Raw genomic sequence first — 110,961 nt, forward strand, 5'->3', positions numbered from 1 at the left:
GCCTGCTGCCACTGGCTGTCGTCCAGCGGCGCGGCGGTGGGCTTGCTGCGGATCAGGTTGAAGCCCAGCCAGAGGATGTAGGCGCCGCCGACTACCTTGGCGACCCCCAGCAGCCAGGGCGTGGCGTGCATCAGGGCGCCGATGCCGAGCAGGGTGTAGAGCACGTGCACGGAGATGCCGGCGCCGATGCCCAAGGCGGTGCAGAGGCCGATCAGGCGGCCGAATCTCACGCTCTGGCGCACGGTCACGGCGAAGTCCGGCCCTGGCGCCAGTACGGCGAGGAAGTGGATGGTGGCCAGGGCGAGGAATTCGCTCAGGTAGGGGGACATGTCAGCTCCAGTACGTGAGGGGTTCGGCCACCCCGCGATAGCCGACGAAGCACGACAGCGACAGGCGTGGCTGATCGTTGCCGGGGGTCACGGCGTGCATGCGGCGGGAATTGAAGAGGATCAGATCGCCCGGTTCGGGGCGGAGGGTCAGGCAGGGCGGGCCGAGGCGGTCGGGTTCGATGCCGTAGCTGTCGCCGCGCAGGGCGTCGAAGGCCTCCGGCGACAGCTCGCGCGACCAGAGTTGCAGTTCGCCGCCCAGGCTGGGCATGGTCAGGTAGACGTTGCAGGCCAGCTGGGCGACCAGGCTTTCGGCTTCCTCGCTGCCCGGCGCGTCCTTGGCGAAGATGTCGTGGTGGGCGAGAAAGCGTACCCCGGGCTTCACCACCCGTGACAGGCCGACGTACATCTTGCGGCCCCAGAGGGTCTGCAGGTGGGCGCCGGCGGGCCAGACCTCGTCGAGGGTGCAGCGCACCAGGTCGATGGGATTGAGGTAGGGGCGGCAGCGCCGGCGCAATTCTTCCAGGTTGCTGGCGACGCTGGCGAAATAGTCGTCCATCTGCGCGCGCTGGTGTTCCGCCTCGTAGAACGCCATGCCGATGCGACCGATGCTAGGAGCATTGGTGTAGGTGGCGAAGCCGTTGCCGAGGATCTGCTGGCCGAGGTCGTCGGCCAGCGGGCGCGGCACGAAGCGGCGCACACGCACGGCCAGCAGGCGTTCTTCGGTGAGACGGAGCAGGCTCTCGGTGTCGAGAGCGTCGAGTTCGAGCAGCATGGCGCCTCCTTTCGACGGGTGAGGTGGGCGGTGGATCAAGCGCCAGCCATGTCGTAGCTCACCAGCAGGCGCCCCTTCTTTTCCTTGACGCCCAGGGCGCTCAAGGCCCCGACGCTGCGCAGGGAGCGCACATGGGTCCCGCCGCAGGCATAGCGCGCCACATCCTCGCCAAAGCGCACCTGGCGCTGGCCGTCGGCCTGCACCTCGATCTGCAGCGGCAGGTCTTCTTCCACCAGGGCGTCGAAGTGCGCCCGCAGGGATTCGGCGTCCAGCGCGACGGTTTCCTCGCCCGGGACGAATTCGATGCGGCCTTCACCCGGCCAGTGATGGGCCTTGACCGGCTTCCAGCCATGGGTCTCGCCGATGTGGCCGAGCAGATGCCCGGCGGAATGCAGCCGCGAATGCAGCAGGCGGCGGCCTTCGTCGACCCGCGCCAGCACGCGGCCCGGCGCCAGGGGACGGTTGGTGTGGTGCAGAATGCGCTCGCCGTCCTGAACCACCCGGGTCACCTCGGCCGTGCCGATCCAGCCGGTGTCGCTGGGCTGGCCACCCCCCTGGGGATGGAAGGGTGTGGCCTGCAGTTCAACGACATAACCGTCCCCGTCGGCGGTACAGGCATGGACCTCGACCTCGGCGATCAGGCTGTCGCTCAGGAAATACAGGCGCTCGGTCATTCGTCTTACTACTCTTGGAGAACGAGAAACGTCCTCATTCTAAAGAGTGCGCGCAAGGGTGATAATCCACCCTCTCTCCAAAGGAATTTTGCGCTGTGAGCATAAATCTTCCCCTGCCACTGTTCAGCGAGATGGCCATCTTCGTGCGGGTGGTGGAGAGCGGCAGCTTTTCTGCGGCGGCCCGCCAGCTGGGTCTGACCCCGTCTTCCACCAGTCGCAGCGTGGCGCGCCTGGAGAAGGCCCTGGGCACCCGCTTGCTCAATCGCAGCACCCGCAAGCTGCGGCTGTCGGAGGCGGGGGAGGAGGTCTATCGGCGTTGCAGCGACATGGTTGGCGCCGCCCGGGCGGTACTGGAGGTCAGCGGTCAGTTCAACCAGGCACCGGCCGGCATCGTTCGGCTGTCGGTGCCCAAGGCGGTGGGCAGCACGGTGATCCATCCGCACATGGCCGAGTTCCTGCGCCGCTACCCGGCGGTGGACGTGCAACTGCTGCTGGAAGACCGCCAGGTCGACCTGATCGACGAGAACGTCGATCTGGCCATCCGCATCACCGACCGCCCGCCGCCCGGGCTGGTGGGTCGCCAGCTGCTCACCATCGAGCACCTGCTCTGCGCGACGCCGCAGTACCTGGCCGAGCACGGCCAGCCGGCGCACCCGCGCGACCTGGCTGGGCACAGCTGCATCTACCTGGCGGAAGAGCCGGCCGATTCGCGCTGGAAATTCCGCCAGGGCGCCAAGGTGGTTCACGTCAACGTGCGCGGGCGCTACGCCGCCAACCACACCGGGGTACGGTTGGACGCGGTGCTCAACCACATCGGTATCGGCAGCCTGCCGCTGTTCACCGCCCAGGCGGCCCTGGCCCGCGGCGAGATCGTCCAGGTGCTGCCGGACTGGTCCTTTCTGCCGCACTACCAGGGTGGCGCCTGGCTGCTCTATCCGGCGACGCGCCACCTGCCGCCCAAGCTCAAGGTGTTCATCGACTTCCTGGTCGAGCGCCTGGGCGATCAGGCGCTGCGCCCGGGGCAGGGCGCGGCCGCGCTGCCCGAGCAGCGCTTCCAGGAATTGACCATCGGCAGCTAGGGCGCTGCCGATCCGCCTTTCGTGATGCTTTTCACAAGTCCTGTTACAACTGGCATCATTAGGTGAAACGATTCACCTAACGTTTCTCTGCCTGCCGCATCGTGCTTTTCCCTGGGCCATGCTCCCCCACGGCCCGCCCGCGCGGGTGGATCTGGCCGCTGCCGCGATCCTTGCCCTGGCAAAACAAGAAAGGATTTCCCCATGCTCGCTTCATCACCCACGCTCGCCGCACCCGTGGCGGCCACCCCGCGCAAGGGGCTGGTCGTGCTCATCGCCGTGATCGCCGCCCTGGGCGGCCTGCTGTTCGGCTACGACACCGGCATCATCGGCGTCGCCCTGCTCGGCCTCGGCCGCGAATTCGCCATGGACGACACCGTCAAGCAGCTGGTGACCGGCGCCATCATCTTTGGCGCCCTGTTCGGCTGCCTCGGCACCGGCCCGATCTCCGACCGCCTCGGCCGGCGCAAGACCATCATCGGCGTGGCCCTGGTATTCGCCCTGGGGTCGGTGCTCTCGGCACTGTCGCCCAACGTCACCCTCTTGATCCTGTCGCGCTTCCTGCTCGGCCTGTCGGCCGGCAGCTCCACCCAGATCATCCCGGTGTACATCGCCGAGGTGGCGCCGCCGGAGCACCGTGGCAAGCTGGTGGTGCTGTTCCAGTTCATGGTGGTGTTCGGCATCACCGTGGCCTATTTCACCGGCTTCGCCCTGGACGAGCACTGGCGCTGGATGTTCGGCCTCGGCCTGGTGCCGGCGCTGATCCTGCTGGCGGGCATGGCGGTGCTGCCGGAGAGTCCGCGCTGGCTGCTGGTCAAGGGGCGTGAACAGGATGCCCTGGCCGTGTTGGAACGGGTGCGCGGTGGCAAGGCCGCGGCCGAGGCCGAACTGGCCGAGATCAAGACCGTGAGCAACGCGCCGGAGGGCAGCTGGAGCGATCTGTTCTCGCCCTGGGTGCGTCCGGCGCTGCTGGTGGGGGCGGGCATCGCCATGTTCTCGCAGATCACCGGCAACAACGCGCTGATCTATTACGCACCGACCATCCTCACCCAGGCCGGTTTCTCCGACCAGACCGCGGTGCTGGCCACCGGCTGCAGCACCATCCTGGTGGTGATCATGACCGTGGTCGGCAGCTTCCTGGTGGATCGCATCGGTCGTCGTCGCTACCTGCTGACGCTGATCCCCGGCTCCATCATCGCCCTGGCCATCATGGGCTACCTGTTCCAGGGCGCCGGTCCCCAGACCGAGGTCGAGCGCTGGACGGTGGTGGCCTGCCTGGCCGCCTACCTGATGCTCAACTGCGGCGGCTTCGGCGTCTGCATCTGGCTGATCAACGCCGAGGTCTATCCATTGTTCGTGCGCGGCAAGGGCGCCAGCGTCGGCGCCTTCAGCCACTGGGGCTTCGACCTGCTGGTGACCCTCACCACCCTGAGCCTGGTGACCCAGCTGGGCGCCGCCCACACCTTCTGGCTCTACGCCGGCATTTCCCTGGTGGCCCTGTTGTTCATCTGGCGCCTGGTACCGGAGACCAAGGGCAAGAGCCTGGAGCAGATCGAGCACGACCTGCGCGAACGGCGCTTCTTTCCCTATCAGCGGAAGGGCTGAACGCCAGCTCCGGTGCTAGGGTCGCAACAGGAGCGGAGCTCTATCTCCGCTCCTGTTCGCCTGTGCCGGAGTCCTGTCATGCGCCCCCTGACCCTCGACCTCGAGCTACTGGCTGCCGCCCTCGACAGCCGGGAGCGCGGTACTCACTTCCTCGATCTTGAAAGCGGCGCCCTGCGCCTGCTCGACCCGGACGACCTCAGTCTGGAAGAGCGCGAGGAGCTGGAAGATCCCGAACGCTACCTGCCATTGCCGCGGCTGACCCAGGACGACCGCCTGGAGCTGCGCGAAGCCTTTCTGCACCAGTTGCGTCATCCCCACGCCCAGCCACTCTTGCGCGCTGCCCTGGAGAGCCGGCGGCCGATCCGCACCTTCGACTACGAGCTGGAGCTCTTCCCCTCGGTACGCGACGCCTGGCAGGCCTTCGCCCTGAGTCGCCTCAAGGAAGAACTGCTGGTGCTGCTGGACGAAGCTGGCCTGGAGGCCCTGCCGGCGGATGGCCGGATGCCGCTGCCGGAAGACATGCCCGAAGGCATCCGGCGGCGGTTGGAGAAGGGGCAGGGGCGATAGGGCTTGCCGCCCCGATGGTCAGCTGAACACCCTTAGTTTGACGAAGCGTCCGGCAGCATGCCGGCGCTACGCATGAGGTCCGGCAGTCCCTGTTCTTCGATGGCGTAAACGCCGCGCTCAGCTTTCCAGATCAATGCCTTTTCCTGCAAAGCAGCCAGGGCCTGCTGTACGTTCTGCGCGTAGGCGGCCTCTTGGGCCTGGGCCTCGCTCATACCGGCGAGCTGTAGCATTTCTGCGTACTTGCCAAGAGTTGCCAATTCGAAAGGCGCATAGTCCTTGCCCTGGACCGCCATCACCTTCAGTACGGCCGCTTGAATCGGTGTGAGGCTGCGAATCACGGCTAGAGCGCTCTCGGACATCTCTCGCACGTGCTCGTCGACGGCTTCAGCAAAAGCGACATTGCCCACTGCAGCATCATCGATCATTGAGTATTCGAGTACCTCACGGGCCGCTTGCAATGCCTCGGGGCGATAGCCCGCTTCGACGAATTTACTCCAGACTACTTCTGGATCAAGGGTGAAATCGAGCCTGGACTGCGCGCAGAACCAGTCCACATAGCCTCTGTCGAGATGGGGGAAGTTGACCAGGGGCGCATTGAAGAAGGCTTGGTCGCGGCTGTTTCTGAGCATTGCCAGCTTGTCCCGGCTGGAACCGGTGCAGATAAGTCTCAGGCCGTGATGGTGTGAGCCGTTCAATTCGTCGCGAGCCGCCTTGAGGGCGAAGAGCGTGTTGCTGCCAGCCGCGGTGGTCACGGCATGCTGAGCTTCGTCGATAATGAGTGCTATCGGCTTGCCGAGACTGTCGGAAAGCGCTGCCAGCGCAGCGGCCAGGGTTACGCCCTTGGCTTTGCCAATGCTGCCGGTATCTATCTCGACCCCACCCACCTTGAGTTTCACCACGCCGCTTTGCTTGGTCAGCTTGGCGATCAGACCAAGATTGCGCTCGATGGCAACCTGAACCGCTTGATTGATCAACTCAGCCGGATCAGTCTGTCGATTCGACCAGAGATCGACGTAGATCACCTCGGCACCTGCGAGCTGGAGTGCGGGCGCCAGATCTTCCCGCATGAAGGTGGTCTTGCCGGTTCGCCGTGGCGCCGCCAAAAACAGACCGGGATGCAGCGGGTCTGCCATGATCTTGGCAGCATAGGTAGTAGCCATGGCGTGTCGGTGATAGAAACGCTCGGGCATCGACAACTCCCAATTCAAGGCGATTAAAGTCGATTATAGATCTTTATAGATCTTTATAGATCTTTATAGATCGCTGCCCTGAAGCCTACTTTAGTGCTGGTCATGTCCATGCCGATAGAGCTTGAGCTCCACCATCAGGTCGTCGGTGAGGGTTTCCAGATGGGCCTGCAGGGTTTCGAGGGCCAGGTCCGCCGGCAGTGCCAGCAGGGCGGTGGCATGGAACAGCACCTCGCTGCTCATGGGGGCCGGGCGCGTCTCGGTGGACAGCCGTTCGACGTTGACCCCGACCTGATGCAGCGCCCGGGTGATGTCGCGGACGATGCCGACGCGGTCGTTGCCCAGGAGGTCGAGCTGCACCAGCGGCGCACCCACCGCAGCCGGCTGGCCGGGTTCGCCGACCAGGATGCGCAGACCGGGAATGGCCAGCTGTTGCAGGGCCTCCACCAGGCCATTGCGCAATTCCGGCTCCACTTCCACCGAAAGGATCCCGGCGAACTGGCCGGCCAGATGGGCCATGCGGCTTTCCAGCCAGTTACCGCCCTGGGCGGCCACGCAGTCGGCCAGGGCTTCCACCAGACCGGGGCGATCGGGGGCGATGACGGTCAGGACCAGGTGTTCCATGGCGGGCTCCAGGGCAGTCAGAGAGAACCCCGAGTCTAGCCCGCCCTGGAGCGCGGGCCTACTGGATATCCTCGGGTTTGACGATCACCCAGTGCTGGTCGGCGTTGACCGCTACGCCGGCCTTGGCCTGGCCCTCGGCGTTGCTCTTCATCATCGCCTCGATCTGGGTGCGGTACTTGGCCTTGCGGTCGATCCACAGGTGGATGCCGTTCTTGGCGGCGTCCACGCCCTGGAACAGCATGGGACCGTCGCTGACCGGGGTGTCGCCGCCGACCAGGATGGGCTTCTTCCAGGGATCGATGTAGGTGAGGATGGCCGCGTACTTGCCGGCGAACCAGGTGGCCGGGGTCCAGAGGTAGGGGGTGACCTGCAGCTTCAGGTTGGCCTGGGGATCGTACTTGCCTTCGGCGATCTGCTTGCGGGCGGTGGTCAGGGCGCCGGTGGCCGGGTCCTTGAGCAGGGTGGTGACGCCAATGACGTTCTCCGGCTTGACGCCATAGCCGTAGCGCGGATCGGCGGCCACCATGCGCACCAGCTCTTCGTGGGCGGCGCTGATCACATAGACCTCGATACCGTTCTCCATCAGCTTGCGATAGAGCTCCTGCTGGCCGGTGAAGGGCTTGGGCGGATTGATCTCCACCGTCTCGACCTTGTCGTCCTTGCCGTAGTAGGTGGCGGGGATCGGCTTGCCGTAGGCCATCAGCTCGTCGACATAGCCCTTGAGCTGCTGCAGGGTGAAACCGGAAAACACTTGGGCGACCCAGGGATAGCAGACCAGGTCGTCGATCTCGCAGAGCCGGTAGTAGTAGCTGTTGAGGCTTTCCTGGTGGCCGCCGACGTCCTTGAAGGGGATCAGCTTGAGCGAAGCATCGAGGGTCTCGCGGGTCAGCACGCCCTTCATTTCCAGGAAGGGCAGCAGGGCTTCCTCCAGGTCGTAGCGATAGCTGGTGTTGTCCATGTCGAACACCGCGTAGTTGCCCTTATTGGCATTGGCGGCGATCAGGGCATCGAGTTGGCGGGCGGCGTCGGCTGGCCAATGGGTCAGCTCGGTGGCAGCGGCGGTCAGCGACAGCAGACCACCGGCCAGACCGGCGAGAAGGCGGGGAAGGGTGGGCATCGGCGGGCTCCGGCACAGCGACCGCCCAGTGCGGTCGCCTGCCGCAACCCTAGCAAAAAGCTGTTACAGATCAGGGTGAGGGACGACCTGTCCGGATGCGAGAGCGGCACAACGTGCCGCTCTGCGACAACCTCCTCAGGCGGTAGCGGCCTTGAAGCGCGGCTGGGCGTTGCCCTTGAACAGGGTCAGGGTCGCGACCAGGCCGAGCACGGCGGCCAGGGTCAGCCACATGCCGGGGGCGGCCTTGTTGCCGGTCTCCTGGATCAGCCAGGTGCAGACCATCGGGGTGAAGCCGCCGAAGGTCGCGGTGGCCAGACTGTAGGCCAGGGAGAAGCCGGTGGTGCGCACATGGGCCGGCATCACCTCGGTCAGGGCCACCACCATGCCACCGTTGTAGGTGCCATAGAGGAAGGACAACCACAGCTCGACCATCAGCAGGCGCGAGAAACCCGGGGCGTGGGTCAGCCAGATCATCGCCGGGTAGGCGGTGAGGATGGCCAGCACGGTGGCGAAGATCAGCAGCGGACGCCGGCCGACGCGATCGCTCAGGGCGCCCATCACCGGCAGCCAGATGAAGTTGGACACGCCCACGCAGGCGGTCACGATGAGGCTGTCCAGGGCGGTCAGGTTCAGCTCGTGCTTGCCGAAGGTCGGGGTGTAGGCGGTGATCAGGTAGAAGGAGGCGGTGGTCATGGAGACCATGGCCACGCCGGCCAGCACCACGCCGAAGTTCTGGCGGATGGAGGTCATGGTCTCGCGGAAGGTCGGGCGATGCTTGCGCGCCTCGAATTCCGGGCTCTCTTCCAGGGAGCGGCGGATCATGAACAGGAAGGGCACGATCAGGCAGCCGATCAGGAAGGGAATGCGCCAGCCCCATTCACCCATCTCGGCGGGCGACAGCCAGTGGTTGAGCAGCGCGCCCAGCACGCCGGCGAAGACCACCGCGACCTGCTGACTGGCGGATTGCCAGGAAACGAAGAAGCCCTTGCGGCCCGGAGTGGCGATTTCCGACAGGTAGACGGACACGCCGCCCAGTTCGACGCCAGCGGAGAAGCCCTGCAGCAGGCGGCCGAGCAGCACCAGCAGCGGGGCGGCGACGCCGAGGGTGGCATAGCCCGGCACCACGGCGATCAGCAGGGTACCCAGGGCCATCAGCGCCAGGGTGACGATCAGGCCGTGACGCCGACCGTGCCGGTCGATGTAGGCGCCGAGGAAGATGGCCCCCAGGGGACGCATCAGGAAGCCGGCGCCAAAGGTGGCCAGCGACAGCATCAGGGAGGCGAGTTCGTTATCGCCGGGAAAGAAGGTCTTGGCGATGGCCGTGGCATAGAAGCCATAGACCATGAAGTCGTACATTTCGAGGAAGTTTCCGCTGACGACGCGGAACACGGATTTGGCTTTCGAGGTGGTGGCCATGACTGCTAGCTCGGATTGGGTTTGTTATGGAGACAGCTCGCGCAAGGCGCCCAGACCTCTCATGGGTGGGTCGCACTATTTGTAACCTTATGTGTTGCAAAAGCGCGCTGGCAAGCTGAATCGGACCGCAACCCCCGAATTTCATGGGTTTGAAAGGTTATTGAAAGCTTCGCGACATTACGTCTGGAAATTATTGTCCAGTTGACAAGATGTCGCAGTTCAAGATGTGAGCATCTGCCAGAAGGCCGCCCCGACACCGGCCAGGCTTTCCCCGGCGATGAGTCCCGCCGCGGCCGCCAGGGCGAAGCGCTCGGCTAGGCGCGGCGCCCGCCAGCGCACCAGGGCGGTGAGCAGGGCGCCGAGGGTCATCATCAGCGACACCGAGGCCGGCAGGATGAAGGCCAGGCCCAGGGCTGCAGAGCTGGGCAGCCAGTGCGCGCGACGGGCAGGCAGCAGGGCTTCGGCCAGGCCCAGCAGCACGCCGGCCAGGGCACCCAGGACGATGCCCAGGCGCATGGCCTCATCCAGGGCGCCCAGGCCCTGGGTCAGGGTTTCCGCCACTGCCTTCCACTGGGCCACCGCCGGGGCCGGCCAAGCGGCACTGAGCAGGAGCGCCTGGGGGTCGGGAATTAGCAGCCGATAGGTGAGCACCCCGGTCACCGCGCCCAGGGCGATGCCCAGGCACTGAGCCACCACCTGCTTGGCGGGCGTGGCGCCGATGGCCTGGCCGACCTTGAAATCGTTCATCAGGTCGGTGCTCTGGCCAGCCGCGCCACCGGCGGTGTTGGCGCCCATCAGGTTGATGTTGACCTGGCCAGGGGCAGCCAGGCCAAAGGTCAGCTGCGACAGCTGGCCGATGGCGCCAATGGGGGGAATGCCGGTGGCGCCCACCACCCGCGCGGCCATGGCGGCGAGAAACAGCGCCAGGGGCAGGGCGAGCAGGGCCAGCCAGGGATCGATGCCGAACAGCCGTACCTGCAGCACCACCACCAGCAGAGCCGCCACCAGCAACAGCGCCAGTGGCCAGGCACGGGGTCGCTGCCAGCCCTGGCGCTGCCGTTCGCCGCGCGGCAGGGTGATCAGCCGTACCGCCAGGGAAGCCAGGGTGGCGCTGACCATCAGGCTCACCCCCGGCCAGAGCAGCCATTGCACCAGGAAGGCGTATTGCGGGCCGCTGGCGTCCGCCGGCAGCGCGGCGACGCCGCTGGCCAGCAGCCAGGGCACGACACCGCCCCAGGCCAGCAAGGTGCCGAATAGCAGCGACAGCCCGACCCTGAGGCCGATGATGCCGCCAAAGCCGAGCAGCAGCAGCGAGGGATCGAAGCTGAAGGTCAGCCGCTCCAGGGCGGGCGAAGGCGCCGCTCGCGGGAGCATCCAGGCGAAGGTGTCCACCAGTTTGACCGCCGCCGACAGCGTCAGGGCGCCCAGCAGCACCCGCAGCCGGGCCAGGGCCTCGGCGCCGCTGGCATAGACCTGGCGCAGCGCCTCCAGGGTGGCCAGGCCCTCGGGAAATCTCAGACTGGCATCGGCCAGCAGCAGGGGGCGCAGATACCAGGCCACCCAGATGCCGAGAAAGCTCACCGCGAACACCCAGCCCATCAGCGGCAGGGTCGGCAGTTCCTGGCCGGTCAGCAGGGTATAGGCGGGGATGGGCGCCACCAGCCCGCCGGAGACGATGCTGGCGGCCGCCGAGGCCACGGTCTGGTTGATGTTGCTCTCGTGCAGCGTCCAGCCCGGTTGCTGCAGCCGGCGGCCCAGGCGATGCCAGAGGCCGTAGCTCACCAGCAGGGCGATGATCGACATGTTGAACGACCAACCGATCTTGAGCCCGGCATAGACGTTGGCCGGGGTCAGCAGGATGCCCAGCAGCGCGCCGGTGAGCAGCGCCCGCGGACTGAGTTCGCGTTCCACGGGCAGCGGCAGGTCGGATGCGGCGGCGTTGGCAGCGGGCAAGGGGGCCTCCTCGGTCAGGCGATCACGGCGTGGTCAGGGGACCTCTCTCCGCGCCGGTTGGTTCGCCCGGTTCAGGGATGCCGCTCGGTCCAGGTCTGACGGAGGGCTTCGATCAGCTGGCGCAAGCCTGGCGGGGGCTGGCGTCGACTCGGGTAGTAGATGCACAGGGGCGCACCGGGCGAGGCCCAGTCCGGTAGTACCTGCTCCAGGCGGCCGTCGCGCAGCTCCGTGGCCACCCGCCATTCCAGACAGTAGGCCAGGGCCAGGCCATCGAGGGCGGCCTGGATCGAGGTCTCGGTCTCGTTGACCGTGAGCGGGCCCGGCACGTCCAAGGTACGGGTCGTGGCGCCGCTGCCCAGTTCCCAGCGATAGAGGGTGCCATTGCCCAGCCGCAGCCGCACGCAGCGGTGCTCGACGAGATCGTCCGGCCGCTGCGGCCGACCGTGGCGGGCCAGGTAGTCAGGGGCGCCCACCACGATCCAGCGCAACTCGTCGGTGAGCGGCAGGGCGACCATGTCCTGGGGCACGGTGTCGCCATAGCGGATGCCGGCATCGAGGCCATCGGCGACGATGTCCACCGGACGATCCTCGACGCTGATGTCCAGCTGCAGTTGCGGATAGGCCGCCAGTAGCCGGGGCAGGGTCGGGGTCACCAGCAGGCGCGCCGCATCCCGCGGCACGCTCAGGCGCAGGCGACCGACCGGGGCGTCGCGGTGCTGGTCCAGCTCGCCCAGGGCCTCGCCGATGAGGGCGAAACCCTGTTCGAGCTTTTCCGCCAAGGTCGCGCCGGCCAGGGTCGGCACCACCGAGCGGCTGGTGCGATTGAGCAGCTTGACCCCCAGGCGGGTCTCCAGTTGGCGCAGGGCATGGCTCAGCGCCGACGTGGTGACGCCCAGTTCGATGGCGGCCTGGCGAAAGCTGCGCCGGCGCACCAGGGCGACGAAGACGTTGAGATCGGCCAGTTCGCCGCGATTCAGCGTTGGCATGCACAACCCTCACGCGATAAGGATCAAGAGTTCGTTGAGCCCCATTCAACGCCTTTTGAATTAGCCTCACAAGGCTAACCCTTCCGACTGGCGTCTTCGCCTGGAGCTCCCTATGACTGAAACCCTGCGCATCCCCGGTATCGATACCCCTGTTTCCCGTATCGGCCTGGGCACCTGGGCCATTGGCGGCTGGATGTGGGGCGGTACCGACGAGGCCCGCTCCATCGAGACCATCCGTGGCGCCGTCCAAGGCGGCATCAACCTGATCGACACCGCCCCGGTGTACGGCTTCGGTCGTTCCGAGGAGATCGTCGGCAAGGCCCTGGAAGGTATCCGCGACCAGGCGGTGATCGCCACCAAGGTGGCCTTGGAATGGCCCAACGAAGAGGTGCGTCGCAACGCCAGCGCCGCGCGCATCCGCCAGGAGGTGGAGGATTCCCTGCGGCGCCTGCGCACCGATCGTATCGACCTCTATCAGGTGCACTGGCCCGATCCCCAGGTACCCCACGAAGAAACCGCGCGTGAACTTGAGCGCCTGCGCCAGGAGGGCAAGATCCTCGCCATAGGCGTGAGCAACTATTCGCCCGAGCAGCTGGAAGCCTTCCGCCAGTTCGCCAATCTGTCCACCGTGCAGCCGCCCTACAACCTCTTCGAGCGCGCCATCGAGAACGATGTGCTGCCCTATGCTCAGCGTCATGGTCTGGTAGTGCTGGCCTATGGCGCCCTATGTCGCGGGCTGCTGTCCGGACGCATGAACGCCGAGACCCGCTTCGACGGCGACGACCTGCGTCAGGGCGATCCCAAGTTCCAGGCCCCGCGCTTCGCTCAGTACCTGGCCGCGGTGGAGGCCCTGACCGCCTTCGCCCGCGAGCGTCATGGCAAGTCGGTGCTGGCCCTGGCAGTGCGCTGGATCCTCGATCAGGGGCCGACCATCGCCCTCTGGGGTGCGCGCAAGCCCGAGCAGCTGCAGGGGTTGGACGAGGCCTTTGGCTGGCAGCTGTCCGCCGAGGACCTGGCGGCCATCGACGCCCTCCTCGCCGAACACGTCAAGGATCCGGTGGGCCCGGAATTCATGGCGCCGCCCTTACGTTGATCTGCTGGCGCGGGCACCCTGGCCCCGCGCCGTTGCCTAACCTACTCAGCCACAAGAGGTGAGCATCATGGCCAAGCGCGACGATCTCGACCATAAGCCGGAAAACGCCGGCAAGGTCGGCGAGACCCACAAGGAACTCAATCAGGGCGGTGAAGAACAGCGCCCGCAGAACGACAAGCGGCCCGAGCAGCCCAAGGAAAATCCGGATCCGGGTTACTGAGGCGGGTACTAAAACGAGCAAAGGCGCACGGGTCAGACCTGTGCGCCTTTGCTGTTTGTGGCCGGGGTCCTTTGCTGACCCCGGCAGTCTTGCCGGGTTAGACGCTGCGCGGCGGGGTGGCCATGCCGCTCTCGTCGCCCACGGCACCAGGCGTATTGCCGTGGGCAGCGGTACGACCGACGTTCATGCCCGCGGTCGCCTGAGTGGCTCCCAGGGTACTGCCGGTGCCAGCGATTGGGGAGCCCGCCATGGACTCGACGCCTGCGTCGGGATCGTTACCCAGGTGGCTGGACGACGGCCCTGTACCGGCGTGCTGATCCCGGTCATGACGAGTCTGGCGCGCATCGCTCGCCACGTCGCGCCCCGCTGCCTTGACCTGCTCATAGCCGCTGCTCGCCGCTTGCTTGGCCTTGGCGGTCAGCTTGTCGCTGTGCTTGCCCAAGGCGCGATCCTCGGTCTCGGTGCGCGGCAGCGAGGCTCCCAGCAGCGCACCGAGGGCGATGCCCAGTGCGCCTACCACCAGCGGCTGTTCGCGCAGCAGGGTATCGAAGGTGCCCTTGAGCTGTTGCGCCTGGGCGCCCAGGGCGTCCTTGGTCTGAGCCGCGGTATCGCTCAAGCGCTCACCCGTCTGAGAGGCCTTGGCCGATACGCTTTCGCCCAGGCCGGTCACCTTGTCGCGTACGTCGTGACTGCCGCGGTTCAGAGAGTCGCGGGTATGGCCGGCACTGCTGGCCACTGAACTCATGGCCCCCGTCAGCTTGTCCTTGAGCGGGGTGCCCGGCGTAGCCGGCGCCGGGGCGCGGTTCTGGCCCAGGGCCAGCCACAGCAGACCCACCGAGGTCAGCACCGCCGGGACCGGATTGGCCTTGAGGGTATTGCCCAGATTATGGGCGAACTCCCCGCTGTGCCCCTTGGTGTAGGACAGCGCCTGGTCGAACAGCTGGCCCGGCGACAGGCGGCTTTCCAGGGCGCCCACCAGGTCTTCGATGTGTCCGCGCTTCTGGTCGATCTCGCGTTCGAGCTCCTCGGGATTCTTGCGGGATTCCTGATCGATCTGGTCGGTGATGCTCATTGTGCGGCCCTCCGTACGGCGTCCTTGTCCTTCTGCAGGCTGTTGACGGTGCGATCAGGGGTGAAGTGGGACGGTTCGAACTGCTTCTTGCCCGACTGCAGCATGATGAAGCCGATCACCATGACCACGGCGCCCACCAGCAAGGCGGCGGCCCAGGGCGTGAGGTACTGGGAGAGGAAGTAGACGACACCCATCAGCAGCACGATGAAGCCGGCCAGCAGCACGATGGCACCGGCAGCGACCCCGGCCACACCGGCCTTGGTGGTGCGCAGGGACTCGCCCAGTTCGGCCTTGGCCAGCGCCAGTTCCTTGGTGAACAGGGCCGGGACCTCATGGACCAGCTGCTTGACTAGGCCGACGACCGAGGTATCGCCTTCGGTGGGGCGCGGAGTGGGATTCTCGTTGATCATGGCTGCTTGCCTCCGCTCAGGGTGGGTCGATCCAGCTGGCTGGACGAGGTACCGGTGTTCAGGCTGCTGTCGCTGCGCGCTGGATTGATCGCCGCGCCGCCGATGGGGTCGCCGCCACGGGTCGTGGTCGGGGTATGGAGGTCAGGACCCTTGGGAATGTTGTTGGTGTGGATGACATCGGCACCCGCCGCCGGCTCCGCCAGTTCGTTTTCCGCCGCGACCGAGGGCGTGGTCAGCGAAGGCACCTCGTCGGGGCCGCTGACGCGCGAGCTGCTGCCGGTATCCGGCTGGCTGGAAGCCTTGAGAAAACGCGACAGCCCGAAGCCGATGGCGATGCTGCTGGTGAGGAACAGGGCCGGATTGTCCCGCGCCAGGGTGCCGGCTTGGTGCAGCAGCTGCTCGGCGCTTTTGCCGCGCAGATCCTCGGCCAGGCCGGTCAGGCTTTGCGCCATGTCGCTGACATAGTGCGCCAGGCCCAGGGTGTCCTTGTCTTCCAGTTCGTCGGCGGCCGCCTGGGCGCTCTGGGCGATGGCGCCGAGCTGGTCGGCCGCGCTATCGCGATAGTGTTCGTAATGCGCAGCGCCTTCTTGCTTGGCGTCTTGCACCGTGTCCCGAGCGACCTCCTTGAGGTCGTGCAGATGGGCTTCTGCCGTAGAGCCGTCCTTGGCCTGCGAGGGGTGTCCCTGAGCGGAATCGAGGGGCGTCGTCATACGCTGGTACCTATGTGCAGAACCTTGTCTTGGCCGGCAGAGAACTCTCGGCGACCGTTCGTGTGCCTTGCCTTTAGGTGACCGGGTAGAAGGAGTGACGGTTCTCACACAGCGCCGGTTTGATGGCGGAGCTGACAAACGGTTTTACCTACAGAGCTAGCTACAAGCGCAACGGCGGCGGTGGCGGGTGGGCTCTAGGGCGGGCAATGAAACGCAGTCGCAACAGCGGCAACCATTCGTCATGCCCATGGTGGCGATATGCAAATTCGATGAACGATTTTTCGCCTGGTGCGGTCGATTTCTGCAGACGTTGATGTTCGCGCCAACCCAAGCGAACCCCTTTTTCTCTTCACGTCCTGACAGGAGATCTCTCATGGCCGTTGCCAATGCCAAGCAAGAACTCAAGACCGTTTCCAGCGTCAAGCAGAAAGCCCATCAAGGCGAAGACGCCACCCTGCAGAACCAGCAGGCTGTAGGCGAAGCCCTGGCCGTGCTGCTGTCCGATGTCTTCGCGCTGTACATCAAGACCAAGAACTACCACTGGCACATGAAGGGCTCGCATTTCCGCGACTACCATCTGCTGCTGGAAGAGCAGGCTACCCAGCTGTATGGCATCACCGACCTGATCGCCGAGCGTGCGCGCAAGATCGGTCAGCCCACCGTGCGCTCCCTGGAGCAGATGGTGCAACTCAAGCGCCTGGCCAGCAGCGACGCTACCGACCTGTCGGCCGATCAGATGCTGACCGAGCTGCATGATGACAACCAGTCGCTGGCTGCCTACATGCGTACCACCCACACCCTGACCGACGACGCCAACGACGTCTCCACCACCAGCCTGCTGGAAGAGTGGATCGACCAGGCCGAAGAGCGTGCCTGGTTCCTGGGTCAGACCGTCGGCAAATAAGCCACGGTCGCTTCCTGAAAGCCCGTCTCCGGACGGGCTTTTTCATGGGCGTCTTTCAGCGCCACGGGGCGCTGCTGATACTGTCGCGGCGTACAGCCGAATTCGCGGCGAAACACCGAGTGCAGGTACTGCGCCGAGGTGAAGCCGCAGCGCCGGGCGACCTCGGCCAGGCTCGGCGCCCCTTCCTGCAGGGCGACCGCGGCCGCGGCCAGCTTGAAGCCGAGAATTTCGTCATGGACGCTGCGGCCCAGCTCGCGGCGAAAGGACATTTCCAGCGCTGACCGGGAGATGCCCACGTAGCTGGCCACCTGGGCGGTCTTGATGCCCTGGCAGGCGTATTGGCGAATGAAGTGCAGGGCGCGCATCACCTGGGGATGGCGCACTGCCTGATGGCGACTGGAGGCCTGAATATTGATCCCCTCCGGCGGGATCAGCACCCGTGGTGCGCCGAGTTCGACGCCGTGCAGCCGCTGATGCAGCAGTCGCGCCGCCTCGCGGCCGATGGCCTCGGTGCCCTGGATCACCGAGGTCAGGGGCACCCGGGTCAGGGTCCGGGCCAGGGGATCATTGTCGATACCCACCAGCGCCACCTGTTCCGGCACCGGGATGCCGGCGGTGAGGCAGGCCTGCAGGAGTTGCCGCGCCCGGGCGTCGGTGACGGCCAGGATGCCCACCGGCTTGGGCAGGGCCTCCAGCCAGGCGATCAGCTGTTCCACGGCCGTGTCCCACAGCGGTGCGCTGGTCTCCAGGCCGCGATAGATCTCCACCGGCAGGCCATCGCGGCGGAGCAGGGCGGCAAAGGCCGCCTCGCGCTCGCCGGCCCAGCGATTGGTCTCGGCGGCCGGCAGGCTGAAGCAGGCGAAGCGGGTCAGCCCGGATTCGATCAGATGGTCGTAGGCCAGGCGCACCAGGGCGGCGTTGTCGGTGGCCACATAGGGAATGCCCGGTGGGTAGTCCCCAGGGGTCGCGTAGGAACCGCCGACGGCCACCACTGGCAGGTTGCTATGGGCCAGGGCGGCGCTCACCGCCGGATCGTCGAAGTCGGCGATGATGCCGTCGCCCTGCCAGCGCTCGATGCCCTTGAGCCGGCAGAGGAAATCCTCTTCCAGAAACAGATCCCAGCGCGCCCGGGTGCCGCTCAGGTAGTTGCCGATGCCGGCCAGGATGCCGCGATCGTAGATCTTGCTGCCGTTGAACAGCAGGGCGACGCGGTGGACGAGCGGCTGGCTGGGCATGGCGGATTTCTGGCAGGAAGCGCGGGTGGGGCTCCAGACTACGACCGGCGAGCCCGCCCCTCAAGCAGCAAAATCGCACCTGGCCCTGGTGATTTTCACAATAGGCAGCCCAGGTGGCGGCGCTACCATCGACGCAAACCGGTACGCCGTATCGGGTGCGCTAGATAAGAACAAGGACAACGCCATGGCTTATTTCCCCAATGTCGAGAAGGTCCGCTACGCCGGGCCCGACAGCGATTCCCCGCTTGCCTTCCGTCACTACGAGGCCGATCGCCTGGTCATGGGCAAGCCCATGCGCGAGCACCTGCGGATGGCGGTCTGCTACTGGCATACCTTCGTCTGGCCGGGTAGCGATGTCTTTGGTCAGGGCACCTTCCAGCGGCCCTGGCAGGCGGCGGGTTCGCCCCTGGAACAGGCGCGCGCCAAGGCCGCCGCGGCCTTCGAATTCTTCAGCAAGCTGGGCGTGGACTACTACTGCTTCCACGACACCGACGTAGCCCCCGAAGGCGCCAACTTCACCGAGTACCGCGAGAACTTCGCCCGCCTGGTGGACGAGCTGGAGCGGCACCAGAGCGAGTCCGGCCTCAAGCTGCTGTGGGGCACCGCCAACTGCTTCAGCCACCCGCGCTACGCCGCCGGCGCCGCCAGCAACCCCGATCCGGAGGTCTTCGCCTGCGCGGCCACTCAGGTCTGCACGGCGATGAACGCCACCCACCGCCTGGGCGGCGACAACTATGTACTGTGGGGCGGTCGCGAAGGCTACGAGACCCTGCTCAACACCGACCTCAAACGCGAGCGCGAGCAACTCGGCCGCTTCATGCGGATGGTGGTGGAGCACAAGCACCGCATCGGCTTCCAGGGCGATCTGCTGATCGAGCCCAAGCCCCAGGAGCCGACCAAGCACCAGTATGACTATGACGTGGCCACCGTCTTCGGCTTCCTGCAGCAATTCGGGCTGGAGAAGGAGATCAAGGTCAACATCGAGGCCAACCACGCCACCCTCGCCGGGCACAGCTTCCAGCACGAGATCGCCAGCGCCGTGGCCCTGGGCGTGTTCGGCAGCATCGACGCCAACCGCGGCGATCCGCAGAACGGCTGGGACACCGACCAGTTCCCCAACAGCGTCGAGGAGATGACCCTGGCGATCTACGAGATCCTCAAGGGCGGCGGCTTCACCCGTGGCGGCTTCAACTTCGATGCCAAGGTCCGGCGCCAGAGCCTGGACGACGTCGACCTGTTCCACGGCCACGTGGCGGCCATGGACACCCTGGCGCTGTCCCTGGAACGCGCCGCAGCACTGCTGCAGGACGACCCCCTGGGTAAGTTCAAGAGCGAGCGCTATGCCGGCTGGGACCAGTCCCTCGGCCAACGCATCCTCGGGGGCCAGCTGAGCCTGGAACAACTGGCCGAACACACCTTCAGCCAGGGCCTGGCGCCCCAGCCGGTGAGCGGTCGCCAGGAAATGCTCGAAGGCGTCGTCAACCGCTATCTGTATCGCTAGCGACCGCGCGAGCGGGTCGGCAGAAATGCCTGCTTGACCCGCTTGTGCCAGCCCGCTGAATCGTTACACTCGAATCCGTTCGCCCGCTCCACAACAACAATAACCAAGGACGCCACCATGAACCTCAAGACGACCCTGCTCGCCGGTCTGCTCGCCCTCTGCACCACCGGTTTCGCCCAGGCCGACGCCCAGCATCCCAAGATCGGTTTTTCCATCGACGACCTGCGCCTAGAGCGCTGGGCCCGTGACCGCGACTATTTCGTCGCCGCCGCCGAGCAACTCGGCGCCAAGGTCTATGTGCAATCCGCCGACGCCAACGAGCAGCGCCAGCTGTCGCAGATCGAGAACCTGATCTCCCGCGGCGTGGACGCCATCGTCATCGTGCCCTTCAACGCCACGGTGCTGAACAACGTGGTGGCCGAGGCCAAGAAGGCCGGGGTCAAGGTGATCTCCTATGACCGCCTGATCCTCAACGCTGACATCGACGCCTATATCTCCTTCGATAACGAAAAGGTCGGCGAGATGCAGGCCGGTGGCGTGCTCAAGGCCCAGCCCAAGGGCAACTTCTTCCTGCTCGGCGGGGCGCCCACCGACAACAACGCCAAGATCCTCCGCCAGGGCCAGATGAAGGTCCTGCAGCCGGCCATCGACAAGGGCGACGTCAAGGTCGTCGGCCAGCAGTGGGTCAAGGAGTGGAACCCGACCGAGGCGCTGGCCATCGTCGAGAACGCCCTGACCGCCAACGACAACAAGATCGACGGCATCGTCGCCTCCAACGACGCCACCGCCGGCGGCGCCATCCAGGCCCTGGCCGCGCAGAAGCTGGCCGGCAAGGTGGCCGTGTCCGGTCAGGACGCCGACCTCGCTGCCATCAAGCGGGTGATCGCCGGCACCCAGACCATGACCGTCTACAAGCCGCTCAAGCTGATCGCCTCCGAGGCGGCCAAGCTGTCGGTGCAACTGGTGCGCAACGAGAAGCCAGCCTTCAACTCCAGCTACGACAATGGCACCAAGAAGGTCGACACCCTGCTGCTCACCCCCACCGAGCTGACCAAGGCCAACGTCGACCTGCTGGTCAAGGACGGCTTCTACACCCAGGCCCAGATCGACGGCAAATAACCACTGGCCACCGGCTGGTCGCCTGACGCCTGGCGTCGGGCGGCCCCTGGGCAAGGAGCGGCCATGGCCGACTATCTGCTGGAAATGCACGGCATCGCCAAGAGCTTTGGTGGGGTGCGGGCGCTGGATGGCATCGATCTCAAGGTGCGTCCGGGCGAATGCGTAGGGCTGTGCGGCGAGAACGGCGCCGGCAAGTCCACCCTGATGAAGGTGCTCTCGGCGGTCTATCCCCACGGCACCTGGGAAGGCGAGATCCGCTGGGACGGGCGCCCCCTGGAGGCCCAGTCCATCGCCGAATCCGAGGCGGCCGGCATCGTCATCATCCACCAGGAACTGACCCTGGTACCCGATCTGTCCGTGGCCGAGAACATCTTCATGGGCCACGAGCCGCGCCGCTTCGGCGGGCGGCTGGACTATCCGACCATGCTGCAGCGCTCGGCCGAGCTGATGCGCCGGCTCAAGGTGCCGGACATGAACGTGGCCCTGCCGGTGTCCCAGTACGGCGGCGGCCTGCAGCAACTGGTGGAGATCGCCAAGGCGCTGAACAAGAATGCCCGGCTGCTGATCCTCGACGAGCCCACCTCGGCGCTGACCACCTCCGAGATCGCCGTGCTGCTGGACATCATCCGCGACCTCAAGGCGCAAGGTGTAGCCTGCGTCTACATCTCGCACAAGCTCGACGAGGTGGCGGCCATCTGCGACACCATCACGGTGATCCGCGACGGCAAGCACATCGCCACCACGCCCATGGCCGAGATGGACATCGACCGCATCATCACCCAGATGGTCGGCCGCGCCATGACCAACCTCTATCCACAGATTCCCCATGAAATCGGCGAGGTGATCTTCGAGGCGCGTCGCTTCACCTGCCTGGACGTTGACAATCCCCAGCGCAAGCGCGTCGACGACGTCTCCTTCGCCGTGCGCGCCGGCGAGATCCTCGGCATCGCCGGGCTGGTGGGCGCCGGGCGCACCGAGCTGGTCTCGGCCATCTTCGGTGCCTACGACGGCCGCTACGAAGGCGAGGTCTGGCTCCATGGCCAGCGCATCGACACCCGTACCCCGCTGAAATCCATCCGCGCCGGCCTGTGCCTGGTGCCGGAGGATCGCAAACGCCAGGGCATCATTCCCGACCTGGGGGTGGGCTCCAACATCACCCTCACGGTGCTGGACAGATTCGCCCACCTGAGTCGCATCGACAGCGAAGCGGAACTGTCCTGCATCGACAGCGAGATCGCCCGGCTACAGCTAAAGACCAGCAGCCCCTTCCTGCCCATCACCGGCCTTTCCGGCGGCAATCAGCAGAAGGCGGTGCTCGCCAAGATGCTGCTGGCGCGGCCCAAGGTGCTGATCCTCGACGAGCCCACCCGCGGCGTCGACGTCGGCGCCAAGTTCGAGATCTACCGGCTGATCGGCCTGCTCGCGGCGGAGGGCGTGGCTATCGTCATGGTCTCCTCGGAGCTGGCCGAGGTGCTCGGCGTCTCCGACCGGGTGCTGGTGCTCGGCGAAGGCCGACTGCGCGGCGATTTCCCCAATGAGAATCTGACCCAGGAGCGGGTACTGGCCGCCGCCCTGGGTACCACCGAACGGGCGGTCGCCCAAGCCCGGGAGCACTTCTGATGCACGCCGTGAAACAGCTGTTCACCCGTTACAAGATGCTCGCCCTGCTGATCGCCGTGGCCCTGATCTGGCTGTTCTTCAGCTGGCAGACCGAAGGCGGCTTCGTCACCCCGCGCAACCTTTCCAACCTGCTGCGGCAGATGTCCATCACCGGCATCCTCGCCTGCGGCATGGTGCTGGTAATCATCGCCGGCGAGATCGACCTCTCGGTGGGCTCGCAACTCGGCCTGCTCGGCGGAGTGGCGGCGATACTCGACGTCACCTACCACGTGCCCCTGCCGATCACCCTGCTGGCGGTGGCCGCCGGCGGTCTGCTGATCGGCCTGATCAACGGCTACCTGAGTGCCTATCGGGGGATACCGTCGTTCATCGTCGGCCTCGGCGGCATGCTGGCCTTTCGCGGCGTGCTGCTGGGACTCACCGGCGGCGTCACCGTCGCGCCGGTATCGCCGGAGCTGGTCTACCTCGGCCAGGGCTATCTGCCGCCGGTGGTGGGCAGCGTCCTGGGCGTGCTGCTGTTCGCGGTGGCCGTGGTGCTCACCTGGCGCCAGCGCAGCAAGCGCAAGACCCTCGGCCTCGCCCTGGCGCCGCTGTGGCGCGACGTGCTGCGGGTGGTGGTGATCGGCGTGGTGCTGGTGGCCTTCATCCAGACCCTCAACCGCTACGACGGCATCCCGGTGCCGGTGTTGATCCTGCTGGTGCTGCTCGGGGTGTTCAGCTACATCACCAGCCAGACGGTGTTCGGTCGGCGCATCTATGCGGTGGGCAGCAACCTGGAAGCCACGCGGTTGTCGGGCATCAACGTCCGGGCGATCAAGCTCGGCATCTTCGGCCTCATGGGCGTGATGTGCGCCCTGGCCGGCCTGGTCAACACCGCTCGCCTGGCCGCCGGCTCGCCCTCGGCCGGCACCATGGGCGAACTGGACGCCATCGCCGCCTGCTTCATCGGTGGCACCTCCATGCGCGGCGGCTCAGGCACCGTCTATGGCGCCCTGCTCGGCGCCCTGGTGATCGCCAGCCTGGACAACGGCATGTCCATGCTCGACGTGGACAGCTACTGGCAGATGATCGTCAAGGGCAGCATCCTGGTCCTGGCGGTCTGGGTCGACGTCAGCACCCGCACCAGCCGGCGCTGAGCGGGATGACCAGCGAAAGATGAGGCTGCGTCGTCATCCACCCTACGGCAGGCTAGCTATTGCTCCGAATGACCCCCTCTTCCCTTGGGAGAGGACCGGGCTGAGGGCCGACGCCTCACGGATCGCAGCCATGGGCCGCTCCTACAGGGGAGGCATCCCGCGATTACTCCTCTGTCTGCCTCGCACTGTGTTGCCCCCTCTCCCTTGGGAGAGGGCCGGGGTGAGGGCCGACGCCTCGTGGATCGCGGCCATGGGCCGCTCCTACAGGGGAGGCATCCCGCGATCACTCCTCTGTCTGCCTCGCGCTGTGTTGCCCCCTCTCCCTCAGGGAGAGGGCTGGGGTGAGGGCGGCTCAACAGGCGCTTGATCCCCCCTGCGATCTCCGCTCAGCTCTCGAACCGCTGCACCCGTGGGCCGCGCTGGCGCAGGTCGGCGAGGCTTGCCGGACTCAGGGTGCCGATCGCACGATCGAGGTCGCGCTGCAGATCCTTGATCACGGTGGCCAGGGTGGTCTGGCATTCCAGGTTGCACAGGGGAATGGCCTTGGTGACCGTGACCGCGCGGGCCGTGTCGGTGACGGTGAACAGCAGGGTGCGGTCGGCGCGGCGGGGGACGGCCAGGCAGGAATGCGGGCTGAACGCGGTAATCAGCATATCAATGGCGTTTTGCATGGGCAGCTCGTCCTTGTTGTGACCGTGAAAGCGTGCGACTCAGACGTCACCGTGCGCTGAAAGGTTCAGTCCAGAGCGATTGCGCGATGCCCCTTTCATCCTATGAGCCTGCCCCGGCACTTAATCGGTCTTGGTGGCTGACGTAGTTGCAGGCAGCTGCCGCCTCCGTGCTCGGGGGTAAGCCAGGCGCCGCGCCATCCATCCCCGGCCTTTGACGCCCGTGCCGGGCTGCGGCAGAGTGCGCGCCCTTCTGGTGGTGCGGAGCTGGCGATGAATGCGGTGGTGGTAGCGGTAGGACTCATGCTGGTCTTGAGTCTGGCCCGGGTGCACGTGGTGGTGGCGATGATCGCCGGCGCGGTGGCCGGTGGCCTGGTGGGCGGCCTGGGGCTGGAGGGCACCCTGCTGGCCTTCAACGCCGGCCTGGGCAATGGCGCCAAGGTGGCGCTCTCCTATGCGCTGCTGGGCGCCTTCGCCGTGGCCATCAGCCAGTCGGGTTTGGCCCACATGCTGGCCGATCGCGCCCTGGCGCTGATGGAGCGTCAGGCTGCCCAGGGCGGACGCTCGCTGCGCTGGGCATTGCTCGGCCTGCTGCTGGCGGTGTCCATCGCCTCGCAGAACATCCTGCCCATCCACATCGCTTTCATCCCGCTGCTGGTGCCGCCGCTGCTCTATGTGCTGACGCGCCTGGAGCTGGACCGGCGGCGGCTGTCCTGCGTCATGACCTTTGGCCTGATCGCCCCCTACATGTTCCTACCGGTGGGCTTCGGCAGTCTCTATCTGCACGACATCCTGCTGGCCAGCGTGGCCCGCGCCGGGGTGGACGTCAGCGGCGTCGATCCCAGCCGCGCCATGTTCTTGCCGGCCCTGGGCATGGTGGTCGGCCTGCTGCTGGCGGTCTTTGTCAGCTATCGCCGACCGCGCCAATACGACCTGAGTCTGGTGGCGCGCACCGAGCGGGCCGACCGCCCCTACAACGGCCGCACCCTGCTGGTGGCGCTGGTCGCCGTGATCGCCGCCTTTGGCGTGCAGCTCTGGCTGGACTCCATGATTCTTGGCGCCCTGGTCGGCTTCTTGGTCTTTACCGCCACCGGCGTGGTGCGCTGGCGCGAGGCGGACGATCTGTTCAGCGAGGGCGCGAAGATGATGGCGGTGATCGGCTTCATCATGCTGACCGCCGGCGGCTTCGCCGAGGTGCTCACCGCCACCGGCCAGATCAAGGACCTGGCCGCCACCGCCGCCGGCCTGATCGGTGACAACCGCGCCCTGGGCGCGCTGCTGCTCCTGCTGCTGGGCATGCTGGTGACCCTGGGCATCGGCTCGTCCTTTTCCAGCGTGCCCATCCTCGCCGCCATCCTGGGTCCGCTGTGCCTGCATCTGGGCTTTTCGCCGCTGGCCATCGTTTGCCTGATCGGCACCGCCGGTGCCCTCGGCGACTCGGGTTCTCCGGCTTCGGATTCCACCCTGGGCCCCACCTCGGGCCTCAATGTCGACGGCCAGCACAGCCATATCTGGGACACCGTGGTGCCATCGTTCCTGCACTTCAGCCTGCCGATGCTGCTGTTCGGCTGGGCCGCGGTGCTGCTGCTGTAACCGGCGATTGCCGCCTGGGCGCAAAGCCCCGGCCGGGCGGGTCCAAGGCCTACAGCCAAGGAGCCGCCCCATGTCCAGCCCCGTCTTCAGTGTCGAACCCCTTACCGCCGCCGACCTGCCCGCCACCACCGAGGTGGTGCGCCTGGCCTTCGCCACCTGGATGGGCGCTGCCGAGCCAGGCGAATTCTGGAATGACCGCGACTATGTGCGTAGTCGCTTCGCCGCGCCCCACACCGCCTGGTTCAAGGCCCTCGACGGCGAGCGACTGGTTGGCGCGGTCTGCGTCACCCGCTGGGGGCGCCACGGCATCCTCGGGCCGCTGGCCGTGCATCCGGACTATTGGGACGCCAAGGTGGCCAAGGCCCTGATGGGCGCCGCGGTCGAGCAACTCGATGCCTGGCAGCTGCTGCATGCCGGACTCTTCACCTTTCCCGACAGTCCGCGCCACCTGGGGCTCTACCAGGGCTTTGGCTTCTGGCCGCGCACCCTGACCGCGGTGATGGCGCGTCCACTGCAGACGCACCCGGCACCGCCAACGCTGAGATTTTCCCTGTCGGCCGAGCCCGAGCGGCTGCTGGCCGCTTGCGCCGAGCTGGGCCGGGCCAATGCCCCGGGGCTGGATGTCTCCGCCGAAATGGCCGCGGTGCACGAGCAGGGACTCGGCGAGAGTCTGCTGCTGCAGGACGCGCAGGGCCGGGCGGAGGGTTTCGCCGTCTGCCATTTCGGGCCCCACAGCGAGGCGGGCACCGGGGTCTGCTATGTCAAGTGCGCGGCGGTCCTGCCCGGTATGGGGGCCGAGGCGCGCTTCGCTCGGCTGATCGCCGCCTGCGACGGCCTGGCCCGGGACCATGGCCAGCAGCGCCTGCTGGCCGGCGTCAACACCGCCCGACTGGGGGCCTACCGCTGGCTGCTGGCGCAGGGATTTCGCAGCGAGATCCTCGGCATCACCCTGCACCGGGGCGAGGCCCATTACGATCATCCCGAGGTCTGGTTGCTGGACGACTGGCGCTAGTCGAGCGGGAGGTATCACCCGCGAAAAAGGCTCTGGAATGGGCTAAAGAGCGAAGCGGCAAGGCCGATACAGGGATTCGGATCGCGTGCAGCCCCTGCCGCGGCTGCTCTCCTTGAGGATTCGATCATGGCCTTGCTCAAGCACTATTCGATCATGCGCGCACTGGACGTTCTGGCCGCGGCGACCGAAACCGCCACGCCCCTGGCCGAGATCGGCAGCTTCCAGGGCGATCCCACCCTGGCCCGGCTGGCCAAGGGGCTGCAAGCCCTGCTGGTGCAGCAGAGTGAATTGCAGCAGCAGGTCCAGATCCTCAATCAGGACAATACCACGCTAACCGCTCGGGTGGCCGAGAGCGAAGCGCTGGCCAAGCGCCTGGGTACCCGTTTCGAACTGGTCAGCCAGGGCTCCAGCGAAGGTCTCTGGGACATGGAGGTGGTGGCGGGCGATCCGGTCAATCCGCGCAACGCCTTCTGGTGGTCGAATCAATTCCGCAGCATGCTCGGCTTTCGTGACGAAAGCGATTTTCCCAGCGAACTGGGTAGCTGGGCCAAGCGTCTGCACCCCGAGGACAGCGCCTGGGTGCTGGACGCCTTTGCTGCCCATATGAAGGATCGCAGCGGCCAGACCCCCTTCGATGTGCAATACCGCATCGCCCTGAAATCCGGTGAATACCGCTGGATGCGCGCCACTGGCGCGACCCTGCGCGATGAACGCGGCGTGCCGTTACGCACGGCTGGCTCGCTGCGCGACATCCACGACCAGCGCCTGCGCGACCAGGAGCTGGACGTCACCCTGACCCGCTTCGAACTGGCGCGGGAGATGCTCAACGACGGCCTCTGGGACATGGAGGTGATCGCCGGCGATCCGCTCAATCCTAGAAATCCCTTCTGGTGGTCGCCGCAATTCCGACGCCTGCTCGGCTACGAGACCCTCCAGGAATTCCCCGACGTACTCGACAGCTGGGCCTCGCGGCTCTATCCGGAAGATCGCGACCGGGTCCTGGAAGCCTTCGGTTCGCACATCAACGACCGCAGCGGCCGCACCGGCTTCGACATCACCTATCGCCTGGTGCTGAAGAACAACGAGGTACGCTGGTTCCGCGCCCGCGGCCAGACCAAGCGCACCGCCGATGGCACCCCGCTGCGCGTAGTGGGCGCCCTGGCCGACGTCCATGCCCTGCATGAGCAGGAATCCCTGCGCGGCAGCCAGGAAGACCAGCACCGCACCATGGAAGAGAACCTGCAGAAGGTGACCGAGATCGTCGGTTCCATCCAGGGTATCGCCGCCCAGACCAATCTGCTCGCGCTCAACGCCGCCATCGAGGCGGCACGGGCCGGTGAGGCGGGGCGGGGCTTCGCCGTGGTGGCGGACGAGGTGCGCAAGCTGGCGACCCGCACCTCGGAGGCCACCCAGCGGGCGGCCGACATGATCCGCAAGTAAGCGCGCCTGGACTCAGGCGTCGCTGGCGGTCGCCTTCTTGCGCGACCGGCTGCGCGGCTTGGGCGCTGGCGGGGCGACGCTGCTCTGGATGCCGCCGACCTGGGTCAGGTTGTCGTCGGGCTGGTCTTCCAGTTCGCGATTGGCCTGGAACCAGTGCTCGAAATCCTGGCCATGGGGACGACCTTCGCGTTCCCAGATTTCATAGGCGCGCTGGCGGATGCGTTCTTCGAGTGTCATACCGGTAACCTCTGGCAAAAGGGCAAGGGAGAGCGTTCGGCAGGACCGGCGCTCATCCTGACTAGGCCCGGGACGACAGCGGAAAGTTTCTCCAGGATCCCAGTCATCCCGGCCCTCTTGCCGCTTGCAGGGCTCTGGCATGCCGCTTCAGCGGCCAGGACCGTTCGTCGGTGTCCAGCTAGCTTTGCCAGGCGCGGCGATAGGCACCCGGTGCCACCCCGTAGGCCTGCTTGAATTGCCGATTGAGATGGCTCTGGTCGGCGAAGCCCAGTTGCAGGGCCACTTCCAGCGGCGCCCAGCCGGCCCGCAGCAGGCCCTGGGCGCGGGTCAGGCGCTGCTGCTTGAGCCAGGCGTGGGGCGGCAGGCCCGTGGCCCGGCGGAACACCCGCAGGAAATGAAAGGGCGACAGCCCCACCGCCTGGGCCAACTCTTCGAGACTGGGCGGGTGCTGCAGGCGCGCGCCGAGCAATTCGCGGGCACGCTGCACCGCCAGGGGTTCGTGGCCGGGTTCTACCAGGGCACCCAGGCGGGCATGGCGCCCGAACAGTAAGAGCAGCGCCTCGCGCCAGACGGTCTGCTGTTCCAGGGCCTCGGCGTCACCATCGGCCAGTCGATGCAGCTGGCTGAAGGCCGCGCTCACCTGGGGATCCTGCAGCACACTGGTGGCGAAGGCCGGGGTGGCATCGAGCGGGCGTCCCAGCTCGGCGAAGACCGGCGCCAGCTGCGCCAGCGTCGGATAGAAGCCGCGGTACTGCCAGCCTTCCTCCACCGCCGTCGCCCCGGTGTGCAACTCGTCCGGATTGATCAGCACCATGCTGCCGGTCGCGGCCAGGTGTTCGGCGCCGCGATGACGAAAGCGCTGGGCGCCGCGTTCGATCACGGTGAACACATAGCCTTCGTGCACATGGGGGGCGAAGCGTTGGCGGCGGTACCGGGCATGCAGCAACTCGACACCGCCCAGTCCGCGCGCCGCCCAGAGGCGGGCGTTTTCTTGTGGTCCGTTCATGAGACTCTCAGGGCATCGACCGTGCCCGATTCCACCTTACCGCGCTACAGCAGCCAGCGCAGCAGATAGAACACCCCCATGCTCAGGATCACCGTGGTCAACACCTGCCGGGTCCACAGCATCAGCCCCACCGCGGCCAGGCCCGCGAGCAGATAGGGATCGACCAGGGTCGCGACCAGCGACTTTTCGCCCGAGAACAGGAGGGGACCGCAGATGGCGGTGAGCATCCCCGGCACGGCGAATTCCAGGAAGGTGCGCAGGTGGCGCCCCAGGCGCAGTGGTAGGCGCGGTTCGAGAAAGAGATAGCGATTGAAGAAGACCAGGGCGGCCATGCCCAGCACGGTGGCGAGGATCATTGCAGGCGCTCCCGCAGACGCCGCACCAAGAAGCCCACGCTCATGCCCGCCAGTCCGCCCAGCACTAGGGCGCCCTGCCACTGCAGGTGATGCAGCCAGACCGACACCAGCAGCGCGGTGAGCACGCAGGCGACCGTGGCCAGGTCACGCATCAGGGGCACCACCAGGGCGATGAAGGTGGCGGCGATGGAAAAATCCAGGCCCAGGGCACCCAGGCTGGGCAGCACCCGCCCCAGCAGCAGGCCGGCCAGGGTGAAGAGATTCCACAGCAGGTAGAAGCTCAGGCCCATGCCCAGGGCGCGCCAGCGGTCGAAGCCCGCCGGTTGTTCGGCATGGTTAAGGGCGAAGAATTCGTCGGTGAGCAGAAAGCCGAAGCCCAGGCGCCAGGGCAGTGGTTGGGGCGCCAGCACCCGTCGCATATGCAGGCCATAGAGCAGGTGCTGGGAGGTCAGCAGCAGCGAGGTCAGCAGGATGGCGGCCAGGCCCGCGCCGGCCTTGAGCATGCCCAGGGCCACCAGTTGCGCCGCGCCGGCGAACACCAGCAGGGAGAAGGCCTGGCCCTCCAGCACGCTGAGGCCGGTCTCGATGGCCAGGGCGCCGACCAGGATGCCCCAGGGCGCGCAAGCCAGCGACAGCGGCATGATCTGCCAGGCGCCCTGCAGGAAGGCGCGGCGGCGGGAAGCGGTCATCGGCAGGGCTCCGGATAGCGGGGAAACCCCAGAGTGACGCGCCGCGCCCCGGCCTGTCTTGAACGTTCTTGCGCTACTTCTCCAGCAGGGCGAAGAGTTCCAGGTACTGCTTGGTCAGCTTGTGGCCAGGGTCCAGATGGATCAAGGGGCGATGCTGCTGGTGGGACTCGCGCATCTTCACCGAGGCCATCAGCGGCGCCGCCAATACCGGCAGGTCGCGCGCCTGGAGTTCCTCGATCAGCTGGCGTGGGGTGCTGGCCTGGGCGTGGTACTGGTTGATGACGATGCCTTCGACGGTGAGCCTGTCGTTGTAGTCCTCGCGGATCTCGTCCAGCTCCTCGATCAGGTCGTACAGCGCCTGCTGGGCGAAGACATCGCAGTCGAAGGGGATCAGGCAGCGATCGGCGGCGATCAGTGCCGAGATGCTGTAGAAGTTCAGCGCCGGCGGGGTATCCAGGTAGATGCGGTCATAGTCTTCGCCGAGCTTGTCGAGGTACTTGGCGAGCTTCTGGATCTTGTACTTGGATTCGAGCTTGAACTGCAGCTCGGTCAGCTCGCCCGAGGCGGCGATCAGATCCAGATTCGGCCAGGCGGTGGCATGGATGTTGGCCTGGGCCTTCTTGCCGCCGCTCAGGGTCTGCTTGAAGAAGTCGGCGATGCCGTGGGGCAGGTCGTCGCCTACCTGGCCGGTGAGGTACTGGCTGGAGTTGGCCTGGGGATCGAGGTCCACCAGCAGGGTGCGATAGCCCTCGTGGGCGCTGATGGCCGCCAGGTTGCAGGCGATGCTGGACTTGCCGACGCCACCCTTCTTGTTGAAGACCACGCGGCGCAGGGCATGACCGGCTGGAGAGCTGTGTGCGTTCATTGAGTCGTCCCGACAGAAATGGAAAGCCAGAGGCACAAGGCCCGATCGACCGTTTCGCTTATACCGAAACGCCACGCTCGGACGATGACGAATTTATGGCCATTGCATGACAGCTGTATGACGAGACTAGCGCAACGGTGGAACCTTGGCGCCTGCTCGCCCTTCGAACTCGGCAAGCTTCCGCCGAGAATCCACCATGAATACCCGTCGACTTTCCACCTTGCTGCTGCTCGCCTGTGCTCCCCTGGCCCAGGCCGCCAACGATACCCAGTCGCCGGTACCGGTACCGGGTGCCCCTGCCCAGACCGATACCCGGGTGCTCGAAGCCGGCGCCGATGTCTTGCAGCGCAAACCGCCCATCGCCGCCCTCAACACCTACCTGGACGGCTTCCATTTCTACAATGGCCATCCCCACGGCCAGATGGAAGCCCACCACTATTGCAGCGTCCTGGGCGAAGAGATGTTCCAGTGCGTGATCTACGACGGCAACGTCGCCGACGCCAAGCTGATGGGGGTCGAGTACATCATCAGCGAGCGGCTGTTCAAGACCCTGCCCGAGGCCGAGAAGGCCCTCTGGCATAGTCACGTACACGAGGTGAAGTCGGGTCAGCTGGTCGCACCCGGCGTGCCCCAGGTGGCCGAGCACCGGCTGATGGACAAGCTGGTGCACACCTATGGCAAGACCTGGCACACCTGGCATACCGACCAGGATCTGCAGCTGCCCCTGGGCGTCCCCCAACTGATGATGGGCTTCACTGCCGACGGCCAGCTGGATCCCAAGCTGCTCGCCGAACGTGACCGCCGCCTGGGCATTTCCAGCACCGAAACCAAGGCCGCCCGCGCCGATCTGGCAACCCCCACGGTCGCCCCCGGCGCCGACGCCTGGCAGCAGGGCAAGGTCATCCAGCTGCAGGACCCTACCGGACAATTGCACAACCACGATGGCGAGCACACCGAGCAGGGCGTCAATACCAGTTCGAACAAGCCCTGAGGCTTGGGTTGGGCTCCGGTCAGGTAACCCTCTGGAGTCCGCCCATGTCCTTGCCCACGTTGTATACGCCCCGCCTGCTGCTGCGGCCCTTGCAGCTGGAGGATGCCGGGGCGATCCAGCGGATTTTTCCGCAGTGGGAGATCGTGCGCTACCTCTCGGCCAGGGTGCCCTGGCCCTATCCCGCGGACGGTGCCCTGAGTTTCGTCCGTGATCTGGTCCTGCCCGGCATGGCCGCGGGTACTCACTGGTGCTGGACGCTACGGCTGCAGGCGCGACCGGACGAGCTGATCGGCTTGGCCAGTCTGCAGGAGGAGCCGGACAACCAGCGCGGCTTCTGGCTCGATCCCGGATACTGGCGGCAGGGTTTCATGAGCGAGGCCTGTGTCGAGCTCAATCGCTACTGGTTCCAGACACTCGCACGACCGAGTCTGCGGGTGACCAAGGCGATCGCCAACGAAGGCTCCCGCCGGCTGTCGCAGCGCGAAGGCATGCAGCGTATCGCCTGCCTGGAGATGGACAGCGTGAGCGGACGGCTCCCCGCGGAGTGCTGGGCGCTCACCCGGGCGCAGTGGTTGGCGCAGAAGGGGTAGTCACGGGCCCACGCGCCGCCGTCCCACACGCCTGGCAGAAGTGTGCGAAGGCACTCTTGCGGGTCTGGCAGGCGCCGCAGTGGTCGTGCAGGCCGATGCCGCAATGGGGGCAGAAGTCGATCCCCGGGTCCTTGAGGTCCACCGGCCGCTCGCAGCCCGGGCAGACGCCCTTGGCCAGGCGCGCCAGGGCGGTGTCGTAGTGCAATTCCTCGCGGCGCACCGTATCCGGCTGGGCTTCCTTGAGCGCCAGGCGGGTGCGGTAGTCCTGCAGGGCGCGGATGGCATGGCGTCCACCCAGCACCGTCAACAGGATGCCCACCAGATAGCGCACATAGCCGCCATAGCTGGGCAGATAGGGCACCAGCTCGACGAAAAAGGCGAAAAGCGCGAAGAAGATGAAGCCCCAGACGAAGGGCCACCAGGTACTCTTGCGCTGCCGGACGAACAGCCAGGCCGCCACCGCCAGCAGTGGGAGGGTCAGGGCCAGACGATAGAGAAAGACCCGCAGCTCGGCCTGCTGGCGGGCCTCCAGCCAGGCGGACTGCGCCGACTCGCCAAGGCTGGCCAGGGTGCGCTCGGCGGCGTTGGTGCGCTGCTCGGCATCCAGCAGCGCCTGTTCCTGGCGTTCGACCTGCTGCTCGGCTCGACGCTCACCGGCCTTGAGCTCGTCCAGGGCGCGACTGCGGGCGATCAGCTCGGCGTCCTGCTCGGGGCGCTGGGTGGTCTGGCGGGTGGCCAGCCAGTTGTCGAAGGTCTCGCGGTTGGCCCGGTAGCTGCGCGCCGCCGCGGTCTGCTGCAACTGGGCCTGGTCGAGGGCGTCCTGGGCCGTGCGTCGAGCCTGGTGCGCCTGGCGCTGGTCCCCACGCGCCGTGGCGGTGGCCACCGGGTCCATGAAGTCTTCCAGACCTTGCTGGCGCTCGACCTGGGGCAGATCGCCGACCAGGGTGCCACCCAGGCCGATCAGAAAGCCGGCGAACACCAACGCCAGCAGCCAGAGGCCGCGATTGAACCACTTTTCCGAAAGCCGCAACGATTTGCCCATGGATCCCTCCTGGTCGAAAGAAGGCTCAGCTTAGCCGCTCCCTGGTCCTCTCGCTCAGGCCAGCTTGATCGCCACCACCCCGGCGGCGAGGCCGGCGCCGATCTGGATCAGGCTGGCGGTGAGAAAGCGATCGAGACCGATCTTGAGCAGAGCGTTCCAGCCGGCGTGCAGCAGGGCGGCGAGCAGTACCAGGGCGAACAGGGGCGTGGTCACGAGGCCTCCGGCCAGGCGGATCCATCAGTCTAGCCCAGGGCGCCTTCCAGGAGGCCGCCCATGGCGCCAGGATCCCCGACGCCGCACACTGGCGGTCGTTTTCGCTGCCGCGCCAGGATGGCCGCCATGAATCCCTCTGCTGCTCTTCCGCCCCTCGCTCCGCCCATGGCGCCACGCCACGGCGCGGTCGGTCTGGCGCTGGTCGCCGGGCTGTCACTGCTGGCTGGCATGACCGATGCCATCGGCTTTCTCGCCACCGGCGATTTCGTTTCCTTCATGAGCGGTAATACCACCCGTCTAGCAGCCGATGTGGCGGCGGGTCGTTGGGCTGCCGCGGGGCACCTGGCATTGGCCATCGCCACCTTCGTGCTGGGCAACGCCGGCGGCGTGCTGCTGCAGCGGCTGACCCGCCAGCGCGCCTGCCTGCTGCTCGGCCTGCTGGCCCTGCTGCTGGCCCTGGCGGCCAGCCTGCCCGCAGGGCGCCTGGCGCTGCTGACCGGGGTGTTCGCCATGGGCATGGTCAATGCGGTGGTGGAGCAGGTCTATGGCCTGCCCATCGGCCTCACCTACGTCACCGGCGCCCTGTCGCGCTTCGGGCGCGGTCTGGGTCACTGGCTGCTGGGCGAACGCCGTCGCGGCTGGCGCATCCAGCTGGTGCCCTGGCTGGGCATGCTGCTGGGCGGGGTGCTGGGCGCTGCCCTGGAGGCGGGCCTGGGTCTGGCGGCCTGGTATGCCTGCGCGGCACTGGCGGCAATTCTGGCGGTGATCTTTCGCCTGATCCCGCGAGCCTGGCAACTGGGTTATCTGGCGTCATGAGCGAAGCGACCCCTGCCCTGGGCGTCAGCGCCCGCGATCCCGAACTCGGCCAGGCCAAGGTTCGCCTGGCCTTCATCCTGCCGGCCTCGGCCTACATCATCGGCGCCTGGGCCTGCGGCCTGTTCGGTAGCGCCATCCTGCTGGCCAACCTGCTGTGCTACGCGCTGTTCGCCGTGGTGGCCATCGGGCTGTTCTTCGAGGTCCGGCGGCGGCCGGGGGTGAAGCCCTGGCGGCGCCTCCTGGCCATGAGCCTGGACTTCAGCGCCATCACCTTTTCCTCCATCACCAGCGGCGAGGCCCTGCTGCCACTGTTCGGCGTGCTGCTCTGGGTCACGGTGGGCAATGGCCTGCGCTATGGGCGTGGCTACCTGTTGCTGGCTACCGGACTGTCACTGACCGCCCTGGCCGCCATCATCGCCGGGATGCCCTTTCTGCAACGCTATCCCACGGTGGCCCTGATGATGCTGGTGACCGCGCTGCTGGTGCCCGGCTACGTCTATTTCCTGCTGACCCGCATCCAGGATTCGCTGCGCGAGACCCAGGCCGCCAACCTGGCCAAGGCGCGCTTCCTGGCCCAGGCCAGCCATGACCTGCGCCAGCCGATCCATTCCATCGGCCTGTTCACCGCCTGCCTGCGCGACAGCCAGCTGAGCGCGGATCAGGGGCAGCTGGTGGACAACATCGACCGCTCGCTGCTGGGCGTCGAGCAGCTGTTCCGTTCGCTGTTGAACATCTACACCCTCGATCAGAAGCAGGTCAGCCCGCGGCGCACGGTGGTCGACCTGGATACCCTGGTCGACGACCTGATCCGGCAGAACGCCGAGGCCGCGCGCTGGGCCGGGGTTCAGGTCCGCTGGCGCCCCTGCCGGCTGCAGGTCTACAGCGATCCGGCACTGCTGCTCACCTCGCTGCAAAACCTGCTGTCCAACGCCCTCAAGTATGCCCCGGGAAGACCATTGCTGCTGGCGGTGCGTCGCCGTCAGGGCCGCCTTGCCTTGGCGGTCTACGACCAGGGCCCCGGCATCGCCGCTGAGCACCTGCCGCACCTGTGCGAAGAGTTCTATCGGGTACGGGAGACACGGGATCGCGACATCGAGGGGGTCGGCCTTGGCCTATCCATCGTGCAGCGCATCGCCACCTTGCTGGAACTGCAGCTGATCATCCGCTCGCGGCCTGGGCGGGGCACGGCGGTCAGCCTCCAGGGATTGCCACTGGCCGCCGTGCCGCTGGAGGCGCGGCCAAGACCGGCGAGCGGTCCCCAGCACCTGCTCGCCGGCTGGCGGGTGCTGCTCATCGAAGACGATGCCAATGTGCTGCTCGCCACCGCGACACTGTTGCGCAGCTGGGGCTGCGAGGTCACGACGGCCACCAGCATTCCCACCGGCGCGGTGGCCTGCGATCTGGTGATCACCGATTTCGATCTCGATCGCAGCGCTTCCGGCGCCGATTGCATCGCCTATCTCAACCGGCTGCAGGGCCGACGCATTCCGGCCATCGTGGTGACCGGGCACGACATCCCCCAGGTCCAGCAGGCACTGGGCGATGTCGAGATTCCGGTGCTGGCCAAGCCGGTACGACCGGCGGAATTGCGCGCCCTGCTGCTGGCCTTTCGCGTCGCGGCTACCTGAGCGAACGCTGGGTGTCGAGGCCGGTCTTGGCGCCAAAGGCGGCCGCTGCGGCGCGGGTGCCGACGCCCAGGGTGCGCAGCAGCGCGGACACATGGATGCGCACGGTAAAGGGCGAGATGGTCAGGACCCGCGCGATCTCCTTGTTGCTCAGGCCCTGGGTGATCAAGCCGAGTACCTCCAACTGCCGCGGCGTCAGCGCCTGCAACCGGTTATCGGGGGCCAGGCTGGTCGGGGCCAGACTCGGCGTGGCGTAGCGCACCACCGGTTGCCCGGCGAGACAGTCGGCGATGGCCTCGGCCATGGCCGTCGGCGGCAGGGCCTTGCCGATGAAGCCATCCACGCCCGCCGCCAGGATGTGCTCGATCACCGTGGCGTCTTCGAGCATGGAGACCACGATCAGGGTGCTGCGCTTGAATTCCTGGCGCAGCGCGCGCAGCGAAAAACTCAGGTCCTGACCGGGATAGAGCAGGTCCAGCAGCAGGCCGCTGGGCGGCTCGCCCTGGCGCGCCAGTTCCAGGACCTGTTGCAGGCTGTCGGCCTGCTCCACCTGTGCCTGCGGCTGCAGCTGGCGCAGGATGCGCACCAGGCCTTCACGAAACAGCGGATGGTCGTCGGCGACGATGAAACGTTGCATCTCTGGCTATCCTGGGGCCGCAGACGCCGGTCGCAACTCCGGGGTGGCCCAAAGCCTTTAGTCTAGCGCAGCGGTCGAAAGTGGACCACTTGGTAAAATTCTTGGGCCGCCGCGGCGCTCACCCGTTTTGCGCCATGCCGCGCGTGGCGGCCAGCGGCTCCGGCGGGGCCTGCACAGGGCCTGCGCCCAGCTGCCGCCGCATCAGCCACTCGAAGGCGGCGGTCAGCAGCACGGCCGCGCAGGCCAGTCCCAGCGCCAGCCCCCACCACACCCCGTGCGGACCGAAGCCTGCGTGCACTCCCAGGAGCCAGGCGCTGCTGGCGCCGATCAGACAATAGCAGAGCAGCCCGCCATAGAAGCCCAGACGCGCCTGGCGGATGCCGCGCAGGGCGCCCTGGGCGATGCTCTGGGTGCCGTCGAAGATGACGAACAGCGCAGCGATCAGCACCAGCTGCCGCGCCAGCTCGCTGACCGGACTGTGGGCATCTGGCAGGAACAGTCCCACCAACCATGCGGGAAAGCTCCAGAACAGCAGGGCGATGCCCAGCATCACCAGGGCGCCGCCGCCGATGGCCAGCCGCCCCACCAGCAGCGCCTCCCGTGGCCGGCCCGCGCCCTGATGCTGGCCGATGCGGATGCTGGTGGCATAGGACAGCCCCGCCGGCAGCATGAACACCAGGTACACCAGCTGGTTGGCGATCTGATTGGCCGCCAGCGCCGTGGCACCCAGGGCGCCCATGCACAGGGCCGCGGCGAGGAACAGGCAGGCCTCCACCGCATAGGTGCCGCTGATCGCCAGACCCTGGCCGAGGGTGTCGGCGAGGGCGCGGCGATCCGGGCGGCGCAGATAACGACGCAGGGGATAGGCGGCATAGGCCGGGTGCCGGGCGATATACAGCGCCAGCCCAAGGGCTGCGCCATTCATCACCACGGCGGTCACCGCGCCGATGCCCGCGAGCCCGGGCTGCGGCAGGCCGCCCCAGCCGTGCAGCAGGGCGAGGTTGAACAGGGCGTTGAGCACCGCCGCACCCAGGACGATGGTCAGCACCGGCCCGGGTCGTTCCAGGGCGCTGGTGAAGCCGCGCAGAGTCATGAACAGCAGGTGGCCGGGCAGGGCGAAGGCCAGGCAGCGCAGGAACACCCCGGCCGCCTGACGACTTTCTTCCGGCTGGCCGGCCAGGGCCAGCAGCGGCTCGATGTGCCACAGCAGGGTGCCGGCCAGCAGCGCCAGCACCCCGGCGATCCAGATTCCCGCCGCGGTCACCGCCGCTACCCCTTCGCTATCCCCCGCACCCCGGCGCAACGCCGCCAGGTTGGCCACCGCGGTGATCACCCCCACGCAGATCACCGAGACGAAGGAATAGACCGCAGCGCCCAGGCCGCCACCGGCCAGGGCGGCAGGCCCCAGGCGCCCCATCATCAGGGTGTCGGTGAAGACCATGGCCACATAGGCCAGCTGGGCGCCGATCAGGGGCAGGGCGAGACGCAACAGCGCGAGCAATTCGTGACGCGGCAGGGACATGGGGCGATCTCGCTGAACGGGAGGCGACTTTGACAAGAACTCATTGTTGGATGCGGTCGCGCCGCCCACAATCGGAAAATAGCCATGTCATCCATGAGTCTGAGTAATGCCTGAAGTCTCCACGCGGCTGCCGCCGCTGTACGCCTTGCGCGCCTTCGAGGCCGCCGCCCGCCATGGCTCCTTCACTCGCGCGGCCCAGGAATTGTCGCTGACCCAGAGCGCGGTCAGTCGTCATGTACGGACCCTGGAAGAGACCTTTGGCTGCCGCCTGTTCGAACGCGCCGGGCGTCAGCTGGCGCTGACCGAGCCCGGCAAGCTGCTCTTGCCCGGCCTGAGCGAAGGCTTCGAGGCGCTGGCGCGGGCCTGCGGCAATCTCGTCGTGGCGGAGGGCACCCTGAGGCTCAAGGCGCCCACCACCCTGTCACTGCGCTGGCTGCTAGCGCGTCTGGCGCGCTTTCGCCAGCTCAGTCCGCAACTGGACATCCAGCTCACCAGCGTCTGGATGGCCAGCGACCGGGTCGACTTCGTCCATGAACCCTTCGATTGCGCGGTGCTGCTCGGCAATGGCCGCTTCCCGGCGGATTGGGAGGTGGTGCCGCTGTTCGACGAGTGGCTGGTACCGGTCTGTTCGCCAGCCGCGGCCCGAGAGGGCGTCTGGGATGTGGCGCGCCTGCAACGGGAAGAGCTGCTGCATCCCACCTTCGACCGCCGCGACTGGCGTCGCTGGCTGCAGGCCATGGGCTTGACCCAGGCGGTGCCGCTCAGCGGCGGCCAGGTGTTCGACACCCTGGAACTGGGCATGGCTGCCGCCGCGCGTGGCTATGGGGTTTCCATCGGCGATCTGGTGATGCTCGCCGAGGACCTGGCGGCCGGGCTGATCGCCTTGCCCTGGCCAGCGGCCGTGGCCAGTGGCGATGCCTATTATCTGGTCTGGCCACGCAATCGTCGGGGGCAGGCACGCGTTCGCCAGCTGGGCGATTTTCTGCAGCGGGAGGTGGCGTCCCAGAGCCTGCCAGAGGTCATTCGCCACAAATAAGGCGCCAGACATCCGTCATTCGCTTTAGTTCGTCACGCTCCAGCCGATAAACTACTCGTTCATCGCTAAGAAGGCCGCCGTAGAGCGGCTCGTCCCTGATGTAGACCCTTGCCCTCAATTTTGTACTGCCCTACAGGGATGTAGGCGCTTTGGAGTCCTCTATGGTCATTTCTCCGCGTCGTAGTATTGCCCGACAACTTGCCTTGGCCCTCAGTCTGGTACTGATTGTCGTGATCGCCGGCAGCTGTCTGTTCGCCCTGCATGCCTTGAGCGTGTCCATCGAAGGCACCCAGCGCAAGCACCTGGGCAGCGAGGCCCGGCTGCTCGCCGATCAGCAGCAGACCTTCCTCGGTACGCTCAAGGTCAGCACCCAGCGCCTTGCCAATCTGTTCGAGCGCCGCTTCGATGGCGGCCTTTCCCGCAGCAGCGAGCGTACCGTCGTTGCCGGCACCGATACCCCGGTGCTGCTCTACAAGGGCGAGGCGCTCAACAACGACTTCACCCAGGTCGATGATTTCACCCGCCTCACCGGCGGTACCGCCACCATCTTCGTGCGCGATGGCGACGACTTCACCCGCATCACCACCTCGCTGAAGAAGCAGGACGGTAGCCGCGCCATCGGCACCCGCCTGGACCGCAAGCATCCCGGCTATGCCGGTCTGCTGCAGGGCCAGACCTACGTGGGGCGTGCCCAGCTGTTCGGTCGCTCCTACATGACCCAGTACAGCCCGGTACGCGACACCCAGGGCCAGGTCATCGCCGTGCTCTATGTCGGCTTCGACTACACCGACGCCCAGGCCCAGCAACTGGCCCAGCTGACCCAGCTGCGCATCGGCGAGACCGGCTCCCTGGCCCTGCTCGACGAACAGGGCAACTGGCTGGTCCCGCCGGCCAATGCCAAGCAGACCGACGAATTGCTCGCCGACCTCAAGAGCGATCCCAAGCAGCGCGTACATGGCTGGCAGGACGGCAATCAAGCCTTCCTCAGCGTCAGTGCGCCAGTCGCCGGCGAAGGCTGGACCGTGGTCGCCACCCTGCCCAAGGCCGAACTGGACGCCCCGGTGCATGCCGTTGGCCTGCGCCTGGCCATCGGCAGTCTGATCGCCCTGGTGCTGGCGGTGGTCGCCTCGGTCGTGCTGCTGCGCCGCAAGCTCAGCCCGCTGGGCCAGCTGGTGGAGCGGGCCCAGGCCCTGGGTCGCGGTCAGCTCAGCGTGCGCGTCGAGGCGCGCAGCCACGACGAGATCGGCGAACTCGCCCAGAGCTTCAACCAGATGGCCGATGCGCTGGCCTCCACCGTCGAGCAGGTTCGTGGCTCCTCGCGCGCGGTCACCGAGCGCTCCCAGCAACTGAGCCAGCTCTCCGACCAGACCCTCAGACGCTCCGCCGAGCAGTCCACCCAGATCGACAGCATGGCCAGCGCCGTGGAGGAATTCAGCGCCACCGCCCAGAACATCGCCGATGGCATGCAGCGCACCGAGCGCCTGGTGCAGGAAAACGCCCAGCAGACCCGCACCGGTACCCAGGCCATGCAGGGCGCCTCAGGCGCCCTGGAGCAGATCGCCGATTCCCTGGCCAGCACCGCCGAACTGATCAAGGGCCTGGATGGCCGCTCCCAGCAGATTGGCGGCATCATCGGCGTCATCAGCGGGATCGCCGAGCAGACCAACCTGCTGGCGCTCAACGCGGCCATCGAAGCGGCCCGCGCCGGTGAGCAAGGCCGTGGTTTCGCCGTGGTCGCCGATGAGGTCCGGCAATTGGCCGGTCGCACCAGCGAGGCCACCCGCGAGATCTCCCAGATGATCGGCGCGGTGCAGGGCGAGACCCAGCGCGCCATGGGCGCCATCGACGAAGGCAATCGCCTCATGGAGCAGGGCCTGGCGCGTAACGCCGATGTGGCCCAGGCGCTGCGCAGCATCGACCAGCAGGTCGCCGAGGCGGTGGAGCAATTCTCCGGCATCGCCCAGGCCACTGCCGAGCAGAGCACCACCGCCACGGCGCTGAGCCGCAACATCCAGGCGATCGCCGTGGACAACGCCGCCCAGCGCGATGCCGCCGAGGTACTGGCCGGTACCGCTGGCGAGCTGCGGCACCTGGCGGAAGACCTGAGCGCCGAAGTGGGCCGGTTCAGCTAGCCGGATCTTTCTGGCAGAACCGAAAGGGAGGCTCAGGCCTCCCTTTTTCATTCCTGCGCACCTTGGCGCTTGCCTGGCTGCAATACTCTGACTACTGTATGCAAATACAGTATAAGAGGAGGGGTGTCATGGGCGTATCCAACGAGGCGGTGCAGGCCGTCGAACGCATGCTGACCACGCTACGGGCGGAGCGCGACGACTATCGCGAGCTGGCCCATCAATGGCGGGCCATGTGCTTCGAGCTGGCGCAGGAAAACCAGGCGCTGCGAGATCGGCTGCAGGAGCCGCCGCGGCACTATGGTCCGCCTGCCGGCGCCTAGTGACTCGCCCGATACTGCAGCGCTTCGGCCAGCTGCGCCCGCTGGATCTCGGCCTGGCCGGCCAGATCGGCCAGGGTGCGGGCTACCTTGACCACCCGGTGCAGGGCGCGCAGGGACAGATTCAGGCGTTCGCCGGCGCCTTCCAGCCAGCGCTGATCGGCTTCGCTCAGGACACATACCTGGTGCAGCTGATCGAGGCCGAGCAGGGCGTTGGGGCGGCCCTGGCGCGCCAGTTGGATGGCCCGGGCCTCGGCGACCTGGCGTGCGGCCTCCGCCGTGGTGAGCTCGGCAGCCGGTGAGGCGCCCAGGCGCAGGTGCTCGCGGGCCACGGTCAGGTGCAGGTCGATGCGGTCCAGCAGCGGACCGGACAGCTTGCCCCTATAGCGCTGGATCTGCTCCGGACTGCAGCGACAGCGGCCGCTGGGGTCGCCCAGGTAGCCGCAAGGACAGGGATTCATCGCCGCCACCAGTTGGAAGCGCGCTGGAAAGCGTACCCGCTCGCGTGCCCGGGCGATGACGATCTCGCCACTTTCCAGGGGCTCGCGCAGCACCTCCAGCACCTTGCGATCGAATTCCGGCAACTCGTCGAGAAACAGCACCCCGCGATGGGCCAGGGTGATCTCGCCAGGCCCGGGGCGGCTGCCACCGCCCACCAGCGCCGGACCTGACGCCGAATGGTGCGGCTGACGAAAGGGTCGCTGCGGCCAGTGTTCCAGCGGCTCGGGTCCGGCCACCGAATGGATGGCGGCCACCTGCAGCGCCTCTTCCTCGTCCAGGGGCGGCAGGAGCCCTGGCAGGCGGCTGGCGAGCAGGGTCTTGCCGGTTCCTGGCGGTCCGGCGAGCAGCAGGTTGTGGGCACCGGCTGCAGCCACCACCAGGGCACGCTTGGCCGCCTGCTGTCCCTGGACCTCGGCGAGATCGGGATAGGGCAGCGGGGTGCGCAGCAGGCCGCTGGGCCGATAGGGGGCCAGCGGCGCCTGGCCGCTCAAATGGCCGGCGAGCTCCAATAGGTGATCGACCGCCAGCACCGTCAGGCCGCTGGCCAGGCAGGCTTCCTCGGCATTGGCACGAGGCACCACCAGGATACGGCCCGCCGTTCGGGCGGCCAGCGCCGCCGGCAGTACGCCGCGAATCGCCCGCACCGCGCCCGACAAGGCCAGCTCCCCCAGGCATTCGTAGCCGTCGAGGCCTTGCGCCGGCAGCTGCCCGCTGGCGGCGAGGATGCCGATGGCCAGGGCAAGGTCGAAGCGCCCGCCGTCTTTAGGGAGATCGGCGGGAGCGAGATTGAGGGTGATGCGGCGACTGGGGAATTCGAAACCGGCCGTGAGGATGGCGCTGCGCACCCGATCCTTGGCTTCGCGCACGGCGGTCTCCGGCAGGCCCACCAGGGTGAGGGCGGGCAGGCCATTGGCCAGGTGCGCCTCGACGACCACCGGCGGCGCTTCCACGCCCACCTGGGCGCGGGTATGAACGAGGGCAAGCGACATGATCTCTCCTTGATCGTGCTTCGCTAGACAGCAGGCTGCACCATCCTGGCGCGCCTTCGAGGTCAGTCGGCGGCGGCGACATCCGTGGCCGGGGTCACCGGCGGCTTCACGTCCTGGCTCCGGCTGTTCTCCAGCTCGTTCAGACGCGCTTCGAGAGCCTCCAGACGCGTACGCGTGCGGGCCAGCACCGCCATCTGCGCATCGAATTCATCACGGCTAACCACATCGAGCTTGCTCAGCGCACCCTGGAGCAGGGCCTTGAACTGGCTCTCGATTTCCGCCTTGGGCAGCGGCGAGTCCTGACCGAACAGCCGGCTGGCCTGCTGAGTCAGGGAGTCGAACAGCGAACGGGTCGTGGACATGGTTATTCCCTGCCTGTAATCAAAGCCCGAGTGTAGCACAACGGCTCCTGTGCCCCGGACAGCCACGACTGCACCGCTTTGGTGCCATCCCCATGCCAGAGCTGTTCGCTGTTGGTGCAAAGTCCTGCCCCATGACCGGTGGTCTGCCCTGTCAGGAGGCGCGCCAGGCCCACCGGCCCCGGTAATACGGCCCCCTTCACAAACCTGGCAAGCTTTCTGCTACTGCCGAAGCAGAGACGGGCGTCAGCGGACGCCTGGGGTAGAGGCGCGCTCTGGCCGCTTCTGCCGTAACCACGGCGATTACCACGCCGACGGTTAAACAGACGGTCACTGCGCTAGACTTGGGCCGGGGTTTGTTTTCCTGGGGCAAGTCAACTCAATCGGGAGAAGTTTCATGAAACTAGTCACCGCCATCATCAAGCCGTTCAAGCTCGACGACGTGCGTGAGTCGCTGTCCGAGATCGGTGTGCAAGGCATCACCGTTACCGAGGTCAAGGGCTTTGGCCGTCAGAAGGGCCACACCGAGCTCTATCGCGGCGCCGAATACGTCGTCGACTTCCTGCCCAAGGTCAAGATCGACGTCGCCATTGCCGACGATCAACTCGATCGCGTCATCGAGGCCATCACCAAGGCCGCCAACACCGGCAAGATCGGTGACGGCAAGATCTTCGTGGTGAATCTCGAGCAAGCCATCCGCATCCGTACCGGCGAAACCGACACAGACGCCATCTGACGCGTTAACCGACCGCCCAACCCCACACGAGCCCCAGGAGAAACAACGATGACTCTGCGCACCTACGCAGGGCTAGGAGCCCTCATGTCTTTCGTAGCGCTGCCGGGCCTGGCCATGGCCCAGGAAGCGGCTGCGGCACCAGCAATCAACAGCGGCGATACGGCCTGGATGCTGATCTCGACGGCCCTGGTGCTGTTCATGACCATCCCTGGTCTCGCGCTGTTCTACGGCGGCATGGTGCGTGCCAAGAACGTCCTCTCGGTGATGATGCAGTGCTTCGCCATCACCGGTCTCATCAGCATCCTGTGGATGGTCTACGGCTACAGCCTGGCCTTCGACACCACCGGCATGGAGAAGGGCGTCACCAATCTGAATTCCTTCATCGGTGGCCTGAGCAAGGCCTTCCTGTCCACCCTGGAACATGATGCCGTCACCTCGGCTACCGCACTGTTCCCGGAAAGCGTCTTCGTCACCTTCCAGATGACCTTCGCCATCATCACCCCGGCGTTGATCGTCGGCGCCTTCGCCGAGCGCATGAAGTTCTCCGCCATGCTGGTCTTCACCGGCCTGTGGTTCACCTTCGTCTACGCCCCCATCGCCCACATGGTCTGGAGCGGTGACGGCGGCCTGATGTGGGACTGGGGCGTACTGGACTTCGCGGGTGGCACCGTGGTGCACATCAACGCCGGTGTGGCCGGCCTCGTCGCGGCCCTGGTCCTGGGCAAGCGCAAGGGCTATCCCACCACTCCCATGGCGCCGCACAACCTGGGCTATACCCTGGTCGGTGCCGCCATGCTGTGGGTCGGCTGGTTCGGCTTCAATGCCGGTTCCGCCGCCGCTGCCAACGGCACCGCCGGCATGGCCATGCTGACCACCCAGATCGCCACCGCCGCCGCCGCCCTGGGCTGGATGTTCGCCGAGTGGATCACCCACGGTAAGCCGAGCGCCCTGGGCATCGCCTCCGGCGTGGTCGCCGGTCTGGTGGCCATCACCCCGGCCGCCGGTACCGCCGGTCCCATGGGCGCCCTGATCATCGGTCTGGTTTCCGGTGTGGTGTGCTTCTTCACCGCCACCAGCCTCAAGCGCAAGCTGGGCTACGACGACTCCCTGGACGCCTTTGGCGTGCACGGCATCGGCGGCATCGTCGGCGCCCTGCTGACCGGGGTCTTCGCCGCCCCGGCCCTGGGCGGCTTCGGCACCGTCACCGACATCGGCGCCCAGCTGTTCATCCAGTTCAAGGGCGTGGCCTTCACCATCGTCTACACCGGCATCGTCACCTTCGTGATCCTCAAGGTGCTGGACGTGGTCATGGGTCTGAGAGTCAACGAAGAAGAGGAAACCGTGGGTCTGGACCTCACCTTGCACAACGAGCGTGGCTACAACCTGTAAGCCGCCGCTCTGGAAAAAGGCGCCGCGAGGCGCCTTTTTCACGTCTGCCGTACGGCCGGAACAACCGTCGTCCTGCTGTGTCTAGACTGCACGCCAGCGGTGTGCAATCACCGCTTTGCTTTTCCGATCGTCGCGCTAGAATGCGCGCCCAGTCAGTCGGCGGGGGTTGTTCATGTGGCTGCAGCGGACCTTTTCCCTGCGCGCGCGGGCGCGTGGTTTCCATCTCGTCACGGCTGAGGTGCTGGAGCAACTGCCCGAGCTTGGCGAATGCCGGATCGGCCTGTTGCACCTCTGGCTGCAGCACACCTCGGCCTCGTTGACCATCAACGAGAATGCCGACGGGGCGGTGCGCCGTGACTTCGAGCGGTTCTTCAATCAGCTGGTGCCCCAGGGGCAGGCTGGTTACGAGCACGACTACGAAGGCCCGGACGACCTGCCTGCGCATTTCAAGAGCAGTCTGCTCGGCTGCAGTCTGAGCCTACCAGTCCAGGCCGGGCGCCTGGCGCTGGGAACCTGGCAGGGCATCTACCTGGGCGAGCATCGCGACCAAGGTGGCGCGCGGCGGCTGATCGCGACGCTGCAAGGCGAATAGCCAGGAATTTTTTTTAAGAGGCCGCGTCAAAACGCGCGGTCCGATTTTGCCAAAGTCTGTGGAGGCGGTTTATGAGCGACGAAGATCTGGAGCAGGACGACCTGGAGACCGGGGCGGAAGAAGAGGGCGATAACGAAGACTTCGCTGCCGCAACCGACGACGCCGAGCAAGAGGAAAGCGGCGAAAGCGAAACACCCGCGTCCGGCAGCAAGGCCAAGAAGAAGCGCGAAGCCGAGCCCGAGGAACTGCCTTCGGTGGAAGCCAAGCAGCGCGAGCGGGATGCGTTGGAAAAGGCCATGCAGGACTTTCTGGCCCGCGGTGGCAAGGTGCAGGAGATCGACGCCAATGTGGTCGCCGATCCGCCCAAGAAGCCCGACAGCAAGTATGGCAGTCGGCCCATCTAGGACCACGCCATACCGCCTTCGAAACCCCGCCTCGGCGGGGTTTCGTCTATCTGGCAGTTACAGCAGCGCCATCACCATGATGAAGCCGGTGAAGGCCGCAGCCATGGTCGCAAGGCAGGCCATGCAGATTACATCATCTCTCTCATACATGTTGGCAACGCCCTAAAGCCTAATGGGGTGATGGCATTTTGCTCCTCTGGCAAACATCTCCCTGTGTGGCTCATCGCAAAAGGCCACCATCTCGCCGCCGCGATGCCAAGCAGTTCACCAATGCCGGGGTGGTCCGTAATAGGGTCGCGCCTCATAGGCCGGCGGATAGGCGTAGTAGCCCGGCGGTGCCGGCCGCCAACGCGGCGCGGCATAACCCGGTTGCGGATAGGGCTGGTAGTAGCTGTAGGGGTAGCGATCCCTGCGGTAATAGGGGTGGTGCCGGTGATGCCGTCGAAATTCGCCCGCCGGCAGGAATTCGCCGCCCTCGGCGACGGCTGCGGCGCCGCCCGCCCAGGGCTGTCCTCGATCGGGGCCTTCATGGGCGGCGGCCAGGCCGCTGGCGGTCAGGGTGGCGGTCAACAGCAGAATCAACGACGCTCGCGATGCCATGGTGTTCTCCTCGCGGCGCTCGATAGGCCGCGTCACCATGAAACACCTTTGGCGGTCAGCGGACGTCAGGCCAGGTAAAGGTCCGGTAAGCCCGCCCGTCCACTCAGCCCCAATCGAGGCCCTGCATGCCGACGGCGACGATCAGCGCCATGGCCAGCAGGCCGATACCGCACATCAGGATGGTCAGCTCCAGTTGATCCAGACGTCGCTTCATCCCTGCCACCAGTGCCAGAGGGTAAAGCCGACCAGCGCCAGCACCAGGCCGAGAAACAACCGGTTCAGCCATAAGCTGACGCCGCTCAGCACCCTGAACCAGAGGGGGACGGTCGGCTCGGCGGTACGCGGGCCGGGCTGGTCGATGGCTGGTTGAGGCAGGGCGCCGGACAGGGCAGGGGCGATGAGGGGAATCGAGGGAATCGGCATGCAGTAAGCGCCTCCGTGCGCCTGGTGCGAGGTCTGGTTGACCGCAGCGGCCAACCGGGGTCGAGCGGCGCCCTTGATCGGTAGCCACCCTGCGATCGATCATCGCCGAAAATCTTGGCGATCGGGTGACGGGCTCCCGAAAAGGTCGGGCGGATCGCACTCTTGACGGCAAATGGCAGAGCACCTGGGGCCATGGCGGCGACTCCTGGATGGCGCGGATCCCTTCGAGACTTGAGCGCCTGGTCGGACAGGCGCAGTCTGGATGACCTTAGCGCACCCTGGCGCGAGGCCCTATGGGAAAACGTCATGACCAATCTGTTTCGCGACCTGCCCGATGCCTCCGCCGCGGAGGTGTTCACGTCCCTGCTGGCGCGGCCCGGTTGCCGCATCGAACGCATCGTTTCCCAGGGCCAGACGACGCCAGCGCAGACGCCCTATCGGCAGGCCCATGAGGAGTGGGTGCTGGTTCTGCAGGGCGCCGCGCGGATCGCCCTGGAAGGGCGGGAGGTGGCGCTCGAGCCAGGGGATACGCTGCTCATCCCCGCCCACGCTGAGCACTGGGTGACCTATACCGATCCCACAGTCGCCACGGTGTGGCTGGCTCTTCATCTCGGCGTGGTGGACGGAGCCCCGGCGCCGGCGTGAGGGCGATGGCGCCTGGCGTTCTTTCGACAGCCGTCGCTAGCGGACCAGGGTCACCGGGCCATGGTCGTCGCAGTGGCCGTCATGGACATGATGCAGCCGGCCATCCACCAGGTAGTCGACATGATCGCCGTGGGGCACGGCTTCGTGACCGCAATCGGGCCCATGGACGTGGTCGGCCGCATGGCCGCTGCTCTGGCCATGGGTGCAGTGATCCGGATTGGTCGCATTGACCTCCAGCACGTGCTCGTCCACGTGGTCACCATGCATGTGGTGCAGATGGCCGTCGTGGAGATAGTCGATGTGGCCCGCGTGCTCGATGGCGGTGTGGCCACAGTTCGGACCGTGCTGGTGGCTGTGATTGGCGTGATGCTTTTGGCTGCAGGTGCTCATGGTGCTGACTCCAGAAAAGGTGGGTGTCGGGGGACGCCGTGCCATTAAAAAGTCTGAAGTGGGTAGAGAGTCAAGATCGTCTGGGCGGGTTTCGCAAAGGATTGAGGCTGTCTAGAACGGGCCTTGGCACCCTTGGGGCAGGAGCAGGAGCAGGAGCAGGAGCAGGAGCAGGAGCAGGAGCAGGAGCAGGAGCAGGAGCAGGAGCAGGAGCAGGAGGGCGGTGCTGGGCCGCAAGGGAAGGGGCGTGACGAGACGGCGAGGCCTGCAGGCTGGCTTGCCCATATCACAGGCACAAAAAAACCGGCGCTAGGCCGGTTTCTCTGATTTCCAGATCCGCAGGATCCGGAAGCTTGTCTTGGTGCCCAGGGACGGAATCGAACCGCCGACACGGGGATTTTCAATCCCCTGCTCTACCAACTGAGCTACCTGGGCAACGGGGCGCATTAAAAGCGTTTCTCGACCCTGTGTCAACAGCGAGCCCAAAAAAATTTAGATTTTTCGGGCGCTTAGGCGTCGACTCAGGCGCTAGGGGGCACGTAGCCCTCAGCCTGGGCGTAGTCTTCACCGGACAGGAACTTGTCCATCTCGGCTTGCAGGAACTTGCGATCCTCGGCGTTCATCATGTTCAGCCGACGCTCGTTGATGAGCATGGTCTGGTGCTTCTGCCACTCTTCCCAGGCCTGCTTGGAGACGTGCTGATAGATGTCTTCGCCCTTGGCGCCGGGGTAGGGCGGACGATCGAGGGCGGGCAGCTCCTGCTTGTGCTTGCGGCACATCACGGTGCGGGTCATGTGGGTTCTCCTTTGAGCGCCTGCTCGGCGCGCTTGAGCAATTTCTGCACCGGGGCGGCGAGGCCCAGGCGCGGCGGGGACGCGAGGTTATACCAAAGCCAGTCACCCTCGGCCACGCGGTGCTGGCGATGGTCCACCTGCACCAGCCAGGGTTCGATGGCCAGCTGGAAATGGCTGAAGGTGTGCACCAGGCCGGGCAGCGCCTGGCGTTCGTCGATGGCGAGGCCCTGGCGTTCGGCGAGGGCTTCGAGTTCGGCCACGTCGGCCACCTCCGGCGGACCCCAGAGACCGCCCCAGAGGCCGGTCGAGGGGCGGCGCTGGAGGAGCACGGCATTGGCGTCGTTGACGAACAGCGGCATCAGGGTGCTGCGCTGCGGCAGGGTCTTGCGTGGCTTGGCGGCGGGAAAGTCGGTTTCCTGGCCCAGCAGGTGGGCACGGCAGCCGGGCTTGACCGGGCACAGCAGACAGCTGGGTTTGCTGCGGGTACAGAGGGTGGCGCCCAGGTCCATCATCGCCTGGGTGTAGTGGCCGACCCGCTCGTGGGGCATCAGTCGGTCGGCCACCTCCCACAGACGGCGGGCCACGGCGGGTTCGCCCGGATAGCCGGGAGTGGCGGTATAGCGGGCCAGGACGCGCTTGACGTTGCCATCGAGGATGGGCGCCCGGATGCCCATGCTCAGGCTGGCGATGGCGCCAGCGGTGGAGCGACCGATGCCGGGTAGCTCGGCCAGGGCCTCGACGCTGCGCGGGAATTCGCCGCCATGGCGCTCGACCACGGTCTTGGCGGCCTTGTGCACGTTGCGCGCGCGGCTGTAGTAGCCGAGGCCGGTCCAGAGGTGCAGCACCTCGTCTTCCGGCGCCGCGGCCAGGGCCTCGACGGTGGGCAGCGCCTGCATGAAGCGGTCGAAGTAGCCCAGCACGGTGGCGACCTGGGTCTGCTGGAGCATGATCTCCGAGACCCAGACGCGATAGGGCGTCACGCCCTGTTGCCAGGGCAGGTCCTTGCGGCCGTGCAGGTCGTACCAGGCCAGCACGGCGGTACCAAAGGCGTCGTCAGTCATCGGCGTTGCAGCAGCCCTCGGATGGCGTTCTGGATGTCGGGGCTGATTTTATCACCGAGCTTCTCTTCGATTTTTTCGTTCAGACGATTGCCAGCGGCACGGGCGATGATCTGGCCCATGGCCTCGCGATCCAGGCGGCAGGCCTTGGCGCCCAGTTCCAGGGGGCCTCGGCACTGCAGCGGCCACTCGATATCCGCATAGCGCTCGCCGACCCGGCAGCCGGGATCGGCGGCGGCATTGGTGTCGCCCTGCACGGTGATACCCAGGCGGTAGTCGAGGCCGAGGGTGCGCAGGTCGATGTCGCCCGCGCCCTTTACCGCCAGGCCCGGCACGCTGACGCTGAGGTCCTGGTTGCGGGCCACGCCGTTGACGATGTTGAGGCTGCCGCTCAACTGGCGGAACGGGGTGTTCTGGCCGCCATGGGGCAGCTCCAGCGGCTTGCGATTGAGCAGGGCGATGCCCTGGCACAGCTGGCTTTCGACGTTGGCGTCGATCAGTTGGCCATTGCGTAGGGCGAAGCGCGCGGTGCCGCCCAGGTTGTCGATCAGAGTGCGCTGGCTGGCACCCGAGCTGCGCAGATCGGCGTCCAGGTCCAGCAGGCCTTCCACCGGCGGCTTCTGGCCCTGGGCCTGGAGGATGCGCTCCGCCGGTACGCCCTTGATGCGTTCACGAGCGGTGAGTTGTGGCTGGACGCCGCGCACGTCGAGGGCGCCATTGGCTTCGAAGCGACCGCCGAACAGCTCGCCTTCCAGGGCGCTGAGTTGCAGTTGGCCATCGGCGGCCCTGGCCTTGAGACTGGCGCCTTCGAAGGGCAGGCGATTGAGGGTCAGGTGTTGCAGGCTCAGGTCGACATCGGCGTCCAGGCTGCGCAGGCGCTCCACCGGCAACAGGGTTTCCTGGCTCCAGGCGTGCTGGGTCGGCGCCTCGGGCAGCGGCGAGTTGCCCTGGGTGGCGATGGCATCGACCTGGGCGACCTCTTCCTGGCGCGCGCCATTGGCCTGGCGCGCCGCGGCGGCCTTGGCCGGCAGATAACGATCCAGGTCCAGGGCGTCGCCGCTGACCTGGATACGCAGGGCGCGGCGGGCGATGTCGGCGACGGCGACGCGGCCCTTGAGGGTGCTGTCGTCGAGCTGGAAGTTGAAGTCGTCCAGCGCCAGGGCGTTGCGGCTGGCTTGCACCTGGGCATTCATCTCGAAGCGCTGCAGGGTCTTGGCATCGGCCATGGCCGGCAATTCGACGCCGATACTGTCGAGGAAGGCGCGCAGGTCCAGGCGGGCGATGGAGACGCGCCCGGCCAGCTGCGGATCGGTTTCCAGACCGGTGAGCTTGAGGTCGCCCAGTGCTTTGAGGTCATTAGCAGTGAGCTTGAGGCTGGTCCACTCGGCGGTCTGGGCGCGGCGGTCGACGGCCAGTTGGCCGCTGGCGGAATAGTTGACCACCTTGCCGTTGAAGGGCTCGCCACTGGCGTCGCCGGTCAGCTGGAGATTGTCCAGGGCGTATTGCTGGCTGGCCGGATCGAAGCGCAATTCACCGTTGAGCAGTACCGTGGCGTTGACCGGCGGCTGGGTGGTACTGGTGGTGCCGGCCAGCTTGATGGGAATGGGCGTGCCGGCGTAGATGGCCCCGGTCTCCAGATCGATGCCCTCGAAGGCATAGCGGGCGCCGCTGCGGGCGTCGCTGTATTCGACGCGGGAATTGCGCACGGTCAGGCTCTCGACGTTGAGCTTGAGCGGCTGGCGTCCCGCGGTCGGCTCGCCAGACGTGGACGTGTCGGCGGGGGTGTCGGCCGGCGCGGCGCCAGCGTCCGCCTTGGATGCGGGGCGGCCGATTTCGGCCCAGTTGGTACGGCCCTGCTCATCGCGGCTGGCGGTGAGATCCAGGCCGTCGATCTTGATGTCGCTCATCTCCAGATCACGGCGCAGCAGCAGCGGCAGTAGGCGGACCGAGAGGATCAGCCGCTGCACCTGGGCCAGCTGGCGGTCGGGGGTGGCGGCGCTGGCCAGGGTGGCGTCGTGCAATTCGACGCCCAGCCAGGGAAACAGACTCCAGCCGATGTCGCCCTTGAGTTGCAGGTCGACGTTGGCCTTGTCGCGCGCCAGCTGGCGGAGCTCGTCCTTGTAGTCGTTGGGATCGACCAGATGGGTGAGGGCGAAGCCTGCGGCGACCAGCAGGAGCAGCAGGCCGACGAGGACGATACCCAGCACTTTGGCGAAAGCTTTCATGACGAGGAAATTCCTGTTCCGGCGGGCGATGGCGCGACTGGCCAGTATAGGGCTTGGGCTGGCCGCGATGACATCGAGGTGTCGGCCCTGTGACAGCGGTGGTACTCGCCCGTTTCGTCGGCGGTCTTGCACCGCCCGTACCCTGGTAAATGAGCAGGGGTGGCAGTACGCCAGGGTGCGCTTTAATGTCGCGCACCTCTGGTCGGTTGGCGCCGTTTCTTTGACTCGTTTACGGGGAAGCGTGCAGGGAATGTCTACCGGCCTGGACGCTATACACTAGAAAAGGGCTGAACCCATGAGCACTACTCTCACCGCTGGCGGCGCCGCTTCGGCACGTCCGGCTTTCCTGTCCAAGGAGCGCATCGTCGCCCGGCCCGGTTTCAACCGCTGGCTGGTCCCGCCGGCCGCTCTGGCCATCCACCTGTGCATCGGCATGGCCTATGGCTTCTCGGTCTTCTGGCTGCCGCTGTCCAAGGCGATCGGCATCACCGCCGCCGTGGCCTGCCCGGTCGAGATGGGCTTCTTCGAACAGATCTTCAGTGCCACCTGTGACTGGAAGATCTCTCAGCTCGGCTGGATCTACACCCTGTTCTTCATCTTCCTCGGCTGCTCGGCCGCCCTGTTCGGTGGCTGGCTGGAGCACGCCGGTCCGCGCAAGGCCGGCGTCGTCTCGGCGCTGTGCTGGTGCGGTGGTCTGCTGATCTCCGCCCTGGGCATCTATACCCACCAGATCTGGATGCTGTGGCTGGGTTCGGGCGTAATTGGCGGTATCGGTCTGGGCCTGGGCTACATCTCGCCGGTGTCGACCCTGATCAAGTGGTTCCCGGACAAGCGCGGCATGGCGACCGGCATGGCCATCATGGGCTTTGGTGGCGGCGCCATGGTGGGTGCACCTCTGGCCGATGCCCTGATGCGGCACTTCGCGTCGGCCACCGAAATCGGTGTCTGGCAGACCTTCCTGGTCATGGCGGTGATCTACTTCGTGTTCATGATGAGCGGCGCCCTGGGCTACCGCGTGCCGCCGACCGGCTGGAAGCCCGCCGGTTGGACGCCGTCCACCAAGAAGGCCGGCAGCAACATGATCACCAATCGCCACGTCCACGTGAGCAAGATCTGGGGCATCCCGCAATTCTGGCTGGTCTGGGCCGTGCTCTGCCTGAACGTGACCGCCGGCATCGGCATCATCGGCATGGCTTCGCCGCTCCTGCAGGAAGTCTTCGGTGGTCGTCTGCTGGGCAACGGCCTGGCCTACGGTGAACTCAGCGCCGATCAGCTCAAGCAGATCGCCGCCATCGCCGCCGGCTTCACCGGTCTGCTGAGCCTGTTCAACATCGGCGGGCGTTTCTTCTGGGCATCCTTCTCCGATTACATCGGTCGCAAGATGACCTACTTCGTCTTCTTCACCCTGGGCTTCGTGCTCTATGCCATCGTGCCCTGGACCGGTCACCTGGGCAGCGTGGCGCTGTTCGTCTTTGCCTTCTGCCTGATCCTGTCCATGTACGGCGGTGGTTTCGCCACCGTGCCGGCCTACCTCGCCGACCTGTTCGGTACCCAGATGGTCGGCGCCATTCACGGTCGCCTGCTCACCGCCTGGGCCGCCGCCGGCGTCTTCGGTCCGGTGCTGGTCAACTACCTGCGCGAGTACCAGCTGAGCATGGGCATCCCCCGTGCCCAGGTGTACGACATCACCCTGTACATCCTGGCCGGTCTGCTGGTGCTGGGCTTCCTCTGCAACCTGATGGTGCGCCCGGTGGCCGACAAGCACTTCATGACCGAGGCCGAACTCGCCGTCGAGCGCGCCAATGGCCACGACAGCAATGCTGGCAGCGCCCAGGTGCTGGAGTGGAGCGCCGATCCCAAGACCAAGCCGCTGGCCATCGCCGCCTGGCTGGCCGTGGGCATCCCGCTGGCCTGGGGTATCTGGATCACCCTGCAAAAGACCGCCGCGCTGTTCAGCTGAGTCACAGCCGAATCAAGCGGTAACGGGGCGTCCCCACGCGGGCGCCCCTGGCGGTGGGACGCCTCGTCCCGCCGCGCTTTCGATCCAGTCCTCGCGCCCCTATAATATCGGCCCTTTCGCCCACCGATTTTCGCGGAGCAGGCTATGGCCGAACGCAAGGCAACCGTCGAGCGCAACACCTTGGAAACCCAGGTCAAGGTATCCCTGGATCTGGACGGCACGGGCGCGGCGCGCTTCGACACCGGGGTCCCCTTCCTCGAGCACATGCTCGACCAGATCGCCCGCCATGGGCTGATCGACCTCGATATCCACTGCCGCGGCGACCTGCACATCGACGACCACCACACGGTGGAAGACATCGGCATCACCCTCGGCCAGGCCTTCGCCAAGGCCGTCGGCGACAAGAAGGGCATCCAGCGCTATGGCCATGCATATGTGCCCCTGGACGAGGCCCTGTCACGCGTCGTCATCGACTTCTCCGGCCGGCCCGGCCTGCACTGGAACGTGCCCTTCACCCGCGCCACCGTGGGCCGCATGGACGTCGATCTGTTCCTCGAATTCTTCCAGGGCTTCACCAACCACGCCCAGGTGACCCTGCACGTCGACAACCTGCGCGGGGTCAATAGCCACCACCAGATCGAGACGGTGTTCAAGGCCTTTGGCCGCGCCCTGCGCATGGCCCTTGCCGAAGATCCGCGCATGGCCGGTGTCATGCCCTCCACCAAGGGGTGCCTGTGATGCAGACGGTAGCCGTCATCGACTATGGCATGGGCAACCTGCACTCCGTGGCCAAGGCCCTGGAGCATGCCGGTAGCCACCAGGTGCTGGTGACCGGCGATCCCGCGGTGATCCGCGAGGCGGACCGCATCGTCCTGCCCGGCGTCGGCGCCATCCGCGACTGCATGGCCGAGATCCGCCGCCAGGGCATCGATGAACTGGTCCGCGAAGTCAGCCAGGATCGTCCCTTCCTCGGCGTCTGCGTCGGCATGCAGGCGCTGATGCAGCGCAGCGAAGAGAACGGCGGGGTGGACTGCATCGGCCTGTTCCCCGGCGCCGTGCGGCGTTTCCCGGGCGGCATGCAGGAAGAGGGCGAGACCCTCAAGGTGCCGCACATGGGCTGGAACGAGGTCAGCCACGTGCTCGACCATCCGCTCTGGCACGGCATCCCCGATCGCGCCCGCTTCTATTTCGTGCACAGCTTCTATGTCGAGGCCGGCAATCCGCGCCAGGTGGTCGGGCGCGGCCATTACGGCCTGGACTTCGCCGCGGCGCTGGCCGACGGCTCGCGCTTCGCCACCCAGTTCCACCCCGAGAAGAGCGCCGACTGCGGTCTGCAACTCTATGCCAACTTCCTCGCCTGGGACGGCCGCTGGTAATGGCGCGCAAGCCGCCCGCGCCGCTGGTGACGCTCGAACCCGAGCAGAGCCAGCGCCTGGTCACGGCCTTGCAGACCCTGCTGGACGATCGCTTCGAGGTCCGCCTGGGGCGGTTCGAAGTCGAGGAGCTGCTGGATTTCTTCGCCCGCGAGTGCGGGCCGCTGTACTACAACAAGGCGGTTGCCGACGTGCAGGCCCTGCTCAGGGAGCGTGTCGACAGCCTGGAAAGCGACATCTGGGCGCTGGAAAAGCCCTAGACCGCCCTCACCCCCGAGCCAAGGTATTGCCATGCTGATCATCCCCGCCATCGACCTCAAGGACGGCGCCTGCGTCCGCCTGCGCCAGGGGCGCATGGAAGACTCCACCGTGTTCTCCGACGATCCCGTGGCCATGGCCGCCCAGTGGGTCGACGGCGGCTGCCGCCGGCTGCACCTGGTGGATCTCAACGGCGCCTTCGAGGGCCAGCCGGTCAATGGCGAGGTGGTCACCGCCATCGCCAAGCGCTATCCCGGCCTGCCGATCCAGATCGGCGGCGGCATCCGCTCGCTGGAGACCATCGAGCACTATGTGCGTGCCGGCGTCAGCTACGTGATCATCGGCACCAAGGCGGTCAAGCAACCGGAATTCGTCGGTGAAGCCTGCCGCGCCTTCCCGGGCAAGGTCATCGTCGGCCTGGACGCCAAGGACGGCTTCGTCGCCACCGACGGCTGGGCCGAGGTCAGCGAACTGCAGGTCACCGACCTGGCTCGCCGCTTCGAAGCCGACGGCGTCAGCGCCATCGTCTACACTGACATCGCCCGCGACGGCATGATGCAGGGCTGCAACGTGCCGGCCACCCGCGCCCTGGCCGAAGCCACCAGCATCCCGGTGATCGCCTCCGGCGGCATCCACAACCTGGGTGACATCCAGAACCTGCTCGACGCCCGCAGCCCGGGCATCATCGGCGCCATCACCGGCCGGGCGATCTACGAGGGCACCCTCGACGTCGCCGAGGCCCAGGCGCTGTGCGACAACTTCAAGGTCTGAGGACTCAGTCATGGCGCTGGCGAAACGCATCATCCCCTGCCTGGACGTGGACAATGGCCGCGTGGTCAAGGGCGTCAAGTTCGAGAACATCCGCGATGCCGGTGATCCGGTGGAGATTGCCCGCCGCTACAACGAGCAGGGCGCCGACGAGATCACCTTTCTCGACATCACCGCCAGCCATCAGGGCCGCGACACCACCCTGCACACCGTGGAACGCATGGCCAGCCAGGTGTTCATCCCGCTGACCGTGGGCGGCGGCGTGCGCACCGTGCAGGACATCCGCAACCTGCTCAACGCCGGTGCCGACAAGGTCTCGATCAACACCGCGGCGGTCTTCACCCCCGAGTTCGTCGGCGAAGCCGCGGCGCGCTTCGGTTCCCAGTGCATCGTGGTGGCCATCGACGCCAAGCGCGTCAGCGGCCCCGACGAAACCCCGCGCTGGGAGATCTTCACCCATGGCGGGCGCAAGCCCACCGGCCTCGATGCCGTGGCCTGGGCGCAGAAGATGGAAGGCCTGGGCGCCGGCGAGATCCTGCTCACCAGCATGGACCAGGACGGCATGAAGAACGGCTTCGACCTGGGCGTGACCCGCGCCGTCAGCGAGGCGGTGGGCATCCCGGTGATCGCCTCCGGTGGCGTCGGCAATCTGCAGCACCTGGCCGACGGCATCCTCGAAGGCAAGGCCTCTGCGGTGCTGGCCGCGAGCATCTTCCATTTCGGCGAATGCACCATTCCCGAGGCTAAACGGTACCTGGCCGAAAAAGGGATTGTGATACGCTCCACAAAATCTTAAGCACCGGCGGGGCCGGCAGGGAGAGGGGCGTGCGCAAGGGAGTCTGGGCCTGCTTGGCCGGTTTGCTGCTGGTATCCACCGCGGTCAGGGCGGAGCTTCCGGCGGGTTATCAGCTGACACTGCTGACGGAAAACTTCCCGCCCTACAACTTCTCCGTCGATGGCAAGAATTTCGCTCGCGAAGGCGACCTCAAGGGCATCGCCGTCGACATGGTCCGCGAGATGTGCACGCGGGCCGGCATCTCCTACAACCTCACCCTGAGATTTCCCTGGGAGCGGATCTACGGCATGGCCCTGGATCAGCCCGACCATGGCGTCTTCGTCACCGCCCGGCTGCCGGAGCGCGAGGCCCTGTTCAAGTGGGTCGGTCCCATCGGCCCGGACGATTGGGTCCTGCTCGGTCGCGCCGACAGCCACCTGCAGCTGCGCAGCCTGGACGACGTCCGCAAGCAGCAGCTCAGGATCGGCGCCTACAAGGGCGACGCCATCGCCGAGAGTCTCGTTCAGCAGGGTTTCCAGCCGGATCTTGCGCTGCGTGATCAGGAAAACGTGCAGCGCCTGGTCAAGGGACAGATCGATGTCTGGGCCACCGGTGATCCCGCCGGCCGCTATCTGGCCCGCCAGGAAGACGTGACCGGACTCAAGATGCTGCTGCGCTTCAACAGCGGCGAGCTGTTCCTGGCGCTGAACAAGCAGACCCCCGACGAGGTGGTACAGAAGCTGCAGAAGGCCCTCGACGAGATGCGCCAGAGCGGCGCGGTTCAGACCATCTTCAATCGTTATCTGTGATCCCGGCGGGCCGAGCGATCGGCGCGGACGGTCGCCTGAGGAGAGAGCTATGCGCAAGTCCTGGTTGGCCATCGCCGCCGTACTGTTGAGTTGCACCCTCAGCCTGGAGACAGCCCGGGCGGAATTGCCAGCGGGCTATCGCGTGGTACTGCTGACCGAGAACTTCCCGCCCTTCAACATGGCGGTGGACGACAAGAACTTCGCGCGTGACGACGCCATCGACGGCATCAGCGCCGATCTGGTGCGCGAGATGTTCAAGCGCGCCGGGATCGACTACAACCTCTCGCTGCGCTTTCCCTGGGATCGCATCTACAACCTGACCCTGGAAAGCCCCAACTACGCGCTGTTCTCCGTGTCGCGCACCGAGTCCAGGCTGCCGCTATTCAAGTGGGTCGGGCCGCTGGGCAAGACCCGCAAGGTGTTCATGGCGCTGGCCGGCAGCACCCTCAAGGTGCCAGACCTGGCCACGGCAGCCCGGCTGCGCGTCGGTGCCTACAAGAATTCCGCCGTGAGCCTGATGATTCAGGAAAAGGGCATCGTCCCCATCGATGCCCTGCGTGATCAGGAGAACATCGCCAAGTTGCAGAAGGGCGAGATCGACGTCTGGGCCACCACCGACGTGGTCGCCCGTTACCTGGCCAAGCAGCAGGGCGTCAGCAACCTGCAGACCCTGCTCAGCTTCCAGGAATCCGACCTCTACCTGGCCCTGAACAAGGACACCCCCGACGAGGTGGTGACCCGCCTGCAGCAGGCCCTGGATGCCATGCGCCGCGAAGGCCTGGTCGACAGCATTACCAACAACTATCTCTAGTGCGGCGTTGCGTGGCGGGCGCCTGGCGAGTTGCGCTGGAGGTGAGCATTCGCCAGCGCACTGTCTGCACGCGAGCTGCCAGGGGTTCCGCATTGGCCCGGCAGCTGGACGGGGCCGCGAAGCCTTGACGACCGCGGTGAGGCCAGCCGCAGTGAGCGCTGAACGTTGTAAAGGGATACTCAACGAAACCTCGGGAATGCGGCCTTGTGTCGCCAGGGAGTTGCAATGCAAAAGCTGTGGTTGCGTCTTGCAGGGGTACTGCTGGGTTGCACGCTGGGCTTGACCCAGGCCCGTGCCGAGCTGCCGGATTACTATCAGGTCGTGCTCCTGACCGAAAATTATCCTCCCTTCAACATGTCGGTCGATGACAAGAACTTCGCCCGCGATGACGCCATCGACGGTATCGCCACCGATGTCGTCCGCGAGATGTTCAGGCGTGCGGGCATCAAGTACAGCCTTTCGCTGCGCTTCCCCTGGGACCGCATCTATCGGCTGACCCAGGAAACGCCCAACTACGGCCTCTTCTCCGTGGCCTACACCGAGGCGCGCAAGGATCAGTTCAAATGGGTGGGGCCCTTTGGCCGATCGAGCTGGACCCTGCAGGCGTTGCCTGGCAGCAAGCTGGACGTCAAGACGCTCAAGGACGCCGCCCGCTATCGCATCGGTACCTATCGCAACGATGTGATCAGCAAGACGCTGACCGCCCAGGGCATTCCGGTCATCGACGCCCTGCGCGATCAGGAGAACGTCGACAAACTGGTGAAGGGCCAGATCGATATCTGGGCAACCGCCGATCCTGTCGGTCGCTATCTCGCCAAGCAGCAGGGGGTGACCGGCTTGCAGACGCTGCTGCGCTTCAACGAGGTGGATCAGTATCTGGCGCTGAACAAGGACACGCCTGACGAGGTGGTGATACGCCTCAGGGCGGCGCTGGAGCAGATGCGCAAGGAAGGGGTGATCGACAGCATCACCAACAACTACCTCTGACGCCTGGAGGCCGGTCGCTATCGCTAGCGATAGCGACCAGCGCGGCCGTGCCCGGCCATGGCCTGGTTGGCACGCAGGGCGATCATCTGCGGCAGGTCGATGACCTCCACGCCCTGGGCCTTGAGCAGCGGCAACTGCTGGGCCAGCACCGCCAGAGTCGCCGGGTGCGGATGGCCGATCAGTACGGCGCTGCCCTGGCGCTTGGCCAGACGCACGCCTTCGGCCAGTTGCGCGGCCACGGCTGCCGGAGTCGCCTCGTTGTCCAGGAAGACATCGCGCGAGACGCTGGCCAGGCCGATCTTCTGGGCCTCCGCGGCGGCCACGGTGGCAGCGCTGGTGCGGCTGTCGAGAAACAGCAGGTGGCGCTCCTGCAGGACCTGCATCAACTCGGCCATGGCGGGGCGGTCCGCGGTCATGCGACTGCCTTCATGATTGTTCACCCCATCCGCCTCGGGTACCCGTTCCAGCGCCCGATCCAGGCGTTGCAGGCGCTCGGCCGAGGCCATCTCCGGATGCCAGGCATAGGGACCGCCGGCCGGGTCCATGGGCAGGTGCAGCAGCACGGTGCGCCCGGCGCGATGGGCCTCGGCGGCCAGCTCCGCGGCGTAGCGGGTCTCGGGGATGATGGCCAGGACCACCGGCGCGGGTAGCGCCAGGACCTGGCGATCCCGGGCCGGATTCTGGCCGAGATCGTCGATGACGATGGTCAGCTGCGCGGTGGCGGCCTGGGCCAGACCGCTGGCCAGGGCGAGCGCCCCGGCCAGTAGCCAACGTCCCATCCTCACGGGGTATGGGTGACGTTGAGCCCCTTGAGCAGCGACAGCGCCTGGGAGAGCTGAAAGTCGTCATCCTGCGGCCGCGGACTCTGGTTGGGCGCCTTGCTGCCGGTGGGCCGATCGGCGCCGCCGTTGCCATTGCCCAGGTGACCGGCCAGATCCGCTTCGCGGAAGTATTCGTCGCCACCGCTCTGCGGGGTGACCTTGGCCGGCGCCACGGCGATGTCCGGGGTGATGCCCTGAGCCTGGATGGAGCGACCGTTCGGCGTGTAGTAGAGCGCCGTGGTGAGCTTGAGCGCCCGGTCGTTGTTGAGCGGCAGCACCGTCTGCACCGAGCCCTTGCCGAAGCTGTCGGTACCCATGAGGATGCCGCGCTTGGAATCCTGCAGGGCGCCAGCGACGATTTCCGCGGCCGAAGCACTGCCGCCGTTGATCAGCACCACCAGCGGTACCTTCTCGCTGGGGTCGGCGGCATCGGCCGAGAAGCGCAGTTCGGAATTGGGCAGGCGACCCTTGGTGTAGACGATCAGGCCATGGGTCATGAAGGCATCGGCCACCTCGACCGCCGACTGCAGCACCCCACCCGGGTTGTTGCGCAGGTCGAGGATCAGGCCCTTGAGCTTGCCCTTGTTTTCCTGGCGCAGCTTGGCGAGCGCCTTGACCGTCTCTTCGCCGGTGTTGACCTGGAACTGCGAGATGCGCAACAGGCCATAGCCGGATTCGAGCACCTGGCTCTTGACGCTGTTGACCTTGATCACCGCCCGCGCCAGCTTGACGTCGAACGGCTGGCCACCACCGCGGACGATGGTCAGTACGATGGGGCTGCCTGGCTTGCCGCGCATCTTGTCGACCGCTTCGTTGATGGCCTGGCCCTTGGTTGGCTGGCCGTCGATCTTGACGATCAGGTCGCCTGGTTGCAGGCGCGCCTTGGCCGCCGGGGTATCGTCGATGGGCGAGACCACCTTGATGAAGCCGTTTTCCTGGCCGACTTCCAGGCCCAGGCCGCCGAATTCACCGCTGGTGGTTTCCTGCAGCTCGGCGAAGTCCTTGGGTTCCAGGTAGGCCGAATGCGGATCCAGGTTGCTGAGCATGCCCTTGATGGCGTTTTCCAGCAGGACCTTGTCGGACACCGGCTCCACATAGGCCGCCTTGATGCGGTCGAACACCTCGGCAAAGGTGCGCAGCTCGTCCAAGGGCAGCGGAGCGCTGGCCGGAGCCGCGGGCGCGGTGCCCGATGCGACCGGCGTCACCGCAGCCGGCGTGCTCTGCGACGATTGCGCCTGGACGACTCCAACGCCGCTGAACAGCAGGGCGAGGACCAGGACGGTGGGACGAAAGCGATGCGGCATGTGCAGCTCCTAAACCGAGGTGTGTCGCACTATCCCTGAGCACGGCACCAGATGACCGGGTCCGTTGGGCGGCCCTGTTGGCGGATGGCGAAGTACAAGGCGGAGGCTTCCTGACCGCCGCTGGCGCCGACGGTCGCAATGGCATCTCCGGCCTTGACCACGTCACCTGCAGACTTGAGCAGGCTCTGATTATGTCCGTACAGGCTGAGATAGCCATTCCCATGATCGATGATAACCAGTTGGCCGGCGCCCCTTAGCCAGTCGGCGAAGACCACCCGGCCGTCGTGTACCGCCTTGACCCGGGTGCCGGCACCGGCGGCGATCAGGACACCGTCCCATTTCGCGCGGGGATCGTCGCCACGGGCACTGCCGAAACGGGCCACCAGGCGACCATCGACCGGCCAGGGCAGCTTGCCGCGCGCATTGGCGAAGGCACCGCCATAGGCAGGTGCTGCACTAGACACCGCCAGCTCCGGGGCGTTCGAGGGGCGCGGGGCTTTCGGCTCGCTTTGCGCCTGGCGCCGTGCCGCTTCCCGCGCCTGGGCGGCGCGAGCTTCGGCCAGTTGCCGTTGGCGGGCCTCCTCGGCTTCGCGGGCCTGGCGCGCGAGGGTTTCCTCGATGGTCTTGAGCACCTTGTTCAGGGCTGCCTGATCCTGCTCGCGGCTTTCGATCTCGCGACTCTTGTCGCGGTAGTCCGCATTGATCTTGGCCAGGGCTGCCTGGCGCTCCTTGCGCACCTCGGCCAGCTCCGCCTGACGCTTCTCCAGGTCTTCCCGACGCGCGACCAGCTCACCCTGTTCCTGCTGGATGCCCTGTTCCACCTCGCGCAATTCGCGCAGAGTGTCGTTGAAGCTGGCGAGCTGATCCAGGCGGGTGCGATTCAGGTAGTTGTAGTAGGTGAGGGTGCGACTGACCTTTTCCGGATGCTCCTGATTGAGCAGCAGCTTGAGGTATTCCTGGCGCCCGCTCTGGTAGGCGGCGCGCACTTGCACGGCGATCAGCTTCTGTTGCTCAGCGCGAGACTGGTCGAGCTTCTTCTTGCGCCCGTCCAGCTCTTGCAGCTTTTTTTCGCCGTTCTCCAGCTGCTTCTGCAGCGAGTCGACCTGCTTTTCCAACTCGCCCATCTGGGTCTCGGTGCCCTGCAGCTGCTTCTGCACGCCGGACTTCTCGGCCTGCACCTGCTTGAGTACCTTCTGCATCTCCTGGATTTCCCGGCGGGTCTGCTCGATCTGCCGCTGGGTGTCGGCGCGGTCGTCGGCCAGGGCGGGAGCGAGAACGCTGGCAAGCAGGAAAAGGGCAAGAACAGGGCGCATGCGAGGTCGTACGTTTCAAGGGCGAAGCGCCTAGTATGCCCGTCACATCCGGCAAAAAAAACGGCAAGGCACGCCGTTCAGCGTTCACGGCCCGACCAGGCGGCCAGGCTGCGAACGAGGGGGCATTTCTGTTTCAGTAACCCACGGTGAAACGGGTGCGGTGGTGGACAGGCCGTTCGGCCTCGTCCAGCAGGGCCACGGCGAAGTCCTCGTAGGAGATATGGCTGTCACCGGCTGCATCGAACAGCAGGGCATCGTCGCCCAGGCGGAAGCTACCGGTACGCTCGCCGGGCGCGAAGACCATCTGCGGACTGACGAAAACCCAATCGAGGTCGCTGACTCCGCGCAGGGCGTCCAGGGTGGCGATGCCGGCTCCGGCTTCAGTGCGGTATTCCGCGGGAAAGCCAGGGGCGTCGAACAGTCGCGCGCCGTCCGGCAGGCGCAGGCTGGCGGCGCCGCCGACGATCAGCAGGCGCGGGATGCCGGTGGCCCGGGCGAAGTCGATCAGGGTGCCTGGTGCTATGTCGGCGAATCTCAGGCTGCTGATCAACACCTCGTGACCGGCCAGGGCCTTGGCGGCCCGCGGATCGGTGACATCGCCGGCGACCACGGTCAGGCCGGCGCGGGACGCCAGGCGCGCGGGATCCCGTACCAGGGTGGTGACCTGGTGGCCGCGGGAGAGGGCTTCGTCGAGCAGACGGCTGCCGACGTTGCCGGTGGCGCCGAGCAGGGCGATGGAGGTCATGGCTTGGATTCCTCGGAAATGAAGGGAAGCCAAGCCTAGGCAGAGCGGCGAAAGCCGCCAAGGAGGCAGTTTGAGATGAGCTGGTTACCTGCGGATAACCCGGGGTCGCCGAGGGTATGGCGCCATCGGGGGGCTGTGTATACTGGCCAGCATTTTTAGCCCTCCCTGGATAGCTCTTTCATTATGGAATTTCTCGGTCGGGTGGTCGAATTCGCCACCCATCATCCGCTTCTCGTCGCCGCCTTCCTCGCCATCGTCGCCCTGATGCTGTTCAACGAGACCCGTAGGGGCGGTCGCAGCCTGTCCACCGGCGAACTCACCAATCTGGTCAATCGCGAAGAGGGTGTGGTGCTCGACATCCGCCCGAGCAAGGACTTCGCCGCCGGGCATATCGTCGGCGCGCTGAACATCGCTCAGGAGAAAGTCGCCAGCAGCCTGTCTCTACTGGAGAAGCACAAGGCCAAGACCCTGATCGTGGTGGACAGTGCCGGCCAGCAAGCCGGTGCCGTGTGCGGCGAGCTGCAGAAGGCCGGCTTCACCGCCGCTCGACTGAATGGCGGTATCGCCACCTGGCGTGCAGAAAATCTGCCCCTGGTGAAGTGACCCCCTAGCGTGGCCGTTCCATCGGCCACTGGAGACCGCGCATGTCTGACGTCGTCATCTATACCAGCGCCTGGTGTCCCTATTGCCATCGTGCCAAGCACCTGCTCGATCGCAAGAACGTGGCCTATCGGGAAATTTCCGTCGACGGCCAGCCGGCGCTGCGCAGTGAAATGGCCCGCAAGGCCGGTCGCACCAGCGTGCCGCAGATCTGGGTCGGCAGCACCCACGTCGGCGGTTGCGACGACCTCTATGCCCTAGACCGAAGCGGGCGTCTCGATCCGCTGCTGTCCGCCTGACCAACACTCATCACTCAAGGCCCTACCATGACCGACCAAGCCAATGGCGCCCAGGAAGACGGCGCTCAGTTCTCTCTCCAGCGCATCTACATCCGTGACCTGTCCTTCGAAGCGCCCAAGAGCCCCGAGATCTTCCGTCAGGACTGGCAGCCCAACGTCAACCTGGACCTGGCCACTCGCCAGAAGACGCTGGGCGACGACTTCCACGAAGTGGTGCTGACCCTGACCGTGACCGTCAAGAACAACGAAGAGACCGCCTTCATCGCCGAAGTGCAGCAGGGTGGCATCTTCCTGATCAAGGGCCTGGACGCCGCGTCCATGGCCCATGCCCTGGGCGCCTTCTGCCCCAACATCCTGTTCCCCTACGCCCGTGAGGCGCTGGACAACATGGTGGTGCGTGGCTCCTTCCCCGCGCTGATGCTGCAGCCGGTGAACTTCGACGCCCTCTACGCCCAGGAACTGGCGCGCATGCAGACCGCTGGCGAAGCCTGATCGGCTCCACCGCGATGACGAACGCCCCTTGCGAGGGGCGTTCTGCTGTCTGGCCTCAGGTCTCTTGGGGAATGCCTAGGCCTTGTCTGCCTCTCGCTCGCGCGCCTTTGTGCTCGCTCTGAGCTTGCGGCTGGCGCGCCAGAGATCGAAGCTGAACACCGCAAGACCGGTCCAGATGCAGAGAAAGGCGAACAGCCGCTCACGGGGGAAGGGCTCGTCATAGAGCCAGACCGCCTGGATCAGCACCAGGGTCGGCGCCAGGTACTGCAAAAAGCCCAGGGTCGAATAGGGCAGCTTGCGCGCCGCGGCGTTGAAGCACAGCAGCGGGATCAGGGTGACCGGTCCGGCCAGCACGATCAGCAGGCCCAGGGAAGACTGCCAGGTCTCGGCCTGCAAGCTCACCCCAGGGGTCAGCAGCGGCAGCGCGACCAGGGCGATCGGCACCAGCATCCAGCTCTCCACCACCATGCCCGGCAGCGCGGCCACCGGCGTCTGCCGCCGCACCAGGCCATAGAAGGCGAAGCTCAGCGCCAGAGCCAGGGAGACCCAGGGCAGTTGCCCCAGGGTCCACAGCTGCTGGGCCACGCCGAGCACCGCCAGGCCCACGGCGATCCATTGCAGCGGGCGCAGGCGTTCACCGAGGAGCACCAGGGCGAGCAGGATGTTGACCAGCGGATTGATGTAGTAGCCCAGGCTGGCCTCGACCACGTGAGCGTTGTTGACCGCCCAGATGTAGACCAGCCAGTTGCAGGCCACCAGCGCGCCGGATACGGCCAGCCAAAGTAGCCGTTTGGGATGAGCGCGCAGCTCCGCCCACCAGCCGCGATGGCGCCAGACCAGCAGCAGCAGGGCGCTGAACAGGGCGGACCAGAGGATGCGCTGGAACAGGATCTCGGTCGCCGGCAGGGCCGCCAGCAGTTTGAAGAACAGCGGAAACAAGCCCCACAGCCCATAGGCGGTGAGGCCCAGGGCATAACCCTGGCGCAAGGCAGACATGAGGGATCCTTAGGCAGGCAACGTTCTTGTCCGGGCAGGATAGCTCAAGGGACGGCGGGATGTGGGCTGAGGTGGTGCGCTTGTGGTGTGACCGTCGCGACGGTCGATCGCGGCCATGGCGGTCCGCCAATGCGGCCGCTCGTACGAAAAGTCCGGTGCCTGTAGGAGCGGCCCATGGCCGCGATCAGTGTTGTAGCGTGGAAAACGGCGCAGCCTTTTCGATTGGAGAAGTCCTCATGAGGCGTACCCTCACCCCGGCCCTCTCCCAGGGGAGAGGGGTATTCGGGCGCCCAGGCTAGAACAGTCGCAACGGCGCCTCGTCCAGGGCGGCGCGCTGTTCGCGCAGGGTCAGGATCTGATCGCCCCAGTAGCGTTCGCTGCCGAACCAGGGAAAGCTCTTGGGAAAGGCTGGATCGTCCCAGCGACGCGCCAGCCAGGCGCTGTAGTGCATCAGGCGCAGGGTCCGCAGCCCCTCGATCAGGGCCAGCTCGCGCGGCTGGAAATCGTGGAATTCCTCGTAGCCGTCCATCAGCTCGGACAGCTGCGTCAGCCGCTCCTGGCGATCACCGGCCAGCAGCATCCAGAGATCCTGCATGGCCGGACCGTGGCGGCAGTCGTCGAGGTCGACGATGTGGTAGGCATCGTCGCGGCAGAGCAGGTTGCCCGGGTGGCAGTCACCGTGCAGGCGGATGACGTCGTAGCTGACGCTCTCGAAGAGTTCGTCGAGGCGCAAGAGCAGGTCGCGCGCCACGGATTCATAGGCGGGCAGCAGGCTCTTGGGAATGAAGTTGCCGGTGAGCAGAGTGTCCAGCGAGGCATGACCGTAGCCCTGGACGTCCAGCGACTCACGGTGCTGGAAGGGCCGGCTGGCACCCACCGCATGCAGCCGACCGAGCAACTGGCCGAGGCGATGCAACTGATTGAGATCGCCTGGCTCCGGCGCGCGACCGCCACGGCGGGGAAAGAGTGCGAAGCGAAAGCCGGCATGGGTGAACAGCGTCTGGCCGTCGCGCTGCAAGGGCGCGACCACGGGCACCTCGCGCTCCTCCAGTTCGGCGGAAAAGGCGTGTTCTTCCAGAATGGCCGCGTCGGTCCAGCGATCCGGGCGATAGAACTTGGCGATCAGCGGGGTCTCGGCTTCGATGCCGATCTGATAGACGCGATTCTCGTAGCTGTTGAGCGCCAGCACCCGGGCATCGCTGAGATAGCCCAGGCTTTCGATGGCGTCGATGACGAGGTCGGGACTCAGATTTTCGAACGGATGAGACATGGCGCGCTCCTCGGTCACGGGGGACGATGGCGATTGCCACCCTGCATCCGGGAGATGCTAGCGCATGCCCGAGCCCCATGGCGAAGGCTCGAGCGCTATCCGCTCGCCGGTCAGGCGCCGATCACGCCGCCGTCTTCCCGAGTGATGACCATCACCGAAGAGCGGGGCTGACCATCCGGTCGTTGCTCTGGGAACTGGGAACCGCCTTCCTCGCCAGGGTGCTGGATGCCGACGAACATCGTCCGGTAGTCCGGCGAGAAGGCCAGGCCGGTGACCTCGCAGCCGACCGGGCCGACCAGGAAACGGCGCATCTCGCCGCTGCGCGGATCGGCGCAGAGCATCTGGTTGTTGCCCATGCCCTCGTAGTCACCCTTGTTGCTGTACTTGCCGTCGGTGAGTACCCACAGCCGGCCGGCAGCGTCGAAGCCCAGGCCATCGGGGCTGTTGAACATGTTCTCGGCATTGATCTGCTGGGAGCCGGCTTCCGGCGTGCCCGGGTGCACCTTGGGATTGCCGGCGATGACGAAGAGGTCCCAGTCGAAACTCAAGGCCGCGGCATCGTCACCGCTCTCGCGCCAGCGCACGATCTGGCCGTAGAGGTTGTTGGCGCGGGGATTGGGGCCACCCACCGGCATGCCGTCTTCACCGCGCTTGGTGTTGTTGGTTAGGGTGCAGTAGACCTGGCCGTCCTTGGGGCTGACGGCGATCCACTCGGGTCGGTCCATGCGCGTGGCGCCGACCTGGCTACCGGCCTGGCGGGCGTGGATGAGCACCTCGGCCTGGCTGGCGAAGCCGTTGGCGGCGGTGAGGCCGTTCTCGCCATGCACCAGCGGCAGCCACTGGCCGCGGCCCTTGGGACGGTTCGGGTCGCGGTCGCCCTCGTCGAAGCGGGCGACATAGAGGGTGCCGTGGTCGAGCAGGTCGCGATTGGCCTTGGGGTCGTCCTGCAGGCGGTCGCGGCTGACGAACTTGTAGATGAATTCGCCACGTTCGTCGTCGCCCATGTAGACCACCACGCGGCCATCACGGGTGCGGGCGAGGGCGGCGTTCTCGTGCTTGAAGCGACCCAGGGCGGTGCGCTTGACCGGCTTGGCCTGGGGATCGAAGGGATCGATCTCGGTGATCCAGCCGTGGCGGTTGAGTTCGTTGGGATTCTGCGCCAAGTCGAAACGATCGTCGTGCAGGTGCCAGTCGTTCTCCACGCTGGCGTGCTTGACGCTGTAGCGCTTCTGGGCCGCATCGAATTTCAGGTTGGCGTCGCGGCTGCCAAAGACATCGGTGAAGTTCTCTTCGCAGGTTAGATAGGTGTGCCAGGGGGTGGCGCCGCTGGAGCAGTTCTGGAAGGTACCCAATACTTCGCGTCCGGCCGAGTCGGCGGCGGTCTTGAGCAGGTCGTGGCCAGCAGCCGGACCGCTGACGGCGATGGGCGTATTGCCATGCACCCGGCGGTTGTAAGGCGAGCCCTGGACGAAGTGCCATTGGCCGTCCACGCGCTTCACCTCGATCACCGAGACGCCCTCGGCGGCCTGGGCCTTGCGGGTGTCTTCCAGGGACTTTGGCGGGGTGCCGTGGCTGAGCAGATAGCGGTAGTTGGTGTATTCGTTGTTGATCGCCATCAGCGCCCGGTCCGGATCGTCCGGGAAGGGATAGAAGGCCATGCCATCGTTGTTGTCACCGAACTGCACGGCTTGGTCGGCGGCGCTGGGGCTGCCATCGGGGCGGAAGGCCGGGCCATCGGTGTGCAGTGGCTGGCCCCAACTGATGAGCACGCTGGCGCGATAGCCGGGCGGCACCACCAGGGTGTCGGCGGTAGAAGCCGGGATGTTGGCGAAGCCAATCAGGGGACTGCCCGAGGCCTCGCTGACGGCGTCGGCCAGAGCACTGCGACCGAGCAGGCCACCGCCAAGGAACAGGGCAGCACCGGCGAGGGCACCCGCGCCGATGAAGCGTCGGCGGCTGAGGTGGACGAGGCGTTCGAGATCGGTCTGGTCGTTGTGCATGCGGATGGCTCCCTCACGGTGTGCAGGCGAGGCTAGTCAGACTAAATGACGTTTTGGTGACAGCGGCTAGTCGCCGGGTGGTGGTGTCCGCGCCAGGCAATAGACGTCTACCCGCCTGGCGCCAGCGCGCTTGAGCAGGCGTGCCAGGCTGTCGGCGGTGGCGCCGGTAGTGAGGACGTCATCCACCAGGGCCAGATGGCGACCCTCCAGCTGGGCGTCCTGCACCAGGGCGAAGGCCTGTTTGAGATTGCGCCGCCGCTCGCTGGCGCTCAGGCCTTGCTGGCTGTGCTGTTCCTGCACCCGCTGCAACAATCCGCCATCCACCGGCAGTTGCAGGGCCTGGCCGAGCCAGTTGGCCAGCAGGGCGGCCTGGTTGAAGCCGCGCTGGTGCAGGCGCAAGGGTGAGAGCGGGACCGGCAGCAACAATTCCGGGCGTGGCTGGCCTTCGTCGAACAGGTGCTGCAGATGCCGCGCCAGCAGCGTCCCGGCCACGCGACCGAGACTGCCCTGGTCGCGATGCTTGAATCTGTTGATCAGGGTGTCGACTGGAAAGGCATAGCGCCAGGGCGCCAGTACCTGGTCGAAGGCCGGCGGCCCGGCTAGGCAGTTGCCGCAGAGCAGGCCGTCCACCGGCAGGGGCAGGGCGCAGCATTGGCAATGGGGCCCAAGCCAGGGCAATTCGCTGTCGCAGCCTTCGCACAGTGGCAGTCCGGCCGGAAGCCAGGCGGCGCAGAGGGCGCAACTGGTCCCGGGCCGCAGGCGTTGCCAGTGGCGCTTCATTACCTGGGAGAGCGGTGGGGGCATGACGGCATCCGTGCCGAGCGAGAGCTCTACTGTGCCAGGCGGCGCGCCTGGCGACCAGTCAGCCGCGGATCAGCCAGCTCATCACCATGAGGCCGAGAATCAGCCAGATGACGCCACCCACCACCGAGCGCGCCATGAAGGCCCGTACCGCGGCGTAGAGCAGCAACAGGCCGATGGCCAGGACCACGAAGCTGATATAGGAGTCGTCCATGCCGATGGAGCGGGCCATGCCATGGAGAAAGTCGTGCACGGCATCGGCGAGGCCGCCGAGGACCGAACCGAACAGATCGATGATGAAACGGATGACCTGGCCGAGCGCGGCGCCGAGCCAGTCGAAGAAGCCTTCAGTACGCATGGATGTTCCCGGATCCTTGGCAATGTCCCTTGGAACCCGCGAAGCCCGCCGGGTTCGCTGGTGATCCGCGCTACACTGCGCGTTTTCCGCAGTGTCTCTCAAGTTCCTAGTGATGACAGCTACCGACGCGCTACCCCTGATCCTGCTTCCCGGCCTGCTCTGTGACCAGCGTCTCTGGGCCATACAGGCCGCCGACCTGGCCGATACCTGCCCGGTGCTTATCCCCGATCTCACCCGCGATCTGGGTATCGTCGCCCTGGCGCGCCGGGTGCTGGCCGAGGCGCCGCCGCGCTTCGCCCTGGGCGCCCTGTCCATGGGCGGCTATGTGGCCTTCGAGATTCTGCGCCAGGCGCCGGAGCGGGTGGTGCGGCTGGCGCTGTTCGACACCATGGCCAGCCCGGATGCCCCCGAGCGCGCCGCCCAGCGCCGCGCCATGCTCGACCTGGCCGAGCGCGGGCGCTTTCTCGGCATCAGTCCGCAACTGCTGCCGCGCCTGATCCACGCCTCGCGCCTGGGCACGCCGGTCGCTGACACCGTGCTGGCCATGGGCAAGGCGGTGGGCAAGGAAGCCTTTCTGCGTCAGCAGCAGTCCATCATCGACCGCCCCGACTCGCGGCCCACCTTGGCGCAGATCCGCATACCGACCCTGATCGTGGTCGGCGCCCAAGACCAGCTCACCCCGCCGGCCGAAGCCGAGCTGATGCACGCCGGTATCCAGGACTCGCGGCTGGTGGTACTGGACAACTGCGGCCACCTGCCGCCGCTGGAACTGCCGGAGCGGACCACGGCGCTGCTGCGGGAATGGCTGGCCTGACCCCTTGTCGCGGGCGCTGAACCCGGGCGGCAGGCGGGCCTCCATTGGCAAAGCCTTGAGGGAGTTCCGTATGTCGCGTCGTCCACCGCTGTCCGTCCTTTCCCTGGTGCTGGGCCTCGCCCCCACTGCCGTGGCCCTGGCCGCGCCGGTGGGGACCGGTCAGCCCGAGCACCTGTACTTCGCCGATGACGGCGTCATCCCCAACAGCCGCCTGCCCGTGCTCCTCTATCGCCAGATTCCTTTGGAAGGAACCAACCGCGCGGCGGCGCTGGAGCGACTGTTCGCCGACAACGCCTGGCCGCCGCAGTGGCGCTATGGCGTCTACGACTACCATCACTATCACCCCAATGCCCATGAGGCCCTGGGTGTGGCGCGCGGCCAGGCGCGGCTGCGTCTTGGCGGCGAGCAGGGGCAGGACGTGGCGGTGACCGCGGGTGATGTGGTGGTACTGCCGGCGGGTACCGGGCACCGCAATCTGGAGTCCAGTGCGGACTTCCTGGTGGTGGGCGCCTATCCGCCCGATCAACAGGACTTCATCACCCAACGCGCCGATCCGGCCGCCCATGGGCGTTCGGTCGAACTGATCGCCCAGGTGCCCTTGCCTACGAGCGACCCGGTGAGCGGGCGCGAGGGCGCGCTGCCCACGCTGTGGCGCTAACAGAGTCGCGTCAGGGTGGCTTCGTCTGGCTGACCGGCGAAAAAGGTCTTCAGCGCCTGGCGAAAGGGCTCGGGGTCTTCAGCCACGGCGGCGAAGAGGGTCAGGCAGGAGTGAAACTTGAGATCGTCCGGCTGCCCGAACAGCGCCGTGGCGGACAGCTCAGGATGTTCCAGTGCCGCCGCGGTGATCTCCCGCAGACGCGGCCCCAGCAGTGGATGCGCCAGATAGGCACTGGCCTCGTCGCGGGAAGCGATGGCGTAGTGCTGGGCGGTCTCGCTACGCCCCAGCCCCTGGATCTGCGGAAAGATGAACCACATCCAGTGACTGCGCTTGCGCCCGGCGCGGATCTCCGCCAGGGCGGTGGCATAGGTGTCGGCCTGGGCGTCGAGGAAGCGTTGCAGATCGTGAGCGGCGGGCATGGCAAAACTCCGGGCCTTTTGCCTATCGGCAGGTCAGCCCGGAGGAAGTGCCGGCCAAGGGACGAGCGGTCTAGCTGCGGATCGTCTGGTAGCGAGCCTCAGCGCCGTCGCCGGCCTCGTCCAGATCGATGCGCGAGGTCTCGGGCAGACTCAGGCCGCCGATCAGGCCGAGCAGGGCGATCAGGATCAGGTAGAGCGCCGGCGAGAGATTGCTGCCGGTGGCGCCGATCAGCCAGGTCGCCATCAGTGGCGCGGTGCCGCCGAAGATGGTGTAGGCCAGGTTGTAGGTGATGGCGCCCGCGGTGTAGCGGGTGCGGGTCGGAAAGACCTCGCTGAGCAGCGGCGCGGTCACTACGTTGCACAGCACCGCCCCGGCGCCCAGCAGTAGCGAGCCCAGCAGGGCACTGCCGAACTGGCCGCTGCTGGCCAGCAGCAGCGCCGGATAGACGCCTACCGCCAGCACCAGGCTGGCCAGCACCGTGGTCATGCGCCGCCCGATGCGATCGGTGACGCGCCCCAGCACCGGACAGGCGGCCGCGGCGGCGAACAGGGTGATCAGGCTGATGGCCAGGGCTGCGGCCCGGTCGAAGCCGCCTGCCAGTTGCAGGTAGGTGGAGAAGTAGGTGGTGAACATATAGAAGGACAGCGCCGTCAGCGAGATGAAGGCACCGAGGCGCAGGATCGAGCAACCCTGCAGCCTGAGCGTCTCGCCCAGCGGCGAATGGCTGACCTCATGGTCGGCTTCCAGCGCCTGGAAGGCCGGCGTCTCGTCCAGCTTCAGGCGCAGGTAGAGACCGATCAGACCCAGCGGCGCGGCGGCCAGGAAAGGGATGCGCCAGCCCCAGTCGGCCATGACCGCAGCGCCCAGCAGCCGCTCCAGGCCCCAGGCGGTCAGGGCGGCGCTGGCGAAGGCGAGAAAGGTCGAGACCGGCACGAAGCTGCCATAGCGTCCGCGACGATCGCGCGGCGAATGCTCCATCACGTAGGCGCAGGCGCCGGCGTATTCGCCCCCGGCGGAAAAGCCCTGGGCGCAACGGATCAGCGTCAGCAGGATCGGTGCCCAGATGCCGATGGTGGCGTAGCTGGGCAGGATGCCGATCAGGGCGGTGGCGCCGGCCATGATCAGGATGGTCAGCGCCAGGGTACGCTTGCGGCCGATGCGGTCGCCCAGCAGGCCGAAGACGATGCCGCCCAATGGGCGAAAGGCGAAGGCCACGGCAAAGACGGCAAAGGTCTTGAGCAGGCCGGCAGTGGCATCCCCACTGGGAAAGAAGTGCGCCGCGAGCAGAGTGGCGAGAAAGCCGTAGAGGGCGAAATCGAACCATTCGACGAAGTTGCCGATGGACGCGGCGGAGATGACCTTGCGCAGGGTGGCGGGTGAAACGGGGGTCGCTGTCTGGCTCATGGCGGGCCTCAGGAAAGGGAGGAGACGGAGGCAGAAATGAAGCGCCTGGTTTTATTGTCATGAAGTCGGGGCGTACCGCAGGATCGACCCTAGTCCTTTTCCCGTGATCGAGCAGTCCCGCCAGCGACTTGTCCACCGTTGGAACCGACTTCAGGAGCCCAGCCATGCCCATGACCACCACCTATGCGGAGCGGGAACCCGCCCGCGCCGACGTCGATGCCCTGCCCGGGGTGACCCTGCTGGAATTCGGCGTACCCTGGTGCGGCCACTGTCGCGCCGCCCAGCCGCTGCTTGCCACGGCCCTGGCAGAGCATCCCACCGTGCGCCATCTCAAGATCGAGGATGGCTCCGGGCGCCGTCTGGGGCGCTCTTTCCGCGTCAAGCTCTGGCCGACCTTGATCGTCTTCAAGGAAGGCCAGGAGCTGGCGCGGCTGGTACGCCCGAACGGGGCGGCAGAACTGCGCGAAGCCCTGGCCCTGGCGGACTGACCGGTCGTTCCGCTCGTCCTCGCCGCGCTTGACAAGGCCGGGGCTGGAACATTAGTTTCAAACGACTGTTTAAACGCCCTGGCGGCGGGTCCGCAGCGACACTGCCGCCACCCTCGACAACAAGCATTCGCAAAGAGGTAACAGTCATGCCCGATTACAAAGCCCCCCTGCGGGACATCCGCTTCGTTCGCGACGAACTCCTGGGCTATGACGCGCACTACCAGAGCCTGCCAGGTTGCGGCGATGCCACCCCCGACATGGTTTCCGCCATCCTCGAAGAGGGCGCCAAGTTCTGCGAACAGGTCCTGGCGCCGCTCAATCGCATCGGCGACCAGCAGGGCTGCACCTGGAGCGAAGAGGGCGTGAAGACCCCCGATGGCTTCAAGGAAGCCTATGCCCAGTTCGTCGAGGGCGGCTGGCCGAGCCTGGCGCACAACCCGGCCCACGGTGGCCAGGGCCTGCCCGAGTCCCTCGGCATCTCCCTGTCGGAAATGGTCGGCCAGGCCAACTGGTCCTGGGGCATGTACCCCGGCCTGTCCCACGGCGCCATGAACACCCTGGAGCAGCACGGCACCGACGAGCAGAAGCACACCTACCTGGAAAAGCTGGTGACCGGCGAATGGACCGGCACCATGTGCCTGACCGAACCCCACTGCGGTTCCGACCTGGGCATGCTGCGCACCAAGGCCGAGCCGCGCGCGGACGGCAGCTACGCCATCACCGGCACCAAGATCTTCATCTCCGCCGGTGAACACGACATGGCCGAGAACATCGTCCACATCGTGCTGGCCCGCCTGCCCGACGCCCCCGCCGGCACCAAGGGCATCTCGCTGTTCATCGTGCCCAAGCGCCTGCCCGACGCCAGCGGCGCGGCCGGCGAGCGCAATGCCGTGCACTGCGGTTCCCTCGAACACAAGATGGGCATCCACGGCAACGCCACCTGCGTGATGAACTTCGACGGCGCCACCGGTTTCCTGATCGGCCCGCCGAACCGTGGCCTGAACTGCATGTTCACCTTCATGAACTTCGCTCGCGTTGGTACCGCTCTGCAGGGTCTGGCCCATGCCGAGGTAGCCTTCCAGGGTGGTCTGAAGTACGCCCGCGAGCGTCTGCAGATGAGATCCCTGACCGGTCCCAAGGCGCCCGAGAAGCCCGCCGATCCGATCATCGTGCACCCCGACGTGCGCCGCATGCTGCTGACCATCAAGGCCTTCGCCGAAGGCAGCCGGGCGATGATCTACTACACCGCCAAGCTGGTGGACATCCTCAAGTACAGCCAGGACGAAGAGCAGAAGCAGCAGGCCGAGACCCAGATGGCCTTCCTCACCCCCATCGCCAAGGCCTTCATGACCGAGGTCGGCTTCGAGGCGGCGAGCCATGGCGTGCAGATCTATGGCGGCCACGGCTATATCGCCGAGTGGGGCATGGAGCAGAACCTGCGCGATGCGCGCATCGCCATGCTCTACGAGGGCACCACCGGCATCCAAGCCATCGACCTGCTGGGTCGCAAGGTGCTGATGACCCAGGGTGAGTCGCTCAAGGCCTTCACCAAGGTGGTGCACAAGTTCTGCCAGGCTCAGGCCGAGAATGCCGACCTCAAGGCCTTCGTCGAGCCGCTGGCCAAGCTGAACAAGGAGTGGGGCGAGATCACCCTCAAGGTCGGCATGGCCGCCATGAAGGATCGCGAGGAGGTGGGTGCCGCCGCCGTCGACTACCTGATGTACTCCGGCTATGTCTGCCTGGCCTACTTCTGGGCCGACATGGCCCGGGTCGCCGCCGAGAAGCTGGCCGCCGGTACCGACGAGGCCGCCTTCTACCAGGCCAAGCTGGCCACCGCGCGCTTCTACTACGAGCGCCTGCTGCCCCGTACCCGGGCCCATGCCGAGGCGCTGCTGGCCGGTGCCGGCAGCCTGATGGCCCTGGCCGAGGAAGACTTCGCGCTCGGTTACTAAGAGCACGAAGCTCCTCTGAAAACCCCGCTCCGGCGGGGTTTTCGCTTTTTCACGCATGCGAAAAAAGCCAGCCGGCGCGGACCTCCGATCGGCTGACCGTCAGGTCAGATCATGAACCTATGTCTCCCTTCCGGTTCGGTCTTACACTCGGGTCATACCGACAAGAATACTTTCCGAGGAGACTCGACATGGCCGACTACACCCCGCCGCTTCGCGATATCCGTTTCGTGCTGGATGCCGTCCTCAAGGTCAAGGACCGCTGGAGTCAGTGGCCCGCCCTGGCCGAGGTGGTGGATGGCGAGACCGCCGATGCCATCCTCGAAGAAGCCGGCAAGCTGTGCGCCCAGGAACTGGCGCCGCTCAATCGTAATTCCGATGAAGAAGGCTGCCACTGGAAAGACGGCGAGGTGACCACCCCCCAGGGTTTCCGCCAGGCCTACCAGGCCTTTGCCGAAGGTGGCTGGGTCGGGGTCGGTGGCGATCCCGAATACGGCGGCATGGGCATGCCCAAGGTGCTCACCGCCCAGGTCGAGGAAATGATGCACGCCAGCTGCCTGGCCTTCGGTCTCTATCCGATGCTCAGCGCCGGTGCCTGCCTGGCCCTGCACGCCCATGGCAGCGCAGAACTGAAGCAGGCCTATCTGCCCAACCTCTACAGCGGCCAGTGGGCCGGCTCCATGTGCCTGACCGAGCCCCATGCCGGTACCGACCTGGGTTTGATCCGCACCCGCGCTGAGCCCCAGGCCGACGGCAGTTACCGGGTCACCGGCACCAAGATCTTCATCACCGCCGGCGAGCACGACCTCACCGAGAACATCATCCACCTGGTGCTGGCCAAGCTGCCCGATGCTCCGGCCGGCTCGCGGGGCATCTCGCTGTTCCTGGTGCCCAAGATCCTGGTGGACGAGGCGGGTGCCCTGGGCGCGCGCAACGCCGTGGCCTGTGGCTCCTTGGAACACAAGATGGGCATCAAGGGTGCTGCCACCTGCGTGATGAACTTCGACGGCGCGGTGGGTTATCTGGTGGGCGAGGTCAACAAGGGCCTGGCCGCCATGTTCACCATGATGAACTACGAGCGCCTGGGCGTTGGCATCCAGGGCCTGGGGTCGAGCGAGCGCTCCTACCAGAATGCCCTGGCCTATGCCCGCGAGCGCCTGCAGAGCCGCTCGCCTGCCGGTATCCAGCAGGCCGCCAAGAACGCCGATCCCATCATCGTTCACCCTGACGTGCGCCGCATGCTGCTGACCATGAAGGCCCTGAACGAAGGCGGCCGGCTGTTCTCCAGCTATGTCGCCCTGCAACTCGACACCGCCAAGTACAGCCCCGAGCCCGTCGAGCGCGAACGCGCCGAAGCCCTGGTGGCGCTGTTGACCCCGGTCGCCAAGGGCTTCCTCACCGATCTCGGCCTGGAACTCTGTGTCGCGGGTCAGCAGGTGTTCGGCGGCCATGGCTACATCCGTGAATGGGGCCAGGAGCAACTGGTGCGTGACGTGCGCATCACCCAGATCTACGAAGGCACCAATGGCATCCAGGCCCTCGACCTGGTCGGCCGCAAGCTGGCCGGCAGTCGTGGCGCCCTCTACCGGCCCTTCAGCGAAGAGGTCCACGGCTATCTCGCCAGCCTGCCGGCGGACAACGAATTCGCCGCGCCCCTGCGCCAGGCCCTGGATCAACTGGATGGCGCGACCGAGTGGCTGCTGCAGGCGGGTACCACCGACCCTCATGAGCTCGGCGCCGCCTCGGTGGATTACCTGCATCTGTTCGGCTATGTCGCCTATGCCTATCTCTGGGCACGGGCGGCGGCGGCTGCTGCGGATCAGGAAGCCAGCTTCGCCGAAGCCAAGCTGGCCACTGCACGCTTCTATTTCGCCCGCCTGCTGCCGCGCACCCTGAGCTTGGCCGCCGCCGTGCGCAGTGGCGCCCAGCCGCTCTACGCCCTGGCTGAGGAGGCCTTCTAAGCGATTGACCGGCAAGGTGAAAAGCCATGCGGTGTAAGCTTTGGCTTACATGACGTCGCCGCGATAAGCCATCGCCTAGTCCATGGGAGCTGCGTAATCTACACCCATCGGATCGCGGTACAGGATGTACCCAGCGCTCCAGATGATTTCAAGGAAATGTGGCCAGGATGGCCCCCCGGCAAGGATGTCGGGCAGAGACTTACAGGGATAGATGGCCAAGGATTGGCGGCCCGACAAGGATGTCGGGTTAAGTCTGCGAAACCCCGCTTCGGCGGGGTTTTTTATTGCCTGCCGGAACCTGATTCGGGCGTACCAGTCTTAGAGGCATCTTCTTGCCCACCCACTACTGGAGCCTGAAATGGACCTCATCCGCCTTATCTTTGCCATCATCCTCCCTCCCGTGGGCGTCTTCCTGCAGGTTGGCTTCGGCGGTGCCTTCTGGCTGAACATCCTGTTGACGCTGCTGGGTTACATTCCGGGTATCATCCATGCCGTCTGGGTGATTGCCCGTCGCTGACCAGAGGCGCGGACGCGCGTTGCGTGTCTCGATCGATCAGTTGAGCTGCGAGCCCGCTGCAACGGAGGCGACGACGCCAGCGCCGCTGGTGTCCACGTCCGGCCAGCGCGTGTTCTGCAGGCTTTTCGAAAGAACCCTGCCAAGGCGTGGCAGGGTTCCGATCGGTCTTCGGTCGTGTCTCGGCGGATGACGGCAATCCCGCTGACAGAGGCCTAGCCGCCGCCGACCGTTTCGTCCTGTACAAGGCTTTCAGACCCCATGAATCGCGAGTCGCCCCTCGATCAGAAGCACTTCAGCCAGATCCTCAAGCGCAATCTTTCCCTGCCCCTGAGTATCGGTGTCTTCAGCGCGATCTTCTTCATCGCCATCATCTATTACCTACTGAAAGTTACCCAGTGGGTCGAGCACACCGACCGCGTCATCAGCGAGGCCAACGCCAACTTCCGCCTGGTGGTCGATCTGGAAACCGGGATGCGCGGCTATCTGCTGAGCGGCAATACCAGCTTTCTGCAGCCTTATGAGCGCGCCCTGCCCAATGTCGAGCCGCAACTCGATGAGCTGAAGAATCTGGTCAGCGACAGTGCCGTGCAGATTCGCCGACTGGAGCGGATCGAGGCGGTGCACCGCGAGTGGCGCCAATACGCCAGCCAGGTGATCGAGGCGCGCCGCATTGGGGGGGATTTCCAGACACCGCTGAGCGATGGTCAGGGCAAGAATCGCATCGACAGCATCCGGCGCGACTACACCGACTTCATCGCCTACGAAGAGCAGATGCGCGCCGAGCGCACCGAGACGGCCAGCCGCATGACGGTGATCTTCGTCGCCGCCTTCCTCATCGTCAGCCTGCTGTTGTCGGGCATCATGGCCTTCTTTGGTCGCCGGGAACTCATGCGGCTCTCCGCGACCTATACCCGGCTGCTCGATCAGCAGGCCGAGCACACCGACAACCTGGAGCGGCAGAGCTGGTTCCGCTCCGGCCAGAATCAGCTGTCGGAAGCGGTCATCGGCCAGGCGTCGCTGGCGCCGCTGGGCCAGAGCATCCTGCAATTCCTGGCGCGCTATCTGGGCGCCGCGGCCGGCGCGCTCTATGTGCGTCTCGACGATGGCAGCCTGGAGCGCGTCGCCGACTATGCCCTGGACGACGAGGGGCGCCGCCGTCGCCAGCGCCTGGCACCGGGCGAGGGCCTGGCCGGTCAGGCCGTCCTGGACGGTCGCCCCATGGCGCTCGACCAGCTGCCCGTCGACTACCTCAAGGTCAACTCGGCGCTGGGTGAACGACAGGCCAGCGCGGCGCTCATCGTACCCATCGAGAACGATGGCCGGGTGAATGGCGTGGTGGAACTGGGTTTCCTGCGTGCCCTGCGTCCGCAGGACGAAGAACTACTGACCCTGATCGCCGATTCCATCGGCTCCTCGGTGGAAGCCGCGCGCTATCGCCAGCGCCTGCAGCAGGTGCTGGCGGAAACCCAGCAGCTCAACGAAGAACTGCAGGTGCAGCAGGAAGAGCTGCGCACCGCCAACGAAGAGCTGGAAGAGCAGTCCCAGGCACTGAAGGAATCCCAGGTCCATCTGGAACAGCAGCAGGCCGAACTGGAGCAGACCAACGAGCAGCTCTCCGAACAGGCCCAGGAGCTCCTGCAGCAGCGCGACGTGCTGGACGACCGCAACAATCGCCTCAACGAAGCCCAGCAATTGCTGGAAGACCGGGCACGCGAGCTGGAGCGGGCCAGCCAGTACAAGTCCGAATTCCTGGCGAACATGTCCCATGAATTGCGTACGCCGCTGAACAGCTCGCTGATCCTGTCCAAGCTGCTAGCGGACAACCCCGCCGGCAACCTGAGCACCGAGCAGGTGCGCTATGCCGAGTCCATCTATTCGGCAGGCAACGACCTGCTCACCTTGATCAACGACATCCTCGATATCTCCAAGGTCGAGGCCGGCATGCTGGAGATCCGTCCGGAACAGATGTCCGTGCGCCGCCTGGTGGAAGCCCTGAAGACCGCCTTCGAGCCGGTGGCCCAGAACAAGGGCGTCGCCTTCGTGGTGGAGCTGGACGAGCGGATGCCGCCAGCCTTCTTCAGCGATCGCCAGCGGGTCGAGCAGATCCTCAAGAACCTGCTGTCCAACGCCTTCAAGTTCACCGAACACGGCCAGGTCAGCCTGCGCCTGTCCCTGGAGGACGGCCAGCCCAGCTTCGCGGTGAGCGATACCGGCATCGGCATCGCCGTTGAGCAGCAGGAGCTGATCTTCGAGGCCTTCCGCCAGGCGGATGGCGCCATCACCCGTCGCTACGGCGGCACCGGCCTAGGACTGTCGATCTCCCGCGACCTGGCGCTACTGCTGGGAGGCACCCTGAGCGTCACCAGCCAGCCGGGCGAGGGCAGCACCTTCACCCTGCGCCTGCCGCTGGAGTACCAGGAAGCCGCCGCGCCCAGCCTGCCGGTGACACCGATCATGGCTCCAGCCCAAGCCGCCACGCCGGCCGCCACAACGCCCGCGCCGCTGGCGACCCTGGCCGCCACCCCGCGTCCGGCCGCGCCGCCGCCGGTCACCGAGGCCGCGGCACCCGTGGGCGCCGCCTTCGCCGACGACCGCGACAGCTGGCCCTATCCGGATCGCCGAGTGCTGGTGATCGAAGACGAGGTGCCCTTCGCGCAGATCCTCTTCGATCTCGCCCACGAACTGAAGTACAGCTGCCTGGTCGCCCACCGCGCCGAGGAAGGCTTCGCCGCGGCGCTGGAATACCGCCCCGACGCCATCCTGCTCGACATGGGCCTGCCGGATCATTCCGGTCTCACGGTGCTGGAGCGGCTCAAGGAAAATCCGCTGACCCGCCACATCCCGGTGCACGTGGTCTCGGCCTCGGATCGCATCGAGACCGCCATGCACATGGGCGCGGTCGGCTACGCCATCAAGCCCACCACCCGCGACGAATTGCGCGAGGCCTTCACCCGCTTGGAAGCCAAGTTCGCCGCCGGCATCAAGCGGGTGCTGCTGGTGGAGGACGATGCCCTCCAGCGCGACAGCATCGCCAAGCTGATCGGCGACGTGGACGTGGAGATCACCGCGGTGGAGATGGGCAGCCAGGCCCTGGAGCTGCTGCGCGACGAGGTCTACGACTGCATGGTCATCGACCTCAAGCTGCCCGACATGGAGGGCGGCGAATTGCTCGAACGCATGGCCAGCGAAGACATCTGCTCCTTCCCGCCAGTGATCGTTTACACCGGTCGCAGCCTGACCCGCGATGAAGAAGCGGCGCTGCTCAAGTATTCGCGCTCCATCATCATCAAGGGCGCGCGCTCGCCGGAGCGGCTGCTGGACGAGGTGACCCTGTTCCTGCACAAGATCGAGGCCGACATGCCGCTCGATCGCCAGCGCATGCTGGAAAGCGCTCGCAGCCGCGAGAAGGCCTTCGACGGCCGCACCCTGCTGCTGGTGGACGACGACGTGCGCAACATCTTCGCCCTCACCAGCGCCCTGGAGCAGAAGGGCGCCAAGGTGGAGATCGCCCGCAACGGCCTGGAAGCGCTGGAGAAACTCGACAACAGCGACACCATCGACCTGGTGCTGATGGACATCATGATGCCGATGATGGACGGCTACGAAGCCATGCGCGAGATCCGCAAGCGGCCGCACATGAAGAAGCTGCCGATCATCGCCATCACCGCCAAGGCCATGAAGGACGACCAGGAGCGCTGCCTCGCCGCCGGCGCCAGCGACTACCTGGCCAAGCCCATCGACCTGGACCGGCTGTTCTCGCTGATCCGCGTCTGGATGCCGTCGCTGGAGCGCCTGTAGGTCATGAGCGAACGGCTGCAGGACATCGAGCTGAGGTTGCTGCTGGAAGGCATCTTCCTGAGATACAGCCACGACTTCCGCAATTACTCCAAGGCCTCGCTCAAGCGGCGGGTGCTGCAGGCGCTGACGCGCTTCGACTGCCCGAGCATCTCAACGCTGCAGGAGCGGGTCCTGCGCGATCCGGCGCTGTTCGCCGAGCTGCTGCAGTTCATCACCATCCCGGTGAGCGAGATGTTTCGCGACCCGGGCTACTTCCTCGCCCTGCGTCAGCAGGTGGTGCCGGTGCTGCGTACCTATCCCTCGCTCAAGGTGTGGATCGCCGGCTGCAGCACCGGCGAGGAAGTCTTCTCCATGGCCATCCTGTTCCAGGAAGAGGGGCTGCTCGACCGCACGCTCTTCTATGCCACCGACATCAATCCGCGCTCCATGGAAAAGGCTCGCCAGGGCATCTTTCCGCTGGAGCGGATGCGCGCCTACACCGCCAGCTACCAGAAGGCCGGCGGTACCCGCGCCTTTTCCGACTATTACACCGCGGCCTACGACGGCGCCCTGTTCGACAAGTCGCTGATCGCCAACGTGACCTTCGCCGACCACAGCCTGGCCACCGACAGCGTCTTTTCCGAGACCCAGCTGGTGTCCTGCCGCAACGTGCTCATCTACTTCAACAAGAATCTGCAGAATCGGGCGCTCGGCCTGTTTCACGAGTCCCTGAGTCATCGCGGCTTTCTCGGCCTGGGCAGCAAGGAGTCGCTGGACTTCTCCGCCTATGCCGGTCACTTCGAGCCGGTGGTGAAGCAGGAACGGCTGTTCCGCAGGCTCTAGCATGTTCCCGCCCCGCAAACCCTTGCGCCTCATCGTCATCGGAGCCTCGGCCGGCGGGCTGCAGGTGCTGCTGCGTCTGCTCTCGCCCCTGCCGGCCAGTTTTCGCCTGCCGCTGGCGGTGGTGCTGCACCTGCCGGACGACCGCAATTCGCGCCTGGCCGAGCTGTTCCAGGCGCGGCTCGCCCTGCAGGTGCGTGAAGCCGAGGACAAGGACGCTATACTGCCGGGCACCCTGTATTTCGCGCCGCCGGGTTATCACCTGCTGGTGGAGGACGACTTCACCCTGTCGCTGTCACGCGATGAGCCGGTGCAGTTTTCCCGGCCGTCCATCGATGTCTTGTTCGAAAGCGCGGCCGATGCCCTGGGCGAGCAGGTCTGCGGCGTCCTGCTCACCGGTGCCAACCACGACGGCGCCAGCGGCCTGCATGCCCTGGCTCAGAACGGCGCGGTGACCGTCGTCCAGTCGCCGCAATCGGCCGAGGTGCCGACCATGCCCGAGGCGGCGTTGAAGAGATTCCACCCGGATTTCGTGCTGGATGTGCCGGGCATCCATCTATTGCTCACCGAGCTGGAACGCGACCATGGCTGATGTACCCGTCGAACAGGCGAAGATCCTGCTCGTAGACGACCTGCCGGAGAATCTCCTGGCACTGGAAGCCCTGCTGCGCAGCGAGGCGCTGGAGATCTTCCAGGCCACCTCCGCCGAAGCCGCGTTGGAGCTCCTGCTGATGCACGAATTCGCCCTGGCGATCCTCGATGTGCAGATGCCGGGCATGAACGGCTTCGAACTGGCGGAAATGATGCGCGGCCTGGAAAAGACCCGGCACATTCCCATCGTCTTCGTCAGCGCCGCCGGTCGCGATCTCAACTATGCCTTCAAGGGCTACGAGAGCGGTGCGGTGGACTTCCTGCACAAGCCCCTCGACGTCCATGCGGTCAAGAGCAAGACCCGGGTCTTCGTCGACCTCTACTGGCACCGCAAGCGCCTGGCCGAGCAACTGGTGGCCCTGGAACAGAGTCGCCAGGAGCAGGAGATCCTGCTGGCCGAGCTGCGCCAGACCCAGGTGGAGCTGCAGCAGGCGGTGCGTACCCGGGACGACTTCATGTCCATGGTTTCCCATGAACTCAAGACCCCGCTCAACACCCTGATGCTCGAAGCCCAGCTGCGCCGTATGTACCTGGACAAGGGCAAACTGGAAGCCTTCACCCCCGACAAGCTGGCGGGCATGGCCGAGCGCGACGAGCGGCAGATCCAGCGTCTGGTGCACCTGATCGACGACATGCTCGACATCTCACGCATCCGCACCGGCAAGCTGTCCATCCGTCCCACGCAGTGCGATCTCGCCGCCCTGGTCAACACCGTGGTGGACAGCTTCGCCTCGCAATTCGCCGCCGCCGGCTGTCCGGTGGAGCTGCACGCCGAAGGCCCGGCGCCCGGCTTCTGGGACGAGTTCCGCATCGAGCAGGTGATCACCAACCTGCTGACCAACGCCATGAGATACGGCGCCGGCCGGCCGGTGGAAATCTCCCTGCGCAGCGATGGGGCCGAGGTGGAACTCAGCGTCAAGGACCATGGCATCGGCATCCCGGTGGAGCATCAGGCGCTGATCTTCCGCCAGTTCGAGCGCGCCAGCGGTACCGAGAACATCGCCGGCCTGGGTCTGGGGCTCTATATCGCCGACCAGATCGTCAAGGCGCACCGCGGCAGCCTGCACGTGGAAAGCATCGCCGGACAGGGCGCGACGTTCCGGCTAAGGCTGCCCTGCCTGTCCGCTTAGGTAGCATTGACAGGACTCCAGACGCTCGCGAGAATCGTGAAAAGAGGTGGGATGTCGTACCTCTTGCCAGATAACTCCATAAGAAGGCGCCCAGTCATGTCCGAAGTTTCCTCGTCTCGTTTCCATCGACTCCTGCTCACCGGCGCCGCCGGCGGCCTGGGCAAGGAGCTGCGCCAGCGGCTCAAGCCCCATGCCGAGATCCTGCGCCTGTCCGATATCGCGCCGATGGATGCGGCCCAGGGGTCAGCGGAAGAGGTGGTCACCTGCGACCTGGCGGACAAGGCCGGCGTCCATGCCCTGGTGGACGGCGTCGATGCCATCCTGCACTTTGGCGGCATCTCCACCGAGCACGCCTTCGAGCCCATCCTCGAAGCCAACATCCGCGGCACCTTCAACCTCTATGAGGCCGCACGGCGCCACGGGGTGAAGCGCATCGTCTTCGCCAGCTCCAACCATGTCATCGGCTTCTACCGCCAGGACCAGCGCATCGACGCCAGCGTGCCCCAACGTCCAGACAGCTACTACGGCCTGTCCAAAGCCTTTGGCGAAGACCTGGCGACGTTCTATTTCGATCGCTATGGCATCGAGACGGTGAGCATCCGCATCGGCTCCTCCTTCCCCGAGGCGCAGAACCGCCGCATGCTCGCCACCTGGCTGAGCTACGAAGACCTGACCGACCTCATCCTGCGCAGCCTGACCACCCCGGACGTCGGTCACACCATCGTCTATGGCGCCTCCGACAACCGCGACAGCTGGTGGGATAATCGCCTGGCCGCGCACCTGGGCTTCCAGCCCAAGGACAACTCCGAGCAATTCCGCGCCAAGGTCGAAGCCCAGCCCATGCCGGCGGCGGACGATCCGTCGATGGTCTACCAGGGTGGTGCCTTCGTCGCCACCGGCCCCTTCGACGACTGAGGGTGCCCGTCATGACCGCTGAACTACTGGTTGATGCCCGCAACGCCACCGGCGAGTGCCCGGTGTGGCACGTCGCCGAACAGGCGCTCTACTGGGTCGATATTCCTGCCAAACGTCTGCACCGCTGGACCCCGGCGGGTACCCTGGACAGCTGGAGCGCACCGGAGATGCTCGCCTGCATTGCCGCCCGCGAGGGCGGTGGCTGGCTCGCCGGTCTGGAAAGCGGCCTCTTCGCGCTGCAGACCGAAGCCTCCGGCCAATTACGCGGCGAGCGCCTGGTCGCCCTCGACCATGCCCAGCCGGCCATGAGATGCAACGACGGTCGCTGCGATCGCCAGGGCCGTTTCCTGGTGGGCACTATGGTGCAGGACATGGCCCAGGGCGCGACCGCTGGGCGCCTCTACAGCCATACCGCAGGAGAGGGTGCCCGATTGCTGCTGGACGATCTCATCGTCCCCAACGGCCTGGCCCTGAGTCCCGATGGCCGCACCCTCTACCTGTCCGACTCCCATCCCAGCCGTCAGCTGATCTGGGCCTTCGATTACGATCCCGACACGGGCACGCCAGGCAATCGGCGACTGTTCGTCGACATGAACGCCCATCCCGGCCGGCCCGACGGCGCCGCGGTGGATGTGGACGGCTGCTACTGGATCTGCGGCAACGATGCCGGCCTGATCCATCGCTTCACCCCGGACGGTCGCCTGGATCGCTCCCTGGCCGTGCCGGTCAAGAAGCCGGCCATGTGCGCCTTTGGCGGGCGCAACCTGGACACCCTGTTCGTCACCTCCATCCGCCCGGGCGGGGATCTCGCCGACCAGCCCCTGGCCGGCGGGCTGTTCGCCCTGGATCCCGGGGTGCAGGGTTTGCCCGAGCCCACCTTCGCGGGCTGAGCGGCAGTCGAACTCAGCTGCAGCAGGACTCCTGGCGGGAGGAGTCCTGGCTCGCCCGCTGACCGGCGCCTGATAGTCCCAGGACACCAGTTGTCATGCTTTTGTCATGAGTGGCGGCAGGGGTTGAGTCCGGGCGGCTTATAATCAAGACCTACCCGCCGCAAATCGCCGCCATGACCCCTTCACCCGCGCTCCGCCCCACCGCCCGTTACTACGGCCTGGAATGGCTGAGATTCCTCATGGCGCTGTACATGGTCGTCTATCACCTGGGCGGGCTCTACAGCGATCTGCCGGATGCCTTCCGCCGCCTGGCCGGCATGGGCTTCTTCGCCACCAGCACCTTCTTCCTGCTCTCCGGCTTTCTGCTGGCCCACGTCAGCCTGGATCGCCAGGGCGCGCTCAAGGGCAGCTCCCGCGGCTTCGTTCTGCGGCGACTGTGCAACCTCTATCCCATCCACCTGCTCACCCTGCTGGTGGCGCTAGGGCTGTCCTACTGGCTGTCCCAGGATTCCTGGTTGGAACACGGGGTACCGGTTTACTACAACCAGCATCCCTATCTGCAGCTGGAGGAGGGCGGCGCGCTGGACGAAATGCTGCCGCTGACCTGGCTGGCCGCTACCACCCATGTGCTCCTGCAGCTGCTCCTGCTGCAATCCTGGGAGCCGCGCTTTCTCTGGCTCAACGGTGCCGCCTGGTCGATCTCGGCGCTGCTGTTCTTCTACCTGCTGTTTCCGCTGCTGGGTCCGCGGCTGATGCGCTTGCGTCGCTGGGCCCTGGCTGCCGTCGTGCTCTGGGGGCTCTATCTGCTCGGTCCGCTGGTGGCCACCTGGGCCCAGGCCTTCGATACCGTCACCGTGGGCGTCATCCACCGCAATCCGCTGATCCGCCTGCCGGAGTTCCTGCTTGGCATCCTGCTCTATCGCGCCGTGCAGGAGCCCTGGGTGGCCGAGACAACCCAGCGCCTACGCCTGCCGCTGCTGCTGTTCGGCCTGACCGGCCTGTGGCTGGGCGCCCTGCTGCTGGAAGGCGATGGCCGCCGATGGTTCTACCTGGTCCACAATGGCCTGCTCACGCCCTTCCAGGCCGCCGTGCTGCTGGCCTGCGCCACCTTCGGTGAGCCCGGCCGCGCCGGCGTGCGCCGCCTGGCCCAGCGCCTCGGTGAGGCTTCGCTGTGCATCTTCGCCGTCCATACCCCGCTGATCGGCGTGCTCGAACCCTGGACCCGCACCCTGCTGGGCTGGATGCACCTGGCCGGCGACAGCCTGGAAGACCTGGCCGAAGACGTCGGTGAGGTGCTGGCGCTGCCCATCCCCATTCCCGGCTGGATGCTGCCGCTGCACCTGGTGCTCATAGTCCTGCTCGGCCTGGCCATGCAGCGCTGGGTGGCCGGCCCGCTAAGGCGTTGGTTGCAGGCGCGGCTGCCCCAGTCTTAAGCAGGTCTTAAGCCAGCCCAGCTAGCCTCGCCGCAGGAATCCGCAGCGGAGCTGAGCCTTGTCCAGCGAATACGAAGTCCACGGCCCCCACGACCACGAAGTGGAACGCGCCGCCCACGGCGAACATCGTCGCGACAGCCTCACCGGCCGCATCGCCGTCACCACCGCCATCCTGGCGACGCTAGGCGCGCTCTGCGCCTATCAGGGCGGCAACGCCGAGAGCCTGGCGCTCTACTACAAGAACGAAGAAGCCATCGCCAAGACCGAAGCCGCCAACCAGTGGGGCTACTACCAGGCCAAGGGCGAAAAACAGAACCTCGCCGACTTGGGCGCCGCGCTCGCGACCAACCCCGACACCGCACAACGCTTCACCCAGGACAGCCAACGCTATGCCCAGCAAAAGGCCGAGATCCGCATCAAGGCCGAAGCCCTGGAGGCCAAGGTCGACGCCAACGAAGCCCTGAGCGAAACCCAACTCCACCGCCACCACCGCTGGGCCCAGGCCACCATGCTCATGCAGGTCGCCATTTCCCTGGCCGCCATCACCTTGCTGACGCGGCGGCGGTGGCTGCAGGCGGCGGTGTACGGGGTGGCGGGGGTTGGGGTGGTGTTTGGGGGGGTGGCGCTACTGCATTTGTAATCTGTAGGCCTTGAAACCTAGCTCAAGGCTAAATTTAGGATCGCCTGATATATGCGAGCCCAAAGGCTGTGAGTTGCTTTTTACATTGCAGGCTGTGGGATAAATAATGACGAGCTCAAATTTAATCTCAGTTGTGTATTGTTCTCGCAAGGGTTTGATATTTCCTCCATTTGGGCTTTAAGCTTAATCAATAATGTTCTGTAATAATATTATTGATTAAATATGAATGCCTGTTTTTATTTCAAGATTATTGTTTTTATTAATTTAGTGCTTTCTCAATTTTTTCCTTTAGGCTTGTGGCAATTTCAAATCCTGCTGGAATCGTAAATCTATCTAATAATTTATCATCCTTTTTTCTTTTTTGAATTACAGCTTTTAATGCCTTGTGCAGCGTTTTTCCTAATACCGCGCCTGCCGTTCCTTCGATGTTTTTCCAAAGATGGTCTGAGCATGCCCCGCCACCATTCTCGTATAAGGTGCGAATAATCAGTTTGCGCTTTTCATAAAATATCTTCTTCGAAGAGTTGCAGTTTTGGGTCGCTTCTGAAATCCATCCTTTTGCCTCGATTTCAGTAATTCCATACAGGGACTGAATATAGTCTGGTTGGCAAAAATAAGCCTCGACATCTACATGATCTGTGATCCATGTGTGTACGCGTTTTGCCTGATAACGCGAGCTCCAGCGCTCGCAGTCATCTGAAGTCATAAAGTCTCTATCTCGATGGATTAGAGCGCTAACTCCAAAATCATTATCCTCAACAAAGCCTTCTAGCATTTTATTACGGGGTAGGTTTTCAATTCCAAAGCAGCGGCAGATCGCGGTTTGTTTGTACAGGCTGGGCCATTGTTTTAGGATGGCTCTAATAGCTGCTGCATCTTCATCTTCAACAAAAAAAAGTATTTTCTTATCCAAACCTCCCCATCCTAGCAAAATCTTTACTGTCTCATCGTCTTGGTCTATGATTTTTCCATCTTTTACCCAAGCCAGCTTAGTGTTGGAAGATGCCGCCCTGGCTATATGAGGGCTGTGCGTAGTCAGTATCGACTGTACTCCAAACTCAGCAACCGCAAACTCCAATGCCTCAATCAATCGTTCCTGTTTGTCAGGGTGTAAGTGTGCATCAGGTTCATCGATTAAAACTAATTTGGGGCGAAACAAGATTATGTAAGAAAATATTTGAATGACTTGAAGGACGCCAGTTGCAGCGCTTTCTAGTGGTAACTTTTCCCCTCCGATTCGGCTGTCTTTAAATGTCGCCTGTATATGAAAATCTTCTCGCTCATCAAAGGCAGTTTCAATCCACACATCAGGGTGTACCATTTGAACAAATTGGTTCAGTTGCGATATTCGCTGCATTGCAGGAGCAATGCTTTCTTCTAGGGGCTGTTTATTGTATATATTGTAAAGAATGTTTCTAAGCACGCTTCCTGCGTCGCCGCTAGCTGCCTGCCGTCGAAGTAACGGCTTGACCAGTATTGTTTCTTTCTCAGATAGTCCGGCTAGTCCAGGAATATATGCCGTTATCAATTCTAATCTTTGTTTGAACGGCGTTACTGCTCCTCCCCCTTCAATATTTACAGAAATACCACTTCGGTTCCTCGCTGCCCAGATTTTAACGTGCGCAGATGAAATAGTCCCAGCGTCATCTTCAGTGTGATTAAAGACCACTGAGGTGGGTTGACTTCCTCTATCTGACGAGAGCTCCTTTTTGTGTGCTGTTCGGAGCGGTTCGCTTGAGGGTGAGTAGTCTAGTCTATCAAAAGAAACAACTTCAGATTGTTTTTTTGGTTCAATGTAACTTGCAGCTCTTGCTGCCCAATGTATGGCTTGGAGTATAGATGATTTTCCTGAGCCGTTAGGCCCTACTAGTATAGTTACATCCGCTAGGTCTAACTCGATTTCTTCTATTGCTTTAAAATTGCTTACTTCAATCGATTTTATTTTTGACCATCGAATTTCTTTTTTAGGAGCAGCGATTTCCGTATTTGAAAGGGACTGTTGTGCCTCTGTCTCTTGGATAATAATCGGGTTTTCATTCGGATCTATACGTTTAATAAAGGTCTTTTTCTTTCTTACCTCTACCGTTATGGTTTTATTTGAAGCTGTCTTATGTCTTTTGGTATTTTTGCCGATGTAACTTGTTTCTTGACTGGATGCTTTTAGGTGGTTAAGAAGTTTTAATTTATCTTCATCCGTTAGGATGTCTGATTCAGATTGCTTATCGATACCTGCAGCACGAAGCTGCTCTATTAACCTGGCGACAGGTGTATTAACAACTTGTGCTAATTGAGAGACTGTTATTCCTTGCAATTATCTTGCTCGCTTTATTTTGGCGGTGATCGAGGTATTTATGTATTCTGATTGATTTCTAGTTGATGGCTCTGGTGTAATACTATAAGCCTGCATTTGCAAAATTTTAGTGATTTTAGGGTTTACTAAATTAAAGGTTTTTTGATCATAATAATATAAGGCTCGTATGCTTGTCGTCAGTTTGATAGGCAAAGGACTATGTCGGAGTAGATTTTGAAATTTGGACCTCTTCTTGTATAACTTCTGCGTCCACTGCGCCTGACGTGCACTGTCAAAGATCCAACCACTTTTTCCGCGAAGATGTCGTAGCGCGACAGAAAGACATGATCGATCTGGGTGGTGCCATCCGGCGTAGGCAGGGTGACATTGTGCAGACGGCGATAGGTCTGTTTGTCGAGCTGCCAATGGGCAAAAAAGCGTACCAGCAGCTCACCCAGATACCCTTTCACCCAGGGTGACTTGAGCAGGCCGATGGCGAAGGCTAGGGGTAGCAGCCAGAACAGCGTCGGCGCGAAGGGCGCCAGAAGGGAGAAGTCCATTTCCCAAGTCCTGCAGGTGACAACACGAACTGTAAGACTAGTGCAGGCAGGGGAGGGGTATGGGACCGTTCGGTAGGGATTCGCGACCGACTTTCGGAAAAGCCCAAATCCCAGGCATGAAAAAGCCGCGCAACGCGCGGCTCCTGAAAGCTGGTGGGCCCACACGGACTCGAACCGTGGACCAAAGGATTATGAGTCCTCTGCTCTAACCGACTGAGCTATAGGCCCTATAGCGCGGAAGAGTATACCGGGGTGGGGAGGGATCGCCAAACCCTTGTCGGGCATAAAAAAACCGGAGCCTGGGCTCCGGTTTCTGGTGCAGCGCTGGCGCCTTACTCGTCGAGGAAGGAGCGCAGGTGTTCGCTGCGGGAAGGGTGGCGCAGCTTGCGCAGGGCCTTGGCTTCGATCTGGCGGATACGCTCGCGGGTGACGTCGAACTGCTTGCCCACTTCTTCGAGGGTGTGGTCGGTGTTCATGTCGATGCCGAAGCGCATGCGCAGGACCTTGGCTTCACGAGCGGTGAGGCCGGAGAGCACGTCGCGGGTGGCTTCCTTGAGGCTTTCGCTGGTGGCCACTTCGATCGGGGACTGCATGGTGCTGTCCTCGATGAAATCGCCCAGGTGCGAATCCTCGTCGTCGCCGATGGGCGTCTCCATGGAGATCGGTTCCTTGGCGATCTTGAGCACCTTGCGGATCTTGTCCTCGGGCATCTCCATGCGCTCGCCCAGCTCTTCCGGGGTCGGCTCGCGGCCCATCTCCTGCAGCATCTGGCGGGAGATCCGGTTCAGCTTGTTGATCGTCTCGATCATGTGCACCGGAATCCGGATGGTACGTGCCTGGTCGGCGATGGAGCGGGTGATAGCCTGGCGAATCCACCAGGTGGCATAGGTGGAGAACTTGTAGCCACGGCGGTATTCGAACTTGTCCACCGCCTTCATCAGGCCGATGTTGCCTTCCTGGATCAGATCGAGGAATTGCAGGCCGCGGTTGGTGTACTTCTTGGCGATGGAGATCACCAGACGCAGGTTCGCCTCGACCATTTCCTTCTTGGCACGGCGAGCCTTGGCCTCGCCGATGGACATGGCGCGGTTGATGTCCTTGATCTGCGAGACCTTCAGCTCGTAATCGCGCTCCAGCTCGGCGAGCTGGGCCTGCTTGGCCTGGATGTCGGCCTGGAAGCGCTCGAGACCTTCGGCGTACTTGGGCTTGCCCTTGAGCAGGCCGGCGGTCCACTCGGTGTTGGTCTCGTTGCCGGGGAAGTGGCGCAGGAAGTCGGCACGCGGCATGCGCGCATCGCGCACAGCCAGCTGCATGATGGCGCGCTCGAGGCCACGCACGCGCTCCAGGGACTCGCGCACGCGGGTCACCAGGGCTTCGTACTGCTTGGGCACCAGCTTGATCGGCGAGAACAGCAGCGCCAGGGCGACGAATTCTTCCACGGCGTGATCGTTATCGCGGCCGTGCTTCTTCAGTGTCTTCTTGGTCTTTTCCAGCTGCTCGGCGACCGCGCCGAAACGCAGGCGAGCTTCTTCCGGATCCGGACCGCCGTCGCCTTCTTCCTCGTCGGCGTCGTCGCTTTCTTCCTCTTCGTCCTTCTCGTCGTCCACGGCCTTGGCATCGGTGGCCTTGTTCGGGACGGGCAGCTCATTGCTCTCATTGGGCAGGGTGCCGTCGTCGGGGTCGATGTAGCCGGCGAGGACGTCGGACAGGCGACCGCCTTCGGTGGTGACGCGGGTGTATTCGCTGAGGATGTAGTCGACGGTGCCCGGGAACTGGGCGATGGCGCCCATGACTTCGCGGATGCCTTCCTCGATGCGCTTGGCGATCTCGATCTCGCCTTCGCGGGTCAGCAGTTCCACGGTACCCATTTCACGCATGTACATGCGCACCGGGTCGGTGGTGCGGCCGACATCGCTCTCCACCGCGGCCAGGGCGGCGGCGGCTTCTTCGGCGGCGGCTTCGTCGGTATCCGTTTCGGCCAGCAGCAGGGCATCGGCGTCCGGCGCGGTCTCGAATACGTTGATCCCCATGTCATTGATCATGCGGATGATGTCTTCCACCTGTTCCGGATCTGAAATATCCTCCGGTAGGTGGTCATTGACCTCCGCGTAAGTCAGGTAACCCTGCTCACGACCGCGGGCGATCAATTCTTTCAGACGGGATTGCTGTTGCGCTTTTCCGGACATAGGTACCCTTCCACTGAAGGCTTAGGCGGGCAAAAATAGCTGAACATTATAGCCGGTTAGACGGTGGTCGTGCCAGTTAGGTCACGGACCCCGCCGGACGGCTGAGGAGTTCGCGTAGGCGGTCCTTGTCTTCGGAGCTCAGTTCGCTCTGTCGCGCCTTGCGTAGGAGTTGCTCCAGCGAGCGATCACGCTGGCTGGCGGCTAACCTCGTTATGGTGTCGAAAAACTGTTGTTCAAGGTTGTCACCGGCAATCAGCCATTCTTTTTCCGCCAGGGCGCGCAACAGGCGTCCCTGTTCGGTGCCGTGCCAGCGGGCGATGAGCGCCAGGGTGCTTTGCCCCGGCTTCTTCTGCAGCGCCTCGACCAGGGCGACCAGCAACTGGGCGTACTGATCGCTTTCCTCGGCTAGGTCGCGGGCGTCCTGCACTGCCTGGGCCAGGGTGGGGTGGTGCAGCAGGCTGCGTAGCGCGGCCAGCACCGGCGTTTCCACCTTGACCGGTGGCTGGCGCGGGATGCGTTCGCCGCCGCCCTTGCCGTTGAAATCCTTTTTCCAGCCCTTGCCGTCACGCCCGCCCTTGCCTTCACGGCGGGGCGTCCACTGCTGCTGCACCGGGGCTTCCTCGGTATGGGCGTAGGCGTAGTCGCCATAGTCCATGGGCGGGGCATCCTGCGGCGGGGCGGCGGGCGCCAGCTGGCTCAGGGCGTCGTTGCCGAGGCCGGTGAGTTCGCTCAGGCGCTGGCGCATCAGCAGGCGCAGGTTGTTGCCGGGAATCTTCTCGATCAGCGGCGCCGCCAGGGTGGCCAGGTGCGCCTTGCCTTCCAGGGTGGCCGGATCCGCCTCGATCATCAGTTGCTGGAAGAAGTATTCGGCCAGCGGCTGGGCCTGCTGGACGAAGCGCGCCTGGAAGGCATCCGCGCCCTCGGCGCGCACCAGGGTATCCGGGTCTTCGCCTTCGGGCAGGAACAGGAAGCGCACCCGGAAGCCATCCTTGAGCACCGGTAGCGCCGATTCCAGGGCGCGCCAGGCGGCGCTGCGGCCGGCCTGGTCGCCGTCGAAGCAGAACAGGATGCTCGGCACGATCCGGAACAGTCGCTTGATGTGCTCTTCGCTGGTGGCGGTGCCCAGGGTGGCCACGGCATTGCGGATGCCTTGCTGGGCCAGGGCGATGACGTCCATGTAGCCTTCCACGACCAGGATCTCTTCCAGGTCGCGGTTGTGCTTGCGCGCCTCGAACAGCCCGTAGAGTTCCTGGCCCTTGTGGAACACCGGGGTTTCCGGCGAGTTGAGGTACTTGGGCTTGTCGTCGCCCAGCACCCGACCGCCAAAGGCGATGACCCGGCCGCGGCTGTCGCGGATGGGGAAGATCACCCGGTCGCGAAAACGATCGTAGCGTTTGCCGCTCTCGGCGTTTTCCACCAGCAGGCCGGCGTCGAGCATGGCCTTCTGCTGCAGATCGTCGCCGCCCAGGTGCTTGCCCAGGTTGTCCCAGCCCGGCGGGGCGAAGCCCAGGCCAAAATCGCGGGCGATCTCGCCGGTGAGGCCGCGCTTCTTCAGGTAGTCCACTGCCGCCTGGCGCTTGGGGTGGTTGCGCAGTGCCAGGCGATAGTATTCGGCGGCGGCGGCCAGCAGCGGGTAGAGCGGGGAGTCGGTGGGTTGCCGCGGCTTGCGCCGACCGCCGCTCTCTTCGCGCGGCACGTCCACGCCGGCCTTCTTGGCCAGCTCCTCGACCGCCTCGGGAAATTCGAGGTTGTCGTGGTCCATGATGAAGCCTAGGGCGTTGCCGCCGGCGCCGCAGCCGAAGCAGTAGTAGAATTGCTTGTCGGGGCTGACGCTGAAGGAGGGCGTCTTCTCGTTGTGGAAGGGGCAGCAGGCCATCCAGTTCTTACCGGCCTTCTTGAGCTTCACCCGCGCGCCCACCACCTCGACGATGTCGGTGCGATTGAGCAGGTCGTCGATGAAGCCTTGCGGGATGAGTCCGGCCATGGTCAGCGTCTGGATAGAAGGGCGAAGAGCGGAGGGTGGGGCAGGCCAAATGGCCAGAAGGAGAGTCTAGCGCCAGCGGACGCCAGGGTGAAACGGGAAGGCTAGAAACAGACAACCCGACCAGAGGTCGGGTTGTTTGATGACGCCAGAGAAGCGCTGTAACTCAGTACAGGCGCTCGCGACGGCGCTGCTCGCGCTGTACTTTCTTGGCGTGGCGCTTGACCGCGGCGGCAGCTTTACGCTTGCGCTCGGCGGTGGGCTTTTCGTAGAACTCGCGGCTACGAACTTCGGCCAGTACACCGGCCTTCTCGCAGGAACGCTTGAAACGACGCAGCGCTACGTCGAAGGGTTCGTTTTCTTTGACTTTGACGTTGGGCATCCAGGTCGTACCTTCAAATTTACCGAGGTTTAATCCAACGCTAGCGGCAAAAGGGCACGGGAAGCGTCGGTTTTTAAGGGTTGCGGATAGTAACGCTTCAACTGCCCCGCTGCCAAGCCCCAGCGGACGAAAAGCGCTGGCCGGTGCTGGAAGCGGCGCTTATCATGCGCAGCCTGACATCTTATACCCTCGAAGGCTTATCTCCATGCGTGTTCTGGGACTGGAAACGTCCTGCGATGAAACCGGCGTCGCCCTCTACGACAGCGAGCGCGGCCTGCTGGCCGATGCGCTGTTCAGCCAGATCGATCTGCACCGCGTCTACGGTGGCGTGGTGCCGGAGCTGGCCTCGCGCGATCACGTCAAGCGCATGCTGCCGCTGATCCGCGAAGTGCTGGAAGAGGCGGGCAGCCGTCCCGCTGACGTGGACGCCATCGCCTATACCGCCGGCCCCGGCCTGGTCGGCGCCCTGCTGGTGGGTGCGGCCTGCGCCCAGGCGCTGGCGCTGGCCTGGGGCGTGCCTGCCCTGGGCGTCCATCATATGGAAGGGCATCTGCTGGCGCCCATGCTCGAAGAGCAGCCGCCGCAGTTTCCCTTCGTCGCCCTGCTGGTCTCCGGTGGCCATACCCAGCTGGTACAGGTCGATGGCATCGGCCGCTATACGGTGCTGGGCGAATCCCTGGACGATGCCGCCGGCGAGGCCTTCGACAAGACCGCCAAGTTGCTGGGCCTGAGCTATCCGGGGGGACCGGAGATCGCCCGCCTGGCCGAGCGTGGGGTGGCGGGACGCTTCGTCTTTCCGCGGCCCATGACCGATCGGCCCGGTCTGGAATTCAGCTTCAGCGGTCTCAAGACCTTTACCCTCACCACCTGGCAGCGCTGCAAGGCCGCCGGTGACGACAGTGAGCAGACCCGTTGCGACATCGCCCTGGCCTTCCAGACGGCGGTGGTCGAGACCCTGGCGATCAAGTGCAAGCGCGCGCTGAAGCAGGCCGGACTCAAGTCGCTGGTGATCGCCGGTGGTGTCAGCGCCAACCGCGCCTTGCGCGAGAACCTGGAGCAGATGCTTAGCGAACTAGGCGGCCACGTCTTCTATGCGCGGCCGCGCTTCTGCACCGACAACGGCGCCATGATCGCCTATGCCGGTTGCCAGCGGCTGCTGGCCGGCCAGCAGGAAGGTCCGGCCATTGCCGTGAAGGCACGCTGGCCCATGGAGCAGTTGGCGGCGCTCTGAGACGGGCGGAGGGCGTCGCCGGGTAATCCCCGTGCGGCGCCGGGATCAAAAATGACGCTCGGTCCCCTGGCGCAGCGCGCGCAGATTGTGTCTGTGGCGAATCAGGATGAGCAGGGCGAGCAGCAGCATCGGTGCCAGCAGGCCCGGGCGCTGCCAGGCGAACAGGGGCAGGATGCCGAGCACCGCGACCAGGGACGCCAGGGAGGCGATCCTCAGGCGGGCGAACACCCCGGCCCAGAGCGCCAGGCCCAGCAGGGCCGCGGGTGGATAGAGACCCAGCAGCAGACCAGCCGCGGTGGCGACGCCCTTGCCACCGCGGAAGTGGAAATACAGCGGATAGAGATGGCCGACCACGGCGGCCAGCCCGACCCAGGCCTGCTGCAGGGGCGCAAGGCCCAGTTGGTGGGCGATGAGCACGGGAATCAGACTCTTGCTCAGGTCGCCGGCGAGGGTCAGCAGCGCCAGCTTGCGTCCGGCCAGGCGCAGCATGTTGCTGGCGCCGGGATTGCCGGAGCCGTCGTGACGCGGATCACGGGTGCCGAACAGGCGACTGAGCAGCACGGCGAAGGACAGCGAGCCCAGCAGGTAGGCCAGCAGGAGCAGCAGCCAGAACATGGTAGGGTTCCGCGCCAGGAGAAGGCTCGATTCTACCGACAGCCCGCCGCCCGACGATAGGCCGGCGGTGACGATCACACAGAGCACGCTAAAGGTGCGAGGCAAAGGCAGTGGACAAGGTTTTCATCGAGGGGCTCGAGGTCGACACCGTGATAGGGGTGTACGACTGGGAGCGTGACATCCGCCAGTGCCTGCGCATCGATCTCACCATGGGCTGGGATATCCGCGCGGCTGCCGCGAACGACGAACTCGAACACACCCTGAACTATGCGGCGGTGGCCGAGCGCATCACCGCCTTTGCCCACGAGACCGCCTTCGAACTGGTCGAGACCTTCGCCGAGCGTCTGGCCGCCTTGCTGCAGGCGGAATTCAAGCTGCCCTGGCTGCGCCTGCGCATCACCAAGCCCGGCGCGGTGCCGACCGCCCGTGGCGTGGGCGTGGAGATCGAGCGGGGGCAGGCGTGACCCGGGTCTATCTGGGGTTGGGCAGCAACATCCAGCGCGAGCAGCATCTGGGCATGGCTCTGGACGAACTCGCGACGCTGCTGACCGACCTGCAGTGCTCACCGGTGTTCGAAAGCGAGGCAGTGGGTATCCGCAGCGCGCCTTTCTTTAACCTGGTGGTGGCGGGTGACACCGAGCTCGATCCCGCGACCCTGAGTCAGAGACTCAAGGCTATCGAAACCCGCAGCGGTCGCTATGCGCCGGATCGCCAGGGCCTGCCGCTGGATATCGACATCCTGCTGCATGGCGACCTGAGCGGCGAGTTCGATGGCCTGACCCTGCCGCGCGCCGAGATCCTGCGCAACGCCTTCGTGCTCTGGCCGCTGGCCTTGCTGGCCGGTGAGCGGCAGCACCCGGACAATGGTCGGAGCTTTGACGAGCTGTGGCAGGAGATGCGCGACCAGACCACCCAGGTGCTGCGGCCGGTCTCCTTTAGCTGGAAGGGTATGGCGTTGACGCCGGCAGCGTTGCTTGGCATCAAGCTGGCGTAACGCGGCGGTCGTTGGGCTTCGCTGCGCTCAGCGCCAACCTACGGGGGCCCGGCTTGCGCTTGGCCTTCCTCTCCCTGACGTAGGTTGGGTTGAGACGGCGCCATCGTCGAAGCCCAACGGTGCTCCGGGGAGGGGTGTTGGGCTTCGCTGTGCTCAGCACCAACCTACGGGTAGGGTAGGTTGGGTTGAGACGGCTCTATCGTCGAAGCCCAACAGGCGGCATGCATGGCGGCCATTGTTGGGCCTCGCGGCGCTCAGCGCCAACCTACGAGAGCTGGGCCAGGGCGTCGAGGCGGGCCTGCTTGAGGGCCTCGCCCAGGGCGGCGCCCTTGAAACCCTGGGCGACCAGGGGCTGGACCTCGACCCCGCGCAATACCTCGGCTGCCTGGTGCAGCAGGGCCAACGGTGGTTCGCCGTAGTCGGTCCTGACCGCCGCCGCACAGGCGCAGGCCTGGAGGAATTCCTCGAAGCGCGCCGGACGCCGCAAGACGTCGAAACCCTGCAGCAGCTCGAACCAGGCCTCCGGTGTCAGCTGCCGGGCCTGCAGGGCCGTGGGCCAATGGCGCGCCAGCAACAAGGCCAGTTCGGCGGGTTCGCGCGGGACCTTGAGGCGGGCGTTGATGGCAGCATGTCGCTCTTCCGGTACGTCCAGCAGCAGGCAGGCCCAGCGCACGTTCAGTGAGGCCTGGACCTCGGCGCTCTGGCGCAGGGTGGCATAGACCCGGGCGCCGGGTTCGGGTTGCTCACCGGCGAACCCGGCAGCCACCTCCGGCAGGAGCGCCGCCAGGGCGCCGCAGTCGTGCAGCACCCGAATGAAGACATCGGGTCGCTCTTCGAGCAGCGCACGGGAGGTTTCCTTCCAAAGTCGTTCGGCGGTCAGGGCGTCCAGCTCGCCACTGGCGACCATCTCCTGCATCAGCAGCAGCGTCTCGGGCGCCACCTGGAAACCCAGGCTGCAATAGCGGGCGGCGAAGCGGGCGACGCGCAGCACGCGCAACGGATCTTCGGCGAAGGCGGGAGAGACGTGGCGCAACAGGCGCGCCTGGAGATCGGCGCGGCCGCCGTAGGGGTCGATGATCTGGCCGTCGTCGTCTTCGGCCATGGCGTTGACGGTCAGGTCGCGACGGATCAGATCCTGCTCCAGGGTGACGTCGGGCGCGGCGTGGAAGGTGAAGCCGCCGTAGCCGCGCCCGCTCTTGCGTTCGGTGCGGGCCAGGGCGTATTCCTCACCGGTCTGGGGATGCAGGAACACCGGGAAATCGGCGCCCACCGGGCGATAGCCCTGGGCGGCGAGGGCTTCGGCGGTGGCGCCCACCACGACCCAGTCGACTTCGGTGACCGGTCGGCCGAGCAGGCGATCCCGTACGGCACCGCCCACCTTGTAGATTTGCATAGAAAAAGACCTCCTTGCGGAGGTCTAGGATAGCCCGAAAGAGCGACTCGGCTCAGATCGGCGACGCCAGATCCAGGCGGCGGTCGTGATCGCGGCTCTCATGGCGGGGCGGAACCTGGAAGCTGTGGGTGACGTCTTCGCCCCTCACGCTTTCCAGCCGAATGTCGAAGCCCCAGAGGCGGTGCAGGTGCTTGAGCACCTCGTCCGTGGAGTTGCCCAGCGGCTTGCGGTCGTGCTGGAAGTGGCGAAGGGTAAGGGAGCGATCGCCACGCCGGTCCACGTTCCAGATCTGCACATTGGGCTCGCGATTGCCCAGGTTGTATTGGGCGGCGAGTTGCTCACGGATCAGGCGATAGCCGCCGTCGTCGTGGATGGCCGCCACTTCCAGTTCGTCGCGCTGGTCGTCATCGAGGATGCTGAACAGCTTGAGGTCGCGGATCACCTTGGGCGAGAGATACTGCAGGATGAAGCTTTCGTCCTTGAAGCTCTTCATGGCGAAGGTGATGGTGGCCAGCCAGTCGCTGCCGGCGATGTCGGGGAACCAGCGGCGGTCTTCCTCCGTGGGATCCTCGCAGATGCGGCGGATGTCGCGGAACATGGCGAAGCCCAGGGTGTAGGGGTTGATGCCGCTGTAGTAGGGGCTGTCGAAGCCCGGCTGGTAGATCACCCCGGCGTGGGATTGCAGGAATTCGAACATGAAGCCTTCGGTGACCAGGCCCTCGTCGTAGAGATCGTTGAGCAGGGTGTAGTGCCAGAAGGTGGCCCAGCCTTCGTTCATCACCTGGGTCTGGCGCTGGGGATAGAAGTACTGGGCGATCTTGCGCACGATGCGGATCACCTCGCGCTGCCAGGGCTCCAGCAGCGGCGCGTGCTTTTCCACGAAATAAAGGATGTTCTCCTGGGGTTCGCTGGGGAAGCGTGCCCCTTCGTCATGGGCCTCCTTGCCGGCCATCTTGGGAATGGTCCGCCAGAGGTCGTTGACCTGCCGCTGCAACTGCTCTTCGCGCTCCTTCTGCCGCTGGCGTTCCTCGGCGGCGGAGATGGGGTAGGGCCGCTTGTAGCGATCCACCCCGTAGTTCATCAGCGCATGGCAGGAATCCAGCAGCTCCTCCACGGCATCGATGCCATGGCGTTCCTCGCACTGGGTGATGTACTGCTTGGCGAACACCAGGTAGTCGATGATGGAGCTGGCATCGGTCCAGGTGCGGAACAGGTAGTTGCCCTTGAAGAAGCTGTTGTGGCCATAGCAGGCGTGGGCGATCACCAGCGCCTGCATGGTCATGGTGTTCTCTTCCATGAGGTAGGCGATGCAGGGATCGGAGTTGATCACGATCTCGTAGGCCAGGCCCATCTGGCCGCGACTGTAGTGCTTCTCGGTGTGCAGGAAGTGCTTGCCGTAGGACCAGTGGTTGTAGCCGATGGGCATGCCGACGGAGGCATAGGCATCCATCATCTGCTCGGCGGTGATCACCTCGATCTGGTTGGGATAGGTGTCCAGCGCATAGCGCTTGGCGATCCGGGCGATCTCCCGGTCGTAGGTCTGGATCAGCTCGAAGGTCCATTCCGAGCCGGTGGAGATGGGCTCACGTTTCATGACACGAGTCTCCGCTGGAACAGTTCGCGGAACACGGGATAGATATCCCCCGCCGAGACGATCTGCTGCTGCGAGAAGGAATCCGGGAACGCGCCGCGGACGTTCTCGTATTCGTACCACAGCGCCTGGTGCTCGCGCGGGGTGATCTCCACATAGGTGTAGTACTGCATGAACGGCAGGATCTGCTTGGTTAGGATCTCCCGGCAGATGGGCGAATCGTCATTCCAGTTGTCGCCGTCGGAAGCCTGGGCGGCATAGAGATTCCACTCGTTGACCGGATAGCGCTCGGCCATGACCTCCTGCATCAGCTTGAGGGCGCTGGAGACGATGGTGCCGCCGGTTTCCCGGGAGTAGAAGAATTCTTCCTCGTCCACTTCCTTGGCGCTGGTGTGGTGCCGGATGAACACCACCTCGATGCGCTCGTAGTTCCGCTTGAGAAACAGGTAGAGCAGGATGTAGAAGCGCTTGGCGATGTCCTTGGTGGCCTGGGTCATGGAGCCGGAGACGTCCATTAGGCAGAACATCACCGCCTTGGAGCTGGGGCTGGGCTGCTTTGACAGCAGGTTGTATTTGAGGTCGAAGGTGTCGAGGAAGGGCACCTTGTCGATGCGCGCGCGCAGTCGTTCGATCTCGGCCTCCAGCGCCTGGATGTCGCCCAGGTTGTCGGGCTCCTCCACCCGCAGCCGCGCCAGTTCGGCCTTGGCTTCGCGCAGCTTGTTGCGGCTGCCGCCGGAGAGGGCGATGCGCCGCGCGTGGGAGGCACGCAGGGTGCGGATGATGTTGATGCGGGCCGGATTGCCCTCGTTGCTGATGCCGGCGCGTACCGTCTTGAAGGTGTCGGTGCCGGTCAGTTGCTTCTTGACCAGGTTGGGCAGCTCCAGGTCCTCGAACATGAAGTCGAGGAATTCGTCCTGGGTGATCTGGAAGGCGAATTCGTCCATGCCTTCGCCGCTGTTGCTGGCCTTGCCCTGGCCCTGACCGCCGCCACTCCCCTGGGGGCGCGGGATGCGTTCGCCGCTGACGAATTCCTTGTTGCCCGGGTGGACGATGGTCTGGCGCCCGCCCTTGCCTTGGTACAGCGCGGGCTCGTCGATGTCACGGGCAGGAATGCTGATCTGCTCGCCGTGCTCCATGTCGGTGATGGAGCGCCGGCTCACGGCTTCCTCGACCGCCTTCTTGATGTGCTCACGATAGCGCCGCAGGAAACGCGTGCGGTTCACCGTGCTCTTGTTCTTGCCGTTTAGACGCCGGTCGATGACATAACTCATACAGGCCCTCCGGGCTATTGCAGGACGCCACGACGACGCGGCAGGCGCGTCGTCGCGGGTTCAGCCTCAGGCTGCCTTACTGCGACTTGCGTACCCGTGAATACCACTCGGACAGCAGCCGCACCTGCTTCTCGGTGTACCCGCGCTCCACCATGCGGGTCACGAAATCACTGTGCTTCTGCTGATCTTCCTTGCTGGCCTTGGCATTGAAGCTGATGACCGGTAGGAGCTCCTCGGTGTTGGAGAACATCTTCTTCTCGATCACCGCGCGCAGCTTCTCGTAGGACAGCCAGCTCGGATTCTTGCCGTTATTGTTGGCACGGGCGCGCAACACGAAGTTGACGATCTCGTTGCGGAAATCCTTCGGATTGCTGATGCCGGCCGGCTTCTCGATCTTCTCCAGTTCCTCGTTGAGCGAGGCGCGATTGAGGATCTCGCCGGTTTCCGGATCGCGGTATTCCTGATCCTGGATCCAGAAGTCGGCGTAGAGCACATAGCGGTCGAAGATGTTCTGGCCGTATTCGCTGTAGGACTCGAGGTAGGCGGTCTGGATCTCCTTGCCGATGAACTCCACATAGCGTGGCGCCAGGTATTCCTTGATGAATCTCATGTAGCGCTCGCGGGTCTCGGCCGGGAACTGCTCGGCTTCGATCTGCTGCTCCAGCACATAGAGCAGGTGCACCGGGTTGGCCGCGATCTCGTTGGCGTCGAAGTTGAACACCCGCGAGAGGATCTTGAAGGCGAAGCGAGTGGACAGGCCGTTCATGCCCTCGTCGACGCCGGCGCTGTCGCGGTACTCCTGGATCGACTTGGCCTTGGGATCGGTGTCCTTGAGGTTTTCGCCGTCGTAGACGCGCATCTTCGAATAGATGTTGGAGTTTTCCGGTTCCTTGAGGCGAGAGAGCACCGAGAACTGGGCCAGCATCTTCAGGGTGTCCGGCGCGCAATGGGCGTTGGCCAGGGAGCTGTTGACCAAGAGCTTGTCGTAGATGTGGATCTCGTCGGAGACACGCAGGCAGTAGGGCACCTTGACGATGTAGATCCGGTCGATGAAGGCCTCGTTGTTCTTGTTGTTGCGGAAGGTGTGCCACTCGGATTCGTTGGAGTGGGCCAGGATGATGCCGCTGTAGGGCAGGGCGCCGAGGCCTTCGGTGCTGTTGTAGTTGCCTTCCTGGGTCGCGGTCAGCAAGGGGTGCAGGACCTTGATCGGGGCCTTGAACATCTCCACGAATTCCATCAGGCCCTGGTTGGCGCGGCACAGGGCGCCGGAATAGCTGTAGGCGTCCGCATCGTTCTGCGGGTATTCCTCCAGCTTGCGGATGTCCACCTTGCCCACCAGGGCGGAGATGTCCTGGTTGTTCTCGTCGCCCGGTTCGGTCTTGGCGATGGCGATCTGGTTGAGGATGGACGGGTAGAGCTTGACCACCTTGAACTTGCTGATGTCGCCACCGAATTCCTGCAGGCGCTTGGCCGCCCAGGGCGACATGATGCTGCGCAGGTAATGGCGAGGGATGCCGTAGTCCTCTTCGAGAATCTGACCATCTTCGTCGGGATTGAACAGCCCCAGCGGCGATTCGAACACCGGCGAGCCCTTGATGGCGTAGAAAGGGACCTTCTCGATCAGGTGCTTGAGTTTCTCCGCGAGGGAGGATTTGCCGCCACCTACCGGGCCGAGCAGATAGAGGATCTGCTTCTTCTCTTCCAGGCCCTGCGCCGCATGGCGGAAGTAGGACACGATCTGCTCGATGCAGTCTTCCATGCCATGGAAGTCGGCAAAGGCCGGATAGCGGCGGATGACCTTGTTGGAAAAGATGCGGGACAGGCGTGAGTCGCTGGTGGTGTCCACCAGTTCGGGTTCGCCGATGGCCATGAGCATGCGCTCGGCGGCACTGGCAAAGGCGGTACGATCCTTCTTGCAGATCTCAAGGTATTCCTGAAGGGAATACTCTTCCTGGCGAGTCGCTTCAAAACGCCCCTGGAAGTGACTGAAAATGCTCATGACGTCTCCTCGCTGGATACCCTGGACCAGCTTGGAATCGATGCCTGGAGCCTTGCCTTGCTGCCGATGGGGAGCGGTCATGCCGGGCGACGAAAGATAACGTCTCTAATACCTTCGCGGTCGTCTTGCCTAATCGATCCTTACACGCTTGCAGAGAAGGGTTGGGTTTCGAGAGACGCACGAAGGAGACCGATGGAAACGGTCCCCCTGGAATTCCCCCGAATCTCCAGTGGTTACACCGATGGTCCAAAGCCGGTTATCGAGCCCGCCGTTTCCGGAGGGCCTGATTCCAGAATAGTCCTATCTGCGAGATGTGGAAGAGCCAATTCGGTTTATTCTTGTAACCACAGCGTCAAGCCGCTGTGTTAAACGCCCGCGCCGCTTTCGGTCTGCTCGGGATAGAGGGTGCGCCAGTTTTCGAAGCCGCCGTCGACGCTGTAGACCTGGCTGAAGCCCTGGCCGGCCAGGAAGGCCGCCGCGCTTTGGCTGGAATGGCCGTGGTAGCAAAATACCAGCAGCGGCGCGTCGAGATCGGCGGCGGCGATGAAGTCATGGATGTTCTGGTTGTCGATCCGCTGGGCGCCGGCGACGTGCAGGGTGGCGTAGCTGTGCGGATCGCGGATGTCGACGATCCGGGCGCCCTCACTGTGCAGTTCCAGGGCCCGTTCGGGGGAGATACAGGTGAATTCGCTCATTTCTTCTCCTTGCAACTGCAGAGATGACGGCGGTTGCCGTCGACGTCGAGCAGGGTCATGTCGCCGCCCCAGACGCAGCCGCTGTCGAGGGCCTCGACATTGGGCGCTGCGCAGCGACCCTTGAGCGCGGCCCAGTGGCCGAACAGGATGCGCACGTCACGGGTCAGCCGATGCTCGTGGCTGAACCAGGGGGCGAAGCCGGCCGGCGCACTGTCCAGGCCTTCCTTGCTCTTGAATTCCAGCCGACCTTCCGGACTGCAGAATCTCATGCGCGTCAGGTAGTTGGTGATCAGGCGCAGGCGCTCCTGGCCCTGGAGATCATCTTGCCAGAGCGCCGGCTCATTGCCATACATCTGCTCGAGAAAGGGCACATGGGCCTCATCATCGCGCAGCACGGCCTCCACTTCGCCGGCCAGGCTCTTGGCCTGGGTCAGCGTCCATTGCGGTGGCAGGCCGGCGTGGACCAGCACGCAGTTGCGTTCGGCATCGTGCTGGATCAGCGGCAGGTGGCGCAGCCAGCTCAGCAGTTCGTCGCGATCGGGAGCGGCGAGGATGTCGCTCAGGGTGTCCTGCTTTTTCAGCCTGGCGCCGCCAAGGGCCACCGCCAGCAGGTGCAGGTCGTGGTTGCCCAGGACGCTGACCACCGAATCGCGTATCGCGTACAGGTATCTCAGGGTTTCCAACGACTGAGGTCCGCGGTTGACCAGATCACCTACCAGCCAGAGGCGGTCCTGCGCGGGATCGAAGCGGACCTCGTCGAGGAGGCATTTGAGCGGGTCGAGGCAACCTTGCAGGTCACCAACGGCGTACAGCGTCATCGGCAGTCCTAGTGTAGCGAGCCCGGTACGGCCAGGCGGAAGGTGGGGATGGCGGCGTCGAAGAGGTGGCCATCGCTGGCGACCATCTGGTAGCTGCCCCTCATACTGCCGACCTGGGTCGGCATCAGGGTGCCGCTGGAATAGCTGTGGGTCGCGCCCGGGGCGATCAGCGGCTGCTCGCCCACCACGCCTGGCCCACGCACTTCCTGCACCTCGCCATTGCCGTCGGCGATGATCCAGTGGCGGCTGAGCAGTTGCGCCGGCAGCTGGCCGTCATTGCGGATGCTCACATCGTAGGCGAAGGCGTAGCGCTCCTGGCTGGCGCTGGATTGTTCGGGCAGGTAGCGGGTGGTGACCTGCACGGTGATGAGGTAGCGCGGATCGGGCTCGGTCACGAAAGGATTCTCTGCGGATACGGGTGGAAAGGCTTCAGCTGGACGCCAACTGGTTGGCCAGGCGCACATAGGCGGCCAGGTCCAGCTGCTCCGGGCGCAGCCCGGGATCGACGTCGGCGGCTTCGATGGCGGCGCTGTCCAGGGTGCCCTTGAGGGTGTTCCTGAGGGTCTTGCGGCGCTGGCCGAAGGCCTCGCGGACGACGCGTTCGAGCAGGACCGGGTCACGGGCCACGTGGGGGCGCTCGGTATGAGGTACCAGGCGGACGATGGCCGAATCCACCTTGGGTGGCGGATTGAAGGCGCCCGGACCGACGTTGAACAGGTGCTCCACGCGGCAGTGATACTGCACCATGATCGACAGCCGGCCCCAGTCGCCATTGCCGGGCACCGCCGCCAGGCGTTCCACTACTTCCTTCTGCAGCATGAAGTGCATGTCGGCGATGATGTCGGCGAAACTGAGCAGGTGGAAGATCAGCGGCGTGGAGATGTTGTAGGGCAGGTTGCCCACCACCCGCAGTCGATCGCCCGCGGCGATGCTGGAGAGGTCGTATTTCATGGCGTCACCCTGATGCAGGGTGAACAGCGGATTGAGGCCGAACTTGAGTCTGAGCAGGGGAATCAGGTCCTGGTCCAGCTCGATGACATCGAGCCGGGCGCCGCTGCCGAGCAGCCCTTCGGTGAGGGCGCCCTGGCCCGGGCCGATTTCCAGCAGGCGCTCGCCGGGTCGCCCGTGGATGGCGCGCAGGATGCGATGGATCACTCCGGCGTCGTGCAGGAAGTTCTGGCCGAACCTCTTGCGAGCGCGGTGTTGGTAGAGCTCGGTCATCAGGTGCTCCGGCGCAGGCAGCGGGCCTGCGATTTCAAGACGGCAAAGACCTACCAGTTTAGCAGACCCTTGACCGTCACCGGGGCGCTCAGAGGCTGTTCATAACCTGCTACGCGTCGGCCAAACTGCGTTGAAAAGACCCTGGAAGGCCAGCCCCACCTAGGCGGCCCCGTCGGAAATGCTCATTTACCGTTCGTAAACTCGCCCGCGAGTCCGATCCGCTTCCTCAGGACTTTTTGCGGGGCCGCCCAGGCCTTGTTTGTCTCTAGCTTGCGAGGTTATGAATAGCCTCTTAAGTCACCGAACGGCGATGGGCCGCCATGCTGTAGGCCGTGTCGAGGGCCACCTTCAGACTGCCGGTGTCGATGTGACCGCTGCCGGCCAGGTCGAGGGCGGTGCCGTGGTCGACCGAGGTACGGATGATCGGCATACCCAGAGTCACGTTGACCGCGGCGCCGAAGCCCTTGTGCTTGAGCACCGGCAGGCCCTGGTCGTGGTACATGGCCAGGACCGCGTCGCAGTGCTGGAGGTGCTTAGGGGTGAAGAGGGTGTCGGCGGGCAGCGGCCCGACCAGGTCGAGGCCTTCGGCGCGCAGGCTGTCCAGCGCCGGCTCGATGATCTCGAGCTCTTCGCGGCCCAGATGACCGCCCTCGCCGGCATGGGGATTGAGGCCACAGACCAGGATCCGCGGCCGGGCGACGCCGAAATAGCGCTGCAGATCGCCATGCAGGATGCGGGTCACGTCCAGCAGCATCTGGCGATCGATGGCATCTGCCACCTCGCGCAGCGGCAGGTGGGTGGTGACCAGGGCCACCCTCAGGCCGGCGGTCGCCAGCAGCATCACCACCTGGGGGGTGTCGGTCAGCTCGGCGAGGAATTCGGTATGGCCGGAAAAGGCCACGCCGCCGTCATTGATCACGCCCTTGTGCACCGGCGCGGTGATCATCCCGGCGAAGATGCCGTCGAGACAGCCCTGGCCGGCGCGGGTCAGGGTCTCCAGGACGTAGGCGGCATTGGCGGTATCCAGCTGCCCGGTCACCACCGGCGCGCCCAGCGGAGTGTCCCAGACATAGAGGGCACCAGCCGGCGCCGGGCGGTCGGGCCAGGCCGTGGGGTCTACCGCGATGAGGTCGATGGCGAGCCCCAGTTCCACCGCGCGGGCGGCCAGCAGGTCGCGGCTGGCGATGGCGATCAGGGCGTGGGGCTGGGCGGCGCGCGCCAGCAGCAGGCAGAGGTCGGGACCGATGCCGGCGGGTTCACCGGGGGTGAGGGCGAAGCGCAGGGCCATGGCG

General features: G+C 65.4%; 108 protein-coding genes, 2 tRNA genes and 5 pseudogenes (1 of these 115 running past the window's edge). 56 read left to right on the top strand and 59 right to left on the bottom strand.

What is annotated here, in order from left to right; all coding sequences use genetic code 11:
• The 3 genes in view from V6W80_RS01305 to V6W80_RS01315 are tightly spaced (at most 35 nt apart) and all read right to left on the bottom strand, a layout consistent with a single transcriptional unit that may run on beyond the window.
• Positions 1–329, bottom strand: the 5' portion of a protein-coding gene (locus tag V6W80_RS01305; protein ID WP_017639876.1) for a LysE family translocator. The gene continues 313 nt to the left of window position 1, outside the view; only the first 329 of its 642 coding nucleotides appear in the window; its start codon is at positions 327–329; its stop codon lies off the left edge, out of view.
• A gap of 1 nt (position 330) precedes the next feature.
• On the bottom strand, positions 331–1,101 hold the full coding sequence (locus V6W80_RS01310) for a 2OG-Fe(II) oxygenase (RefSeq protein ID WP_338545677.1): 771 nt from the start codon (positions 1,099–1,101) through the stop codon (positions 331–333).
• 35 nt (positions 1,102–1,136) lie between these two features.
• Positions 1,137–1,775, bottom strand: coding sequence for an alanyl-tRNA editing protein (locus tag V6W80_RS01315; protein ID WP_338545678.1), 639 nt, complete (start codon positions 1,773–1,775; stop codon positions 1,137–1,139).
• 95 nt (positions 1,776–1,870) lie between these two features.
• Here V6W80_RS01315 and V6W80_RS01320 point away from each other — a divergent pair, with 95 nt between their 5' ends.
• The 3 genes from V6W80_RS01320 to V6W80_RS01330 all read left to right on the top strand — a co-directional run bounded on the left by V6W80_RS01320 (position 1,871) and on the right by V6W80_RS01330 (position 5,023).
• Positions 1,871–2,854: a LysR family transcriptional regulator gene (locus tag V6W80_RS01320; protein ID WP_064306869.1), complete on the top strand. Its 984-nt coding sequence runs from the start codon at positions 1,871–1,873 to the stop codon at positions 2,852–2,854.
• 201 nt (positions 2,855–3,055) lie between these two features.
• Positions 3,056–4,456 (top strand): sugar porter family MFS transporter, encoded by a 1,401-nt coding sequence (locus V6W80_RS01325; protein WP_338545679.1) that lies wholly within the window; start codon positions 3,056–3,058, stop codon positions 4,454–4,456.
• A 78-nt stretch (positions 4,457–4,534) separates the two neighbouring features.
• A complete protein-coding gene (locus V6W80_RS01330) occupies positions 4,535–5,023 on the top strand; it encodes a UPF0158 family protein (RefSeq protein WP_017639871.1) in 489 nt (162 codons plus the stop codon).
• A gap of 32 nt (positions 5,024–5,055) precedes the next feature.
• Here V6W80_RS01330 and V6W80_RS01335 read toward each other — a convergent pair whose 3' ends face one another.
• The 6 genes from V6W80_RS01335 to V6W80_RS01360 all read right to left on the bottom strand — a co-directional run bounded on the left by V6W80_RS01335 (position 5,056) and on the right by V6W80_RS01360 (position 12,306).
• The gene (locus V6W80_RS01335) at positions 5,056–6,213 is read right to left on the bottom strand and encodes a hypothetical protein (RefSeq protein WP_064306866.1); all 1,158 of its coding nucleotides are present in this window, start codon (positions 6,211–6,213) and stop codon (positions 5,056–5,058) included.
• Positions 6,214–6,303: 90 nt separating this feature from the next.
• The gene (locus V6W80_RS01340; RefSeq protein WP_017639869.1) at positions 6,304–6,834 is read right to left on the bottom strand and encodes a glycine cleavage system protein R; all 531 of its coding nucleotides are present in this window, start codon (positions 6,832–6,834) and stop codon (positions 6,304–6,306) included.
• A 58-nt stretch (positions 6,835–6,892) separates the two neighbouring features.
• Positions 6,893–7,951: a haloacid dehalogenase-like hydrolase gene (locus V6W80_RS01345; RefSeq protein WP_160924225.1), complete on the bottom strand. Its 1,059-nt coding sequence runs from the start codon at positions 7,949–7,951 to the stop codon at positions 6,893–6,895.
• A gap of 135 nt (positions 7,952–8,086) precedes the next feature.
• Positions 8,087–9,367, bottom strand: a complete 1,281-nt coding sequence (locus V6W80_RS01350) for an MFS transporter (protein ID WP_017639867.1) — start codon at positions 9,365–9,367, stop codon at positions 8,087–8,089.
• Positions 9,368–9,586: 219 nt separating this feature from the next.
• A complete protein-coding gene (locus tag V6W80_RS01355; RefSeq protein WP_338545680.1) occupies positions 9,587–11,320 on the bottom strand; it encodes an OPT family oligopeptide transporter in 1,734 nt (577 codons plus the stop codon).
• A 71-nt stretch (positions 11,321–11,391) separates the two neighbouring features.
• Positions 11,392–12,306 carry a LysR family transcriptional regulator gene (locus tag V6W80_RS01360; protein ID WP_338545681.1) on the bottom strand — a complete coding sequence of 305 codons (915 nt, stop codon included), beginning with the start codon at positions 12,304–12,306 and terminating at the stop codon, positions 11,392–11,394.
• Between the two features lie 112 nt (positions 12,307–12,418).
• On the opposite strand from V6W80_RS01360, the gene V6W80_RS01365 reads away from it, so the two are divergent.
• Together V6W80_RS01365 and V6W80_RS01370 are read left to right on the top strand one after the other, a co-directional pair.
• Entirely contained in the window at positions 12,419–13,399 is a 981-nt protein-coding gene (locus V6W80_RS01365) for an aldo/keto reductase (RefSeq protein ID WP_338545682.1), read from the top strand.
• 67 nt (positions 13,400–13,466) lie between these two features.
• On the top strand, positions 13,467–13,619 hold the full coding sequence (locus V6W80_RS01370; protein WP_017639863.1) for a hypothetical protein: 153 nt from the start codon (positions 13,467–13,469) through the stop codon (positions 13,617–13,619).
• 97 nt (positions 13,620–13,716) lie between these two features.
• Here V6W80_RS01370 and V6W80_RS01375 read toward each other — a convergent pair whose 3' ends face one another.
• From V6W80_RS01375 to V6W80_RS01385, 3 genes are read right to left on the bottom strand one after another with little or no spacing between them, the layout of a single operon-like run.
• Entirely contained in the window at positions 13,717–14,691 is a 975-nt protein-coding gene (locus tag V6W80_RS01375) for a DUF3618 domain-containing protein (protein ID WP_338545683.1), read from the bottom strand.
• Positions 14,688–15,101, bottom strand: a complete 414-nt coding sequence (locus V6W80_RS01380) for a phage holin family protein (protein ID WP_093255052.1) — start codon at positions 15,099–15,101, stop codon at positions 14,688–14,690. The genes V6W80_RS01375 and V6W80_RS01380 overlap by 4 nt, the downstream gene beginning before the upstream one ends.
• Positions 15,098–15,811: a hypothetical protein gene (locus V6W80_RS01385; protein ID WP_026083705.1), complete on the bottom strand. Its 714-nt coding sequence runs from the start codon at positions 15,809–15,811 to the stop codon at positions 15,098–15,100. Before V6W80_RS01385 ends, V6W80_RS01380 begins: the two co-directional genes overlap by 4 nt.
• Before the next feature lie 373 nt (positions 15,812–16,184).
• Between V6W80_RS01385 and V6W80_RS01390 the strand changes: the two genes are divergently transcribed.
• Complete coding sequence (locus tag V6W80_RS01390) at positions 16,185–16,715, top strand: Dps family protein (RefSeq protein WP_017639603.1); 531 nt, start codon at positions 16,185–16,187, stop codon at positions 16,713–16,715.
• Here the strand turns inward: V6W80_RS01390 and V6W80_RS01395 are convergent.
• Positions 16,697–17,950: a XylR family transcriptional regulator gene (locus V6W80_RS01395; protein WP_338545684.1), complete on the bottom strand. Its 1,254-nt coding sequence runs from the start codon at positions 17,948–17,950 to the stop codon at positions 16,697–16,699. The genes V6W80_RS01390 and V6W80_RS01395 overlap by 19 nt on opposite strands.
• A gap of 184 nt (positions 17,951–18,134) precedes the next feature.
• Between V6W80_RS01395 and xylA the strand changes: the two genes are divergently transcribed.
• The 4 genes from xylA (at position 18,135) to V6W80_RS01415 (ending at position 23,326) form a co-directional block, all read left to right on the top strand.
• Complete coding sequence (gene xylA, locus V6W80_RS01400; protein WP_338545685.1) at positions 18,135–19,451, top strand: xylose isomerase; 1,317 nt, start codon at positions 18,135–18,137, stop codon at positions 19,449–19,451.
• Between the two features lie 117 nt (positions 19,452–19,568).
• Positions 19,569–20,570, top strand: coding sequence for a D-xylose ABC transporter substrate-binding protein (xylF, locus tag V6W80_RS01405; protein ID WP_338545686.1), 1,002 nt, complete (start codon positions 19,569–19,571; stop codon positions 20,568–20,570).
• Between the two features lie 63 nt (positions 20,571–20,633).
• Entirely contained in the window at positions 20,634–22,190 is a 1,557-nt protein-coding gene (gene xylG / locus V6W80_RS01410; RefSeq protein WP_338545687.1) for a D-xylose ABC transporter ATP-binding protein, read from the top strand.
• Positions 22,190–23,326 (top strand): sugar ABC transporter permease, encoded by a 1,137-nt coding sequence (locus tag V6W80_RS01415; protein ID WP_064306855.1) that lies wholly within the window; start codon positions 22,190–22,192, stop codon positions 23,324–23,326. The genes xylG and V6W80_RS01415 overlap by 1 nt, the downstream gene beginning before the upstream one ends.
• 386 nt (positions 23,327–23,712) lie before the next feature.
• On the opposite strand, the gene V6W80_RS01420 is transcribed toward V6W80_RS01415, so the two are convergent.
• On the bottom strand, positions 23,713–23,997 hold the full coding sequence (locus V6W80_RS01420; RefSeq protein ID WP_257704761.1) for a hypothetical protein: 285 nt from the start codon (positions 23,995–23,997) through the stop codon (positions 23,713–23,715).
• Positions 23,998–24,267: 270 nt separating this feature from the next.
• Between V6W80_RS01420 and V6W80_RS01425 the strand changes: the two genes are divergently transcribed.
• The 4 genes and pseudogenes from V6W80_RS01425 to V6W80_RS23915 all read left to right on the top strand — a co-directional run.
• Positions 24,268–25,587, top strand: coding sequence for a Na+/H+ antiporter family protein (locus tag V6W80_RS01425; RefSeq protein ID WP_338545688.1), 1,320 nt, complete (start codon positions 24,268–24,270; stop codon positions 25,585–25,587).
• Between the two features lie 70 nt (positions 25,588–25,657).
• Positions 25,658–26,599 (top strand): GNAT family N-acetyltransferase, encoded by a 942-nt coding sequence (locus tag V6W80_RS01430; protein ID WP_338545689.1) that lies wholly within the window; start codon positions 25,658–25,660, stop codon positions 26,597–26,599.
• Between the two features lie 495 nt (positions 26,600–27,094).
• Positions 27,095–27,697: pseudogene (locus V6W80_RS23910) on the top strand (PAS domain-containing protein); the annotation flags it as partial.
• A gap of 51 nt (positions 27,698–27,748) precedes the next feature.
• Positions 27,749–28,012 (top strand): annotated as a pseudogene (locus tag V6W80_RS23915) (methyl-accepting chemotaxis protein); the annotation flags it as partial.
• Positions 28,013–28,051: 39 nt separating this feature from the next.
• On the opposite strand, the gene V6W80_RS01440 reads toward V6W80_RS23915, so the two are convergent.
• The 5 genes from V6W80_RS01440 to V6W80_RS01460 form a co-directional block, all read right to left on the bottom strand.
• Complete coding sequence (locus V6W80_RS01440) at positions 28,052–28,276, bottom strand: DUF2934 domain-containing protein (protein ID WP_017639592.1); 225 nt, start codon at positions 28,274–28,276, stop codon at positions 28,052–28,054.
• 178 nt (positions 28,277–28,454) lie between these two features.
• Positions 28,455–29,282 (bottom strand): AraC family transcriptional regulator, encoded by an 828-nt coding sequence (locus V6W80_RS01445; protein WP_338545691.1) that lies wholly within the window; start codon positions 29,280–29,282, stop codon positions 28,455–28,457.
• A 44-nt stretch (positions 29,283–29,326) separates the two neighbouring features.
• Entirely contained in the window at positions 29,327–29,638 is a 312-nt protein-coding gene (locus V6W80_RS01450; RefSeq protein WP_017639591.1) for an AzlD domain-containing protein, read from the bottom strand.
• Positions 29,635–30,327 carry an AzlC family ABC transporter permease gene (locus tag V6W80_RS01455; protein WP_338545692.1) on the bottom strand — a complete coding sequence of 231 codons (693 nt, stop codon included), beginning with the start codon at positions 30,325–30,327 and terminating at the stop codon, positions 29,635–29,637. Before V6W80_RS01455 ends, V6W80_RS01450 begins: the two co-directional genes overlap by 4 nt.
• 73 nt (positions 30,328–30,400) lie before the next feature.
• Positions 30,401–31,159: a ParA family protein gene (locus tag V6W80_RS01460; RefSeq protein WP_026083677.1), complete on the bottom strand. Its 759-nt coding sequence runs from the start codon at positions 31,157–31,159 to the stop codon at positions 30,401–30,403.
• A 229-nt stretch (positions 31,160–31,388) separates the two neighbouring features.
• Here V6W80_RS01460 and V6W80_RS01465 point away from each other — a divergent pair, with 229 nt between their 5' ends.
• Positions 31,389–32,183, top strand: a complete 795-nt coding sequence (locus V6W80_RS01465; protein ID WP_338545693.1) for an OBAP family protein — start codon at positions 31,389–31,391, stop codon at positions 32,181–32,183.
• 44 nt (positions 32,184–32,227) lie between these two features.
• Positions 32,228–32,773, top strand: a complete 546-nt coding sequence (locus V6W80_RS01470; protein ID WP_338545694.1) for a GNAT family N-acetyltransferase — start codon at positions 32,228–32,230, stop codon at positions 32,771–32,773.
• Here the strand turns inward: V6W80_RS01470 and V6W80_RS01475 are convergent.
• Both V6W80_RS01475 and V6W80_RS01480 read right to left on the bottom strand, forming a co-directional pair.
• On the bottom strand, positions 32,739–33,815 hold the full coding sequence (locus tag V6W80_RS01475) for a serine endopeptidase (protein ID WP_338545695.1): 1,077 nt from the start codon (positions 33,813–33,815) through the stop codon (positions 32,739–32,741). The two genes, V6W80_RS01470 and V6W80_RS01475, sit on opposite strands and share 35 nt — an antisense overlap.
• An 81-nt stretch (positions 33,816–33,896) precedes the next feature.
• Positions 33,897–34,028, bottom strand: a pseudogene (locus V6W80_RS01480) (EamA family transporter); the annotation flags it as partial.
• A gap of 126 nt (positions 34,029–34,154) precedes the next feature.
• On the opposite strand from V6W80_RS01480, the gene V6W80_RS01485 reads away from it, so the two are divergent.
• Positions 34,155–34,844 (top strand): YoaK family protein, encoded by a 690-nt coding sequence (locus tag V6W80_RS01485; RefSeq protein WP_338545696.1) that lies wholly within the window; start codon positions 34,155–34,157, stop codon positions 34,842–34,844.
• Positions 34,841–36,472, top strand: coding sequence for an ATP-binding response regulator (locus tag V6W80_RS01490; RefSeq protein WP_338545697.1), 1,632 nt, complete (start codon positions 34,841–34,843; stop codon positions 36,470–36,472). The genes V6W80_RS01485 and V6W80_RS01490 overlap by 4 nt, the downstream gene beginning before the upstream one ends.
• Here V6W80_RS01490 and V6W80_RS01495 read toward each other — a convergent pair.
• Complete coding sequence (locus V6W80_RS01495; protein WP_338545698.1) at positions 36,465–37,106, bottom strand: response regulator transcription factor; 642 nt, start codon at positions 37,104–37,106, stop codon at positions 36,465–36,467. The genes V6W80_RS01490 and V6W80_RS01495 overlap by 8 nt on opposite strands.
• Before the next feature lie 118 nt (positions 37,107–37,224).
• Entirely contained in the window at positions 37,225–38,628 is a 1,404-nt protein-coding gene (locus V6W80_RS01500; protein WP_017639581.1) for a NorM family multidrug efflux MATE transporter, read from the bottom strand.
• 106 nt (positions 38,629–38,734) lie between these two features.
• On the opposite strand from V6W80_RS01500, the gene V6W80_RS01505 reads away from it, so the two are divergent.
• From V6W80_RS01505 to V6W80_RS01515, 4 genes and pseudogenes are all read left to right on the top strand, one after another.
• Complete coding sequence (locus tag V6W80_RS01505; protein ID WP_017639580.1) at positions 38,735–39,664, top strand: LysR substrate-binding domain-containing protein; 930 nt, start codon at positions 38,735–38,737, stop codon at positions 39,662–39,664.
• A 161-nt stretch (positions 39,665–39,825) separates the two neighbouring features.
• Positions 39,826–40,890: pseudogene (locus V6W80_RS23920) on the top strand (Cache 3/Cache 2 fusion domain-containing protein); the annotation flags it as partial.
• A gap of 183 nt (positions 40,891–41,073) precedes the next feature.
• Positions 41,074–41,796, top strand: coding sequence for a methyl-accepting chemotaxis protein (locus V6W80_RS23925; RefSeq protein ID WP_430695088.1), 723 nt, complete (start codon positions 41,074–41,076; stop codon positions 41,794–41,796).
• A gap of 128 nt (positions 41,797–41,924) precedes the next feature.
• Positions 41,925–42,116: a hypothetical protein gene (locus tag V6W80_RS01515; protein WP_027597468.1), complete on the top strand. Its 192-nt coding sequence runs from the start codon at positions 41,925–41,927 to the stop codon at positions 42,114–42,116.
• Here the strand turns inward: V6W80_RS01515 and V6W80_RS01520 are convergent.
• Both V6W80_RS01520 and V6W80_RS01525 read right to left on the bottom strand, forming a co-directional pair.
• Positions 42,113–43,603: a YifB family Mg chelatase-like AAA ATPase gene (locus V6W80_RS01520; protein WP_184288875.1), complete on the bottom strand. Its 1,491-nt coding sequence runs from the start codon at positions 43,601–43,603 to the stop codon at positions 42,113–42,115. The genes V6W80_RS01515 and V6W80_RS01520 overlap by 4 nt on opposite strands.
• A gap of 62 nt (positions 43,604–43,665) precedes the next feature.
• Positions 43,666–43,965 (bottom strand): accessory factor UbiK family protein, encoded by a 300-nt coding sequence (locus V6W80_RS01525; RefSeq protein WP_338545699.1) that lies wholly within the window; start codon positions 43,963–43,965, stop codon positions 43,666–43,668.
• A gap of 394 nt (positions 43,966–44,359) precedes the next feature.
• Here V6W80_RS01525 and glnK point away from each other — a divergent pair, with 394 nt between their 5' ends.
• The 4 genes from glnK to sutA all read left to right on the top strand — a co-directional run bounded on the left by glnK (position 44,360) and on the right by sutA (position 47,083).
• Complete coding sequence (glnK, locus tag V6W80_RS01530) at positions 44,360–44,698, top strand: P-II family nitrogen regulator (protein ID WP_003096476.1); 339 nt, start codon at positions 44,360–44,362, stop codon at positions 44,696–44,698.
• Positions 44,699–44,746: 48 nt separating this feature from the next.
• Positions 44,747–46,087, top strand: coding sequence for an ammonium transporter (locus V6W80_RS01535; RefSeq protein ID WP_026083673.1), 1,341 nt, complete (start codon positions 44,747–44,749; stop codon positions 46,085–46,087).
• Between the two features lie 172 nt (positions 46,088–46,259).
• Positions 46,260–46,679: a secondary thiamine-phosphate synthase enzyme YjbQ gene (locus V6W80_RS01540; protein WP_093255020.1), complete on the top strand. Its 420-nt coding sequence runs from the start codon at positions 46,260–46,262 to the stop codon at positions 46,677–46,679.
• Positions 46,680–46,750: 71 nt separating this feature from the next.
• A complete protein-coding gene (gene sutA, locus V6W80_RS01545) occupies positions 46,751–47,083 on the top strand; it encodes a transcriptional regulator SutA (protein ID WP_017639573.1) in 333 nt (110 codons plus the stop codon).
• A 264-nt stretch (positions 47,084–47,347) separates the two neighbouring features.
• Here the strand turns inward: sutA and V6W80_RS01550 are convergent, their stop codons facing one another.
• Positions 47,348–47,722 (bottom strand): hypothetical protein, encoded by a 375-nt coding sequence (locus V6W80_RS01550; RefSeq protein WP_231893017.1) that lies wholly within the window; start codon positions 47,720–47,722, stop codon positions 47,348–47,350.
• A gap of 171 nt (positions 47,723–47,893) precedes the next feature.
• Positions 47,894–48,106 (bottom strand): hypothetical protein, encoded by a 213-nt coding sequence (locus tag V6W80_RS01555; RefSeq protein WP_338545700.1) that lies wholly within the window; start codon positions 48,104–48,106, stop codon positions 47,894–47,896.
• Positions 48,107–48,412: 306 nt separating this feature from the next.
• Here V6W80_RS01555 and V6W80_RS01560 point away from each other — a divergent pair, with 306 nt between their 5' ends.
• Positions 48,413–48,751, top strand: coding sequence for a cupin domain-containing protein (locus tag V6W80_RS01560; protein ID WP_017639569.1), 339 nt, complete (start codon positions 48,413–48,415; stop codon positions 48,749–48,751).
• Positions 48,752–48,787: 36 nt separating this feature from the next.
• Here V6W80_RS01560 and V6W80_RS01565 read toward each other — a convergent pair whose 3' ends face one another.
• The 5 genes from V6W80_RS01565 to V6W80_RS01585 form a co-directional block, all read right to left on the bottom strand.
• A complete protein-coding gene (locus tag V6W80_RS01565; RefSeq protein WP_017639568.1) occupies positions 48,788–49,141 on the bottom strand; it encodes a hypothetical protein in 354 nt (117 codons plus the stop codon).
• 356 nt (positions 49,142–49,497) lie between these two features.
• A tRNA-Phe gene (locus V6W80_RS01570) sits at positions 49,498–49,573 on the bottom strand.
• A gap of 86 nt (positions 49,574–49,659) precedes the next feature.
• The gene (locus tag V6W80_RS01575; RefSeq protein WP_017639567.1) at positions 49,660–49,932 is read right to left on the bottom strand and encodes an oxidative damage protection protein; all 273 of its coding nucleotides are present in this window, start codon (positions 49,930–49,932) and stop codon (positions 49,660–49,662) included.
• Positions 49,929–50,993: an A/G-specific adenine glycosylase gene (mutY, locus tag V6W80_RS01580; protein ID WP_338545701.1), complete on the bottom strand. Its 1,065-nt coding sequence runs from the start codon at positions 50,991–50,993 to the stop codon at positions 49,929–49,931. Before mutY ends, V6W80_RS01575 begins: the two co-directional genes overlap by 4 nt.
• Positions 50,990–53,215, bottom strand: coding sequence for an AsmA family protein (locus V6W80_RS01585; protein ID WP_338545702.1), 2,226 nt, complete (start codon positions 53,213–53,215; stop codon positions 50,990–50,992). The genes mutY and V6W80_RS01585 overlap by 4 nt, the downstream gene beginning before the upstream one ends.
• Before the next feature lie 295 nt (positions 53,216–53,510).
• Between V6W80_RS01585 and V6W80_RS01590 the strand changes: the two genes are divergently transcribed.
• The 9 genes from V6W80_RS01590 (at position 53,511) to V6W80_RS01630 (ending at position 60,956) form a co-directional block, all read left to right on the top strand.
• Entirely contained in the window at positions 53,511–55,175 is a 1,665-nt protein-coding gene (locus tag V6W80_RS01590) for an OFA family MFS transporter (RefSeq protein ID WP_017639564.1), read from the top strand.
• A gap of 144 nt (positions 55,176–55,319) precedes the next feature.
• Positions 55,320–55,913, top strand: coding sequence for an imidazoleglycerol-phosphate dehydratase HisB (gene hisB, locus V6W80_RS01595; protein ID WP_007159790.1), 594 nt, complete (start codon positions 55,320–55,322; stop codon positions 55,911–55,913).
• Positions 55,913–56,551: an imidazole glycerol phosphate synthase subunit HisH gene (gene hisH, locus V6W80_RS01600; RefSeq protein WP_007159789.1), complete on the top strand. Its 639-nt coding sequence runs from the start codon at positions 55,913–55,915 to the stop codon at positions 56,549–56,551. The genes hisB and hisH overlap by 1 nt, the downstream gene beginning before the upstream one ends.
• Positions 56,551–56,808 (top strand): DUF2164 domain-containing protein, encoded by a 258-nt coding sequence (locus V6W80_RS01605; RefSeq protein ID WP_059228223.1) that lies wholly within the window; start codon positions 56,551–56,553, stop codon positions 56,806–56,808. Before hisH ends, V6W80_RS01605 begins: the two co-directional genes overlap by 1 nt.
• Before the next feature lie 31 nt (positions 56,809–56,839).
• Positions 56,840–57,577 (top strand): 1-(5-phosphoribosyl)-5-[(5-phosphoribosylamino)methylideneamino]imidazole-4-carboxamide isomerase, encoded by a 738-nt coding sequence (hisA, locus tag V6W80_RS01610; RefSeq protein WP_058768511.1) that lies wholly within the window; start codon positions 56,840–56,842, stop codon positions 57,575–57,577.
• Between the two features lie 10 nt (positions 57,578–57,587).
• Positions 57,588–58,370 carry an imidazole glycerol phosphate synthase subunit HisF gene (hisF, locus tag V6W80_RS01615; protein ID WP_017639560.1) on the top strand — a complete coding sequence of 261 codons (783 nt, stop codon included), beginning with the start codon at positions 57,588–57,590 and terminating at the stop codon, positions 58,368–58,370.
• A 29-nt stretch (positions 58,371–58,399) separates the two neighbouring features.
• On the top strand, positions 58,400–59,158 hold the full coding sequence (locus V6W80_RS01620) for a substrate-binding periplasmic protein (protein WP_026083672.1): 759 nt from the start codon (positions 58,400–58,402) through the stop codon (positions 59,156–59,158).
• Between the two features lie 49 nt (positions 59,159–59,207).
• Positions 59,208–59,969 carry a substrate-binding periplasmic protein gene (locus V6W80_RS01625; RefSeq protein ID WP_338545703.1) on the top strand — a complete coding sequence of 254 codons (762 nt, stop codon included), beginning with the start codon at positions 59,208–59,210 and terminating at the stop codon, positions 59,967–59,969.
• Positions 59,970–60,194: 225 nt separating this feature from the next.
• The gene (locus V6W80_RS01630) at positions 60,195–60,956 is read left to right on the top strand and encodes a substrate-binding periplasmic protein (RefSeq protein WP_257704730.1); all 762 of its coding nucleotides are present in this window, start codon (positions 60,195–60,197) and stop codon (positions 60,954–60,956) included.
• Positions 60,957–60,979: 23 nt separating this feature from the next.
• Here V6W80_RS01630 and V6W80_RS01635 read toward each other — a convergent pair whose 3' ends face one another.
• From V6W80_RS01635 to V6W80_RS01650, 4 genes are all read right to left on the bottom strand, one after another.
• Positions 60,980–61,735, bottom strand: a complete 756-nt coding sequence (locus V6W80_RS01635; protein WP_338545704.1) for a divergent polysaccharide deacetylase family protein — start codon at positions 61,733–61,735, stop codon at positions 60,980–60,982.
• A gap of 2 nt (positions 61,736–61,737) precedes the next feature.
• Entirely contained in the window at positions 61,738–63,081 is a 1,344-nt protein-coding gene (locus tag V6W80_RS01640) for a S41 family peptidase (protein ID WP_064306832.1), read from the bottom strand.
• Positions 63,082–63,110: 29 nt separating this feature from the next.
• The gene (locus tag V6W80_RS01645) at positions 63,111–64,394 is read right to left on the bottom strand and encodes a murein hydrolase activator EnvC family protein (protein WP_017639554.1); all 1,284 of its coding nucleotides are present in this window, start codon (positions 64,392–64,394) and stop codon (positions 63,111–63,113) included.
• A 133-nt stretch (positions 64,395–64,527) separates the two neighbouring features.
• Entirely contained in the window at positions 64,528–65,139 is a 612-nt protein-coding gene (locus V6W80_RS01650) for an NAD(P)-dependent oxidoreductase (protein ID WP_338545705.1), read from the bottom strand.
• 183 nt (positions 65,140–65,322) lie between these two features.
• Between V6W80_RS01650 and V6W80_RS01655 the strand changes: the two genes are divergently transcribed.
• From V6W80_RS01655 to secB, 3 genes are read left to right on the top strand one after another with little or no spacing between them, the layout of a single operon-like run.
• Positions 65,323–65,742 (top strand): rhodanese-like domain-containing protein, encoded by a 420-nt coding sequence (locus tag V6W80_RS01655; protein ID WP_017639552.1) that lies wholly within the window; start codon positions 65,323–65,325, stop codon positions 65,740–65,742.
• A gap of 41 nt (positions 65,743–65,783) precedes the next feature.
• Positions 65,784–66,038, top strand: coding sequence for a glutaredoxin 3 (grxC, locus tag V6W80_RS01660; protein WP_017639551.1), 255 nt, complete (start codon positions 65,784–65,786; stop codon positions 66,036–66,038).
• Between the two features lie 27 nt (positions 66,039–66,065).
• Positions 66,066–66,530 (top strand): protein-export chaperone SecB, encoded by a 465-nt coding sequence (gene secB, locus V6W80_RS01665; protein ID WP_007159775.1) that lies wholly within the window; start codon positions 66,066–66,068, stop codon positions 66,528–66,530.
• Positions 66,531–66,605: 75 nt separating this feature from the next.
• Here the strand turns inward: secB and rarD are convergent, their stop codons facing one another.
• The 5 genes from rarD to V6W80_RS01690 form a co-directional block, all read right to left on the bottom strand.
• Positions 66,606–67,526, bottom strand: coding sequence for an EamA family transporter RarD (gene rarD / locus V6W80_RS01670; RefSeq protein ID WP_338545706.1), 921 nt, complete (start codon positions 67,524–67,526; stop codon positions 66,606–66,608).
• Between the two features lie 295 nt (positions 67,527–67,821).
• Positions 67,822–68,796, bottom strand: a complete 975-nt coding sequence (locus tag V6W80_RS01675) for a serine/threonine protein kinase (protein ID WP_064306828.1) — start codon at positions 68,794–68,796, stop codon at positions 67,822–67,824.
• A 110-nt stretch (positions 68,797–68,906) separates the two neighbouring features.
• Positions 68,907–70,796 (bottom strand): PhoX family protein, encoded by a 1,890-nt coding sequence (locus tag V6W80_RS01680; RefSeq protein WP_338545707.1) that lies wholly within the window; start codon positions 70,794–70,796, stop codon positions 68,907–68,909.
• A 66-nt stretch (positions 70,797–70,862) separates the two neighbouring features.
• Positions 70,863–71,576: a ComF family protein gene (locus V6W80_RS01685; protein WP_064306826.1), complete on the bottom strand. Its 714-nt coding sequence runs from the start codon at positions 71,574–71,576 to the stop codon at positions 70,863–70,865.
• A gap of 82 nt (positions 71,577–71,658) precedes the next feature.
• Positions 71,659–71,955, bottom strand: coding sequence for a hypothetical protein (locus V6W80_RS01690; RefSeq protein WP_007159771.1), 297 nt, complete (start codon positions 71,953–71,955; stop codon positions 71,659–71,661).
• Between the two features lie 112 nt (positions 71,956–72,067).
• On the opposite strand from V6W80_RS01690, the gene V6W80_RS01695 reads away from it, so the two are divergent.
• Positions 72,068–72,769, top strand: a complete 702-nt coding sequence (locus V6W80_RS01695; protein WP_338545709.1) for an alpha/beta fold hydrolase — start codon at positions 72,068–72,070, stop codon at positions 72,767–72,769.
• A gap of 70 nt (positions 72,770–72,839) precedes the next feature.
• Entirely contained in the window at positions 72,840–73,427 is a 588-nt protein-coding gene (locus V6W80_RS01700; protein ID WP_338545710.1) for a cupin domain-containing protein, read from the top strand.
• Here the strand turns inward: V6W80_RS01700 and V6W80_RS01705 are convergent.
• Positions 73,424–73,846 (bottom strand): DUF1810 domain-containing protein, encoded by a 423-nt coding sequence (locus V6W80_RS01705; RefSeq protein WP_338545711.1) that lies wholly within the window; start codon positions 73,844–73,846, stop codon positions 73,424–73,426. The genes V6W80_RS01700 and V6W80_RS01705 overlap by 4 nt on opposite strands.
• 70 nt (positions 73,847–73,916) lie before the next feature.
• Positions 73,917–75,251 carry an MFS transporter gene (locus V6W80_RS01710; protein WP_338545712.1) on the bottom strand — a complete coding sequence of 445 codons (1,335 nt, stop codon included), beginning with the start codon at positions 75,249–75,251 and terminating at the stop codon, positions 73,917–73,919.
• A gap of 164 nt (positions 75,252–75,415) precedes the next feature.
• Here V6W80_RS01710 and V6W80_RS01715 point away from each other — a divergent pair, with 164 nt between their 5' ends.
• The 12 genes from V6W80_RS01715 to V6W80_RS01770 all read left to right on the top strand — a co-directional run bounded on the left by V6W80_RS01715 (position 75,416) and on the right by V6W80_RS01770 (position 90,442).
• Positions 75,416–75,739: a thioredoxin family protein gene (locus V6W80_RS01715; RefSeq protein WP_338545713.1), complete on the top strand. Its 324-nt coding sequence runs from the start codon at positions 75,416–75,418 to the stop codon at positions 75,737–75,739.
• A 146-nt stretch (positions 75,740–75,885) separates the two neighbouring features.
• Positions 75,886–77,691: a phenylacyl-CoA dehydrogenase gene (locus V6W80_RS01720; RefSeq protein ID WP_017639541.1), complete on the top strand. Its 1,806-nt coding sequence runs from the start codon at positions 75,886–75,888 to the stop codon at positions 77,689–77,691.
• A 188-nt stretch (positions 77,692–77,879) separates the two neighbouring features.
• A complete protein-coding gene (locus V6W80_RS01725; RefSeq protein WP_017639540.1) occupies positions 77,880–79,649 on the top strand; it encodes an acyl-CoA dehydrogenase C-terminal domain-containing protein in 1,770 nt (589 codons plus the stop codon).
• Between the two features lie 358 nt (positions 79,650–80,007).
• On the top strand, positions 80,008–80,166 hold the full coding sequence (locus V6W80_RS01730; RefSeq protein ID WP_007159763.1) for a YqaE/Pmp3 family membrane protein: 159 nt from the start codon (positions 80,008–80,010) through the stop codon (positions 80,164–80,166).
• 258 nt (positions 80,167–80,424) lie between these two features.
• The gene (locus tag V6W80_RS01735) at positions 80,425–83,964 is read left to right on the top strand and encodes a response regulator (protein ID WP_338545714.1); all 3,540 of its coding nucleotides are present in this window, start codon (positions 80,425–80,427) and stop codon (positions 83,962–83,964) included.
• Positions 83,965–83,967: 3 nt separating this feature from the next.
• A complete protein-coding gene (locus V6W80_RS01740; protein WP_017639538.1) occupies positions 83,968–84,786 on the top strand; it encodes a CheR family methyltransferase in 819 nt (272 codons plus the stop codon).
• A 1-nt stretch (position 84,787) separates the two neighbouring features.
• The gene (locus V6W80_RS01745) at positions 84,788–85,375 is read left to right on the top strand and encodes a chemotaxis protein CheB (protein WP_257704718.1); all 588 of its coding nucleotides are present in this window, start codon (positions 84,788–84,790) and stop codon (positions 85,373–85,375) included.
• Positions 85,368–86,564: a hybrid sensor histidine kinase/response regulator gene (locus V6W80_RS01750; RefSeq protein WP_160924183.1), complete on the top strand. Its 1,197-nt coding sequence runs from the start codon at positions 85,368–85,370 to the stop codon at positions 86,562–86,564. Before V6W80_RS01745 ends, V6W80_RS01750 begins: the two co-directional genes overlap by 8 nt.
• Positions 86,565–86,660: 96 nt before the next feature.
• A complete protein-coding gene (locus V6W80_RS01755; RefSeq protein ID WP_338545715.1) occupies positions 86,661–87,479 on the top strand; it encodes an NAD-dependent epimerase/dehydratase family protein in 819 nt (272 codons plus the stop codon).
• Between the two features lie 11 nt (positions 87,480–87,490).
• On the top strand, positions 87,491–88,369 hold the full coding sequence (locus V6W80_RS01760; protein ID WP_338545716.1) for an SMP-30/gluconolactonase/LRE family protein: 879 nt from the start codon (positions 87,491–87,493) through the stop codon (positions 88,367–88,369).
• Between the two features lie 173 nt (positions 88,370–88,542).
• Positions 88,543–89,802 carry an acyltransferase family protein gene (locus V6W80_RS01765; RefSeq protein WP_338545717.1) on the top strand — a complete coding sequence of 420 codons (1,260 nt, stop codon included), beginning with the start codon at positions 88,543–88,545 and terminating at the stop codon, positions 89,800–89,802.
• A gap of 58 nt (positions 89,803–89,860) precedes the next feature.
• Positions 89,861–90,442, top strand: a complete 582-nt coding sequence (locus tag V6W80_RS01770) for a DUF4337 domain-containing protein (protein ID WP_338545718.1) — start codon at positions 89,861–89,863, stop codon at positions 90,440–90,442.
• 259 nt (positions 90,443–90,701) lie between these two features.
• On the opposite strand, the gene V6W80_RS01775 is transcribed toward V6W80_RS01770, so the two are convergent.
• The 6 genes and pseudogenes from V6W80_RS01775 to rpsU form a co-directional block, all read right to left on the bottom strand.
• The gene (locus V6W80_RS01775) at positions 90,702–92,753 is read right to left on the bottom strand and encodes a translation initiation factor IF-2 N-terminal domain-containing protein (protein WP_338545719.1); all 2,052 of its coding nucleotides are present in this window, start codon (positions 92,751–92,753) and stop codon (positions 90,702–90,704) included.
• Positions 92,754–92,948: 195 nt separating this feature from the next.
• Positions 92,949–93,292 (bottom strand): annotated as a pseudogene (locus V6W80_RS01780) (nuclease-related domain-containing protein); the annotation flags it as partial.
• A 151-nt stretch (positions 93,293–93,443) separates the two neighbouring features.
• Positions 93,444–93,520, bottom strand: a tRNA-Ile gene (locus V6W80_RS01785).
• A 104-nt stretch (positions 93,521–93,624) separates the two neighbouring features.
• A complete protein-coding gene (gene rpoD, locus V6W80_RS01790; protein ID WP_064306814.1) occupies positions 93,625–95,478 on the bottom strand; it encodes an RNA polymerase sigma factor RpoD in 1,854 nt (617 codons plus the stop codon).
• Positions 95,479–95,554: 76 nt separating this feature from the next.
• Positions 95,555–97,462 carry a DNA primase gene (dnaG, locus tag V6W80_RS01795; protein ID WP_338545720.1) on the bottom strand — a complete coding sequence of 636 codons (1,908 nt, stop codon included), beginning with the start codon at positions 97,460–97,462 and terminating at the stop codon, positions 95,555–95,557.
• A 163-nt stretch (positions 97,463–97,625) separates the two neighbouring features.
• Complete coding sequence (rpsU, locus tag V6W80_RS01800) at positions 97,626–97,841, bottom strand: 30S ribosomal protein S21 (RefSeq protein ID WP_007159750.1); 216 nt, start codon at positions 97,839–97,841, stop codon at positions 97,626–97,628.
• Between the two features lie 205 nt (positions 97,842–98,046).
• Between rpsU and tsaD the strand changes: the two genes are divergently transcribed.
• On the top strand, positions 98,047–99,072 hold the full coding sequence (tsaD, locus tag V6W80_RS01805; protein ID WP_338545721.1) for a tRNA (adenosine(37)-N6)-threonylcarbamoyltransferase complex transferase subunit TsaD: 1,026 nt from the start codon (positions 98,047–98,049) through the stop codon (positions 99,070–99,072).
• 45 nt (positions 99,073–99,117) lie between these two features.
• Here tsaD and plsY read toward each other — a convergent pair whose 3' ends face one another.
• A complete protein-coding gene (gene plsY / locus V6W80_RS01810; RefSeq protein ID WP_338545722.1) occupies positions 99,118–99,687 on the bottom strand; it encodes a glycerol-3-phosphate 1-O-acyltransferase PlsY in 570 nt (189 codons plus the stop codon).
• Between the two features lie 110 nt (positions 99,688–99,797).
• Here plsY and folB point away from each other — a divergent pair, with 110 nt between their 5' ends.
• The gene (folB, locus tag V6W80_RS01815) at positions 99,798–100,151 is read left to right on the top strand and encodes a dihydroneopterin aldolase (RefSeq protein WP_007159747.1); all 354 of its coding nucleotides are present in this window, start codon (positions 99,798–99,800) and stop codon (positions 100,149–100,151) included.
• The gene (gene folK / locus V6W80_RS01820; protein WP_338545723.1) at positions 100,148–100,681 is read left to right on the top strand and encodes a 2-amino-4-hydroxy-6-hydroxymethyldihydropteridine diphosphokinase; all 534 of its coding nucleotides are present in this window, start codon (positions 100,148–100,150) and stop codon (positions 100,679–100,681) included. Before folB ends, folK begins: the two co-directional genes overlap by 4 nt.
• Before the next feature lie 265 nt (positions 100,682–100,946).
• On the opposite strand, the gene V6W80_RS01825 is transcribed toward folK, so the two are convergent.
• From V6W80_RS01825 to pdxA, 9 genes are all read right to left on the bottom strand, one after another.
• A complete protein-coding gene (locus tag V6W80_RS01825; protein WP_338545724.1) occupies positions 100,947–102,074 on the bottom strand; it encodes a multifunctional CCA tRNA nucleotidyl transferase/2'3'-cyclic phosphodiesterase/2'nucleotidase/phosphatase in 1,128 nt (375 codons plus the stop codon).
• Between the two features lie 52 nt (positions 102,075–102,126).
• Positions 102,127–103,668 carry a SpoVR family protein gene (locus tag V6W80_RS01830; RefSeq protein ID WP_338545725.1) on the bottom strand — a complete coding sequence of 514 codons (1,542 nt, stop codon included), beginning with the start codon at positions 103,666–103,668 and terminating at the stop codon, positions 102,127–102,129.
• On the bottom strand, positions 103,665–104,936 hold the full coding sequence (locus V6W80_RS01835; RefSeq protein WP_017639521.1) for a YeaH/YhbH family protein: 1,272 nt from the start codon (positions 104,934–104,936) through the stop codon (positions 103,665–103,667). The genes V6W80_RS01830 and V6W80_RS01835 overlap by 4 nt, the downstream gene beginning before the upstream one ends.
• A 76-nt stretch (positions 104,937–105,012) precedes the next feature.
• Complete coding sequence (locus tag V6W80_RS01840) at positions 105,013–106,935, bottom strand: PrkA family serine protein kinase (protein ID WP_064306876.1); 1,923 nt, start codon at positions 106,933–106,935, stop codon at positions 105,013–105,015.
• Between the two features lie 365 nt (positions 106,936–107,300).
• Entirely contained in the window at positions 107,301–107,630 is a 330-nt protein-coding gene (gene glpE / locus V6W80_RS01845) for a thiosulfate sulfurtransferase GlpE (protein ID WP_338545726.1), read from the bottom strand.
• Positions 107,627–108,448, bottom strand: a complete 822-nt coding sequence (locus V6W80_RS01850; protein ID WP_017640352.1) for a symmetrical bis(5'-nucleosyl)-tetraphosphatase — start codon at positions 108,446–108,448, stop codon at positions 107,627–107,629. Before V6W80_RS01850 ends, glpE begins: the two co-directional genes overlap by 4 nt.
• Before the next feature lie 8 nt (positions 108,449–108,456).
• Positions 108,457–108,843, bottom strand: coding sequence for a Co2+/Mg2+ efflux protein ApaG (gene apaG, locus V6W80_RS01855; RefSeq protein WP_338545727.1), 387 nt, complete (start codon positions 108,841–108,843; stop codon positions 108,457–108,459).
• 34 nt (positions 108,844–108,877) lie between these two features.
• Entirely contained in the window at positions 108,878–109,669 is a 792-nt protein-coding gene (gene rsmA, locus V6W80_RS01860) for a 16S rRNA (adenine(1518)-N(6)/adenine(1519)-N(6))-dimethyltransferase RsmA (protein ID WP_017640354.1), read from the bottom strand.
• Between the two features lie 292 nt (positions 109,670–109,961).
• Positions 109,962–110,957, bottom strand: a complete 996-nt coding sequence (pdxA, locus tag V6W80_RS01865) for a 4-hydroxythreonine-4-phosphate dehydrogenase PdxA (protein WP_338545728.1) — start codon at positions 110,955–110,957, stop codon at positions 109,962–109,964.
• Positions 110,958–110,961: the final 4 nt, after the last annotated feature.

Origin of the sequence: Pseudomonas benzopyrenica (assembly GCF_036884265.1) — a bacterium.
Classification (GTDB): Bacteria; Pseudomonadota; Gammaproteobacteria; order Pseudomonadales; family Pseudomonadaceae; genus Chryseomonas; species Chryseomonas benzopyrenica.

Excerpts from the sequence above, each read along its gene's own strand:
- V6W80_RS01735 (WP_338545714.1), top strand. The coding sequence starts at position 80,425 with ATGAATCGCGAGTCGCCCCTCGATCAGAAGCACTTCAGCCAGATCCTC.
- tsaD (WP_338545721.1), top strand. The coding sequence starts at position 98,047 with ATGCGTGTTCTGGGACTGGAAACGTCCTGCGATGAAACCGGCGTCGCC.
- V6W80_RS23925 (WP_430695088.1), top strand. The coding sequence starts at position 41,074 with ATGGCCAGCGCCGTGGAGGAATTCAGCGCCACCGCCCAGAACATCGCC.
- V6W80_RS01495 (WP_338545698.1), bottom strand. The coding sequence starts at position 37,106 with ATGCAACGTTTCATCGTCGCCGACGACCATCCGCTGTTTCGTGAAGGC.
- xylA (WP_338545685.1), top strand. The coding sequence starts at position 18,135 with ATGGCTTATTTCCCCAATGTCGAGAAGGTCCGCTACGCCGGGCCCGAC.
- V6W80_RS01655 (WP_017639552.1), top strand. The coding sequence starts at position 65,323 with ATGGAATTTCTCGGTCGGGTGGTCGAATTCGCCACCCATCATCCGCTT.
- V6W80_RS01630 (WP_257704730.1), top strand. The coding sequence starts at position 60,195 with ATGCAAAAGCTGTGGTTGCGTCTTGCAGGGGTACTGCTGGGTTGCACG.
- V6W80_RS01565 (WP_017639568.1), bottom strand. The coding sequence starts at position 49,141 with ATGAGCACCTGCAGCCAAAAGCATCACGCCAATCACAGCCACCAGCAC.
- V6W80_RS01390 (WP_017639603.1), top strand. The coding sequence starts at position 16,185 with ATGGCCGTTGCCAATGCCAAGCAAGAACTCAAGACCGTTTCCAGCGTC.
- V6W80_RS01450 (WP_017639591.1), bottom strand. The coding sequence starts at position 29,638 with ATGATCCTCGCCACCGTGCTGGGCATGGCCGCCCTGGTCTTCTTCAAT.
- V6W80_RS01685 (WP_064306826.1), bottom strand. The coding sequence starts at position 71,576 with ATGAAGCGCCACTGGCAACGCCTGCGGCCCGGGACCAGTTGCGCCCTC.
- glnK (WP_003096476.1), top strand. The coding sequence starts at position 44,360 with ATGAAACTAGTCACCGCCATCATCAAGCCGTTCAAGCTCGACGACGTG.
- V6W80_RS01645 (WP_017639554.1), bottom strand. The coding sequence starts at position 64,394 with ATGCGCCCTGTTCTTGCCCTTTTCCTGCTTGCCAGCGTTCTCGCTCCC.
- V6W80_RS01385 (WP_026083705.1), bottom strand. The coding sequence starts at position 15,811 with ATGACGACGCCCCTCGATTCCGCTCAGGGACACCCCTCGCAGGCCAAG.
- rsmA (WP_017640354.1), bottom strand. The coding sequence starts at position 109,669 with ATGACCGAGCTCTACCAACACCGCGCTCGCAAGAGGTTCGGCCAGAAC.
- V6W80_RS01585 (WP_338545702.1), bottom strand. The coding sequence starts at position 53,215 with ATGAAAGCTTTCGCCAAAGTGCTGGGTATCGTCCTCGTCGGCCTGCTG.
- V6W80_RS01640 (WP_064306832.1), bottom strand. The coding sequence starts at position 63,081 with ATGCCGCATCGCTTTCGTCCCACCGTCCTGGTCCTCGCCCTGCTGTTC.
- mutY (WP_338545701.1), bottom strand. The coding sequence starts at position 50,993 with ATGACTGACGACGCCTTTGGTACCGCCGTGCTGGCCTGGTACGACCTG.
- V6W80_RS01415 (WP_064306855.1), top strand. The coding sequence starts at position 22,190 with ATGCACGCCGTGAAACAGCTGTTCACCCGTTACAAGATGCTCGCCCTG.
- V6W80_RS01635 (WP_338545704.1), bottom strand. The coding sequence starts at position 61,735 with ATGGGACGTTGGCTACTGGCCGGGGCGCTCGCCCTGGCCAGCGGTCTG.
- xylF (WP_338545686.1), top strand. The coding sequence starts at position 19,569 with ATGAACCTCAAGACGACCCTGCTCGCCGGTCTGCTCGCCCTCTGCACC.
- V6W80_RS01345 (WP_160924225.1), bottom strand. The coding sequence starts at position 7,951 with ATGCCCACCCTTCCCCGCCTTCTCGCCGGTCTGGCCGGTGGTCTGCTG.
- V6W80_RS01430 (WP_338545689.1), top strand. The coding sequence starts at position 25,658 with ATGTCCAGCCCCGTCTTCAGTGTCGAACCCCTTACCGCCGCCGACCTG.
- xylG (WP_338545687.1), top strand. The coding sequence starts at position 20,634 with ATGGCCGACTATCTGCTGGAAATGCACGGCATCGCCAAGAGCTTTGGT.
- V6W80_RS01370 (WP_017639863.1), top strand. The coding sequence starts at position 13,467 with ATGGCCAAGCGCGACGATCTCGACCATAAGCCGGAAAACGCCGGCAAG.
- V6W80_RS01375 (WP_338545683.1), bottom strand. The coding sequence starts at position 14,691 with ATGAGCATCACCGACCAGATCGATCAGGAATCCCGCAAGAATCCCGAG.
- pdxA (WP_338545728.1), bottom strand. The coding sequence starts at position 110,957 with ATGGCCCTGCGCTTCGCCCTCACCCCCGGTGAACCCGCCGGCATCGGT.
- rpoD (WP_064306814.1), bottom strand. The coding sequence starts at position 95,478 with ATGTCCGGAAAAGCGCAACAGCAATCCCGTCTGAAAGAATTGATCGCC.
- V6W80_RS01850 (WP_017640352.1), bottom strand. The coding sequence starts at position 108,448 with ATGACGCTGTACGCCGTTGGTGACCTGCAAGGTTGCCTCGACCCGCTC.
- rpsU (WP_007159750.1), bottom strand. The coding sequence starts at position 97,841 with ATGCCCAACGTCAAAGTCAAAGAAAACGAACCCTTCGACGTAGCGCTG.
- hisH (WP_007159789.1), top strand. The coding sequence starts at position 55,913 with ATGCAGACGGTAGCCGTCATCGACTATGGCATGGGCAACCTGCACTCC.
- grxC (WP_017639551.1), top strand. The coding sequence starts at position 65,784 with ATGTCTGACGTCGTCATCTATACCAGCGCCTGGTGTCCCTATTGCCAT.
- V6W80_RS01720 (WP_017639541.1), top strand. The coding sequence starts at position 75,886 with ATGCCCGATTACAAAGCCCCCCTGCGGGACATCCGCTTCGTTCGCGAC.
- V6W80_RS01705 (WP_338545711.1), bottom strand. The coding sequence starts at position 73,846 with ATGCCCGCCGCTCACGATCTGCAACGCTTCCTCGACGCCCAGGCCGAC.
- V6W80_RS01690 (WP_007159771.1), bottom strand. The coding sequence starts at position 71,955 with ATGCGTACTGAAGGCTTCTTCGACTGGCTCGGCGCCGCGCTCGGCCAG.
- V6W80_RS01680 (WP_338545707.1), bottom strand. The coding sequence starts at position 70,796 with ATGCACAACGACCAGACCGATCTCGAACGCCTCGTCCACCTCAGCCGC.
- hisF (WP_017639560.1), top strand. The coding sequence starts at position 57,588 with ATGGCGCTGGCGAAACGCATCATCCCCTGCCTGGACGTGGACAATGGC.
- V6W80_RS01485 (WP_338545696.1), top strand. The coding sequence starts at position 34,155 with ATGAATCCCTCTGCTGCTCTTCCGCCCCTCGCTCCGCCCATGGCGCCA.
- V6W80_RS01605 (WP_059228223.1), top strand. The coding sequence starts at position 56,551 with ATGGCGCGCAAGCCGCCCGCGCCGCTGGTGACGCTCGAACCCGAGCAG.
- V6W80_RS01835 (WP_017639521.1), bottom strand. The coding sequence starts at position 104,936 with ATGAGTTATGTCATCGACCGGCGTCTAAACGGCAAGAACAAGAGCACG.
- hisA (WP_058768511.1), top strand. The coding sequence starts at position 56,840 with ATGCTGATCATCCCCGCCATCGACCTCAAGGACGGCGCCTGCGTCCGC.
- V6W80_RS01745 (WP_257704718.1), top strand. The coding sequence starts at position 84,788 with ATGTTCCCGCCCCGCAAACCCTTGCGCCTCATCGTCATCGGAGCCTCG.
- V6W80_RS01840 (WP_064306876.1), bottom strand. The coding sequence starts at position 106,935 with ATGAGCATTTTCAGTCACTTCCAGGGGCGTTTTGAAGCGACTCGCCAG.
- hisB (WP_007159790.1), top strand. The coding sequence starts at position 55,320 with ATGGCCGAACGCAAGGCAACCGTCGAGCGCAACACCTTGGAAACCCAG.
- V6W80_RS01315 (WP_338545678.1), bottom strand. The coding sequence starts at position 1,775 with ATGACCGAGCGCCTGTATTTCCTGAGCGACAGCCTGATCGCCGAGGTC.
- V6W80_RS01335 (WP_064306866.1), bottom strand. The coding sequence starts at position 6,213 with ATGCCCGAGCGTTTCTATCACCGACACGCCATGGCTACTACCTATGCT.
- V6W80_RS01650 (WP_338545705.1), bottom strand. The coding sequence starts at position 65,139 with ATGACCTCCATCGCCCTGCTCGGCGCCACCGGCAACGTCGGCAGCCGT.
- V6W80_RS01340 (WP_017639869.1), bottom strand. The coding sequence starts at position 6,834 with ATGGAACACCTGGTCCTGACCGTCATCGCCCCCGATCGCCCCGGTCTG.
- V6W80_RS01350 (WP_017639867.1), bottom strand. The coding sequence starts at position 9,367 with ATGGCCACCACCTCGAAAGCCAAATCCGTGTTCCGCGTCGTCAGCGGA.
- V6W80_RS01740 (WP_017639538.1), top strand. The coding sequence starts at position 83,968 with ATGAGCGAACGGCTGCAGGACATCGAGCTGAGGTTGCTGCTGGAAGGC.
- V6W80_RS01625 (WP_338545703.1), top strand. The coding sequence starts at position 59,208 with ATGCGCAAGTCCTGGTTGGCCATCGCCGCCGTACTGTTGAGTTGCACC.
- V6W80_RS01380 (WP_093255052.1), bottom strand. The coding sequence starts at position 15,101 with ATGATCAACGAGAATCCCACTCCGCGCCCCACCGAAGGCGATACCTCG.
- V6W80_RS01825 (WP_338545724.1), bottom strand. The coding sequence starts at position 102,074 with ATGCAAATCTACAAGGTGGGCGGTGCCGTACGGGATCGCCTGCTCGGC.
- V6W80_RS01575 (WP_017639567.1), bottom strand. The coding sequence starts at position 49,932 with ATGACCCGCACCGTGATGTGCCGCAAGCACAAGCAGGAGCTGCCCGCC.
- V6W80_RS01515 (WP_027597468.1), top strand. The coding sequence starts at position 41,925 with ATGGGCGTATCCAACGAGGCGGTGCAGGCCGTCGAACGCATGCTGACC.
- V6W80_RS01475 (WP_338545695.1), bottom strand. The coding sequence starts at position 33,815 with ATGGGCAAATCGTTGCGGCTTTCGGAAAAGTGGTTCAATCGCGGCCTC.
- V6W80_RS01490 (WP_338545697.1), top strand. The coding sequence starts at position 34,841 with ATGAGCGAAGCGACCCCTGCCCTGGGCGTCAGCGCCCGCGATCCCGAA.
- V6W80_RS01420 (WP_257704761.1), bottom strand. The coding sequence starts at position 23,997 with ATGCAAAACGCCATTGATATGCTGATTACCGCGTTCAGCCCGCATTCC.
- V6W80_RS01500 (WP_017639581.1), bottom strand. The coding sequence starts at position 38,628 with ATGTCCCTGCCGCGTCACGAATTGCTCGCGCTGTTGCGTCTCGCCCTG.
- V6W80_RS01535 (WP_026083673.1), top strand. The coding sequence starts at position 44,747 with ATGACTCTGCGCACCTACGCAGGGCTAGGAGCCCTCATGTCTTTCGTA.
- V6W80_RS01555 (WP_338545700.1), bottom strand. The coding sequence starts at position 48,106 with ATGCCGATTCCCTCGATTCCCCTCATCGCCCCTGCCCTGTCCGGCGCC.
- V6W80_RS01330 (WP_017639871.1), top strand. The coding sequence starts at position 4,535 with ATGCGCCCCCTGACCCTCGACCTCGAGCTACTGGCTGCCGCCCTCGAC.
- V6W80_RS01730 (WP_007159763.1), top strand. The coding sequence starts at position 80,008 with ATGGACCTCATCCGCCTTATCTTTGCCATCATCCTCCCTCCCGTGGGC.
- V6W80_RS01445 (WP_338545691.1), bottom strand. The coding sequence starts at position 29,282 with ATGAACGGACCACAAGAAAACGCCCGCCTCTGGGCGGCGCGCGGACTG.
- dnaG (WP_338545720.1), bottom strand. The coding sequence starts at position 97,462 with ATGGCCGGACTCATCCCGCAAGGCTTCATCGACGACCTGCTCAATCGC.
- V6W80_RS01700 (WP_338545710.1), top strand. The coding sequence starts at position 72,840 with ATGTCGCGTCGTCCACCGCTGTCCGTCCTTTCCCTGGTGCTGGGCCTC.
- V6W80_RS01755 (WP_338545715.1), top strand. The coding sequence starts at position 86,661 with ATGTCCGAAGTTTCCTCGTCTCGTTTCCATCGACTCCTGCTCACCGGC.
- V6W80_RS01560 (WP_017639569.1), top strand. The coding sequence starts at position 48,413 with ATGACCAATCTGTTTCGCGACCTGCCCGATGCCTCCGCCGCGGAGGTG.
- V6W80_RS01710 (WP_338545712.1), bottom strand. The coding sequence starts at position 75,251 with ATGAGCCAGACAGCGACCCCCGTTTCACCCGCCACCCTGCGCAAGGTC.
- V6W80_RS01525 (WP_338545699.1), bottom strand. The coding sequence starts at position 43,965 with ATGTCCACGACCCGTTCGCTGTTCGACTCCCTGACTCAGCAGGCCAGC.
- V6W80_RS01830 (WP_338545725.1), bottom strand. The coding sequence starts at position 103,668 with ATGAAACGTGAGCCCATCTCCACCGGCTCGGAATGGACCTTCGAGCTG.
- secB (WP_007159775.1), top strand. The coding sequence starts at position 66,066 with ATGACCGACCAAGCCAATGGCGCCCAGGAAGACGGCGCTCAGTTCTCT.
- V6W80_RS01440 (WP_017639592.1), bottom strand. The coding sequence starts at position 28,276 with ATGACACTCGAAGAACGCATCCGCCAGCGCGCCTATGAAATCTGGGAA.
- V6W80_RS01760 (WP_338545716.1), top strand. The coding sequence starts at position 87,491 with ATGACCGCTGAACTACTGGTTGATGCCCGCAACGCCACCGGCGAGTGC.
- V6W80_RS01715 (WP_338545713.1), top strand. The coding sequence starts at position 75,416 with ATGCCCATGACCACCACCTATGCGGAGCGGGAACCCGCCCGCGCCGAC.
- V6W80_RS01425 (WP_338545688.1), top strand. The coding sequence starts at position 24,268 with ATGAATGCGGTGGTGGTAGCGGTAGGACTCATGCTGGTCTTGAGTCTG.
- V6W80_RS01520 (WP_184288875.1), bottom strand. The coding sequence starts at position 43,603 with ATGTCGCTTGCCCTCGTTCATACCCGCGCCCAGGTGGGCGTGGAAGCG.
- glpE (WP_338545726.1), bottom strand. The coding sequence starts at position 107,630 with ATGAGCGAATTCACCTGTATCTCCCCCGAACGGGCCCTGGAACTGCAC.
- rarD (WP_338545706.1), bottom strand. The coding sequence starts at position 67,526 with ATGTCTGCCTTGCGCCAGGGTTATGCCCTGGGCCTCACCGCCTATGGG.
- V6W80_RS01550 (WP_231893017.1), bottom strand. The coding sequence starts at position 47,722 with ATGGTGACGCGGCCTATCGAGCGCCGCGAGGAGAACACCATGGCATCG.
- V6W80_RS01675 (WP_064306828.1), bottom strand. The coding sequence starts at position 68,796 with ATGTCTCATCCGTTCGAAAATCTGAGTCCCGACCTCGTCATCGACGCC.
- V6W80_RS01360 (WP_338545681.1), bottom strand. The coding sequence starts at position 12,306 with ATGCCAACGCTGAATCGCGGCGAACTGGCCGATCTCAACGTCTTCGTC.
- V6W80_RS01465 (WP_338545693.1), top strand. The coding sequence starts at position 31,389 with ATGAATACCCGTCGACTTTCCACCTTGCTGCTGCTCGCCTGTGCTCCC.
- V6W80_RS01325 (WP_338545679.1), top strand. The coding sequence starts at position 3,056 with ATGCTCGCTTCATCACCCACGCTCGCCGCACCCGTGGCGGCCACCCCG.
- V6W80_RS01765 (WP_338545717.1), top strand. The coding sequence starts at position 88,543 with ATGACCCCTTCACCCGCGCTCCGCCCCACCGCCCGTTACTACGGCCTG.
- V6W80_RS01540 (WP_093255020.1), top strand. The coding sequence starts at position 46,260 with ATGTGGCTGCAGCGGACCTTTTCCCTGCGCGCGCGGGCGCGTGGTTTC.
- V6W80_RS01310 (WP_338545677.1), bottom strand. The coding sequence starts at position 1,101 with ATGCTGCTCGAACTCGACGCTCTCGACACCGAGAGCCTGCTCCGTCTC.
- V6W80_RS01470 (WP_338545694.1), top strand. The coding sequence starts at position 32,228 with ATGTCCTTGCCCACGTTGTATACGCCCCGCCTGCTGCTGCGGCCCTTG.
- V6W80_RS01725 (WP_017639540.1), top strand. The coding sequence starts at position 77,880 with ATGGCCGACTACACCCCGCCGCTTCGCGATATCCGTTTCGTGCTGGAT.
- V6W80_RS01750 (WP_160924183.1), top strand. The coding sequence starts at position 85,368 with ATGGCTGATGTACCCGTCGAACAGGCGAAGATCCTGCTCGTAGACGAC.
- V6W80_RS01505 (WP_017639580.1), top strand. The coding sequence starts at position 38,735 with ATGCCTGAAGTCTCCACGCGGCTGCCGCCGCTGTACGCCTTGCGCGCC.
- V6W80_RS01395 (WP_338545684.1), bottom strand. The coding sequence starts at position 17,950 with ATGCCCAGCCAGCCGCTCGTCCACCGCGTCGCCCTGCTGTTCAACGGC.
- plsY (WP_338545722.1), bottom strand. The coding sequence starts at position 99,687 with ATGTTCTGGCTGCTGCTCCTGCTGGCCTACCTGCTGGGCTCGCTGTCC.
- sutA (WP_017639573.1), top strand. The coding sequence starts at position 46,751 with ATGAGCGACGAAGATCTGGAGCAGGACGACCTGGAGACCGGGGCGGAA.
- V6W80_RS01695 (WP_338545709.1), top strand. The coding sequence starts at position 72,068 with ATGACAGCTACCGACGCGCTACCCCTGATCCTGCTTCCCGGCCTGCTC.
- V6W80_RS01365 (WP_338545682.1), top strand. The coding sequence starts at position 12,419 with ATGACTGAAACCCTGCGCATCCCCGGTATCGATACCCCTGTTTCCCGT.
- V6W80_RS01455 (WP_338545692.1), bottom strand. The coding sequence starts at position 30,327 with ATGACCGCTTCCCGCCGCCGCGCCTTCCTGCAGGGCGCCTGGCAGATC.
- V6W80_RS01590 (WP_017639564.1), top strand. The coding sequence starts at position 53,511 with ATGAGCACTACTCTCACCGCTGGCGGCGCCGCTTCGGCACGTCCGGCT.